This window comes from Azospirillum sp. 11R-A, from assembly GCF_049472615.1.
In the GTDB taxonomy this organism is placed as follows: Bacteria; Pseudomonadota; Alphaproteobacteria; order Azospirillales; family Azospirillaceae; genus Azospirillum; species Azospirillum palustre.
Window position 1 is genome coordinate 112734 of sequence record NZ_JBCEBL010000003.1, and the last position, 114002, is coordinate 226735.

General features: G+C 68.0%; 102 protein-coding genes and 1 pseudogene (2 of these 103 cut by a window edge). 51 read left to right on the forward strand and 52 right to left on the reverse strand.

Features of this window, described 5'->3' with window-relative positions; all coding sequences use genetic code 11:
• A protein-coding gene (locus VH569_RS06215) for a hypothetical protein (RefSeq protein ID WP_423314596.1) crosses the window boundary here: on the reverse strand, positions 1–346 show its 5' portion. 182 nt of this gene lie to the left of the window's left edge; the window shows 346 of its 528 coding nt (coding positions 1–346); its start codon is at positions 344–346; the stop codon falls past the left edge of the window.
• A 227-nt stretch (positions 347–573) separates the two neighbouring features.
• On the opposite strand from VH569_RS06215, the gene nifE reads away from it, so the two are divergent.
• The 6 genes from nifE to fdxB are packed head-to-tail and all read left to right on the forward strand — an operon-like array spanning position 574 to position 4859.
• Complete coding sequence (nifE, locus tag VH569_RS06220) at positions 574–1992, forward strand: nitrogenase iron-molybdenum cofactor biosynthesis protein NifE (RefSeq protein ID WP_423314597.1); 1419 nt, start codon at positions 574–576, stop codon at positions 1990–1992.
• A gap of 5 nt (positions 1993–1997) precedes the next feature.
• Entirely contained in the window at positions 1998–3380 is a 1383-nt protein-coding gene (gene nifN, locus VH569_RS06225; RefSeq protein WP_423314598.1) for a nitrogenase iron-molybdenum cofactor biosynthesis protein NifN, read from the forward strand.
• Between the two features lie 38 nt (positions 3381–3418).
• Positions 3419–3817: a nitrogen fixation protein NifX gene (gene nifX, locus VH569_RS06230; RefSeq protein WP_098740345.1), complete on the forward strand. Its 399-nt coding sequence runs from the start codon at positions 3419–3421 to the stop codon at positions 3815–3817.
• Between the two features lie 2 nt (positions 3818–3819).
• The gene (locus tag VH569_RS06235) at positions 3820–4275 is read left to right on the forward strand and encodes a NifX-associated nitrogen fixation protein (RefSeq protein ID WP_377809833.1); all 456 of its coding nucleotides are present in this window, start codon (positions 3820–3822) and stop codon (positions 4273–4275) included.
• Between the two features lie 33 nt (positions 4276–4308).
• A complete protein-coding gene (locus VH569_RS06240) occupies positions 4309–4509 on the forward strand; it encodes a CCE_0567 family metalloprotein (RefSeq protein ID WP_423314599.1) in 201 nt (66 codons plus the stop codon).
• A gap of 56 nt (positions 4510–4565) precedes the next feature.
• Complete coding sequence (gene fdxB / locus VH569_RS06245; RefSeq protein WP_109050545.1) at positions 4566–4859, forward strand: ferredoxin III, nif-specific; 294 nt, start codon at positions 4566–4568, stop codon at positions 4857–4859.
• 44 nt (positions 4860–4903) lie between these two features.
• Here fdxB and VH569_RS06250 read toward each other — a convergent pair whose 3' ends face one another.
• The 3 genes from VH569_RS06250 to VH569_RS06260 form a co-directional block, all read right to left on the reverse strand.
• Entirely contained in the window at positions 4904–6268 is a 1365-nt protein-coding gene (locus tag VH569_RS06250; RefSeq protein ID WP_423314600.1) for a glutamate--cysteine ligase, read from the reverse strand.
• A 48-nt stretch (positions 6269–6316) separates the two neighbouring features.
• The gene (locus tag VH569_RS06255) at positions 6317–7096 is read right to left on the reverse strand and encodes a 16S rRNA (uracil(1498)-N(3))-methyltransferase (RefSeq protein WP_423314601.1); all 780 of its coding nucleotides are present in this window, start codon (positions 7094–7096) and stop codon (positions 6317–6319) included.
• Between the two features lie 179 nt (positions 7097–7275).
• Positions 7276–7659 (reverse strand): response regulator, encoded by a 384-nt coding sequence (locus VH569_RS06260; protein ID WP_423314602.1) that lies wholly within the window; start codon positions 7657–7659, stop codon positions 7276–7278.
• A gap of 220 nt (positions 7660–7879) precedes the next feature.
• Between VH569_RS06260 and ubiA the strand changes: the two genes are divergently transcribed.
• Entirely contained in the window at positions 7880–8827 is a 948-nt protein-coding gene (gene ubiA, locus VH569_RS06265; RefSeq protein WP_109050541.1) for a 4-hydroxybenzoate octaprenyltransferase, read from the forward strand.
• Between the two features lie 216 nt (positions 8828–9043).
• Here ubiA and VH569_RS06270 read toward each other — a convergent pair whose 3' ends face one another.
• Positions 9044–9823, reverse strand: a complete 780-nt coding sequence (locus VH569_RS06270; RefSeq protein ID WP_423314603.1) for a CHAP domain-containing protein — start codon at positions 9821–9823, stop codon at positions 9044–9046.
• A gap of 208 nt (positions 9824–10031) precedes the next feature.
• Here VH569_RS06270 and VH569_RS06275 point away from each other — a divergent pair, with 208 nt between their 5' ends.
• Positions 10032–10691 (forward strand): class I SAM-dependent methyltransferase, encoded by a 660-nt coding sequence (locus tag VH569_RS06275; protein ID WP_423314604.1) that lies wholly within the window; start codon positions 10032–10034, stop codon positions 10689–10691.
• 20 nt (positions 10692–10711) lie between these two features.
• Here VH569_RS06275 and VH569_RS06280 read toward each other — a convergent pair whose 3' ends face one another.
• Entirely contained in the window at positions 10712–11317 is a 606-nt protein-coding gene (locus VH569_RS06280) for a uracil-DNA glycosylase (protein WP_423314605.1), read from the reverse strand.
• Positions 11318–11472: 155 nt separating this feature from the next.
• On the opposite strand from VH569_RS06280, the gene VH569_RS06285 reads away from it, so the two are divergent.
• Complete coding sequence (locus tag VH569_RS06285) at positions 11473–11883, forward strand: 4a-hydroxytetrahydrobiopterin dehydratase (RefSeq protein ID WP_423314606.1); 411 nt, start codon at positions 11473–11475, stop codon at positions 11881–11883.
• Between the two features lie 28 nt (positions 11884–11911).
• Here the strand turns inward: VH569_RS06285 and dgcA are convergent, their stop codons facing one another.
• The 8 genes and pseudogenes from dgcA to minC all read right to left on the reverse strand — a co-directional run bounded on the left by dgcA (position 11912) and on the right by minC (position 20232).
• Positions 11912–12904: an N-acetyl-D-Glu racemase DgcA gene (gene dgcA / locus VH569_RS06290; RefSeq protein WP_423314607.1), complete on the reverse strand. Its 993-nt coding sequence runs from the start codon at positions 12902–12904 to the stop codon at positions 11912–11914.
• 90 nt (positions 12905–12994) lie between these two features.
• The gene (locus tag VH569_RS06295; RefSeq protein ID WP_377809843.1) at positions 12995–14041 is read right to left on the reverse strand and encodes a methyl-accepting chemotaxis protein; all 1047 of its coding nucleotides are present in this window, start codon (positions 14039–14041) and stop codon (positions 12995–12997) included.
• Between the two features lie 379 nt (positions 14042–14420).
• Complete coding sequence (locus VH569_RS06300) at positions 14421–15791, reverse strand: methyl-accepting chemotaxis protein (RefSeq protein WP_423314608.1); 1371 nt, start codon at positions 15789–15791, stop codon at positions 14421–14423.
• Positions 15766–16290: a PAS domain-containing protein gene (locus VH569_RS06305; RefSeq protein ID WP_423314609.1), complete on the reverse strand. Its 525-nt coding sequence runs from the start codon at positions 16288–16290 to the stop codon at positions 15766–15768. Before VH569_RS06305 ends, VH569_RS06300 begins: the two co-directional genes overlap by 26 nt.
• A gap of 230 nt (positions 16291–16520) precedes the next feature.
• Positions 16521–17906 carry a CRTAC1 family protein gene (locus VH569_RS06310; protein ID WP_423314610.1) on the reverse strand — a complete coding sequence of 462 codons (1386 nt, stop codon included), beginning with the start codon at positions 17904–17906 and terminating at the stop codon, positions 16521–16523.
• Positions 17907–18309: 403 nt separating this feature from the next.
• Positions 18310–18558, reverse strand: a pseudogene (minE, locus tag VH569_RS06315) (cell division topological specificity factor MinE); the annotation flags it as partial.
• Complete coding sequence (gene minD, locus VH569_RS06320) at positions 18555–19370, reverse strand: septum site-determining protein MinD (protein WP_014247062.1); 816 nt, start codon at positions 19368–19370, stop codon at positions 18555–18557. The gene minD and the pseudogene minE, both read right to left, overlap by 4 nt.
• A 94-nt stretch (positions 19371–19464) precedes the next feature.
• Positions 19465–20232, reverse strand: a complete 768-nt coding sequence (minC, locus tag VH569_RS06325) for a septum site-determining protein MinC (protein ID WP_423314611.1) — start codon at positions 20230–20232, stop codon at positions 19465–19467.
• An 833-nt stretch (positions 20233–21065) separates the two neighbouring features.
• Here minC and VH569_RS06330 point away from each other — a divergent pair.
• From VH569_RS06330 to VH569_RS06375, 10 genes are all read left to right on the forward strand, one after another.
• Complete coding sequence (locus VH569_RS06330) at positions 21066–21821, forward strand: PhoH family protein (protein WP_423314612.1); 756 nt, start codon at positions 21066–21068, stop codon at positions 21819–21821.
• A gap of 228 nt (positions 21822–22049) precedes the next feature.
• The gene (locus VH569_RS06335; protein WP_423314613.1) at positions 22050–24272 is read left to right on the forward strand and encodes a bacteriohemerythrin; all 2223 of its coding nucleotides are present in this window, start codon (positions 22050–22052) and stop codon (positions 24270–24272) included.
• Positions 24273–24347: 75 nt separating this feature from the next.
• Positions 24348–24962 carry an SCO family protein gene (locus tag VH569_RS06340; RefSeq protein WP_423314614.1) on the forward strand — a complete coding sequence of 205 codons (615 nt, stop codon included), beginning with the start codon at positions 24348–24350 and terminating at the stop codon, positions 24960–24962.
• A gap of 252 nt (positions 24963–25214) precedes the next feature.
• Positions 25215–25583 carry an AtpZ/AtpI family protein gene (locus VH569_RS06345; RefSeq protein ID WP_098740365.1) on the forward strand — a complete coding sequence of 123 codons (369 nt, stop codon included), beginning with the start codon at positions 25215–25217 and terminating at the stop codon, positions 25581–25583.
• Positions 25584–25595: 12 nt separating this feature from the next.
• Positions 25596–26339 carry a F0F1 ATP synthase subunit A gene (locus VH569_RS06350; RefSeq protein WP_098740366.1) on the forward strand — a complete coding sequence of 248 codons (744 nt, stop codon included), beginning with the start codon at positions 25596–25598 and terminating at the stop codon, positions 26337–26339.
• A 78-nt stretch (positions 26340–26417) separates the two neighbouring features.
• A complete protein-coding gene (locus VH569_RS06355; RefSeq protein WP_012973363.1) occupies positions 26418–26642 on the forward strand; it encodes an ATP synthase subunit C family protein in 225 nt (74 codons plus the stop codon).
• Between the two features lie 94 nt (positions 26643–26736).
• A complete protein-coding gene (locus tag VH569_RS06360) occupies positions 26737–27387 on the forward strand; it encodes an ATPase (protein ID WP_423314615.1) in 651 nt (216 codons plus the stop codon).
• Complete coding sequence (locus tag VH569_RS06365; protein ID WP_109050525.1) at positions 27384–27863, forward strand: F0F1 ATP synthase subunit B; 480 nt, start codon at positions 27384–27386, stop codon at positions 27861–27863. Before VH569_RS06360 ends, VH569_RS06365 begins: the two co-directional genes overlap by 4 nt.
• Positions 27864–28024: 161 nt before the next feature.
• A complete protein-coding gene (locus VH569_RS06370) occupies positions 28025–28828 on the forward strand; it encodes a DODA-type extradiol aromatic ring-opening family dioxygenase (RefSeq protein WP_423314616.1) in 804 nt (267 codons plus the stop codon).
• A 198-nt stretch (positions 28829–29026) separates the two neighbouring features.
• Positions 29027–31030 (forward strand): ATP-binding protein, encoded by a 2004-nt coding sequence (locus VH569_RS06375; protein WP_423314617.1) that lies wholly within the window; start codon positions 29027–29029, stop codon positions 31028–31030.
• Between the two features lie 11 nt (positions 31031–31041).
• On the opposite strand, the gene VH569_RS06380 is transcribed toward VH569_RS06375, so the two are convergent.
• The 11 genes from VH569_RS06380 to fdhD form a co-directional block, all read right to left on the reverse strand.
• Complete coding sequence (locus VH569_RS06380; protein WP_423314618.1) at positions 31042–31731, reverse strand: class II aldolase/adducin family protein; 690 nt, start codon at positions 31729–31731, stop codon at positions 31042–31044.
• A 105-nt stretch (positions 31732–31836) separates the two neighbouring features.
• Positions 31837–32880, reverse strand: coding sequence for a formate dehydrogenase subunit gamma (locus VH569_RS06385; protein ID WP_423314619.1), 1044 nt, complete (start codon positions 32878–32880; stop codon positions 31837–31839).
• 25 nt (positions 32881–32905) lie between these two features.
• Positions 32906–33094 (reverse strand): hypothetical protein, encoded by a 189-nt coding sequence (locus tag VH569_RS06390; protein WP_423314620.1) that lies wholly within the window; start codon positions 33092–33094, stop codon positions 32906–32908.
• A 2-nt stretch (positions 33095–33096) separates the two neighbouring features.
• A complete protein-coding gene (gene fdh3B, locus VH569_RS06395) occupies positions 33097–33774 on the reverse strand; it encodes a formate dehydrogenase FDH3 subunit beta (RefSeq protein ID WP_423314621.1) in 678 nt (225 codons plus the stop codon).
• A gap of 18 nt (positions 33775–33792) precedes the next feature.
• Positions 33793–36693, reverse strand: a complete 2901-nt coding sequence (locus VH569_RS06400) for a formate dehydrogenase subunit alpha (protein ID WP_423314622.1) — start codon at positions 36691–36693, stop codon at positions 33793–33795.
• A gap of 13 nt (positions 36694–36706) precedes the next feature.
• On the reverse strand, positions 36707–36958 hold the full coding sequence (locus VH569_RS06405; RefSeq protein WP_244592863.1) for a formate dehydrogenase: 252 nt from the start codon (positions 36956–36958) through the stop codon (positions 36707–36709).
• A gap of 16 nt (positions 36959–36974) precedes the next feature.
• On the reverse strand, positions 36975–37601 hold the full coding sequence (locus tag VH569_RS06410) for a TorD/DmsD family molecular chaperone (protein ID WP_423314623.1): 627 nt from the start codon (positions 37599–37601) through the stop codon (positions 36975–36977).
• A gap of 452 nt (positions 37602–38053) precedes the next feature.
• A complete protein-coding gene (locus tag VH569_RS06415; RefSeq protein WP_423314624.1) occupies positions 38054–38584 on the reverse strand; it encodes a DUF3306 domain-containing protein in 531 nt (176 codons plus the stop codon).
• Positions 38581–39090: a DUF3305 domain-containing protein gene (locus tag VH569_RS06420; RefSeq protein ID WP_423314625.1), complete on the reverse strand. Its 510-nt coding sequence runs from the start codon at positions 39088–39090 to the stop codon at positions 38581–38583. The genes VH569_RS06415 and VH569_RS06420 overlap by 4 nt, the downstream gene beginning before the upstream one ends.
• Positions 39087–39725, reverse strand: a complete 639-nt coding sequence (gene mobA / locus VH569_RS06425) for a molybdenum cofactor guanylyltransferase MobA (RefSeq protein WP_423314626.1) — start codon at positions 39723–39725, stop codon at positions 39087–39089. The genes VH569_RS06420 and mobA overlap by 4 nt, the downstream gene beginning before the upstream one ends.
• Positions 39715–40596: a formate dehydrogenase accessory sulfurtransferase FdhD gene (gene fdhD / locus VH569_RS06430; protein WP_423314627.1), complete on the reverse strand. Its 882-nt coding sequence runs from the start codon at positions 40594–40596 to the stop codon at positions 39715–39717. The genes mobA and fdhD overlap by 11 nt, the downstream gene beginning before the upstream one ends.
• A gap of 86 nt (positions 40597–40682) precedes the next feature.
• Between fdhD and VH569_RS06435 the strand changes: the two genes are divergently transcribed.
• The 5 genes from VH569_RS06435 to VH569_RS06455 all read left to right on the forward strand — a co-directional run bounded on the left by VH569_RS06435 (position 40683) and on the right by VH569_RS06455 (position 46912).
• The gene (locus VH569_RS06435) at positions 40683–41384 is read left to right on the forward strand and encodes an ABC transporter permease (protein ID WP_423314628.1); all 702 of its coding nucleotides are present in this window, start codon (positions 40683–40685) and stop codon (positions 41382–41384) included.
• A gap of 115 nt (positions 41385–41499) precedes the next feature.
• On the forward strand, positions 41500–42348 hold the full coding sequence (locus tag VH569_RS06440) for a substrate-binding domain-containing protein (protein WP_423314629.1): 849 nt from the start codon (positions 41500–41502) through the stop codon (positions 42346–42348).
• Positions 42349–42521: 173 nt separating this feature from the next.
• On the forward strand, positions 42522–44576 hold the full coding sequence (locus VH569_RS06445) for a 4Fe-4S dicluster domain-containing protein (protein WP_423314630.1): 2055 nt from the start codon (positions 42522–42524) through the stop codon (positions 44574–44576).
• 133 nt (positions 44577–44709) lie between these two features.
• Positions 44710–45750 carry a GTP 3',8-cyclase MoaA gene (gene moaA, locus VH569_RS06450; RefSeq protein WP_423314631.1) on the forward strand — a complete coding sequence of 347 codons (1041 nt, stop codon included), beginning with the start codon at positions 44710–44712 and terminating at the stop codon, positions 45748–45750.
• 49 nt (positions 45751–45799) lie between these two features.
• Positions 45800–46912, forward strand: coding sequence for a CaiB/BaiF CoA transferase family protein (locus VH569_RS06455; RefSeq protein ID WP_423314632.1), 1113 nt, complete (start codon positions 45800–45802; stop codon positions 46910–46912).
• Between the two features lie 3 nt (positions 46913–46915).
• On the opposite strand, the gene VH569_RS06460 is transcribed toward VH569_RS06455, so the two are convergent.
• On the reverse strand, positions 46916–48079 hold the full coding sequence (locus tag VH569_RS06460) for a GNAT family N-acetyltransferase (RefSeq protein WP_423314633.1): 1164 nt from the start codon (positions 48077–48079) through the stop codon (positions 46916–46918).
• Positions 48080–48186: 107 nt separating this feature from the next.
• Positions 48187–48654, reverse strand: coding sequence for a RidA family protein (locus VH569_RS06465; protein ID WP_098740384.1), 468 nt, complete (start codon positions 48652–48654; stop codon positions 48187–48189).
• A 367-nt stretch (positions 48655–49021) separates the two neighbouring features.
• On the opposite strand from VH569_RS06465, the gene VH569_RS06470 reads away from it, so the two are divergent.
• Entirely contained in the window at positions 49022–50884 is a 1863-nt protein-coding gene (locus VH569_RS06470; protein ID WP_423314634.1) for a flagellin, read from the forward strand.
• 90 nt (positions 50885–50974) lie between these two features.
• On the opposite strand, the gene VH569_RS06475 is transcribed toward VH569_RS06470, so the two are convergent.
• Positions 50975–52606, reverse strand: a complete 1632-nt coding sequence (locus tag VH569_RS06475; RefSeq protein WP_423314635.1) for a S10 family peptidase — start codon at positions 52604–52606, stop codon at positions 50975–50977.
• Positions 52607–52822: 216 nt separating this feature from the next.
• On the opposite strand from VH569_RS06475, the gene VH569_RS06480 reads away from it, so the two are divergent.
• From VH569_RS06480 to VH569_RS06490, 3 genes are all read left to right on the forward strand, one after another.
• Entirely contained in the window at positions 52823–54529 is a 1707-nt protein-coding gene (locus VH569_RS06480) for a methyl-accepting chemotaxis protein (RefSeq protein WP_423314636.1), read from the forward strand.
• A gap of 130 nt (positions 54530–54659) precedes the next feature.
• Positions 54660–56336 (forward strand): methyl-accepting chemotaxis protein, encoded by a 1677-nt coding sequence (locus tag VH569_RS06485; protein WP_423314637.1) that lies wholly within the window; start codon positions 54660–54662, stop codon positions 56334–56336.
• 125 nt (positions 56337–56461) lie between these two features.
• Positions 56462–57145, forward strand: coding sequence for an orotate phosphoribosyltransferase (locus tag VH569_RS06490; protein WP_014247028.1), 684 nt, complete (start codon positions 56462–56464; stop codon positions 57143–57145).
• A 42-nt stretch (positions 57146–57187) separates the two neighbouring features.
• Here VH569_RS06490 and VH569_RS06495 read toward each other — a convergent pair whose 3' ends face one another.
• The 4 genes from VH569_RS06495 to VH569_RS06510 form a co-directional block, all read right to left on the reverse strand.
• Entirely contained in the window at positions 57188–57985 is a 798-nt protein-coding gene (locus VH569_RS06495) for a galactosyltransferase-related protein (protein WP_423314638.1), read from the reverse strand.
• Complete coding sequence (locus VH569_RS06500) at positions 57982–60627, reverse strand: tetratricopeptide repeat protein (protein WP_423314639.1); 2646 nt, start codon at positions 60625–60627, stop codon at positions 57982–57984. The genes VH569_RS06495 and VH569_RS06500 overlap by 4 nt, the downstream gene beginning before the upstream one ends.
• 67 nt (positions 60628–60694) lie before the next feature.
• Positions 60695–61417, reverse strand: coding sequence for a hypothetical protein (locus VH569_RS06505; RefSeq protein ID WP_423314640.1), 723 nt, complete (start codon positions 61415–61417; stop codon positions 60695–60697).
• 31 nt (positions 61418–61448) lie between these two features.
• Positions 61449–62426, reverse strand: a complete 978-nt coding sequence (locus tag VH569_RS06510; protein ID WP_423314641.1) for a glycosyltransferase family 10 domain-containing protein — start codon at positions 62424–62426, stop codon at positions 61449–61451.
• A 376-nt stretch (positions 62427–62802) separates the two neighbouring features.
• On the opposite strand from VH569_RS06510, the gene ileS reads away from it, so the two are divergent.
• The 5 genes from ileS (at position 62803) to VH569_RS06535 (ending at position 69961) form a co-directional block, all read left to right on the forward strand.
• The gene (gene ileS / locus VH569_RS06515; protein WP_423314642.1) at positions 62803–65646 is read left to right on the forward strand and encodes an isoleucine--tRNA ligase; all 2844 of its coding nucleotides are present in this window, start codon (positions 62803–62805) and stop codon (positions 65644–65646) included.
• Positions 65647–65842: 196 nt separating this feature from the next.
• On the forward strand, positions 65843–66358 hold the full coding sequence (lspA, locus tag VH569_RS06520; RefSeq protein WP_423314643.1) for a signal peptidase II: 516 nt from the start codon (positions 65843–65845) through the stop codon (positions 66356–66358).
• A 106-nt stretch (positions 66359–66464) separates the two neighbouring features.
• A complete protein-coding gene (locus tag VH569_RS06525; protein ID WP_109049863.1) occupies positions 66465–67055 on the forward strand; it encodes a DUF3035 domain-containing protein in 591 nt (196 codons plus the stop codon).
• A 114-nt stretch (positions 67056–67169) separates the two neighbouring features.
• On the forward strand, positions 67170–68579 hold the full coding sequence (locus VH569_RS06530; RefSeq protein WP_423314644.1) for a M16 family metallopeptidase: 1410 nt from the start codon (positions 67170–67172) through the stop codon (positions 68577–68579).
• 2 nt (positions 68580–68581) lie between these two features.
• A complete protein-coding gene (locus VH569_RS06535; protein WP_423314645.1) occupies positions 68582–69961 on the forward strand; it encodes a M16 family metallopeptidase in 1380 nt (459 codons plus the stop codon).
• 198 nt (positions 69962–70159) lie between these two features.
• Here the strand turns inward: VH569_RS06535 and VH569_RS06540 are convergent, their stop codons facing one another.
• Complete coding sequence (locus tag VH569_RS06540; protein ID WP_423314646.1) at positions 70160–70840, reverse strand: M35 family metallo-endopeptidase; 681 nt, start codon at positions 70838–70840, stop codon at positions 70160–70162.
• A gap of 349 nt (positions 70841–71189) precedes the next feature.
• Here VH569_RS06540 and pgi point away from each other — a divergent pair, with 349 nt between their 5' ends.
• Together pgi and VH569_RS06550 are read left to right on the forward strand one after the other, a co-directional pair.
• Entirely contained in the window at positions 71190–72854 is a 1665-nt protein-coding gene (gene pgi / locus VH569_RS06545; protein WP_423314647.1) for a glucose-6-phosphate isomerase, read from the forward strand.
• A gap of 151 nt (positions 72855–73005) precedes the next feature.
• Complete coding sequence (locus VH569_RS06550; protein ID WP_109445327.1) at positions 73006–73257, forward strand: hypothetical protein; 252 nt, start codon at positions 73006–73008, stop codon at positions 73255–73257.
• A 4-nt stretch (positions 73258–73261) separates the two neighbouring features.
• Here VH569_RS06550 and VH569_RS06555 read toward each other — a convergent pair whose 3' ends face one another.
• The 5 genes from VH569_RS06555 to VH569_RS06575 all read right to left on the reverse strand — a co-directional run bounded on the left by VH569_RS06555 (position 73262) and on the right by VH569_RS06575 (position 81465).
• Positions 73262–74152 carry a LysR substrate-binding domain-containing protein gene (locus tag VH569_RS06555; protein WP_423314648.1) on the reverse strand — a complete coding sequence of 297 codons (891 nt, stop codon included), beginning with the start codon at positions 74150–74152 and terminating at the stop codon, positions 73262–73264.
• Positions 74153–74263: 111 nt separating this feature from the next.
• Entirely contained in the window at positions 74264–75448 is a 1185-nt protein-coding gene (locus VH569_RS06560) for an acetate/propionate family kinase (protein WP_109049870.1), read from the reverse strand.
• Positions 75449–75462: 14 nt separating this feature from the next.
• Positions 75463–76851 carry a bifunctional enoyl-CoA hydratase/phosphate acetyltransferase gene (locus VH569_RS06565; RefSeq protein ID WP_423314803.1) on the reverse strand — a complete coding sequence of 463 codons (1389 nt, stop codon included), beginning with the start codon at positions 76849–76851 and terminating at the stop codon, positions 75463–75465.
• 556 nt (positions 76852–77407) lie between these two features.
• Entirely contained in the window at positions 77408–79693 is a 2286-nt protein-coding gene (locus tag VH569_RS06570) for an ATP-binding protein (protein WP_423314649.1), read from the reverse strand.
• 302 nt (positions 79694–79995) lie between these two features.
• Positions 79996–81465 carry a hybrid sensor histidine kinase/response regulator gene (locus VH569_RS06575; RefSeq protein WP_423314650.1) on the reverse strand — a complete coding sequence of 490 codons (1470 nt, stop codon included), beginning with the start codon at positions 81463–81465 and terminating at the stop codon, positions 79996–79998.
• A 254-nt stretch (positions 81466–81719) separates the two neighbouring features.
• Here VH569_RS06575 and VH569_RS06580 point away from each other — a divergent pair, with 254 nt between their 5' ends.
• The 3 genes from VH569_RS06580 to VH569_RS06590 all read left to right on the forward strand — a co-directional run bounded on the left by VH569_RS06580 (position 81720) and on the right by VH569_RS06590 (position 84818).
• Complete coding sequence (locus VH569_RS06580) at positions 81720–83330, forward strand: ATP-binding protein (protein WP_423314651.1); 1611 nt, start codon at positions 81720–81722, stop codon at positions 83328–83330.
• Between the two features lie 143 nt (positions 83331–83473).
• Positions 83474–83965: an MmcB family DNA repair protein gene (locus VH569_RS06585; RefSeq protein WP_423314652.1), complete on the forward strand. Its 492-nt coding sequence runs from the start codon at positions 83474–83476 to the stop codon at positions 83963–83965.
• An 85-nt stretch (positions 83966–84050) separates the two neighbouring features.
• Entirely contained in the window at positions 84051–84818 is a 768-nt protein-coding gene (locus VH569_RS06590) for an Hpt domain-containing response regulator (protein WP_423314653.1), read from the forward strand.
• Positions 84819–84851: 33 nt separating this feature from the next.
• Here the strand turns inward: VH569_RS06590 and VH569_RS06595 are convergent, their stop codons facing one another.
• Complete coding sequence (locus VH569_RS06595) at positions 84852–86117, reverse strand: D-alanyl-D-alanine carboxypeptidase (protein ID WP_423314654.1); 1266 nt, start codon at positions 86115–86117, stop codon at positions 84852–84854.
• A gap of 477 nt (positions 86118–86594) precedes the next feature.
• Here VH569_RS06595 and VH569_RS06600 point away from each other — a divergent pair, with 477 nt between their 5' ends.
• The gene (locus tag VH569_RS06600; RefSeq protein ID WP_423314655.1) at positions 86595–87356 is read left to right on the forward strand and encodes a hypothetical protein; all 762 of its coding nucleotides are present in this window, start codon (positions 86595–86597) and stop codon (positions 87354–87356) included.
• Positions 87357–87422: 66 nt separating this feature from the next.
• Here VH569_RS06600 and VH569_RS06605 read toward each other — a convergent pair whose 3' ends face one another.
• Positions 87423–88184: a peptidase gene (locus VH569_RS06605; protein ID WP_109051258.1), complete on the reverse strand. Its 762-nt coding sequence runs from the start codon at positions 88182–88184 to the stop codon at positions 87423–87425.
• 509 nt (positions 88185–88693) lie between these two features.
• Here VH569_RS06605 and VH569_RS06610 point away from each other — a divergent pair.
• The 5 genes from VH569_RS06610 (at position 88694) to VH569_RS06630 (ending at position 94060) form a co-directional block, all read left to right on the forward strand.
• Positions 88694–89218 (forward strand): phasin family protein, encoded by a 525-nt coding sequence (locus VH569_RS06610; RefSeq protein WP_423314656.1) that lies wholly within the window; start codon positions 88694–88696, stop codon positions 89216–89218.
• Positions 89219–89548: 330 nt separating this feature from the next.
• Positions 89549–90028 (forward strand): phasin family protein, encoded by a 480-nt coding sequence (locus tag VH569_RS06615; protein ID WP_109051260.1) that lies wholly within the window; start codon positions 89549–89551, stop codon positions 90026–90028.
• 343 nt (positions 90029–90371) lie between these two features.
• Complete coding sequence (gene clpS / locus VH569_RS06620) at positions 90372–90698, forward strand: ATP-dependent Clp protease adapter ClpS (protein WP_014246998.1); 327 nt, start codon at positions 90372–90374, stop codon at positions 90696–90698.
• 8 nt (positions 90699–90706) lie between these two features.
• A complete protein-coding gene (gene clpA / locus VH569_RS06625) occupies positions 90707–93022 on the forward strand; it encodes an ATP-dependent Clp protease ATP-binding subunit ClpA (RefSeq protein ID WP_109051261.1) in 2316 nt (771 codons plus the stop codon).
• A 171-nt stretch (positions 93023–93193) separates the two neighbouring features.
• Positions 93194–94060 carry an NAD kinase gene (locus VH569_RS06630; RefSeq protein ID WP_423314657.1) on the forward strand — a complete coding sequence of 289 codons (867 nt, stop codon included), beginning with the start codon at positions 93194–93196 and terminating at the stop codon, positions 94058–94060.
• Positions 94061–94076: 16 nt separating this feature from the next.
• Here the strand turns inward: VH569_RS06630 and VH569_RS06635 are convergent, their stop codons facing one another.
• The 3 genes from VH569_RS06635 to VH569_RS06645 form a co-directional block, all read right to left on the reverse strand.
• On the reverse strand, positions 94077–95264 hold the full coding sequence (locus tag VH569_RS06635; protein ID WP_376958433.1) for a PP2C family protein-serine/threonine phosphatase: 1188 nt from the start codon (positions 95262–95264) through the stop codon (positions 94077–94079).
• 10 nt (positions 95265–95274) lie between these two features.
• Positions 95275–96078 (reverse strand): ATP-binding protein, encoded by an 804-nt coding sequence (locus VH569_RS06640; protein ID WP_423314658.1) that lies wholly within the window; start codon positions 96076–96078, stop codon positions 95275–95277.
• A 78-nt stretch (positions 96079–96156) separates the two neighbouring features.
• Positions 96157–96462, reverse strand: coding sequence for an STAS domain-containing protein (locus VH569_RS06645; RefSeq protein WP_423314659.1), 306 nt, complete (start codon positions 96460–96462; stop codon positions 96157–96159).
• 301 nt (positions 96463–96763) lie between these two features.
• On the opposite strand from VH569_RS06645, the gene VH569_RS06650 reads away from it, so the two are divergent.
• Genes VH569_RS06650 through VH569_RS06660 form a run of 3 tightly spaced genes read left to right on the forward strand, consistent with a single transcriptional unit; the run spans position 96764 to position 103262 of the window.
• On the forward strand, positions 96764–99169 hold the full coding sequence (locus VH569_RS06650; protein ID WP_423314660.1) for an ATP-binding protein: 2406 nt from the start codon (positions 96764–96766) through the stop codon (positions 99167–99169).
• A complete protein-coding gene (locus VH569_RS06655) occupies positions 99166–101829 on the forward strand; it encodes a response regulator (protein WP_423314661.1) in 2664 nt (887 codons plus the stop codon). Before VH569_RS06650 ends, VH569_RS06655 begins: the two co-directional genes overlap by 4 nt.
• Complete coding sequence (locus VH569_RS06660) at positions 101826–103262, forward strand: DUF1329 domain-containing protein (RefSeq protein WP_423314662.1); 1437 nt, start codon at positions 101826–101828, stop codon at positions 103260–103262. Before VH569_RS06655 ends, VH569_RS06660 begins: the two co-directional genes overlap by 4 nt.
• A 30-nt stretch (positions 103263–103292) precedes the next feature.
• Here the strand turns inward: VH569_RS06660 and VH569_RS06665 are convergent, their stop codons facing one another.
• Both VH569_RS06665 and VH569_RS06670 read right to left on the reverse strand, forming a co-directional pair.
• Positions 103293–103925, reverse strand: a complete 633-nt coding sequence (locus VH569_RS06665; RefSeq protein WP_423314663.1) for a hypothetical protein — start codon at positions 103923–103925, stop codon at positions 103293–103295.
• Between the two features lie 96 nt (positions 103926–104021).
• A complete protein-coding gene (locus tag VH569_RS06670; RefSeq protein WP_423314664.1) occupies positions 104022–104165 on the reverse strand; it encodes a hypothetical protein in 144 nt (47 codons plus the stop codon).
• A gap of 121 nt (positions 104166–104286) precedes the next feature.
• Between VH569_RS06670 and VH569_RS06675 the strand changes: the two genes are divergently transcribed.
• The 3 genes from VH569_RS06675 (at position 104287) to VH569_RS06685 (ending at position 106959) form a co-directional block, all read left to right on the forward strand.
• Complete coding sequence (locus VH569_RS06675; RefSeq protein WP_423314665.1) at positions 104287–104862, forward strand: ankyrin repeat domain-containing protein; 576 nt, start codon at positions 104287–104289, stop codon at positions 104860–104862.
• A gap of 34 nt (positions 104863–104896) precedes the next feature.
• The gene (locus VH569_RS06680; RefSeq protein WP_423314666.1) at positions 104897–105880 is read left to right on the forward strand and encodes a cobalamin biosynthesis protein; all 984 of its coding nucleotides are present in this window, start codon (positions 104897–104899) and stop codon (positions 105878–105880) included.
• Positions 105881–106071: 191 nt separating this feature from the next.
• Positions 106072–106959, forward strand: a complete 888-nt coding sequence (locus VH569_RS06685; protein ID WP_423314667.1) for a DMT family transporter — start codon at positions 106072–106074, stop codon at positions 106957–106959.
• Positions 106960–106978: 19 nt separating this feature from the next.
• On the opposite strand, the gene VH569_RS06690 is transcribed toward VH569_RS06685, so the two are convergent.
• The 3 genes from VH569_RS06690 to htpX all read right to left on the reverse strand — a co-directional run bounded on the left by VH569_RS06690 (position 106979) and on the right by htpX (position 109775).
• Positions 106979–107698 carry a hypothetical protein gene (locus tag VH569_RS06690; protein ID WP_423314668.1) on the reverse strand — a complete coding sequence of 240 codons (720 nt, stop codon included), beginning with the start codon at positions 107696–107698 and terminating at the stop codon, positions 106979–106981.
• A 25-nt stretch (positions 107699–107723) separates the two neighbouring features.
• Positions 107724–108656, reverse strand: a complete 933-nt coding sequence (locus VH569_RS06695; protein ID WP_423314669.1) for an exopolyphosphatase — start codon at positions 108654–108656, stop codon at positions 107724–107726.
• A gap of 111 nt (positions 108657–108767) precedes the next feature.
• Positions 108768–109775, reverse strand: a complete 1008-nt coding sequence (gene htpX / locus VH569_RS06700) for a zinc metalloprotease HtpX (RefSeq protein ID WP_423314670.1) — start codon at positions 109773–109775, stop codon at positions 108768–108770.
• A 125-nt stretch (positions 109776–109900) separates the two neighbouring features.
• Here htpX and VH569_RS06705 point away from each other — a divergent pair, with 125 nt between their 5' ends.
• Entirely contained in the window at positions 109901–110065 is a 165-nt protein-coding gene (locus tag VH569_RS06705; protein ID WP_423314671.1) for a DUF1674 domain-containing protein, read from the forward strand.
• A gap of 21 nt (positions 110066–110086) precedes the next feature.
• On the opposite strand, the gene VH569_RS06710 is transcribed toward VH569_RS06705, so the two are convergent.
• From VH569_RS06710 to ugpB, 4 genes are all read right to left on the reverse strand, one after another.
• Complete coding sequence (locus VH569_RS06710; RefSeq protein WP_423314672.1) at positions 110087–111163, reverse strand: sn-glycerol-3-phosphate import ATP-binding protein UgpC; 1077 nt, start codon at positions 111161–111163, stop codon at positions 110087–110089.
• A gap of 25 nt (positions 111164–111188) precedes the next feature.
• Positions 111189–112037 (reverse strand): sn-glycerol-3-phosphate ABC transporter permease UgpE, encoded by an 849-nt coding sequence (gene ugpE, locus VH569_RS06715; protein WP_376958418.1) that lies wholly within the window; start codon positions 112035–112037, stop codon positions 111189–111191.
• Positions 112034–112918: a sn-glycerol-3-phosphate ABC transporter permease UgpA gene (gene ugpA, locus VH569_RS06720; RefSeq protein ID WP_109051278.1), complete on the reverse strand. Its 885-nt coding sequence runs from the start codon at positions 112916–112918 to the stop codon at positions 112034–112036. Before ugpA ends, ugpE begins: the two co-directional genes overlap by 4 nt.
• 77 nt (positions 112919–112995) lie before the next feature.
• Positions 112996–114002 carry the 3' portion of a sn-glycerol-3-phosphate ABC transporter substrate-binding protein UgpB gene (gene ugpB / locus VH569_RS06725; protein ID WP_423314673.1) on the reverse strand. It continues 349 nt past the right edge of the window, so the window shows 1007 of its 1356 coding nt (coding positions 350–1356); the start codon falls outside the window, past its right edge — the gene reads right to left on this strand; the stop codon is at positions 112996–112998.

Consider the following 114002-nt stretch of genomic DNA (forward strand, 5'->3'; position numbering starts at 1 on the left):
GGCGGCCTTCGAGGACGACCAGCAGGATCGGGCCATCGACGGCAGGCGGCGTCTCCGCCGGTTCGGCATCGGGCGTTACCGCGCGCAGGCCGAGGCGAACCACCGCCTTGCCGTAACCGCCGGCCTTCCGGCCGACGAGGTCGGCGGCGGCATCGCACAGCATCCCGGCCTCCGGTGGAACCGGGCGTCGGTCGAGGTCGAGGAAACGGCACGCGACGCCGATCTCACCCCCCGGTTCCTGGGCCAGCCGGATCACCGCGCCGTCCTGTGCCGCCGCGGCGGGGACTGCCGCCAGCACCGCCATCATCGCGGCCGCATATCGCCAGCGCCTGCCGATCCGTCGCATCGTTGTTTTCCACCCGTTCGAACCGTCCTGATACGGCCGGCCCTCCCCACCCCCTGCGCGACATGTGCGACACCCGACAAGCCCCCGGAGCGGAGTCGCCGATTGTCAGCTATCGGACAGGGCTGGAAAACCAGACAATCGTTGTTTGCCAAAGACTTAATCACTGGCACGCCCCCTGCATCACACCGATGCAAAGCCATTTCCGGCGCCAGGATGGGAGAGCGGGCATGCTCCAGGACAAGATCCAGGATGTCTTCAACGAACCGGGCTGCGCGACCAACCAGGCCAAGTCGACCAAGGAGAAGAAGAAGGGCTGCACCAAGTCGCTGAAACCGGGGGCGGCAGCCGGCGGCTGCGCCTATGACGGGGCGATGATCGTGCTGCAACCGATCGCCGACGCCGCCCATCTGGTCCATGGCCCCATCGCCTGCCTCGGCAACGGCTGGGACAACCGCGGCTCCAAATCCTCCGGCTCGCAGCTCTACCGCACCGGCTTCACCACCGATCTGTCGGAACTGGACGTCATCGGCGGCGGTGAGAAGAAGCTCTACCGCGCCATCAAGGAGATCGTTCAGCAATACGACCCGCCGGCCGTCTTCGTCTATCAGACCTGCGTGCCCGCGATGACCGGCGACGACATCGCCGCGGTCTGCAAATTCGCTGCGCAGAAGCTGGGCAAACCGGTGATCCCGGTCGAGGCACCGGGCTTCGTCGGATCGAAGAATCTCGGCAACAAGCTGGCCGGCGAAGCCCTGCTGGAGCATGTCATCGGCACGGTCGAACCCGAATACACCACCCCGACCGACGTCTGCATCATCGGCGAATACAACCTCGCCGGCGAGCTGTGGCTGGTCAAGCCGCTGCTGGACGAGATCGGCATCCGCCTGTTGTCCTGCATTTCCGGCGACGGCCGCTACAAGGAGGTCGCCCAGGCCCATCGCGCCCGCGTCACCATGATGGTGTGCAGCCAGGCGCTGGTGAATGTCGGCCGCAAGATGGAGGAGCGCTACGGCATCCCCTATTTCGAAGGGTCCTTCTACGGCGTCTCCGACATGTCGGACACGCTGCGCACCATGACCCGCATGCTGGTGGAGCGCGGCGCCGACAAGAGCCTGATCGACCGGGCGGAGGGCGTGATCGCGCGGGAGGAAAGCCGGGTCTGGCGCCGGCTGGAACCCTACAAGCCGCGCTTCGACGGCAAGCGCGTCCTCCTCTTCACCGGCGGGGTCAAGAGCTGGTCGATGGTCAGCGCGCTGGAAGGCGCCGGGCTGACCATCCTCGGCACCTCCACCAAGAAATCGACCAGGGAGGACAAGGAGCGCATCAAGAAGATGAAGGGCGAGGAGTTCCACCAGTGGGACGATCTGAAGCCGCGCGACATCTACAGGATGCTGGCCGACGATCAGGCCGACATCATGATGTCCGGCGGCCGCTCGCAGTTCATCTCGCTGAAGGCCAAGGTTCCCTGGCTCGACATCAACCAGGAGCGCCACCACGCCTATGCCGGCTATGACGGCATCGTCAATCTCTGCGAGGAGATCGACAAGACGCTGTCGAATCCGATCTGGCGTCAGGTCCGCCAGCCGGCGCCGTGGGAGTCCGGCCCGTCCTCCGCCCTGATGGCATCCTCGATGGCGGCGGAGTGACGGCGATGTCCCACATCCAGCGCTTCCCCTCCGCCGCCAAGGCCGCCTCCACCAACCCGCTGAAGATGAGCCAGCCGCTGGGGGCGGCTCTGGCCTATCTCGGCGTCGACCGCTGCCTGCCGCTGTTCCATGGCTCGCAGGGCTGCACCGCCTTCGGGCTGGTCCTGCTGGTGCGCCATTTCCGCGAGGCGATCCCGCTGCAAACCACGGCGATGGATCAGGTCGCCACCATCCTCGGCGGCTACGACAATTTGGAGCAGGCGATCCGCACCATCGTCGAGCGCAACCAGCCCGCCATGATCGGCGTCGCCACCACCGGCGTCACCGAGACCAAGGGCGAGGACATGGGCGGACAATACACGCTGTTCCGCCAGCGCAACCCCGACATGGCCGACACGGCACTGGTCTTCGCCAATACCCCCGACTTCGCCGGCGGCTTCGAGGACGGCTTCGCCGCCGCGGTCACCGCGATGGTCGAGCGGCTGGTCGAACCGTCGCCGGTGCGCATCCCAGCCCAGGTCAATGTGCTGGCCGGCTGCCACCTGTCGCCGGGCGACGTGGAGGAGTTGCGCGACATCATCGAGGGCTTCGGCCTGTCACCGATCTTCCTGCCCGACCTGTCGCTGTCGATGGCGGGCCGCCAGCCAGCCGACTTCACCGCCACCTCGCTGGGCGGCGTGACGGTCGACCAGATCCGCACCATGGGCGCTTCGGCCGCCACCATCGTGGTCGGCGAGCATATGCGGGTGGCCGGCAACGCGCTGGAATTGAAGACCGACGTGCCCAGCCATTTCTTCAACCGCCTGACCGGGCTGGAGGCGACGGACAAGCTGGTCAGGCTGCTGACGGAGCTGTCGGGCAAGCCGGCGCCCGCCCGACTGCGGCGCCAGCGCGAAAGCCTGGTCGACGCCATGCTGGACGGGCATTTCTTCTACAGCCGCAAGCGCATCGCCGTCGCGCTGGAGCCCGACCTGCTCTATGCCGTCACCGGCTTCCTCGGCGACATGGGGGCCGAGGTGATCGCCGCGGTGTCGCCGACGCAGAGCCCGGTGCTGGAGCGGCTGAAGGCCGCCACCGTCATGGTCGGCGATCATTCCGACGTGGAGACGCTGGCCCGCGATGCCGACCTGATCGTCTCCAACTCGCACGGGCGGCAGGGGGCCGCGCGGATCGGCGTGGCTCTGCACCGTATGGGCCTGCCGATGTTCGACCGGCTGGGGGCCGGCCTGCGCGTCCAGGTCGGCTACCGCGGCACGCGGGAGCTGCTGTGCGACATCGGCAACCTGTTCCTCGCCCGTGAAATGGACCACGAGCACGGGCACGAGAGCCACGATCACGGGGAATCCCACGGCTGCGGAGGCGGATCATGCGGATGCAACGCCGTCTGAGCGTGGTGCAGGACCCACGCCCGACCAAAGGAGGATCGATGAAGGTCGCTTTCTGCACCCAGGACATGCAGCACGTCGATGCGCATTTCGGCTGGGCCAAGAACATCGCCGTCTATCGGGTCGACCGCCAGGGCCATGCCTTTCTGGAGACCTTCCAGTTCGGCGGCTCGATGTTCGAGGACGGCAACGAGGACAAGCTGGTGCCGAAGCTGGAGGCGCTGGCCGACGTCGCCATCCTCTATCTGTCGGCCATCGGCGCATCGGCCGCCGCCCGCGTGGTGGCGAAGAAGATCCATCCGGTGAAGGTCGAGGCCACCGACACCATCCCCGCCCTGCTCGACCGGCTGGTCCAGACGCTGAACGGCAATCCGCCGCCCTGGCTGCGCAAGGCGATGGGCGAAACGCCCGAATTCCATTTCGACGAGGAGGAGGTCTGAGCATGTCAGAGGTGGCTGAAGTGTCCGTCGCCGACCAGTTCGTGAAGACGCTGGTCCTGCTGTTCCGTGCCGAGGACAGCTATGGCGCCTGGGAGGGCAAGCCCGACGAGGCCCTGCTCGCCCCCTTCGTGCTGGACAAGGAGGCGCGCGCCGCCATCCCGATCATCGGCGATCCCGACCCGGACACGCTGTGGCGGCTGGAGCTGTTCTACAAGGCGGTCGGGCTGATGGTGGAGAAGCAGACCGGCCTGATGGCCTCGCCGATGATGAAGATGAGCCATGAGGGCTTCGGCCGCATGATCCTGACCACCGGCCGGCTGGTGGTGGTGTCGAAGTCGCTGCGCGACGTCCACCGTTTCGGCTTCCCCACCATCGAAAAGCTCGCCGCCGACGGCGCCAAGCTGGTCGAGGACGCCGTGGCGCTGATCCGGGAATATCCCGACGTCGCGAATCTCTGAAGCCCCGGATTTTTGCCACATGGGACCACGACCATGAGCGAGATCGACGCCCTGAAGGACGAGATCAGGAAGCTGAACGCCCGCGCCACCCAGAAGAAGATGGATCTGCACGACCTGTCGGAAGAGCTTCCGCAGAACTGGCAGATCATCCTGACGGTGGCGCAGGAAACCTATGACGCCTTCAAGACCCTGACCGAGAAGCGGGCGGCGCTGAAGGCGCTGGAGACGGCGTAACCCCTCCATTACCAACGAAAAGCTTAGGCGCACCCTTTCCCGAGAGGAGCATTCCCATGGCTGAGTTCCTGACCGGCACCACCCGCGGTGGTCAGAGCTGGACCCCGAAATTCGTCCAATCCATCGACCGGAAACAGTGCATCGGCTGCGGCCGCTGCTTCAAGGTGTGCGGTCGCGGCGTGCTCGACATGATCGGCCTGACCGAGGACGGCGACATCGTCGACGCCTTCGACGACGAGGCCGAGAAGAAGATCATGACGGTCAAGGAAGCGGCCAACTGCATCGGCTGCGAAAGCTGCTCCAAGGTCTGCTCGAAGAGCTGCATCACCCATGCGCCGGTGGCTGCGTAGGATCAAAAAAGAGGGGCCTCGTTACGGCGAGGCCCCTCTCTTCGTCAGTACGCGTATTCCTTGAACACCGGATCGACGCTGCCGCCCCAGGGGCCGTTGAACTTCTCAAGAAGCTCGTCGGCGGGGCTGCGGCCAGTCTCGGCGACGACCTGAAGCGTGTCGAGGAAGTGGGTCTCGTCGTCGCCCCAATTGTCGTTGCGGGCGCGGCGGGCCAGACCGTCGCGGGCAATCGCCAGCATCTCCAGCGCCACGTTCCGCACCGTCCCAGTGCGGAAGCTCGTGCGCAGGCCGGACCGCGGCACTTCGGCGCGCAGATGCGCCCGCTCCGCCGTCGTCCAGTCCTTCACCAGATCCCAGGCGGCATCCAGCGCCACCTGATCGTAGAGCAGTCCGACCCACAGGGCCGGTAGGGCGCACAGGCTGCGCCACGGGCCGCCGTCGGCGCCGCGCATCTCCAGATACTTCTTCAGGCGCGCTTCCGGGAAGGCCGTGGTGGTGTGGTCGGCCCAGTCGGTGATCAGCGGCAGCTCGCCCGGCAAAGCCGGCAGCTTGCCATCCATGAAATCGCGGAAGGACTGGCCGGCCGCGTCGATGTAGGTGCCGTCGCGGTAGACGAAGTACATCGGCGTGTCGAGCAGATAGTCGACATAGCGTTCGAAGCCGAAGCCGTCCTCGAACACGAAGGGGATGTCGCCGGTGCGGTCCGCGTCGGTGTCCGTCCAGATGTGGCTGCGGAAGCTCTGGAAGCCGTTCGGCTTGCCCTCGGTGAAGGGGGACATGGCGAACAGGGCAGTGGCGATGGGCTGGAGGGCCAGCGACACGCGGAACTTCTTCACCATGTCGGCTTCGGAGGCGAAGTCGAGGTTCACCTGCACGGTGCAGGTCCGCGTCATCATGTCGAGGCCGAGCGAGCCGACCTTCGGCATGTAGTCGCGCATGATCTTGTAGCGGCCCTTCGGCATCCAGGGGATGTCGTCGCGCGTCCATTTCGGCTGGAAGCCCAGCCCCATCATGGCGATGCCCAGCTCGCCCCCGACCTCCTTCACCTGGCGCAGGTGGCGGTGCACCTCGGCGCAGGTCTGGTGCAGGGTTTCCAGCGGAGCGCCGGACAGTTCGACCTGACCGCCGGGCTCCAGCGTGATGTTGGCCATGTCCTGGACCAACGCGATGATGTTGCCCTTCTCCTCCACCGGCTGCCAGCCGAAGCGGGTCATGCGGGTCAGCAGCTCGCGGATGCCGTCCGGCCCTTCATAGGGCAGCGGCCGCAGGTCGGAGGTGCGGTAGGCGAATTTCTCGTGCTCGGTCCCGATGCGCCAGTCGGGTGCCGGCTTGCAGCCGGATTCGAGATAGGCCGCAAGCTGGCGGCGGTCGGTGATGGGTTCGCCGCGCGTGGTCGGGGGTGCGGACATGAAGTCTCTCGCGGGAAGTGGACGGAGGATCGGCCGGGTGACGGCCGGTTATGGGATCGGCGCGCGGAAAGGCGGACGCCGGTCGCTTCCCCCGGCAGTCCAATCCCCGGCCAAGGACTGCCAGCAAGCCAACGCCGCCACCACCGCCGTGTCGGCCCGCAGGATGCGCGGACCCAATCCCACCGGAACAACAAAGGGAAGTTTCGCGAGTTCGTCAAGTTCCGACTGGTCGAAGCCGCCCTCCGGCCCGACCAGCAAGGCGGCCGGCCCCGGCGGCGCATCGCGCAGCACCTCGGCGACCGGACGGGCGGCCCCGGCCTCCGCGCACAGATAGAGCCTGCGGTCGGCCGGCCAGCCGGCCAGCGCGCGGTCCAGCGGCACCGCCTCGCCCATCTCCGGCACGCTGAGGCGTTCGCACTGCTCGGCCGCCTCCACCGCGTTGGCGCGCAGCCGGTCGAGGTTGACGCGGTTGGGGTCGGTTCGCCGGGTGAAGACCGGCCACAGGCGGGACACCCCCATCTCCGTCGCCTTTTCCGCGACGAAGTCGATGCGGCCCTTCTTCAGCGGGGCGAAGACCAGCCACAGGTCGGGGGTGGTGTCCTGCTCCCGCCGCTGCTCCGCCACGGTCAGCGAGCACCAGCCCTTGCCGAAACCGTCGATGACCGCGCGCCATTCGCCATCGCGGCCGTTGAACACCGCGACGGAGTCGCCGCGATCCAGCCGCAGGACGTGACGGAGGAAATGGGCGCGCTCATGGTCGAGCCCGACCGACTGGCCTTCGGCCAGCGGGCTGTCGACATAAAGGCGGGTCTTGATCGGGTCGGCCATGGCATTCGTCTCCGCGGGGCGGTGGAGACTATAGAGCGGATCGCGTGAAACCGGACGAGATTTGAAGCGCGAGGCAGACCGTCAAATACAGCGCCAAAGGTTCACGCGCTTCACGGTAGACACACTGAAGCTTCGGACACGGGCGTCACCGGCCGAGCCCGGTCCGAAGAAGGCCGGCGTCAGCCGACGGCGATCAGGGAGTCGATCTGCCGGCGCAGGTCGTTGGGCTGAACCGGCTTGTGCAGGATACGGATCCGGTCCGCCTTGGCCGCGGCCATCAGGTCCGCCCCGGTGTCGCCGGTCAGGATGATCGCGGGCACGGTGACGCCACAGGCCTCGCGCACCGCCCGCACGGCGGTGATGCCCGACCAGCCGTCGCGCAGCCGGTAGTCGGACAGGATCACGTTGGGCAGCGGGCAGCCGGGCAGCTTCGCCAGGACGGTTTCCACATCCTCCGCGGCAAGCACCTGATAGCCCCAGGTGTCCAGCATGATCTCCATCCCGGCCAGAATGATCGACTCGTCGTCGATGACGACGGCGAAACGGTCCGGTGTTGTGCTCATGTCCATTTGCGATTGCAGGCCGCTGAGGTTATGACAAGGAAACAGTATTGGTACGATTTTGACGAGCGCAAGATCTCAGGCTGCAATTTTCCATAGCTTGGGCTCGGGTGATTTGCCGCACCGCGCTTGCCGCACGGATGACAGCCCGATACCTTCGCCTGAATCATGGCCCTGACAGGCTGTTCAGACATTCTCATAGCACAGCGGAACCGCCGCCGTCATGCCCACTGCCTCCACCGGCCCCACTCTGCCCGAGTCCGGCTTCACCGACATCCGCCAGGACGGCTGGATCGCGCGGAAGCTCCCGCCTCGCGTACGCCCTTATGTCACGCTGGCGCGACTCGACCGTCCCATCGGGACATGGCTCCTGCTGTTCCCCTGCTGGTGGAGCGTGGCGCTGGCCATGCCGCAGCCCTTCCGTGACTGGCCGACGCTGCTCTGGCTGATGGCGCTGTTCGGCGTCGGGGCGGTGCTGATGCGCGGCGCCGGCTGCACCGTCAACGACATCCTCGACCGCAAATTCGACGCGATGGTGGAGCGCACCCGCTCCCGCCCGATCCCGTCGGGTCAGGTGACGGTGCGTCAGGCCCTGGCCTTCCTCGTCGCCCAGCTTCTGGTGTCGCTGCTGATCCTGGTCCAGCTGGGGACGACGGCCATCGGGCTGGGGGTGCTGTCGCTGCTGCTGGTCTTCACCTACCCGCTGATGAAGCGCATCACCTGGTGGCCGCAGGCTTTCCTGGGGCTGACCTTCAACTGGGGCGCCCTGATGGGCTGGGCCACGGTTCAGAACGATGTCGGCTGGCCGGCGCTGGCGCTCTATGTGACGGGCGTCGCCTGGACGCTGGGCTATGACACCATCTACGCCCATCAGGACAAGGAGGACGATGCCCGCATCGGCGTGAAGTCCACCGCGCTGCGCCTGGGCGACCAGAGCAAGATCTGGATCTATGGCTTCTACACCCTGACCTATGTCGGCATCGGCATCGCCGGACGTCTGGCAGGCTTGGGCGGGCTATTCCTGCCGGTGCTGTCGCTGGCGGCACTGCAGCTGGCCTGGCAGGTCGCGACCTGGCGGCCGGACGACCAGGGCGATTGCCTGGACAAGTTCAAGTCCAACCGCTGGTTCGGCTGGCTGGTGCTGGCGGCCATCCTGGCGGGGAAGATTTAGAGTCCGTCTGATGCTCATTGAAGCACCAGACAGACTCTAACCTTTTGGTTTTCCGTGTGATTCACGCTTCAAGCGATTCCGCTTGAACCATCACACTCTAAGCAGGCGCTCTGCGGGTGTCGGCCGCGATGCCGGCACACCGGCACAAGCAAGAGGGCAAACGAAAAGGGCGGAGCCAAAAGCCCCGCCCTTCCTGAAAACCTGACGCTATGACGCTCAGCGTTCGCTGGTGTCGGCCAGCTGGGCGACGGCGCTGCCGGAGCCGGGCTTGCGGCCGGGGGCGACGGTGCGGTGGCTGCCGGGACCGGAAAGCTCGGCGACCGTGACCGGGGCGGACTGAGCGCTGGCCGGCTTGCGCGACGGCAGGACGGCAACGTCGATGCGCTGCGGTTTCTGCGGCGTCTGGGAGGCGACGGCGGTGGTGGCCAAGCTCTGCGGCTTGCGGCCGGGGACCGAAACGCTGAGGTTCTTCTGCGGGTGCAGGGAGGCTTCCATCATGCGCGGGCCGTTGGCCTTGGCACGGCCGCGCGGGCTGCTGGCGAAGCCCTGGTCCATGCCGCGGTCGCCGGCATCCAGCATCCGGCCGCCGCGCGGGTCATCGGACTCGCCTTCCGGCAGGATGAAGCCGTAGGCGGCGTAGACGCGCAGGCCCATCTGGTCGGTCGGCTCGTGCCAGACGCGGACGGCGGACCAGTCGTTGTTGCGGGACACGTCGACCACCCGCATGCCGCGGCGCAGACCGTCGCCGTCGATCCAGCTGTGGTCGACCTCGATGGTGCGGCGGTCGATCACCGCGCTGACCAGCGAGACGTGACCGCGGCGCATGTGGCCGGTACGCTTGAAGACGAGGACGGAGCCGATGGCGGGGCGGTGTTCGCGGTCATACTGGCCGGCGGCATGATCCCACCAGGTCCAGGCGTCGCCGCGTATGGTGAAGTCGGAGATGGAGCGGACCGTCCGAACGCAATCGCCGTCTTGTGCGGCAGCCGTCGACACGGTAAGGGGGCTCAGCGCGATCAAAGCCGCAAACGAAAGGCCGATGGCGGTTCCCCTCTGCCGCATGACTCCCCCAATCCCTCTGTTTTCCCCTGGTGGAAACGGGTAACACGGGTTCGCAGCTGTGTCTACACCGTTTGAATTATGTAACATTCATAAGCCACCGCCAGCCTTCCTCCCAACAGCGGAGCCCCTTGGGAAACCTCGTATGAACAATGCATCCCCGCCAGATTTCGTCCGCGATAACACGACGCTGACGACCACGCCGCTGTTGCCGGAAATCCAGCTTCATCTTGCCACCGAAGTCACTCCACTCTGGCAGGCAACCGAGGAGACCTTGGCCGCCACGAATTTGCCACCACCATACTGGGCTTTCGCTTGGCCGGGGGGGCAGGCTGTGGCGCGGCTGGTGCTCGACCGGCCGGAGCTGGTGGCCGGCAGATCGGTGCTCGATTTTGCCGCAGGCACCGGGCTGGTCGGCATCGCCGCGATGAAGGCGAGGGCGGCGCGGGTCCAGTCCTGCGACATCGACCGCTTCTCGCTGGCCGCCATCGCGCTGAACGCCGAAGCCAACGGGGTGGAGGTCAAGCCGGTCAGCGCCGATCTGGTCGGCCGGCCGCTGCCGGGCATCGACGTGGTCCTGGCCGGCGATGTCTGTTACGAGCGGCCGATGGCGGAGCGGGTCACGGCATGGCTGCGCGGGATCGCCGCCACCGGCACGCTGGTGCTGCTGGGCGATCCCGGCCGCGCCTATTTCCCGGCAAGCGGCGTCGAGAAGCTGGCGGCCTACACCGTCCCGACCTCGCTGGAGCTGGAGGACCGGGAGGCGCGCGAAACCGCCATCTGGCGCCTGTTGCCTGACGCGTGATGCCTGACGCCTGATCCCTGCTAACGATTGAGACGCGACACGGCCAGCCGCAGGTCGGCCAGGAAGGTCGGCTGCTCCACCAGCTGGCCGCGCAGCAGATAGCTGGGGTGGAAGGTCGGCACCACCTCCACCCCGTCCAGCAGACGGCAGGGCAGCACCGTGCCGCGCAGCTGCAGGATGCCGTTCTCCCCGGTCAGCGCCCAGGTGGGCGTCCGGCCGAGCGCCACGATCACCGACGGGCGGTAGTCGGCCAGGGTGGCGCGCAGATGCTCGATCTCGCCGGCGAACTCGGCCAGCAGCCGGTCCGAGGTGCCGAAGGCGCCCCAGCTCTCGTCGATCTCCCGCCCCTCCTTGCGGGCGCGGGCGCGCGAGGAGAAGAAGTGCCCCACCTTGTTGCCGGGCGGCTGGTGGCGGAAGACGTTGGCGACGAGGCATTCCGCCCGCTCGATGCCGACGGCGGCCAGCGATTCGTCCAGCAGCTTGCCGCTGCGTCCGACGAAGGGGGTGCCCTGCCGCGCCTCCTCCGCCCCCGGCGCCTCGCCGACGATGGCGAGCCGCGGCCCGTCCACCGGCTTGGTCGGATACTGGTAGTCGGCAAAGGGCATGTCGGTGCGCAGGTCTGTCATCGGATCGGTTCCAAAAGTGCATCTGGCAAAAGTGCATCGCAAGGACGCAGGCAGGGCAACGGACTTGCCGAAGCACCGCCCGGAACCCAAGCTTCTAGGCGGTACGCTTCTAGCGCAGACCACCAGTCAAGGCCACCAACAGGGGAGAGACCGGGATGACACCACAGGCACCGACGACGCAGGAACTGGCGGCGAAGACCTGCGAACCCTGCCGCGGCGGGATACCGCCGATGGACCGCGCGATGGCCGAGTCCTATCTGGTGCAGGTGCCGGGCTGGGTCCTAAAGGAGGACCCCGACCGCATCGAGCGCGACTTCCGGTTCCCCAACTTCGTCCAGGCCCAGGCCTTCGCCAATCAGGTGGGCAACCTGTGCGAGGAGGAAGGCCACCATGCTGAGATTCAGTACGGCTGGGGCCACTGCTCCGTCGCCTTCTGGACCCACAAGATCAAGGGCTTGCACGAGAACGACTTCGTCATGGCGGCGAAGGTCAACGGGCTGGCCGACGCGCCCTATGTGCCGGCATCGGTGGGGACCCCGCCGCCGCCCTATGTGCAGGGGGCGTGAGGAGCACAGGTGGGGGCAAGGCCCTGCCCTACCCCCACAGCTCCGCCGACGGCGGCTGCACCACTGCGCCGTCATAGACCAGCCCCGGCTCGCGGTCGCGGGCGAGCAGCAGCGGGCCGTCGAGGTCGACATAGCGCGCCCCCTGCCCCACCAGCATGGCCGGCGCCATCGCCAGCGACGTCGCCACCATGCAGCCGACCATCACCTCGAAGCCCATGGCGTGGGCGGCGGCGGTCATCGCCAGCGCCTCGGTCAGGCCGCCGGTCTTGTCCAGCTTGACGTTCACCACCCGATACAGCCCGCGCAACCGCTCCAGCGACTCCAGCCCGTGGCAGGATTCGTCGGCGCCGAGCGGCACCGGGCAATCGACCCCGCGGAGCGCCTCGTCCTGGCCGGCGGGCAGCGGCTGCTCGATCATCTCGACGCCCAGCCCGGCCAGCACCGGGGCGAAGCTGTGCAGCTGGTCCAGCGTCCAGCCCTCGTTGGCGTCGACCACCAGCCGGGCGGCGGGAGCAGCGGCACGGACGGCGGCCACACGGTCGAGGTCGCCCTCCCCCGTCAGCTTCATCTTCAGCAGCGGATGCCGCGGCGCCCGTTCCCGCGCCGCGGCGGCCATCGCGGCGGGTTCGTCGACGCTCAGCGTGTAGCAGGTGACGAGCGGCCCCGGCGGCTCTGCCAACCCGGCGAGCGTCCAAGCCGGCACGCCGCTGCGCTTGGCCTCCAGGTCCCACAGCGCGCAGTCCAGCGCGTTGCGGGCGGCACCCGGCGGCATCAGCCGGCCCAGCGCCACGCGGTCGAGCCCGCCGGCAACCGCACCGGCCATCGCCTCCAGCGCGGCGGCGACCCCGTCGACGCTTTCGCCATAGCGGGCGTAGGGCACGCATTCACCGCGGCCGCGGTGGGGTCCGTCGGTCACCTCCGCCACCACCACCGCGGCTTCGGTCTTGGCCCCGCGCGAGATGCGAAAGGCGCCGCGGATGGGAAAACTCTCGCGGCGGACGGTCAGCTGTTGGGCGAACATGCTCTGCAACCTCGATACGGAACGGGGCCGGGAGTGTATCCCGGCCCCGTTCCATAAGGCGACAGGCTTGAAGCGTAAGGGTTGGTAGCCTCAGCGTTCCTGAAGGATGACGCCGTACCAGCCCAGCCCCTTGTAGGTCTCGTAACCCGGCGTCAGGGCGTAGCCGACCAGACGGTTCTTGTCGTCGATGTAATGGCCCATGGTGCCGGCCGCACGACGCAGCGGCACCGTCTCGGTCAGCATGCCGCGGCCGTCGGAGGATGCGATGATGCGGTGGCGGGCGTCGAGCAGCAGGCACCGCGACTTCTCGCGCTCGCCGGCCTCCAGCCGCACGCCCTCGACCACCGCCGCGGCCTGCGGCTCCCAGTCGAAGAAGATGCCGAGCACGCCAATGGCGTCGCCGTCCGCCTCGCCATCGCGGCGGATGGCGGTGGCGTAGGTGGCGACGACGCGGTCGTCCAGGCTGCGGTTGCGGGCGACGTCGCCGACGGTGAACTCGCCGCCGTTGCGGGTGGCCAGCGCCTGGCGGAACCACGGCTCGTCCGACACGTTGGCGCCGCGCGCGCCGGGATAGCGGTCGGGCCGGCCGTTGGCGATGACGGTGCCGTTGCGGTCGGCGATCCAGAGGTCGAGATAGACGGTGTAGGATTCCAGGATCACGCCCAGCCGGCGCGAGGCATGGCGGCGCGCCTCCTCCGTCGGATCGGCGGCGCAATCGACCACCGCGCTGTCGGTCGCCCACCAGCGCACATCGCAGGACCGCTCATACAGGTTGCGGTCGATGATCTCGATCATGTTGAGCGACAGGTCGGCCAGCCGCTTGCCGTGCATCTCCTGCACCATGGCGCTGCCGGTGGTGGTCAGGTGGTCGACGCGGGCGACGATCTCCGACCGCAGTTCCTTGGTGATGCTGTTGACCTGGGTCGAGATCTCCGACACCTCGTTGGCGACGACGGCGAAGCCGCGCCCGGCGTCGCCGGCCCGCGCCGCTTCGATCAGGGCATTCATGGCCAGCATCTTGGTGCGCCGGGTGATGTCCTCGATCAAGGACACCTTCTTCGACGCAACATCCAGCACGCCACGCGACAGTTCGAACAGATCGGTGCCCGCCATGCTCATCGTCTTGTCCCCCGTCATGACCGTCCCTGCATTCTTCAAATCAAAAGCCGTGCCAACGGTCACCGGCGCTCCGTAAGCGGGCCAACCCTCCCGGATTCCGCGGCACTTGGCCGCAACCGACAGTCCGCCACCCGTCCCATCAGGGTTAGCATCCGGTTAAGCTGCTGAAGCAACAGGCATACTGGCGTCGGGTTGCTCAATAGGTTACGAACTTGCCATCGGCGCGGCAGTCTTGTTGCGGAGACGTAACATGAATTCGCCACGAATTCGCAATAAAAATTCTTATCTGTATCGCCAAACGCCAGATCAATTCCGCATTGCAAAAAGGTCATCCACATTCTGTGCACATTCGCCGGGCAGTTGATGCGGCGCGCACCGATGCACCGCATCATCCTCCTCAGGCGACGCGGTGCATCTCGTCCAGGAAATGCTGGACTTCCCGGGTCAGGCGGTCCGCCTCCGCGGCCATGCGCCCCGATGCCGCGAACACCTCGTGCGCGGTGCCGCTGGTGCGGCCGGCGGCGTCGGTGACGTCGCGGATGTCGTCGGACACCGCGCGGGTGCCGGCGGCGGCCTGCTCCATGTTCACGACGATCTCGCGCACGGCGGAGCCCTGCTGCTCGATCCCCGCACTGATGCCGGCGGCGATCCGGTTGATCGACTGGATGGTGTGGCCGATGCCGACGATGGAGGTCACCGCCTCGTCGGTGGAGGACTGAATGGCGGAGATCTGCGCGGCGATGTCGCCGGTGGCCTTGGCGGTCTGATCGGCCAGCCGCTTCACCTCCTGCGCCACCACGGCGAAGCCCTTGCCCGCCTCGCCGGCACGTGCCGCCTCGATGGTGGCGTTCAAGGCCAGCAGGTTGGTCTGGCTGGCGATGTCGTTGATCAGGGTGACGACGTCGCCGACCGTGCGCGCCGCACCGGACAGGGTGCCGACCAGCGCGTTGGAGCGTTCAGCCTCGCCGACCGCGGTCTCGGCGACACGGGCGACATCGCCGATCTGGCGGGAGATGTCGGCGATGGAGGCGGACAGCTCCTCCGTCGCGGCGGCGACGCTGCCGACATTGCTGCCGGTCTGCGCGGCGGAGGCCGCGACCGACGACGCCTTGCCGGTGGCCTGGGTCGCGTCCGTCTCCATGGTGCGGGCGGAGACCTCCAGCCGGTGGGCGGTATCGGCCACCTCGCTGCACACGCTCTGGATCTGGCCTTCGAAACGCTGGGTCACGCCGGCGAAGCCGGCAACCTTCTGCGAGATGCTCTCCGTCGCCGCATTGATGGTGCGGCTGGCGTGCAGGAAGCCGCCCTGCATGCCGCGCAGCACGATGCGGCGGAAATACTTGTGTTCCGACACCGCATGCATCGAGGCGGTCGCCTCGCGCACGAAGGCGTCGGTGCGATCGATGGCATCGTTGGTGGCATGCATCAGCTCGCCCAGCGCCCCGCCCTCGCGGATGCCGATCACCCGCGCCTCGAAATCTCCGGCGGCGACGGCGCGGTTCACCCGCGTCAGCCGATCGACTGCCGCGCCGGCACGGTGCAGGTACAGCAGCGCCCCGCCCAGTGCCGCCAGACCGGCCACCGCCAGACCGGCGCGCAGAGCCAGCCCGCCCATTTGCAGCAGATCGGCAGCCAGCAGCGCCGCCAGTGCCACGCCAGCCAGCATGGCCAGCCCGCCGGCCCGCGCCAGCGACGATGCCCCGGAAGAGGACGGCCCAGAGGAGGACGGCTTGGAGGACGGCTTAGAGGGAGAAGACGAATTCGTCATACCCGATCCCCTTCTCCGCCAGCAGGGCGAGGACGGCGGCGAAGCCCGCCTCCATCCCCTGCTTGCGGTCGGCATGGCTGTTCTCGATGTCCAGAAGCTGGCGGTAGAGCGGGATGACCTTGTCCAAGGCCGCCCGTTCCGGCACCCGGCGGGAGGAATGGTAGCCGATCACCCGCCCTTCGGCGTCGAAACTGGGGGTGACATGAGCGAAGACCCAGTAATGGTCGCCGTTGCGGGCACGGTTGACCACATAGGCGAAGATCTCCTTCCCCGCCGCCAGCGTGTCCCACAGCAGCTTGAAGACGCAGCGCGGCATGTCGGGATGGCGGACGATGGAATGGGGCGCCCCCATCAGGTCGGCCTCGTCATAGCCGGCAACCTGCTGGAACACCCGGTTCGCGTAGGTGATCCGCCCCTTCAGGTCGGTTTTGGAAACGATGACTTCATCCGGGTCGAAGAAGCGTTCCACCCCCGTCAGGGGGACGTCGCGTCGTGCCATGTGCCTTCCGGTCTCCCGCTTCCCAAACCCGCACGGTCTCAAGCGCCCGATTGCAGCAGGTTTCGGCGGCAGGAACGGAATATGTCCGGATCGGCATGCCGCACGATATCCCGCAATACGGGAGCCGCAACGAAATGCACTCTAATGTGACGGAAGGCGACAGGAAAGACCCTACCCATTGCGAGGCCGAAATATTTGGGTGACCATCATCCGGGTGGATGAAATTCCGCTCATTCCGGCGGATAGGGCACAGTCAGCGAACGGTCGGCCGGCGGGTTGTCCACCGTCACCACGGTGCCGTCGGGCCAATGCACCTCGACCTGCTCCACCTCGTGCAGCGGCCCCAGCCCGAAATGGGCCACCGGTTCGCCCTGGCACAGATAGCCGGACCCGGCGCAGACTGCCCGGCGCTGGCGCCGGCCGCCGGCGGTCAGGGTGACGACCGCGCCGCGGGCCGGAGCACCGAAGGGGGTCAGCGGCTGGACACGCAGCCAGCCGTTGTTGGAGGCCGCCGGGCGGTAAATGGACAGCGGCTGCCCGGCTCCGTCGTGGGCGCCATGGCTGTCGCCGTGCGCCAGCACCAGCTCCAGGCGGCCGTCGCTGTCGATGTCGGCCGCGACCGCGCCGGTGCCCAGCCCCTTCGGCTCGGCCGCGTCGCCAAGCTCCAGCTCCTGCCACTGGTCGTTGCGCCAGCCGAACAGGCGGTTGGGCTCGCCATGGGCGTGGAAGAACAGCTCCTCATAACCGTCATTGTCGAAATCGGCGGCGACGACGGTGAAGATGCGGCCGGGCATCGACAGGTCGGCCCCGGCCGATTCGACGAAGGCGCCGCCCATGCGCTGGTGGAAATGGCGCTGCGCCCCGTCCCAGGTGCCGACGACCAGATCGAACAGCCCGTCGCCATCGACATCCAGCGCCGCGACCGCACGGCCGGACGGACGCGAATCGGCGATGCCGCGCTCCTCGGCGATCTCTTCGAAATTGCCGTCGCCCAGGTTGCGGAACAGCTGGTTGGGGCCGCCGTCATTGACCGTCACCACATCCATATGGTCGGACACGATGGGCAGAACCGTGACACCGCGCGCGGCACCGATGGAGTCGAGCCCCGCCTCCTCCGCGCCATCCTCCAGCCGGCCGCGCCGGGTCAGCTCGTACAGGCGCAAGGGACCGCCGTCGGTCGCCACCAGGAAGCCATAGCGGCCATGGCCCCAGCGGTCGATCGCCGCCACCGCGCCCGCAGCGGTGTGGTTGGCCGCCCCGGCATTCTCCGCCTGCGCGAACAGGTCGAGCCAATGATTGCCGAAGCAGGCGAACAGCCGGTCGGCCATGTCCTTGGCTCCGGTGGCGCGGTCGGAATTGACGATGTACAGCTCCTCCCGCCCGTCGCCGTCGATGTCGGCGGCGGCCAGCCCCAGCGCCGGGCCGGCGGGATCGGCGAGCAGCGGGTTGGCGATGTCGACCAGACGCCCATCGACCCATTTCAGGACGAGATTGGCGGAGCGGTAGCCGGCCACGACTAGCTCGAAGGCGCCGTCGCCGTCGATGTCCGTGACCGCAATCCCGTTCGACGGCCGCGGCGGGTTCTCGGCGATCAGCGACGAGCAATCGAGGAACATCGGCACCCTCTTGTCCCGTGGTCGGTCCACCCCGTCGCCCAACTGTCCGTCCAAGGCAGGCCGTTCAAGACAGGCCTTTGGAGCCATTGGGCTTTCGTGCGGTGTATCCCTGTTGATACCCCGTCCTTGCCCGGCCGTAAACCCGGACGGAGGATCAGGGACGGCCTATGTCCGATGCCGCATCCCGAATCCGCGGCGGACGGCGGCAGGCCCGGAACGAAAAACCCCTCCGGCGCGAGGGCGCCGGAGGGGTTCGAACCGTTCGAACGACGGATTGGCTTCAGATGCGCTTCTTCGCGCCGCCATTGCCGACGGCGCCGCCGGCCGGGCGCTTGGCCGCGCCGGCGTCGTTGCCGGCCGACTTCTCCGCCGGCTTGGCCGCGGCGGCGGCCTTGGCCTGCTCGCGCGCCGGCAGCTCGATGTTGACCTCCAGCGTCGAACAGTCGCCGCCGCGGTCCAGCTTCACCTCGACCTTGTTCTCGTCGATGTTGACGTATTTGGCGATGACCGCCAGCAGTTCCTGCTGGAGCATCGGCAGATAGTCGGGGCCGCTGCGCCCGGCGCGCTCGTGCGCCATGACGATCTGCAAACGCTCCTTGGCCTGGACGGCCGACGCGCGGGGGGCCGCGCGGAAGAAGTTGAAGATGCTCATGCGCTCCTCCGCAGGAGCCGGCTGAACAGGCCCTTCTTCTGGGGGGTGACGAAGCGGTGCTCGATGTCTTCGCCCAGGAAGCGGCCGACCGCGTCCGAATAGGCCAGGCCGGCGTTGGAAACCTCGTCCAGGATCACCGGCATGCCGACGTTGGAGGCGCGCAGCACGGCCTGGCTTTCCGGAATGACGCCGAGCAGGGGGATCGCCAGGATCTCCAGCACGTCGTCGACCTTCAGCATCTCGCCCTTCTCGACGCGCTCCGGATCGTAGCGGGTCAGCAGCAGCTGCTGCGTCACCGGCTCCAGCCCCTGTTCGGCCCGGCGGGAGCGCGAGTTCAGCACGCCCAGGATGCGGTCGCTGTCGCGCACCGACGAGACTTCCGGGTTGGTGACGATGATCGCGTGGTCGGCGAAATAGAGCGACATCAGGGCGCCGCGCTCGATGCCGGCCGGGCTGTCGCACAGGATGTAGTCGAAGTCCTTGGACAGCTCGTTCAGCACCTTCTCCACGCCCTCGCGGGTCAGCGCGTCCTTGTCGCGCGTCTGCGAGGTCGGGAGGATGTAGAGGTTCTCGATCCGCTTGTCCTTGATCAGCGCCTGGTTCAGCTTCGCTTCGCCGTTGATGACGTTGATGAAGTCGAAGACCACCCGGCGCTCGCAACCCATCACCAGGTCCAGGTTGCGCAGGCCAACGTCGAAATCGATGACGACCGTCTTGAAGCCGCGAAGCGCCAGCCCGGTTGCAAAGGCCGCGGACGAGGTCGTCTTGCCGACACCGCCCTTGCCGGAGGTCATGACGATGATCTTGCTCAACGGAGCCTCTCCCATAATCCCAAAGTTGCCGTCACCGATACCGAACACCGTCCGAAGATTGCCGCCTCCGGACAAGATTCCGCCGCTACACTCCTCAGGCGGTCTTCAGCAGATCCATGCTGAGGACGCCGTCGCGCAGGAAAACCTGCACGGCTTTCTTATAAAAGTCACTGCCGATGTCTTCGCTGACGCGATAATTGCCTGCGACCGATAGCACCTCGGCCTCCAGGCTGTGGCAGAAGATGCGGGCGTTGGTGTCGCCGGAGAAACCGGCCAGCGCCCGGCCGCGCAGCGCGCCATAGACATGGATGTTGCCGTCGGCCAGCAGCTCCGCCCCCGGAGAGACGGAGCTGGTGACGATCAGGTCGGTCTTCTCGGCATAGACCCGCATGCCGGAGCGCACCGGCTCCGTCACCACCAGCGTCGGACGGTGGACGACCTCGATCAGCACCTGCGGCGCCGGGATCGGGCTCTGCTGATCCGGCTGGCGCGGATCGGGAGCCTTCACCACCTCTTCCAGCTTGGCGGCGCGGCCCGACGGCATCGGCGTCAGCCCGACGGCCATCGCCGCCTCGCGCACCGGCTGCGGCCCGCCCTGGAAGCCGACCGGCAGCAGATGCAGCGCCTGCACCTGCGCCACGAAGGCGCCCAGGTCGAAGACGATGCTCTCCGGCAGATCGTCGAAATCCAGCACGACCGGCGCGTTGTGGAAGAAGTTGGGCGCCTGGCGCACTTTGACGTTCAGCTGGGTGAAGAAATTCGGCGATGTCGGGGCGAAAACCTTCAGCACCATCATGGTGAAGGAGTTGCCACGCAACTGGAACGGCACATCCCGTTCGGCGACCTGACTGGCGCTGCTCACCGTAGCCTTCCCGTTCGTTCCTGCCGTCCCGTGCCGCGCATCGGGTTCACCGCATCCGGCTCACCCGAGTGCCCGGCCCCGCCCCGGAACCGCCGTTGCGCAGTCCCGGCATCGAGCCAGCCAATCAGCGCCTTCTAGCCGTCCACACCGGTCGGATTCAAGAGATTCCCCGCCGGCACGGGTGACAATCCGAAGCCGTGCCGCCGCCTGCCCTTCGGCAAACACCCGCCGTCTCCGGCCATCGGCGGCCATGACGTCCGGAGACGGCAGGCACGACGACCTGAGATCGCAGCCCGCCCCGGAAGGGAACAGGCCAGGGTTGCAACATGTCTTTCGATTTCCCCCGTGGTCGACCATAGTAATGAAAGCCCGCGGCAGCGGCAAAGCCTTTCGGCCGCCTCAGTCGGAAGGCTAAGCCACCGGCCGGACCGGCTCGGCGGAAAGGGTTACCAAACCCGCTCTGGCGGCTTTCCTGCGGCACCCACACCACATCTGGTATGAATATTTTGCGTCGTCCGCAATTTTGCCTGACGCGCCGCGTTATGACCGGTACAGTCAGGTTGCGTGGCTTCCAACGACGACGAGGTTCTCTTGCACCTTGCTTCGCCCACCGAGCACCCTCCCAGTCGGCCCGCAGCCGTATGTCCGGATCGGGCATGTCCGGAACCGGCATCCTGGGATCCGGCACGGCGCCCGGCAGCAGCCCCCGGCGAAGCACTCATCAGCACGCATCCATGCGACCGGTCGAGCCTCCCCCTGCGGGAGGCTTTTTTGTGCCCAGACGTCTTGCTTGCGGAAATCTGCTCCACCCCCACCATTCGAGGAGATGCGACATGGCCAAGCGTTCGAGCAAAGGCATCGCTGACGCGGGCGACTCCACCGTCCACCCGCTCTTCCCCGGTATGAACGCCCCCGCCGCCTTCGGCTGGGACCCGCTCGGTGGGAGCGAGGATCGCCGCGACCAGAGCTATCTCCGCAAGGTGAAGCCGCAGAACCCCAACCAGAAGCTCCTGATGGACGCCATCAAGACGCACAATCTGGTGGTGGCGCTGGGCCCGGCGGGGACCGGCAAGACCTACATCGCCATCTCGTCGGCGGTGGAGGCCCTGGAATCGGGCAGCGTCGACCGCATCGTCCTGTCCCGCCCGGCCATCGAGGCGGGGGAGAGCATCGGCTATCTGCCCGGCGACATGCACGAGAAGATGGCGCCCTTCCTGCGCCCGCTCTACGACGCGCTGACCGACCGGCTGGGTTCCAAGCGGCTGCGCACCATGATGGCCGACGGCACCATCGAGATCGCCCCGGTCGGCTTCATGCGCGGCCGCACCCTGAACAACGCCTTCGTGGTGATCGACGAGGCGCAGAACTGCACCTATGCCCAGATCAAGATGCTGCTGACCCGGCTGGGCTGGCATTCCACCATGGTGGTGACCGGCGATCCCGACCAGACCGACCTGCTGGACAATCTGTCCGGGCTGGCCGACATCGCCCGCCGTCTGGAGGCGGTGGAGGGCATCGCCGTCGCCCGGCTGACCGAAAAGGACATCGTCCGCCATCCGCTGGTCGCCAGCATGCTGACAGTGCTCTGAGCGGCAGAATTCACCGGCGGCTTGCGTGCGAGGAGCGGTCGCCGCTCCTCGTGCGAGCCGTAGCGACCGAGTTCGCCGGGCACACCCTGCTATGGTTGCAATTATGACATTTCGTTGAACAGAACATAGGATATACGAACAATAAGCCTTGACCTTCGGCCGCGCCACGGCAAAAGTCCTGAAAATTTTGGGGATATCGCCGTTTCGTTGCCGGAAGGGACCGCCGCCGTGACCGTTGCCTTGTTCGAACGCATCAGCATCAAGGGCAAGATCGCCCTGATCCTGGCCGCAGCCGGCCTTGGGCTGGCCCTGGTCGCCGCGGTCAGCCTGATGAGCCTGCGGGCCGAGATGATGGCCGACCGCCAGGACAAGACCCGCAACGTCGTCGAGGTCGCCCACAGCCTGATCGCCCATTTCGAGGCGCAGGAGCGCGCAGGATCCCTGCCCCGCGCCCAGGCCCAGGCGCAGGCCAAGGCGGCGCTGAAGTCCCTGCGGCACGACGGCGAGGAGTATTTCTTCATCACCGACCTCGCGCCGCGCATGATCATGCACCCGATCAAGCCGGAACTGGACGGCACCGACGTGTCGCGCAACGCCGACCCCAACGGCAAGCTGCTGTTCCAGGAGTTCGTCCGGGTGGTGAAGGCCGAGGGCGCCGGATTCGTCGACTATCTCTGGCCGAAGCCGGGGTCGGCGCAGCCGGTGGCGAAGCTGTCCTACGTCAAGGGCTTCGCCCCCTGGGGCTGGCTGATCGGCTCCGGCATCTACATCGACGATGTCGACGTTGCGTTCCGCGAGGCCGCGCTGCGGCTGGCCGGAACCGGGCTGCTGATCGGGCTGGCCGCCGTGCTGCTGGCCCTGCTGGTCAGCCGGGCCATCGTCCGGCCGCTGGACGGGTTGGGCCGCGTCATGGAGGATCTGGCCGGCGGCGACAGCGAGGTCGCGGTTCCCGGGCTGGGCCGCGGCGACGAAATCGGCGCCATGGCCCGCACCGTCGAGATCTTCCGCGTCCAGCAGATCGACCTCGCCCGACACTGGGACCGGCAGAAGATCGAGCATCGGGTCACCGAGCAGCGCGCCGGTGCCCTGAAACGGCTGACCGACCGCTTCGACGCCACCATCGCCGAGACGATCCGCACCGTCGGCGCCGCCGTCGCCACGCTGGAGACCACCGCCCGCACCCTGTCCGCCACCGCCGACCGCAACCGGCGCGAGGCGACCTCGGTCGCCAGCGCATCGCAGCAGGCGTCCAGCAGCGTGCAGACGGTCGCCTCGGCGGCGGAACAGCTGACCGGCTCGATCGCGGTGATCGGCGAGCAGGTGGTGACCTCCTCGACCATCTCCACCCAGGCGGTGGAGGCGTCGCACAAGGCGGGCGAGCGGATCGACGGTCTGGGTCAGGCCGCCCAGAAGATCGGCGAGGTGGCCGACCTGATCGCCGGCATCGCCGGGCAGACCAACCTGCTGGCCCTCAATGCCACCATCGAGGCCGCCCGCGCCGGCGAGATGGGCAAGGGATTCGCCGTGGTGGCGGGCGAGGTGAAGACGCTGGCCAACCAGACCGCCAAGGCGACCGAGGAGATCGCCCGCCACATCGCCGACGTGCAGGAGGCGACGCGCGCCGCGGTGACGGCGATCCGCGAGATCGGCTCCATCGTCGCCCGCAGCGACGAGATCGGCACCTCAATCGCCGCCGCCGTCCAGCAGCAGGGTGCCGCCACCGGCGAGATCGCCCGCAGCGCCGGCGAGGCGGCGGAGGGCACCCGTCAGGTCTCCACCAGCATCGACGCCGTGTCCGACGCCGCCCGCGAGACCGAACGGTCGGCCGACGCCCTGCTCGATGCCGCGGGCGGCCTGTCGCGGCAGGCGCAGGGGCTGCGCGGCATGGTCGATTCCTTCCTGGTCAATGTCGGGGCGATCAACGCCGCCCCGCTCGCCGATCTGCACAACGCGCCGGCGCGCGGAAATTCGGCCGGAAACTCGGAAGGGTCCGCGATCTTCATGCCCTGGACCGATGCCCTGGTGGTGGGCGAGGAGGGCATCGACACCGACCATATGATCCTGATCGCCTTGATGAACGAAGCGGCATCGCTGGCCGGACAGGCCGGCCGGAGCGGCGGCGACCGCCGGGCGCCGGCCCAGGCGCTTGGTGATGCCGTTGGCCGGCTCCTCGCCTACACCGCCCTGCATTTCGAGGAGGAGGAGCGGCTGATGGAGCGGTGCGGCTATCCCGATGCCAGGGCCCACAAGGCGCAGCACGAGGCTCTGCGTGCCCGTGCCGGTGAGTTGCGCCGCCGCCTGGACGCCGGCGACTCCGTGGCGGACGAACTGCTGGCGCTGGTGCGCGAATGGCTGTTCGAGCATATCCAGCGCGCCGACAAACGCATCGGCGAGCATCTGGCGGGACAGAGCGGGGCACGGGGCGGAACTGTCGCGGCGCGTGCGGCCTGACCGGCACGGGCGTTGCGCGACGATATGACCTCACCTCTTGACCTGGGCGGCGGGCAGCCCCATTCCTGACGGACCATGAAGACACGACTCCTGCGCATCGCCGCCGCCTCCGTCCTCGCCATCGCCGTGTCCGCCGGTATCGCCTGGTGGCAGGTGCGCAGCGCCACCACCACGGTGGAGAGCGGCACGAAGTCCGCTGTTCCCATCGGCGGTTCCTTCACCCTGACCGACCATCAGGGCAAGACGGTCACGGACGCCGACTTCCGCGGCAAGTATATGCTGATCTATTTCGGCTATACCTATTGCCCCGACGTCTGCCCGACCGAACTGGGGGTGCTGACCCAGGCGCTCGACCAGCTGGGGCCGAAAGCGGAGCAGGTCCGGCCGGTTTTCATCACAATCGACCCGGACCGCGACACTGTGGCGCACATGAAGGACTATGTGGCGCTGTTCCACCCACGGATGGTCGGGCTGACCGGCACGCCGGAGCAGGTCCGGGACGCCGCGCGCGCCTACCGCGTCTATTATGCCAAAGCGCCGCAAAAGGACGGAAAACCGGACGAGTACCTGATGGATCACTCCAGCTTTATTTACCTGATGGGCCCGGACGGGAAATTCGTCGGGGTGTATCCGGGCGGCACCGGTGCCGACAAGATCGTGCAGGATCTGTCCGGGCGCATCGCGGGCTGATCGGGGCGGACCGGCCGCGGACCGGGTGAAAAGCGGCGAAAAAACCCTGAAAAGCGGTCATACCACCGGGTTTTTTCGCATGCTGGAGCGGGACAACGCGCCGCAGCGCGGCAAAAACGATGACTTTTCCGCTCTTTCCTATTCTTTTCAATGACTTACACCACAGGTTTTGCGACTTGACAGGGTAACGCCCCGACCGTATGGTCTCGCCGCTTTCGCATGGCTGCGAGCCAAGCGTGATTGAGAGGCGGAATGACCGACAAATCGCCCCCCGATCCCTTGGATGACCTCGAAGCCCGGCTGCGGAAGGCGCGTGAGGGACAACGCGGCTGGTCGGGCGGACCCGGTAGTAAATACCACCGTCCGCCGCAGGGCGCTCTCGGCACCGCCTGGCGCATCGGGACGGAGTTGGTTGCCGCCATGATCGTCGGCGTCGGCGGCGGGCTTCTGCTCGATCGCTGGCTCGGCACCGCGCCCTGGGGACTGATCGTCATGTTCTTCCTGGGGGCCGCGGCGGGAGTGCTGAACGTCTACCGGGCCGTCACCGGCTTCGGCATCGCCGCCGGCTACCGCCGGCCCCCTGGGGACGACAACGAGCGCCAAGACGGCGACGCACACTGAGCGAGGACGACCTTGGATCCGCTGCACCAGTTCCAAATCAACCCGTTGTTCCAGATCGTGCTCGGCGGCTACGACGTGTCCTTCACGAACTCGGCCTTCTTCATGGTCGTGGCCGTGGCGGCGATCTACGCCCTGCTGGTCATGGGCGTGGCGAACAAGTCGATGGTTCCGGGCCGTCTGCAGTCGCTGGCCGAGATGTTCTACGAGTTCGTCGCGAACCTGGTGCGCGACAACGCCGGCCACGACGCCAAGCCCTATTTCCCGTTCGTGTTCTCGATCTTCATGTTCGTGCTGATCGGCAACATGATCGGCATGATCCCGTACACCTTCACCTTCACCAGCCACATCATCGTGACGTTCGCGCTGGCGGCGACGGTGTTCGTGTTCGTGACCATCCTGGCCCTGCTGAAGCACGGCCTGCACTTCTTCTCCTTCTTCATGCCGCATGGCGCTCCGATCGCGCTCGCCCCGATCCTCATCCCGATCGAGGTGATCTCCTACGTGATGCGCCCCGTCAGCCTCTCGATCCGACTGTTCGCCAACATGATGGCCGGTCACACGATGCTGAAGGTCTTTGCCGGCTTCACGGTCATGATGATCAGCGGTCTCGGCGCGCTGGGCTTCGTCACCGGCCTCATCCCGCTGGCGATCAACGTCGCCCTGACCGGTTTCGAGTTCCTGGTGGCGTTCCTGCAAGCCTACGTCTTCTCGATCCTGACCTGCCTGTACATCCGCGACGCCCTGGAACTGCACTAAGCAGCGCCTGACAGTCGTCGGACCTAAGTCCACCAACAGTTCCAACAAGTTCACCCTTACCTAGAGGAAGAGAGTACTATGGATCCTCAAGCCGCCAAGTTCATCGGTGCCGGTCTTGCCGTTATCGCCCTCGCCGGTGTCGGCCTGGGTATCGGCAACATCTTCTCGACGCTGATCGGCTCGATCGCCCGCAACCCGGCCGTCCAGCCGAAGGTCTTCCCGATCGGCATTCTGGGCTTCGCGCTGACGGAAGCCGTCGCGCTGTTCGCCCTGCTGATCGCCTTCCTGATCCTGTTCGCCTAAGGCCAGAGCGGCTTTCAAAAAAAACAGCTCTGACGCGGCGCCGGGCTTCTTCATCGAAGTTTCGGCGCCGCTCCTTTGCCTAGGGGGACCGATCATGCCGAACCTGTTGGCCAAAGGCCGGCTGGCCCGCTGGTCGGGCGTGGCGGGCGCTTCGCTCGCTACCCTCACCACGATGGCCGGCACCGTCCTGGCGGCCGCGGCGGAGCACGCTCCGAACGCGGCGCACGGCGGCGAGCACGCTTCCGGCGGCCTGCCGCAGCTCAATCCCGCCAATTTCCCGACCCAGATCTTCTGGCTGGCTCTGACCTTCGGCGTTCTCTACTACCTCATGTCCAAGAAGGCGCTCCCGCGCGTGGCCGAGGTTCTGGAAGCGCGTCAGGAGCGCATCTCGCGCGATCTGGCGAAGGCCGCCCAGCTGAAGGAAGAGGCCGAGGCCATCCTGGCCCAGGTCGAGAAGTCCCTCGCCGGCGCCCGCGCCGAGGCCCAGGGCGTCATCGCCCAGGCTGCCGCCGGGATCGAGGCGAACAGCCAGGCCCGTCAGGCCCAACTGAACGCCGACATCGCCGAACGCCTGCGCACCGCCGAGGCCTCCATCGCCGCGGCGAAGGAACAGGCCCTGGCCAACATTCGCGCCGAGTCGGCCGGCATCGTCCGCGACATCACCGGCCGTCTGGCCGGCGTCGACGTCGATCAGGCCCAGGCGGACGCCGCCGTCGCGGCCGTGCTTGAGGAGCGCCGGGGATGAACGCACCTGAATTTTGGGTCTTCGTCGCCTTCGTCATCTTCATGGCCCTGGTCTGGAAGAAGGCGTCCGCCACCATCGGCACCGCTCTGGACGGCCGCGCCGAGCGCATCCGCTCCGAACTGGACGAGGCCGAGCGTCTTCACAAGGACGCCCAGGCCCTGCTGAACGGCTACCAGAGCCGTCTGGCCGACGCCAAGAAGGAAGCGGAGGCCGTTCTGGCCCACGCCCGCGAGGAAGCCGCCCGTCTGCAGGCCCAGGCCGGTTCCGACCTGGAAGCGTCGCTGAAGCGTCGCGAGGCCCAGGCCATGGATCGCATCGCCCAGGCGGAAGCCGCGGCGCTGGCCGAGGTCCGCAACCTGACGGTCGACGTCGCCATCGGCGCCAGCCGGCGCGTCCTGGCCGGCGGCCTGCCCCCGGCCCAGGCCGACAAACTGATCGAGCAGTCGATCGGCGAGCTGCCGAAGCACCTGCACTGATCGGTACGCCTACCCAGGTCCGTCGCGACGATTGTTGCGGCGTGAGCAACGGACTTTAGAAAAACCCCGGCCTTGGCGCCGGGGTTTTTCTTTGGTCGAATGGAACGGCCCCGAATTCTCCACCGCCCTCCCCCATCGCCCGGCCGGAGTTCCGTTCACCGATGTCCGACACCGCCCCTTTCCCCTCCGTCTTCGTTTCCCACGGCGCCCCCACGCTGATCCTGGAGACCAGCGCCGGCCGCGATTTCCTCGCCGGGCTGGGCCGCAAGCTCGGCCGGCCGAGCGCCATCCTGGCGGTGTCGGCCCACTGGACCACCCGGGTGCCGGCGGTCAGCGGGGCCACGGCGCCCGAGACCGTCCACGATTTCTATGGCTTCCCGGACGAACTTTACCGCATGCGCTACGCCGCTCCCGGCGCTCCGGCGCTGGCCGCCCGGGTGGCGGAGATGACCGACGCCGTGGTCGACCCGTCGCAGGGGCTCGACCATGGCGCCTGGGTGCCGCTGATGCTGATGTATCCGGAGGCCGACATCCCGGTAGCGCAGTTGTCGGTGATGCCCTACCGCAGCGCCGCCGACCACATCGCGCTCGGCCACCTGCTGGAGCCGCTGCGGCGCGACGGCGTCCTGATCCTCGCCAGCGGCGGCGCCGTCCATAACCTGCGGGAGTTCCGCTTCGGCGGCAACAGCGCCGCCCCCTGGGCCACCGGCTTCGCCGGCTGGCTGGACAGGACGCTGGAGGCCGGCGACGCCGATGCCGTCGGCAATTGGCTGGACGCCAGCCCCGACGCCCGCCGCGCCCACCCGACCGACGAGCATTTCCTGCCGCTGCCGGTGGCGCTGGGTGCCGCCGGTCCGCGGCCGAAGACCGAACGGCTGCATGCCGGCTTCGAGCACGGCAGCCTGGGCATGCACGCCTACGCCTTCACCAGTGCGCAAGCTGACGCAGAGGCCGATGCTGCCTGACCTTTGGCGGTACTCCGTCGCACACTTGTCTGTTTGCCTGGGGGGATAGCCAAGCTACAATCCGCGCGCGCGGCGACCGGCCGCTCAATGGTTGTGGCCGGTCGGATGCGGGAATCGTCAGGCACAGCGCGAGCGGGAGTCGGTGTGAAGCGGAACGGCATTCTGTCCCGGAGCGGCCGCCGGACCCGATTCCGCGACATGACCGTGTCGGCGCGGGTGGGCGCTGGCTTCGGCATCGCCCTCGGGCTGGTGGTCCTGCTGGCCCTGGTCGGGCTCGGCTGGTTCTACGCGGTGTCGCGCGACATCGGCGCCTTCTCCGGCCGCGCCGACCTGTCGCAGGTGGCGGCCGACGCCGATGTCAGCCTGCGCGACATGGAGGTCGCCGTGCGCGACCATCTGACCTACGGCGACGACCAGAGTCTTCTCGACGCCTCCTGGCGGCACGACACGCTGCGCGACCGGCTCGAAGCGCTGTCCAAGACCGTGGTGGAAACCGCGGATCGCCAGGGCGTCGACAAGGCCCGCGCCGCGCTGGAGGATTACTGGGCGGCGGTGCAGAAACTGATCGCGCTGCGCAGCGACCGCAACGGCCAGATGACCGGCGTTCTGGAACCGCTGGTCGCTGAGACGCGCCGCAAGCTCGACCAGCTCAAGAATGCCGGCGGCGTCGATTCGACCGCACTCGCCAGCGATGCCGCCATCGCTACCCTGCTGATGCAGGAGCATCTGACCCGCTACGTCGACCGCCGCGATCCGCAGGATGCGGAGGCGATGCGCACCCAGCTTGCCGCCGCCCGCGACCGGCTGGCGGAGATGAACCGCTATCTGTGGGTTCCCGGCACCAAGCAGTCCATCGACGAGGTCACCGCCCTGCTGGCGAAGGCGGGCGGCGTTCTGTCCGCCATCGAAGGCTCGGTGGTCGAGGAGGACAATCTGCGCGCCGAAGCGATGGCGGCCAACGCCGCCGGCATCGCCGCCAATCTGGGCGAGATCCGCCGCCGGGCGGAGGCCGGAACCCAGGCGTTGCGCGGCACGCTGACCAGCGGCCTGTCCGGCTACACCAGCGTCGCGCTGTGGATCGGCGGGCTGGTCCTGCTGGCCGGCATCGCCGCGCTGTGGCTTGTCCAGCGCAGCGTCGCCGGTCCGGTGAGGACGATGGCGACCGCGGTGACGGCGCTGGCCGCCGGCCGAACCGACCTGACGCTGCCGGCGCTGACCGGGCAGGACGAGATCGCCGCCATGGCCCGCGCGGTGGAGGCCCTGCGCGGCACCGCCGAGGACACCGAACGCGAGCGCCGCGAGGCGGAGGTCGAGCACAGCCGCCTGCTGCGCGAGAAGGCGATGGCCGATGCCGCCAGCCGGGCCAAGAGCGATTTCCTCGTCAACATGGGCCATGAACTGCACGGTCCGCTGACCGAGATCGTCAATGCCAGCCAGGCGCTGATGACCGACCTGCACCGGCTGGGCGTCGACGAGCTGGCGACCGACGTCGAACACATCCAGTGGACCGGCGAGCAGCTGACCGGTCTGGTCGACGCCATCCTGGACTATGCGAAGGTCGAAGCCGGGGCGATGGATGTCTGCCTGCAGGATTTCGACGTCAACCGGCTGCTGACCGAGGCGCGCGAGCGGTCGATGCCGGCCGCCGACCTCTACGGCAACGCGCTTGAGCTGTCGGCGCCGGCCGCGCTCGGCCAGATGCATTCGGATTTCACCAAGGTGCGGCAGACGCTGCTGAACCTGCTGGACAATGCCTGCAAGTTCACCCAGGACGGCACCGTCACCCTGTCGGCCGAGCGGATGGAGCGCGACGGCGCCCGCTGGTACCGCTTCACCGTCGCCGATACCGGCCGCGGCTTTGCCACCGCGCAGACCGGCAGGCTGTTCCAGCCCTTCGTCCAGGGCGCCGGCAACGGCACTGTGGCGACCCGCGGCCAGGGCAAGCCGCGCGGCGCCGGGCTGGGTCTGACGCTGGTCGGCCATTACACCGCCATGCTGGGCGGCGACATCGAGGTGGCGAGCGAGCCCGGCCAGGGCACCCGCATCGCCATCGCCCTGCCCGCCGTCTATGAACCGCCGGCCGAAGAACGCCCGCTTCAGGTCGAGGCGGTCGGCAATGCCAAGCCGCTGCTGCGGGTCGCCGCCCTCAAGCCGGCCGGGCATCTGGCCACCAGCACCTCGATGACGCAGATCGGCCCGTAAGGAGCAGCCGGTCAGAAGCGCGGGCGCGCCGTGTCCTCGGGCGCATCGTTGTCGTCGATGGGCTGGCCGTATTTCATCCGCCGCATCTTCTCCGCCACCCGCGCGATCTCGTCGGGCGGCAGGATCACCGGCTCGCCGAACTGCTGGGCATAGAGATACTGGCGGGCCAGCGTCTCGACCTCGACCGCGAGCGCCAGGGCCCCCGCCACGCTGGTCCCCAGCACGATCATGCCGTGGTTGGCCAACAGGCAGGCGAGCCGCCCGTCCAGCGCCGTCAGGGCGTGATCCGACAGGTCCTGCGTGCCGAAGGTGGCGTAAGGGGCGCAGCGGATCGAATCGCCGCCAGTCAGCGCCACCATGTAATGGAAGGACGGGATGCCGCGGCCATGCACCGCCAGCGCGGTGGCAAAGGCCGGATGGGCGTGGAGGACGACCGTCACGTCCGGCCGCGCCCGCAGGATGTCGCGATGGATGCGCCATTCCGACGAGGGCCGGCGGCTGCCGAGATAGGTGCCGTCGAACCCCATCTCGACAATGTCGGCCGGGGTCATCGCGTCATAGGGCATGCTGGTCGGCGTGACCAGGAAGCCCCCGTCGATCCGCTGCGACAGGTTGCCCGACATGCCCTGGTTGATGCCCAGCCGGTTCATGGCGAGACAGCCGTCGATGACGGCCTGACGTTCGAAAAGGTTGCTGGTCATGGCGGGCGCATCCGGAATGGCGGGAGCGCCCAAGGGGCCATGGAGTGCAGACAGGGTCAAGAGGGGAGCGGGGGGGAAAGGTGGACACATCCCCCCGCCTTTGCCCTACTCCGCCGGCGTCCCGTGGTGATGGCCGTGGCGCACCTTTTCGCCGGTCACCTCCTCGACCCACAGGGAATGGTGCTCGCGCGCCCATTGCAGTTCGACCTGCCCGTCGCCCATGGCGTCGAAGGCGCCCTCCATGCCGACGGAGCCGATGTAGATGTGCGCCAGGATGATGGCGATCATGATCACGGCAATCGCGGCATGGGCCAGCTGGTAGAGCTGCATCTCCTCCAGCGTGGCGAAGCTGAAGGGGAAGATCAGCTGCACGCCGGTGAAGCCCAGCGCCGCACCGCCGACGACGGTGGACCAGAAGATCACCTTCTGGCCGCCGTTGAACTTGTGCGCCGGCGGGTGGACGCCCTTGGAGAACAGGCCGCCCGCCTTCAGGAACCAGGTCAGGTCATGGCGCGACGGGATGTTGTGGTGCACCCACAGGACGAAGATCAGCGCCACGCCCAGGATGAAGGCGAAGCCTAAGAAGTTGTGCGCCAGCTTGCCGTAATGGCTGAGCGCGGCGAAGGGTTCCGGCCCGATCAGCGGCAGCAGCGTGTGCCGGCCGTACAGCACATTCAGGCCGGAAATGGCGAGCACGACGAAGCTGCTGGCGGTCATCCAATGCACGCCGCGCTCGAAGGCGTTGAAGCGCTGGATGGTGCGGCCGGTCTTCTCGCCGTCGATGCGGATGCGGCCGCGGACCAGGAAGAACAGAGCCAGCAGGGCCAGGATGCCGCCAAGCACCCAGGACCCGTACTGGCTGAGCGGACCGTTGCGCACCGCGCGCCACGCCTCGCCTTCCGACTGGATCAGCACGCCGGACTGCTTGTTGGGAATCGAGACGGTGCCCTGCTCGCCCAGGCGGATGGCGTGCCAGCTGTCGCCGCGGCTCTGGCCCGGGATCTGGGTCGGCACCATCGGCCCGTCGCGGTCGACCTGCTGCTCCGCCGCCGGCCCGCCGATCCGGACGCTGGACTGGGCGGCGGCCGGCAGCGCCAGACCGACGGCAAGTCCGATCCCGAGCAGCAGAGCGGCGGCAGCCGTCTTCATGCGATGACCTTCCATCGGACGCTCCCTATCGCACACCCTGATAGGCGGTGCGCTGTTGCAGCGCCCGCACCTGTTCGGCGCTCAACGGCGTGTCGGCCGCGCCCCGGTAGACGCCCTTGTCCAGATGGACCGGGCGCGGCGTCCCGTCCTCCTGGCAGCCGGCCAGCAGGACGACGGCGCCGAACGCCAGCACAGCGGCCCGGATGACGGTCACCGTCACAGCCCCTGCTTCTGCAAGGTGCCCCCGCCGGCCGGACCGCCGGTGCCCTGGAACAGCGAACCGCCGGGCTGACCGCGCTCCTGGCCCGACCTGGTCTGGTAGGCGGTGCCCCAGCCCCAGGCGCCGGAGCCGAAACCGCGGGCGGCGACGCGCTCGCGGTAGATGTCCGACACCTTGTCGGCATCGCCGGCCAGCAGCGCCTTGGTCGAGCACATCTCGGCGCAGAGCGGCAGCTTGCCCTCGGCCAGACGGTTGCGGCCGTACTTCTTGAACTCGGCCTCCGAATTGTCGGGCTCGGGACCGCCGGAGCAGAAGGTGCACTTGTCCATCTTGCCGCGGGTGCCGAAGTTGCCGGCCTGCGGATATTGCGGCGCGCCGAACGGGCAGGCGTAGAAGCAATAGCCGCAGCCGATGCACAGATCCTTGTTGTGCAGGACCACGCCTTCGTCGGTCTGGTAGAAGCAGTCGACCGGGCAGACCGCCTTGCAGGGCGCGTCGGAGCAATGCATGCAGGCGACCGAGATCGTCCGTTCCCCCGGCTTGCCGTCGTTGATGGTCACGACACGGCGGCGGTTGATGCCCCAGGGGATCTCATGCTCGTTCTTGCAGGCGGTGACGCAGGCGTTGCACTCGATGCAGCGCTCGGCGTCGCACAGGAATTTCATCCGGGCCATGGTTCAAACTCCTGCGCGTCAGGCCGCCTGGATGCGGCAAAGGGTGGTCTTGGTTTCCTGCATCTGGGTCACCGAATCGTAGCCGTAGGTGGTCGCCGTGTTGGCGGCCTCGCCCAGCACGATCGGGTCGGCCCCGGCCGGGTATTTGGAGCGCAGATCCTGGCCCTGATACACGCCGCCGAAATGGAAGGGCATGAAGGCGACGCCGCGGCCGACACGCTCGGTCACCATCGCCTTGACCTTCACCTTGCCCTTTTCCGGACCCTCGACCCAGACCAGCTGGCCATCCTTGACGCCGGCATTGTTGGCGTCGAACGGGTTGATCTCGACGAACATGTCCTGCTGCAGCTCGGCCAGCCAGGGGTTGGAGCGTGTCTCGTCGCCGCCGCCCTCATACTCGACCAGACGGCCGGAGGTGAGGATGATCGGGTATTCCTTCGACACGTCGCGGTCCTGGATGGACTTGTAGAGCGTCGGCACGCGCCAGGACTTGGTGTCCTTGTAGGTCGGATAGCTGGCGACCAGATCGCGGCGCGGGGTGTAGAGCGGCTCGCGGTGGATCGGAACCGGGTCCGGGAAGTTCCAGGCCACGCAGCGGGCCTTGGCGTTGCCCGGCGGGTTCAGGCCATGCTTGATCGCCACGCGCTGGATGCCGCCGGACAGGTCGGTAGTCCAGGAGACGGCACCGATCTTGTCGCCGCCGATCTTCTGGATGACCGCCAGTTCCTCCGGCGTCAGGTCGGCGTCGAAGCCCAGCTTCTGGAGCATCGCCATGGTGACTTCCGGATAGCCGTCCTTGATCTCCGACCCTTCCGGATAGGAGCCCTCGGCCAGCAGCGTCACGCCGTTGCGCTCGACGCCGAAGCGGGCGCGGAAGGCGCCGCCGCCCTCGGCCACCGGCAGCGAGGTGTCGTAGAGGTTGGCGGAGCCCGGATGCTTCATCTCCGGCGTGCCCCAGCACGGCCAGGGCAGGCCGAAGTAATCGCCGTCGCACGGGCCGCCGACGGCGCGCAGCGTCGTCTTGTCGAAGGTGCCCTGATGCTGCATGTGCAGCTTGAGGCGCTCCGGCGACTGGCCGGTGTAGCCGACCGACCACATGCCGCGGTTCCATTCGCGGGTGATGTCCTCGATCGACGGCTCGTTGCCGTTGACCTTCACGTTCTTGACCAGATCCTCCGCGAAGCCGAACTTCTTCGCGAAGAGATACATGATCTCGTGGTCGGTCTTCGATTCGAACAGCGGCTCCATGATCTTGTCGCGCCACTGGACCGAGCGGTTGGACGCGGTGGCGGAGCCGGAGGTCTCGAACTGGGTCGCGGCCGGCAGCAGGTAGAAGTTGTCCTTGCGGTCGGGCAGCACCGCCGTCATCGTCGGGTACGGATCGACGACGACCAGCAGCTCCAGCTTCTCCATCGCCTTCTTCATGTCGGGCAGACGGACCTGGCTGTTCGGCGCATGGCCCCAGAAGACCATGCCCTTGACCGGGTTCGGCTGGTCCAAATTCTCCTTGGCTTCCAGCACGCCGTCGAACCAGCGCGACACCGGGATGCCGGTGCTCTCCATCAGCGCCTTGGAACCGAAGCGCTTCAGGATGCCGTCATAGGGGAGATCCCAGACGCGCGCCCAGTGGCGCCACGCGCCCTCGGCCAGGCCGTAATAGCCGGGCAGGCTGTCCGAGGTGACGCCGAAGTCGGTCGCGCCCTGGACGTTGTCGTGGCCGCGGAAGATGTTGGTGCCGCCGCCCGACACGCCGACATTGCCCAGCGCCAGCTGAAGCACGCAATAGGCGCGGGTGTTGTTGTTGCCGATGTGGTGCTGGGTGCCGCCCATGCACCAGACCAGCGTGCCCGGACGGTTGGAGGCCAGCGTGCGGGCGACGCGGTGCAGCTGCGAGCCCGGAACGCCGGTGACCCGCTCCACCTCTTCCGGCGTCCATTTGGCGACCTCGGCGCGGATGTCGTCGAAGCCGTAGACGCGCTTGGCGATGTAGTCCTTGTCCTCCCAGCCGTTCTGCAGAACGTGCCAGAGGATGCCCCAGACCAGCGCCACGTCGGTGCCGGGGCGGAAGCGGATATATTCGTTGGCGTGGGCGGCGGTGCGGGTGAAGCGCGGATCGGCGACGATCAGGGGAGCGGCGTTCTGCTCCTTCGCCTTCAGCACATGCATCATGGCGACGGGGTGCGCCTCGGCGGCGTTGGAGCCGATGAAGAACAGCGCCTTCGACTTCTGGATGTCGTTGTAGCTGTTCGTCATGGCGCCGTAGCCCCAGACGTTCGCCACGCCGGCCACGGTGGTGGAGTGGCAGATGCGCGCCTGATGGTCGACGTTGTTGGTGCCCCACAGCGCGGCGAACTTGCGGAACAGATAGGCCTGCTCGTTGCTGTGCTTGGCCGAGCCGAGCCAGAACACCGAATCCGGGCCGGACTGCTCGCGGATCGACAGCAGCTTGGAGCCGACCTCCTCGATGGCCTGGTCCCAGCCGATCCGGGTCCATTTGCCGTCGACCATCTTCATCGGATAGCGCAGGCGGCGCTCGCCATGGGCGTGCTCGCGCACCGAGGCGCCCTTGGCGCAGTGCGAGCCGAGGTTGATCGGGCTGTCGAAGCCGGGCTCCTGCCCGATCCAGACGCCGTTCTGCACCTCGGCCACCACGGTACAGCCGACCGAGCAGTGGGTGCAGACCGACTTGACCTGCTTGACCGGCGCGCCGGCGACGGCGGCCGCGGTGGCGGCGTCGGCCTTCTTCACCATGCCGAAGGGCATGGCGGAGGCCAGCGCGGCACCGCCGGCGGCGATGCCGGAGGTGCGCAGGAAGGCGCGGCGGTCCACCGTGACGCCGGTGGCGGTCGCCAGCGTCTGGGTCAGGGTACGGGCAAGGTGGCGGCCGCCGGAGGTGGCCGAGCTTTTCTTGATGAGCATCGGGGCGTTCCTCTTAGAAGCGGCTGACTTCGTAGACCTTCCGGACATGGTCGGTCTCGCGGTAGCCCGTGGAGGTCGTCTCTGCCGGCGCGGCCTCGGCCGGTCCGCCGGTGGCGGTCACGCCGGCCGCAACGGCACCCAGCGCGCCGACGCCGAGGCCGGCGGCGCGGAACAGGTCGCGACGGGCGAGCCCCTTGTCCGTGCTCTGCGTATCCTTGCCCTGTTTGACAGCTTCATCAGTGGCTTTGACCGCGTTCCGCGTCATGGCTTCGCTCCTCACTTCAGGCCGCAAGGTCGAAGGCGCGCGCCTCGACCGCCAGAAAACTCCGTCCGACCGCACCGACCGCCCGATAGAAGCGGGCCGACGGCGAGGTCTCCAAATCCGCGAAGAACCGCCCGGCCCAGGAACCGACGTGGCGGTCGAAGAAGGCCCGCTGCCCATCGAGACCGACGATGTCGCCGTCCTCCGGCGCGAACTCGCCGCCGATCAGGCCGGCCATCATCTCGCACAGGGCGGCGATGTGGTCCTCCGGCTCCGTCACGCCGTCGGCGCGGGCGATGCCCAGCCGCGCCATGGCGACGCGCAGCTCCGCCAGCGGCTTCTCGTTCAGGAAACCGGTCAGGTAGAAGGATCCGTAGGGGGTGCGCTCGCTGCCGCCGACGCCGATGAAGAGGGTGGTGAACTCCTCCTCCACCGCCGCCGGGTCACTGTCGCGCGCCGCTTCGGCCAGCCGGTCGAGAGCCGCGCTAAACTCGCCGCCCTCCCCCGCCAGCCCGCCCAGCGCGGTCAGGAACGCCGCATCGGGCGGGCGCGCGAACAGGCGCGCCAGCAGGGCATAGACCTGCGCGCGGAACAGTTCTTCCTCCGCCACCGCGGGGGGGACGATATGATCGACGGCGCTGGACACGTGCCGCAAACTCCTCCCGGAAACGCAAGACGGGGGCGGCGGCGTCCGCGGTCCTGCCGCGCGCCGTTTTTGGAACCGATGCCGCACCCCTTTTGATGCACCTGCGAAAAGCCTTTGCCTTACAGTGACTTAGCAATCCACAGACAGACAATAGAAGGACTGAACCTATCCTTTTGTCAACCAAGGACGCACCCGGAAGTGGGGACAAATGAATCTTTATCGCGCCGCTATGCTCGCGGTAACAGAGCGCCCCTTTGTTTTGAGGGGGTCCGCGCCGGCGCGACGATCCGTCGCATTTCGGGAGTGAATTTGCGAGGCGGGACTTGCTTTGAGGGCAAGCCCCCTCTCCCTCCCTGGGGAGAGGGTCGGGGTGAGGGGGATGCATGGCATGGAGAGATGGGGAGTTGGGGACTGTCCGCGGGAAAATAAGGTCTCGCTGCGCCCCCCTCGCCCTAACCCTCTCCCCGGGGGGGAGAGGGGATTGGCGATTGGGAAGAGGGAGCGTCCTCCACGACGAGTTCAGCTTCGACTTCGGCCCCCTCTCCCTCCTCGTCCAGCGTGTCGAGAAAGCCCTTGCCGACGCGGTAGAGGGTCTTCACCGGCACCCCGCCGGTGAACAGGCTGGCGTAATCGTCGGCGTAGTCCTTCAGCCCGTCGTCGTTGGCGTAGATCGGGTCGGAGGTCCACAGCTTGCGCAGGGCCTGACGGTGCAAATCCTCCGGCACCTCGGCGCGCAGGAAGGGAGTGAAGTCGGACTCGCCGGTCAGTTCCTCGATCGGCGGCAGGTCCTTCAGCGGATCGTCGGCCTCGGCTTCCGGCTGGACGCTGCCCGGCGGGCTGTCTTCCGTTACGGCAACGGGAAGCTCCGCAGCCTCCTCCGCTGGCGGAACAACGGCCAGCGGCACCTCCGGCGGGACCGGCTCCGGCTTGACCGCCGTGCGTTTCAGGCGCGACCAGCGCGACAGGAAGGCTTCGCCGCTCACCGCCGCCCCTCCTCCTTCTCGAAGTGGCGCTTGCGCTCGCGCTTGTGGAAGGGGACGTCGACATGGTGCTGCTCGACGAAGTCGCGGACCAGCGCGATCAGCTCCGCCGGCATCGGCACCGTCTCCACCACGTCGGCCCCGATCTGATAGCCCTCCCCTTCATGGGCCGACGCCGTGACCGTGAAGGGCACCAGTTCCTCTCCGTCCCCACCGGGGCGCATCACCACCCACAGGCGCGGCGGGTCCTGCGACAGGTTCAGGCGATAGCCTTCGGTGTCGGTGCGGAACAGCTCCAGCGTCAGGGTGGCGGCGTGGCTGTGGCTCCAGCCGTCGCCCTCCATCAGCAGGCGGCCGGATGGCTCGACCGGACCGGCGCCGGGAATGACCGAGACCGGGCGCCAGCTCCAGTCGGCCCAGGCGGTGACGCCGCGGCGGCGCTCCACCACGATGCCCAGAGGCATGGTCTCGATGCGCTCAAGGGCTTGGGGAACGGGCTTGTCCGTCATGACGCATGTCCCGACGCCAGCAGGCGTTCCGCCTCGGCCAGATCCTCCGGCCGGTTGGTGTTGAAGAAGGGATCGACGGGATCGACGGCGAAGTCCGCGACGGCCAGCCTGTGGCGGGCGGTCCAGGCATCGACCTTGCGGACGCCCTCCTCCACCATGGCGCGGCGCAGGTCGCCGGCCAGACGGATAGGCCACAGCCCGAAGACGGGATGCTCCTGCCCGCCCGACCGGGCGCAGGCGAGATCGGCGCCCTCATGCTCCAGCGCCGCCACCATGCGGGTGACGAGGTCGCGCGGAATGAAGGGCGCGTCGGTGGCGAAGCTGGCGACCCAGGCGATGCCGGGGGCGGTGCCGCGCATCCACTCCATGCCGGTCAGCACCCCGGCGAGCGGGCCGGCATAGCCCTCCACCACATCGGCGGCGACCGGCAAATGGAGATGGGCGAAGCGGGCCGGATCGCCGTTGGCGTTCAGCACCAGCGGCCCGACCTGCGGCCGGACGGTGGCGACGATGCGTTCCAGGATGCTGCGGTCGCCCAGCGGGCGCAGGCACTTGTCGCCGCCGCCCATCCGGCGCGACAGCCCGCCGGCCAGCAGAACGCCGCCAATGTCGGGATGAATTGAATTAGTCGTCATCGCGGCTTCCCTTGCGTCCATGCCGGCGATCTTCGTCGCCGGCTCCCGCGGCATCGGTGTCGAAGACCAGCCGGTCGGTCCCGGCCAGCGCGATGAAGCGCCTGCCCTTGGCCCGGCCGACCAGCGTCAGGTTAGCCTGCCGCGCCAGCTGCACGCCCCAGGCGGTGAAGCCAGAGCGCGAAACCAGGATCGGAATGCCCATCTGCACCGTCTTGATGACCATCTCAGAGGTCAGGCGGCCGGTGGTGTAGAAAATCTTGTCCGAAGCCGAAATGCCGTTCAGGTGCATGTAGCCGGCGACCTTGTCCACCGCATTGTGGCGGCCGACATCCTCCATGTAGACCAGCGGCCTGTCCTCCTGGCACAGCACGCTGCCATGGATGGCGCCGGCCTCCAGATACAGGCTGGGCTGCAGGTTGATCTGCTTCGACAGCGCGTAGATCCACGAGGTGCGCAGCCGCACGTCGGCCGGCAGACGGACGGATTCGAAAGTTTCCATGACATCACCGAAGGCGGTCCCCTGGGCGCAGCCTGAGGTCAGCGTCTTCTTCTTCAGCTTGGCCTCGAAATCGGTCGCGCGCTCGGTACGGACGACGACGGTGTCGGTCTCCTCGTCCACGTCGATGCCGGTGATGCGGTCGTCGCGCCGTAGCATGTTCTGGTTCAGGAGATAGCCGACGGCCAGACAGTCGGGATAGTCGCCGATCGTCATCATGGTGACGATCTCCTGCCCGTTCAGGTACAGGGTCAGCGGCCGTTCCACCGTCACGGCGGTCTCGATCTCGCGGCCGTCCTGGTCCAGGCCGCGGACGCGCTCGGTCAGCTTGGGATTCGCCGGGTCCGGCGCTATGGTGAAGGTCTTCAGGCTCATGGTCGGGCTCATGCGCGCGAGTGTGGGCGAGCGGCGTCCGTCGGACAAGCCCTCGCCGAAGTTATTCGAACAGTGATTTGGACTTCATGCAGGATTTTTCCCAAGCCCTGGCCGTGGCTTTTTCCATGATCCTGTCGATGGACGACGCACTGATGCGGATCGTCGGTCTGTCGCTGCGGGTCAGCCTGTCCGCCGTCGCCATCGCCACGCTGATCGGCCTGCCGCTGGGTGCCGCCGTCGCGGCGCTCAGCTTTCCCGGCCGCCGGGCCGTCGCCGTCGCGCTGAACACCATGATGGGACTGCCGCCGGTGGTGGTCGGGCTGGTGGTCTATCTGCTGCTGTCGCGCTCCGGCCCGTTCGGGGTGCTGGGCCTGCTGTTCACGCCGACGGCGATGATCGTCGCCCAGACGGTGATGATCGTGCCCATCGTCGCGTCGCTCGCCCGCCAGACGGTGGAGGATCTGCTGGCCGAATATGACGACCTGCTGCGCGTCACCGGCGCCGGCCCGGTCCGCCGGCTGGCCACCCTGCTGGCGGAGGCGCGCTGGAGCCTCGTCACCACCGTGCTGGCCGGCTTCGGCCGCGCCTCGGCGGAGGTCGGGGCGGTGATGATCGTCGGCGGCAACATCGAGCACGTCACCCGCGTCATGACCACCGCCATCGCGCTGGAGACCAGCAAGGGCGACCTGCCGATGGCGCTGGGGCTGGGGCTGGTGCTGATGACCCTGTCGCTGGCGGTGAACCTCACGGCATCGCTGCTGAAGGAGACGGCGGCCAGACCGGCCTGAGCCCCGGCCCGGCAATGGCCCGGTCCTGGGTTGGAAAAGATCGGCCAGGCCTTTGCACCCGCGGCCCGACTGCGCTATGCCAGCAAGACAACAACGATGTGGGAGGAGTTGAGGGATGCTGCGCCGTTCATTCGTGCTGGGCTTCGCCGCCGTGGCCGTGGCCGGTCTGGTCCAGGCCGCCGCCCCGTCGGCCGCACTGGCCGCCGACCGTTTCATCACGGTGGCCTCCACCACCTCGACCGAGGATTCGGGCCTGTTCGGCTCGCTCCTGCCGAAATTCACCGCCAAGACCGGGATCGAGGTGCGGGTCGTCGCCAAGGGAACCGGTCAGGCCATCGACCTCGCCAAGCGCGGCGACGCCGACGTGCTGTTCGTCCACCACAAGCCGTCGGAGGACAAGTTCGTCGCAGAGGGCTTCGCCACCGTGCGCAAGCCGGTGATGTACAACGACTTCGTCATCGTCGGCCCGTCCAGCGACCCGGCCGGCGTCAAGGGCAGCAAGGACGTCGCCCAATCCCTGTCGAAGATCGCCGGTGCCAAGGCGCCCTTCGTGTCGCGCGGCGACGACAGCGGCACGCACAAGGCCGAATTGTCCCTGTGGAAGACGGCCAACCTCGACCCGACCAAGACGGAGGGCGGCTGGTACCGTTCCATCGGCCAGGGCATGGGGCCGACGCTGAACACCGCCGCCGCCATGAACGGCTATGCCCTGACCGACCGCGGCACCTGGCTGAACTTCAAGAACCGCGGCCCGCTGACGGTGCTGGTCGAGGGCGACAAGCGCCTGTTCAACCAGTATGGCGTGATGCTGGTCAACCCGGCCAAGTTCGCCCACGTCAAGGCGGCCGACGGACAGGCCTTCGTCGACTGGCTGGTCTCCGCCGAGGGGCAGAAGGCCATCGCCGACTACCAGATCAACGGCGAGCAGCTGTTCTTCCCGAACGCCAACGAGCCGGGGGCATAAGGAGCGGCGGGTCCCTGCGGATCCTTCCATCCGGAAGGGTCGCGGGAACCGTCCAGCCAGCGTTTGTCCGGATCGCCCCTGACAAGATTCCCATTCCCATCGCCCTGCATTCCCCCATATGAGTGTCCTCAGGCCAGGGGCGTCAGCCCCAAGCGACAGGAGTTTTGGGGACGATGAAGATCGGCGAACGGACGGTGCTCGTCTGCGATTGTGCGCACAGCATCGCGCTGGACGGGACGGCGCTGGGCAAGGCTTGCGGCGAGGGCGGCACCCCCACCGTGCACACCCAGCTCTGCCGGGCGCAGCTCGACCGATTCGAGGCGGCGGTCGCCACCGGTCAGCCGCTGCTGGTCGCCTGCACCCAGGAAGCGCCGCTGTTTGCCGAGATTGCGGCGGACGTGGCACCCGACACATCCCTGACCTTCACCAACATCCGCGAGCGCGCCGGCTGGTCGGACGAAGGCGCCCAGGCGCTGCCGAAGATCGCGGCGTTGCTGGCCGAGGCCGCCCTGCCGATCCCGCCCACCGGTGCGCTGACCCTGACCTCCCAGGGCACCTGTCTGGTCTATGGCAACGATGAGCGCGCCATCGAGGCCGGCCGGGAACTGGCCAAACGGCTGGACGTCACCGTTCTGCTGACCAGTGCCAGGGACATCCCGCCGCCCCCGGTGATGGACGCGGCGATCTTCCGCGGCCGGATCCGCAGCGCCCGCGGCTGGGTCGGCGCCTTCGAGATCGTGGTGGACGACTATGCCCCGGCCCTGCCCTCCTCCCGCGGCGCTCTGGGCTTCGAGCCGGTGCGGCAGGGGGCGTCGGCCCGCTGCGACCTGATCCTCGATTTGACCGGCGGCACGCCGCTGTTCCCCGACCACAAGCGCCGCGACGGTTATCTGCGGCCCGACCCCAACAGCCCGGCACAGGTCGCCAAGGCGCTGCTGGACATCGCCGATCTGGTCGGCGAGTTCGAGAAGCCGCGCTTCGTCGACTTCAAGGCCGATCTCTGTGCCCATTCGCGCAGCCGCAAGACCGGCTGCACCCGCTGCCTGGACGTCTGCCCGACCGGGGCGATCACGCCGAACGGCGACCATGTCGCCATCGACCCGCATGTCTGCGCCGGCTGCGGATCCTGTGCCGCGGTCTGCCCGACCGGTGCCGCGACCTACGCCCTGCCGCCGGCCGCCACCGTCTATGAGCGGCTGCGGACGCTGCTGTCCACCTACCGCAAGGCCGGCGGCGCCGCTCCGGCGCTGCTGATCCACGACCCGCGCCATGGCGACGCCCTGGTCGGCATGATGGCGCGGCATGGCCGCGGCCTGCCGGCCCGCGTGCTGCCCTTCGCGCTGAACGAGGTAACGCAGGTCGGCTTCAACCTGTTCGCCCTGGCGCTGGCCTATGGCTGCACCCATGTCCGCCTGCTGACCGGACCGGAGAACGAAGGCGAGACCGCCGGCCTCGCCTCGCAGATCGGGCTGGCGGAGGCCGCCTTCAGCGGGCTCGGCTACGGCTCCGGCCGGGTGGCGGTGATCGACGCCGCCGATCCCGATGCGGTGGCGGACGAGCTGTGGGCCCTGCCGGCCGACGCGGTCGAGGCGGGGATGTTCCTGCCGATGGGGCCGAAGCGCACGGTCACCATGCTGGCGCTGCGCCATCTGCACAAGGCCGCCCCGGCTCCGGTGGAGGTTCTGCCTCTGCCGCCGGGTGCGCCCTTCGGCCGGGTGTCGGTGGATGTCGAAGGCTGCACGCTGTGCCTGTCCTGTGTCGGTGCCTGCCCGACCGGGGCGCTGCTCGACAATGCCGACAAGCCGATGCTGTCCTTCGCCCAGGACGCCTGCGTGCAGTGCGGCCTGTGCAAGACCACCTGCCCGGAGAAGGTCATATCCCTGGTGCCGGAGATCGACTTCCGCGACCGGGCCCGCGGTGCCGCGGTGGTGAAGGAGGAGGAGCCCTTCTGCTGCGTGTCCTGCGGCAAGCCCTTCGCCACCAAATCCTCCATCGAGAAGATCGTGACGACGCTGGCGGGCAAGCACTGGATGTTCGCCACGCCGGAGGCCGCCAACCGCATCCGCATGTGTGAGGATTGCCGCGTCCGCGACCAGTTCGAACGCGGCAACGAGCCCTTCGCCCTGGGCCAGCGGCCGGTGCCGCGCACCACCGACGACGACCTGCGCGAACGCGAGGAAGCCGAACGGGCAGCACAACCGGCGGCGGTGCGGCAAAAGCTGATGTGACGCCACGACCCCTTGATCGTCGTCAAAGTCGGCATACCGTGATGTGGAATACGCTCCCGTCACCGTTGCACATCGTGCGTGTGGCGAACATATACTGTGGTGGCCCGTCAGCGGCCGCCCCTGGAGTCCAGCGATGACCAACCCTGTGTCCGAAGCCTTGCCGTCAGCCGCCGTCGCTCCGCTGGTCGATCCGTTCGGCCGCAAGGTGGAATATCTGCGCGTGTCGGTGACCGACCGCTGCGACCTTCGCTGCGTCTACTGCATGGCCGAGGACATGAGCTTCCTGCCGAAGGCGGAGGTGCTGACGCTGGAGGAGCTGGACCGGCTGTGCAGCGCCTTCGTCAAGCTGGGCACGCGCAAGCTGCGCCTGACCGGCGGCGAGCCGCTGGTGCGGCGCGACGTGATGCGGCTGATCCATTCGCTGGGCCGCCACATCAAGTCGGGCGACCTGGACGAGCTGACGCTGACCACCAACGGCACCATGCTGTTCAAGCATGCCGCCGGGCTGTTTGATGCCGGGGTGCGGCGGATCAACGTGTCGCTGGACACGCTCGATCCGCACAAGTTCCAGGCCATCACCCGCTGGGGCAAGCTGGACAAGATCCTGGGCGGCATCCAGGCGGCGAAGGAAGCCGGGCTGAAGATCAAGATCAACACGGTGGCGCTGAAGGGCGTCAACGACGACGAGATCCACCGCATGGTGGCGTGGTGCGGCGAGCAGGGCTTCGACCTGACCTTCATCGAGGTGATGCCGATGGGCGACATCGGCGAGGGCGCCCGGCTCGACCAGTACTGGCCGCTGACCATGCTCAAGGCCGAGTTGCAGACGCGCTGGACCCTGACCGAGAGCGACCACCGCACCGGCGGCCCCGCCCGCTATGTCCGGGTGGAGGAGACCGGCCAGCGCGTCGGCTTCATCACGCCGCTGACCCATAATTTCTGCGAAAGCTGCAACCGCGTTCGGCTGACCTGCACCGGCACGCTCTACATGTGCCTGGGCCAGGAGGATGCCGCCGACCTGCGCACGCCGCTGCGCGTCAGCGACGAGGACGGCCCGCTGATCGACGCGGTGCGCGAAGCGATCACCCGCAAGCCCAAGGGCCACGACTTCATCATCGACCGCCGCCACCAGGGGCCGGCCGTCGGGCGGCACATGAGCGTCACCGGGGGGTGAGGGACTGAAATCCCGCAGGTCCGATCAGCAACCAAGAGCGAGCACCGCCATGCCCCTGCCCTTCCTGACCGGACTGCGCGTCATCGACCTCGGGCAATATCTGCCCGGCCCCTATGCGGCACAGCTTCTCGGCGACCTGGGCGCCACGGTGGTAAAGGTGGAGCCGCCGGGGGGCGATCCGCTGCGCCGGCTCGGCCCCGCCGACAGCGACGGCACCACCGCCGCCTACAAGCTGCTGAACGCTGGCAAGACCGTCATCCGCATCGACCTGAAATCGGCCGGGGGACGCGCGGCGCTCGAAGGGCTGCTGGCGAAGGCCGACGCGCTGATCGAGAGCTACCGGCCGGGCGTGATGGACAAGCTGGGGCTTGGGCGGGAGAGGCTGCGGGAGATCAACCCGCGGCTGGTCCATGCCAGCCTGTCGGGCTGGGGTTATGACGGCCCCTATGCGACGCGGGCCGGGCACGACCTGAACTATATGGCGGTCGGCGGCGGGCTGGACGCCTCCGGGCTGCCGGACCGGCCGGTGATCAGCTACCTGCCGGTCGCCGATTTCGCCTCGGCCCAGCAGACAGCGCTGGCGGTTGCGGGTGCGCTGCTGGGGCGGGAGCGGACGGGAGAGGGCTGTTTCCTCGACCTGTCGATCATGGAATCGGTGCTGGGCTGGCAGGGCATGACCCTCACCGCGGCGGCGCGCGGCACCCTGCCGAAGCGCGGCGAGGCGCTGCTGTCGGGCGGGGCCGCCTGCTACCGCATCTACCGCACCGCCGACAACCGCTTCATCACCCTGTCGGCACTGGAGGCCAAGTTCTGGGCCGGCTTCTGCGAGGCGGTCGGCCGTCCCGACTGGATCGTCCGGCAAGAGGATCCCCTGCCCCAGACCGCCCTGACGGCGGAGCTGGAGACGCTGTTCGCCGGCCGGACGCTGGCGGACTGGAAGGCCCTGCTCGATCCGGTCGATTGCTGTTTCGAGGCCGTGCCGGAACTGGCGGAGGTCCACGACCATCCGCACATCGCCGCCCGCGGGCAGGTCCGCGTCTCGGCCGGCCCGGAACCGCTGGTGGAGACGCTGATGGGCCTGCGCGTCGACGGCGCCCCGCCGCCGGCACGCGCGCCCTTGCGGGAAAGCGACGCCGCGGCGGTGATGGCCGGCTGGGAATAGGGCTCAGCCCTCCCGGCGGTAAGGCGACAGCTCTTCGTCCAGCGCGTCGATCTCCGACTCAACCGCCGGGCGCTCCTGCTTGAGATAGCGGTCCACCGCGCGGCGGAAGCTTGGGTCTGCGATCCAGTGCGCGCTGTAGGTCGGCACCGGCAGGTAGCCGCGCTGGATCTTGTGCTCGCCCTGCGCACCGGCCTCGACCCGCGCCAGCCCGCGCTCGATGGCGAAATCCAGCGCGCGGTAATAGCACGCCTCGAAATGCAGGAAGCGGTAGCTCCCGTCGGAGCCCCAGTTGCGGCCGTACAGCGCATCGTCGCCCAGCAGGTTGAGCGCACCGGCCACCCAGTCCCCGCCATCCTCGCACATCACCAGAACCACCCGGTCGGCCATGGTCCGGCCAAGCAGGTCGAAGAAGCGGCGGTTGAGATAGCCGCCGCCCCATTTGCGGTCGGCGGTCTCCAGATAGAAGCGGTGGAAGGCATCCCAATGCTCCGGCTTCAGGTCGTCGCCGGTCAGGGTGTGCAGCCGGACGCTGCTTTCGGCGACCTCGCGCCGCTCCTTGCGGATCGCCTTGCGCTTGCGGGAGTTCAGCGCCTCCAGGAACTCGTCGAAACTGCCGTAGCCGCGGTTGTGCCAGTGATACTGCACGCCAAGCCTTTGCAGCCACCCGGCCGTGCCCAGCCGGTCCCAATCGGCCCGTTCCGGGAAGGTGACGTGGGCGGAGGAGACGCCATAGCGCTCCGTCACCTGCTCCAGCGCCGCGACCAGCGCATCGGCGACGGCCTCGGACTGCGGCCCGGGCGTCACCAGCAGCCGCGGACCCGGCACCGGGGTGAAGGGCACCGCCACCTGAAGCTTGGGGTAATAGCTGCCGCCCGCCCGCTCGAAGGCGTTGGCCCAGGCATGGTCGAACACATACTCGCCATAGGAATGGCTTTTCAGATAGGCCGGCACCGCGCCGACCATGCGGCCGGACCCGTCATAGGCGGCGAGATGGCTGGGCTGCCAGCCGGACTTGCCGCACGCCGATCCCGAGTCCTCCAGCGCCAGGAGGAAGGCGTGGGAGAGGAACGGGTTGCCGGGACCGGCGCAGGCGTCCCAGCCCTGCTGGTCCGCCTCGTCGATCCCGGTCAGAACCTTGACGGTGATGGCATCGTTGCCGTCGGGCATGCATGCGTCTCCTTGAACGATGGCAAGGAGGTAGGCTTCATGCCGCAAGACAGCAAGGCACCGCCGCCACCCTGGCCACCGCCCCGGTGCCCATCGGGCCGCTGCCGTCAGGCCACCTCGATGATCGCATCGACCTCGACCGCGACGTTGCCGGGCAGCGACGGGGCGCCGACCGCGGCGCGGGCATGCTGGCCGGCCTCGCCGAAGACGTCGCGCATCAGCTCGGACGCGCCGTTGATGACCAGCGGATGGTCGTGGAAATCGGGGCCGGAGTTGACGAAGCCGCCCAGCCGCAGCACGCGGGTGACGCGGTCGAGGTCGCCGCCCAGCGCGGCCTTGGCCTGGGCCAGGATGTTCAGTGCGCACAGGCGGGCGGCGTCCTTGCCCTGCTCCACCGTGAAGTCCTGGCCGACCTTGCCGACGAACTTGCGCTCGCCGTTCCAGACCGTCACCTGGCCCGAGATGTAAAGGGTGTTGCCCGAACGGGTGTAGGGCACATAGGCGGCCACCGGGGCGGCGGCCTGCGGCAACTCGATGCCCAGCTCCGCCAGGCGTGCGTCGATCCGACCGGTCATGATGCTTCTCCCTTCCCTGCTTTGGCCCATGAAAGGGCCATGCGTTCGATGATTGGGACGTGGTTTGGAGCCCGACCATAGCCCTTGCCGGCGGGGCGGTGGGAAGATTCTTGCCGCCCGGCATCCCGGCAGAACCGTCCGTGAGCGGCAAAAGATTCCGGGAAAGTTTTTCGGACGCCCGGTCCGAACCTTTGGGCACACCCCTGCCTTTTTTGCCGACCTATTTTTATTTCATAGCAAATTCAGTCACTTATGGCACATCGGGGCAGTTGGCACGGCGCTTGAAAGAGTGGTGTCAGGAAAACGCACGTTGCCTCGCCGGTCAAATGACCAGGGGCGGGGACAGCCTCAGAAGGAGACTAGGACCATGGCCGGAAATGTGACGCTGACCGCTTCGATGCGCACCAACCTGCTGCAGCTGCAGAGCACGCAGTCGCAGATCGACAAGAAGCAGAACATCCTGTCGACGGGTAACAAGATCAATTCGGCTCTCGATGGTCCCACCTCCTTCTTCGCTGCCAAGGGCCTGAACCAGCGCGCCGGCGACCTGTCCTCGCTGAAGGACGCGATGGGCCAGTCGATCAGCACCATCCAGGCCGCCGACAAGGGCCTGACCTCGATCGACTCGCTGGTCGACCAGGCCAAGGGCCTGACCACCGCCGCCTACGCGGCGCTCGGCAACGACGCCGCCTCCGTCGCCACCCGCAAGTCGCTCGCCGGCCAGTTCAACACGCTGAAGGACCAGATCGACAAGCTGGCCGCCGACAGCGGCTATCAGGGTAAGAACCTGATCAACGGCAACGGCATGAGCATGGACAGCACCAGCGCGTCCCGCGCCGCCGTCAACAGCATGACCGGCGTCGACAACGCCCGCGTCACCAACGTCATCTCGTCCGACACCTACTCGATCCGCGTCAAGGGCGACGGCTCGATCGAAGGCAAGACCGCCGACATCTCCAAGACCGAGAACGCGCACGGCTTCATCGGCCTGAAGCTGTCGGGCACGATGTCCGGTTCGCTGGGCAGCTTCTCCGACGTCCAGATCGAAGTGCGCGGCGCCAACGGCCGTTCCCGCGACTTCATCGTGTCGGACGGCGACGAGAGCCGCACGATCTCCTACTTCGACAACACCCAGACCATCGAAGCCAAGCTGACGACGGCCGCCAAGACCGGTTCGGCGCAGGTGTCGACGGTGAATGTCGGCGGAACGATCGAAGAAGGCGACATCTTCACCATCACGGTAGAAGGCCAGTCCTTCAGCTACACCGCGACGAAGGGCGACGTCGCCGTCGGCCAGAACGCTTCGGCCCAGGTGGCCACCCAGTTGCGGGCCTCGATCAGCACGGCCCTCACCGGTACCGGCCGCCTGGTCGGCAAGGACGTCGCCTCCGCAACCGTCACCGCAACCGGCACGATCACCCTCACCGGCAACGCCACGGCCGGCGCGGTGCGCGAAATGACGGTGACGACCAGCGCCACCAACGCACTGACCAAGAAGATTTCGGAAAGCTTCGCGTCGGGCACCATCGTGTCCTTCACGGTCGACCGCCGACTGCTGGAAGCGGCCAACAACCAGGGCAACGGCGTCTCGGTCATCGAGAAGAAGGTCGACCTGCAAATCCAGGTCACCAACTCCAACGGCGCCCAGGTCACCCGCGATGCCATGAACGAGAAGGGCGACGGCAAGCTGACGGGCGGCGAGCAGTCCTTCAACTTCGACAGCGGCACCGTCCGCATGGAAATCGACGCGAAGACGATCAAGCTGGCGGCTTCGGCCAACTGCTCGGCCAACATCGTCACCAAGCAGATTTCCGACGCCAACACGTCGAACGACATCACGGTCCAGCTGAACGAGCGCAACACCAACGCGATCACGGTGAACGCGGTCAACCTGTCGACCAGCGGCCAGGGCCTGCAGCTGGACGGCGCGCAGAACAGCTGGATGGACCGCTCCGACATCGACAAGGCGGTCGCCGGCCTGGATCACGCCAAGGCGACGATCCGCTCCGCCTCGCAGAATCTGTCGACCAACCTGAACATCATCACCACCCGCGAGAGCTTCACCAAGGAGTTCAGCGACGTGCTGACGGAAGGCGCCAGCAAGCTGACGCTGGCCGACCAGAACGAGGAAGGCGCCAGCCTGCTGATGCTCCAGACCCGCCAGCAGCTGGGCACCATCGCCCTCTCGCTCGCCAACCAGTCGCAGCAGTCGATCCTGCGTCTGTTCTGATCCGGGACAGCGATCCGACACATGGAAAGGGGCGCCCCCACCGGGGCGCCCCTTTCCGTTTGCGGGCTTTCCAACGCCGGCAGGCGCCGGTCACCGCGGGCGCAGGCTCTCCGCAATCAGCGCACGGGCATCGGCCGCCAGCGCGGCGCGGCCCTGGCCCCGCGTGTACATCATGTGACCGCCGGGATGCACCGTCACCGCCACCCGGCCGCGTTCGCCCTCGGGCAGTTCCAGCCTCGACGCCACCCAGCGCGAGGCCATGTAGGGCGTGATCAGGTCGGTGCGGCCATGGACGATCAGCACCCGCAGCGCCGGCTGAAGGGTCAATGCCGTTTGCAGCGCGTCCACCGCGCTCGGCACCGACATGCGCGGCCACTCCCAGTTCCGGTTCACCCGGTCGCTGAGCAGCCGGTAGGGCTGCTCCGTCCGCACCGCCAGCGCATCGTGGGCATAGGCGGCGAAGGCCGTGCTATAGGTCGGCACCGTGCCCTTCAGGAAGGGATCGAACGGCACGCGCGGCGCACCCGGATCGGGATCGGGAGCGGTGAAGGTGCCGTCATAGATGCTGAGAATGCGGCCGCGGTCGCGCAGCAGCTCGCGGGTGAAGACACCCATCGGCACGCGCCCGCGCTGGCGCCGCACCGTCTCCACCGGCAGGCCGGTGATGCGGGCCACCTCGGCGAAGACTTCCCCAGCGTCATCGAGCCGTCCGTAGTCGAGACCGGCCAGCCCGGTGAGATAGGGACCGAGGGCGAAGCGCTCCGCCGCCTCCGCCGCCTGTTCGGGCGTGCCGGAGGTGCGGCCGAGCGCGGCGGCGGATGCCGCCATCGACGGCAGCTTCCAGGCCGGGCCGAGGATGCCGTCCTCGTCGATGGCGGCGAAATCGACGACGGGGGAAACCAGGATCAGCCCGTTCACCGCAAGCCCGACCTGATCGATCAGCTCGTCCGCCATCTTCGCGATGCGGAAGCCGCCGTAGCTCTCCCCCGCCAGGAAGGTCGGCGAAGACCAGCGGCCATTCCGGGTCAGCCAGAGCCGGACGATCTCGGCCATCGAGCGCGCATCGCCGTCCACCGACCAGAAGCGCTTTTCCGTCTCGTCGGGCTTCACCGCGCGGCTGTATCCGGTGCCGACCGGATCGATGAAGACCAGATCGGTGAAGGCCAGCCAGCTGTCAGGATTGTCGACCAGCGGGGCTGGCGGCGGCGGCAGAGCCCCGTCGGGACCGAAGGCGACGACCTTCGGACCGGCGGCGCCCAGATGCATGTAGGCCGACGCCGCCCCCGGCCCGCCGTTGAAGACGAAGGTGACCGGGCGCGGACCGGCGGCCGGCGTCTTGGGATCGGCGGTGTAGGTCACCGTGAAGATGCGCGCCGCCAGCTCCTCCTTGGCGCCGTCGCGCAGCGGCAGGAACTCCGCCGTCGCGGTGTAGGCCAATGCACCGCCCGGCAGCGGCAGGCTGTGGCTGGTCACGCTGCGCTGCGAATCGAACCCCCGCAGGTCATCCGCTTTCGGAGCGTCGGCCTTCGCGGATTCCGACTTGCCCCCTTCCGGCTTGGCAGCCGCCGATCCGGCATGCTCCGGCCGGTCCTGCTGGGCACCGCCATCCGCATCGGCGGCGGACGCTGGCGCCAGCGGCGGAAACAGCAGGGCCGGGAGCAAGGCCATCGCCAGCAGACGTGACAGGCTGCGGTTGCGGCGGGACGTGGGCAGGGGCTGCATCGGCAAATCCAAGGCGGTTTTCCGGATCGGTTTCCGGGCCTCGCATATTGCGGCGGCGGCTTCGATCCGCAACCCGCACATTTTTGCGCAGGCTTGCCCCGGCCGCCTTGCCGGGCCGACGGAAAAGCACATGTTGAGTAACCCAAAAAGGTAACGTCTTTTAGGATAAAGTCCGTTTATTGCCCATGCGGGCCAACTCTGACGGGATGCGCCGACATGTTCCCTCCACGGCACGCCACGATCCGCACACGTTTGTTTCTCGGCTTCGGCGTGGTTCTTGTCCTTCTGATCAGCCTGACCGTCATCGGGGTCCGCGAGGTGCGGAAAATCGACTCCGACCTCACCCGGATCAACGAGGTCAACAGCGTCAAGCAGCGCTATGCCATCAACTTCCGCGGCAGCGTCCATGACCGGGCCATCGCCCTTCGCGACGTGGTGCTGACCACCGATCCGGCGACGCTGTCGCTGGTGCTGGCCGACATCGACCGGCTGGCGGCCTTCTACGAGGACTCCGCCAAGCCGCTCGACGCCATGTTTGCCGGCATGACCGACATCGAGCCGGAAGAGCGGCAGCTTCTGGCGAGCATCAAGGAGATCGAGGCGAAGAGCCTGCCGGCGATCAAGACGGTCATCACCGCCCGCAAGGCGAACGACATGGCCGCGGCGCAGAAGGGGCTGATGCAGGACGCCCGCCCGGCCTTCACCGAATGGCTGAAGCGCATCAACGCCTTCATCGACCTTCAGGAGCATAAGAACCAGACCATCGCCGCGCGTGCGCGCGACGTCGCCAAGGGGTTCCAGACGCTGATGCTGTCGCTGTGCGGCGCCGCCCTGCTGATGGCCGGCGCCTTCGGCCTGTGGACGGTGGCCGCCCTGCGTCCGCTGCGCCGCCTGACCAACGCCATGCTGACGCTGGCGCGCGGCGATCTGACCGTCACCGTCCCGGCATCGGATTCCAAGGACGAGATCGGGCAGATCACCGGTGCGGTCGAGGTGTTCAAGGCCAACGCGGTGGAAGCCGACGCCTTCCGCCGCCGTCAGGCCGAGGCGGAACATGCCGCCGAGGAGCGCAAGCGGGCCGAGATGGCCGCGCTGGCCGACCGATTCGAGAATGAGGTGAAGGGCGTGGTCGACAGCGTCGCCTCCTCCTCCACCGAGGTGCGGGCACTGGCGAAGTCGCTGGCGACCACCGCCGACCATACCGAGACCCAGGCGACCACCGTCGCCGCCGCGTCGGAGCAGGCATCGGTCAACGTCCAGACCGTGGCCGCCGCCGCGGAGGAACTGGCCGCCTCCATCTCCGAGATCGGCCGCCAGATCGGCGAAAGCAGCCGCAAGGCCAAGCAGGCCGCCGATCAGGCCGACGGCACCAACCGCATCGTCGACGGCCTGTCGTCCAAGGCCAACCAGATCGGCGACGTGGTGAACCTCATCAACTCCATCGCCGGGCAGACGAACCTGCTGGCGCTGAACGCCACCATCGAGGCGGCCCGCGCCGGCGAGGCGGGCAAGGGCTTCGCCGTCGTCGCCAGCGAGGTGAAGAGCCTCGCCAACCAGACCGCCAAGGCGACCGGCGACATTTCGCAGCAGATCGCCGAGATCCAGACGGCCACCGCCGACGCGGTGGAGGCGATCCAGAGCATCGCCGCCACCATCGGCGAGGTGAACGTCATCGTCGGCACCATCGCCCAGGCGGTCGACGGACAGAACGCCGCCACCATGGAGATCGCCCGCAACGTCCAGCAGGCGGCAGCCGGCACCAACGAGGTCTCGTCCTCGATCGGCGGCGTGCTCCAGGCGGCGTCGGAAACCGGCAGCGGCGCATCGCGCCTGCTCTCTTCGTCCGGGGAACTGTCGAAGCAGGCGGAACTGCTGCACACCCAGGTGGACCGGTTCCTGGGCAGCGTACGCGGCAAGGTCTGACGAAGTGCGCGAACGGCCGGGCGTTCGCGCAACATCCTGAAAACCCCTATGGGACTCAGCATATAAAATTGCCTATCCTGCACGGATGATGCGTCAATCCCATTTCGCGCACCAATGAAGGGTTGTGCAGATGTCCGTCCTGACCCTGTCCCGGAAATTGTCTCTGCTGCCTTTGTCTTTCGCTCTGGCCTTGCTGGTCGTGGGGGGCGTCGCCATCTCGGCGCTCTCCATGGTCGACAGTGCGAACCGTCAGGTTCTGGTCACGGGAGAAGCCCTGTCGAATCATCAGGCGGGCGACATGATGCACGACGCCCTGCGTGCCGACGTGCTTGCCGCTCTTCTGACCGGCCCGGACGGAGCCGAAGCGGAGCGGGACGAGGTCCGAAAAGATCTCAAGGAACATGCCGACACGTTTCGCGAGGCATTGAGCGCCAATCGGCACCTTGCCCTGAGTCCCGCCATCGGCAGGGGGCTGGATGAACTGCTGCCCGAGATGGAGGAGTATATCCGGGCGGCGGAGGGGCTGATCGAGGCGGCCCTGCGCGACAGGGCGAAGGCGAAGGACGGGCTTGCCGGCTTTCTGGAGCGCTTCCATCGGCTGGAGGAGCGCAACGAAGCCCTGTCCACCTTGATCCGGGCGGAAAACCAGGCGAGCAACGGCAATTCGGCCAGCATCACGACCTACGCCTATGCGCTGATCGGCGTGGTGACCGCACTGGCCATCGGCGGATCGGCCCTGATGGCGCTGGTGATCGGCCGCTCGATCACCCGCCCGCTCGACCGCGCCGCGGACGGAATCGCCGAGATCGGGCGCGGACGACGCGATATTGCATTGAAGTATCCGGTGGACGATGCCATCGGCCGGGTGACCGCGGCCGTGATGCTGATGCAGAGCCAGGCAAGCGATCTCGACCGCCGCCGGGCCGAGGAGGAGACCCGGCGGGACGAGGAGCAGCGCAAACTTGCCGCCCTGAGCGACGCCACGGACCGCTTCACCCACCAGACCGAGATCATCCTGAGCGGGCTGGGCACCACCAGCGAACAGCTTCAATCCACCGCCGGCACGATGTCCGAGGACGCAGGCCGCGCGGCGGACGAGGTCGGCCATGTGCGCGGACATGCGGACACCGCGAGCCGCATCGTGAGCGACGCCGCCGCCGGCGCCGATGGATTGGGAGCCCTCATCGACGAGGTGGGCCGCCACAGCGGGACGGCCGCCCGGATGACCGCCGACGCCGTCCAGCGGACCGATGAAGCCGCGGGCCGCATCCGCGAACTGGCCGAGGCGTCGCGGCGCATCGGCGAGGTCGTCGGCCTGATCAATTCGATTGCCAGCCAGACCAACCTGCTGGCGCTGAACGCCACCATCGAGGCGGCGCGGGCCGGGGAGGCCGGCAAAGGTTTCGCCGTGGTCGCCGGCGAGGTCAAGAGCCTGGCGGGCCAGACCGCACGGGCGACCGATGACATCCAAAGCCAGATCGCCGGCATCCAGACCATCGTGAACGAAGCGGTCCATGCCATGGACGGGGTTTCCCGGACGGTGGATGCGGCCCGGGACAGCGGGGCGGCCATCGCGGATGCGGTGTCGCGCCAATCGGACGCGGCGGAGGGCATCCTGCGGGCGATGAAGGACGGGTCGGGCGCGGTGACCGCGATGTCCGGCATGCTGGGCGGCGTCCATGACGTCATTGTGCGGACCGACCGCACCGCCGGCGAATTGGCCGGGGCCGCGGCCAAGCTGCGCCGGGAGATGCAGCAGCTGCGGGCGGATGTCGACAGCTACACGCGTACCGTGCAGACAGCCTGACGGTGGATACCCGGTTCCTGCCGGGATGAGCGAGGACGGATGGTCGGGAATTGCGAATCGCGCCCTCCCCCGCTACACAATGGGCATCCGCGCGATGCCATCCCGTTTTCCGGAGCCCTTCTTCCATGTCGACCCTGCCCGATCAGGCCACCATCGCCGCCACCGCGGCCAAGATCCTGCTGGAGATCAAGGCGCTGCACTTCAACGCCGAGACGCCCTTCATCTTCACCTCGGGTTGGGCCAGCCCGGTCTACACCGACTGCCGCCGCATCGTCTCCTTCCCGCGCGCCCGCAAGGCGCTGATGGATTTCGCCGTCGCCACCATCGAGCGCGAGATCGGCTATGAGGCCATCGACGCGGTGGCGGGCGGCGAGACCGCCGGCATCCCCTTCGCCGCCTGGATCGCCGACCGGCTGGAACTGCCGATGCAGTATGTGCGCAAGAAGCCGAAGGGCTTCGGCCGCAACGCCCAGATCGAGGGTCTGCTGACCGAGGGGCAGCGCGTCCTGCTGGTCGAGGATCTGGCGACCGACGGCAAGAGCAAGGAGAACTTCGTCACCGCCCTGCGCAACGGCGGCGCCCAGGTGACCGACACCTTCGTGATCTTCCACTACGGCATCTTCCCGCAGTCGAAGGTCAACATGGACGCCATCGGCGTGCGCCTGCACGCGCTGTGCACCTGGTGGGACGTGCTGAAGGTCGCCCGCGACAACCGCTATTTCGACGAGAACACCCTGTCGGAAGTCGAGAAGTTCCTGAACGACCCGGTCGGCTGGTCGTCGGCCCACGGCGGCAAGTCGAGCATGTGACGATATCGGGGGGCGGTGGAGCCGGCCGCCCCCCCCGCGATGTCAGGCCTGGGTGCCGTCCGCCGCCGCCTGTTCCGGCTTTGGCGCATGGGCGAAGCGAACCCGAACGATCTCCCAACGGTCCTGCGCACCCAGGACGCACCCATCGCAAGGCCTGCGGTCCAGCACCTCGAAGGACAGCGAGGACAAACCGTCGCCGGCCGGGATCTTGCCGGAAGACCAAAGCTCCTGAAGCACGCGGCGGTTCACCAGGGAAATGGGGGATGGCGTCGCGTCCGGCGTGAAGCCGTCGTTGGCATGGTCGAGCGGCTGGAAACGCCCCTTGCGCCGGCCGGTGGGAATGCGGCGCGCCCGGATGCGCAGCGAAAAGTCGAAATCCTCGTATCCCCAGCCCCAAAAGAGGTTGGAATAGCCGTCGACCTGCCGCATCGCCGCGTTCGGCATCAACAACGCGCCGCCCATCGTGCTTTCGAGGTTGGTCGTCACCGTGCGGTCCGAACGTCCCGGCGCCACCGGGCGCAGCTCCGCCCCGTACCATAGGATCGGGGTGGGACAGTCGGCCCAGGAATAATCGGCATCGACCGGCAGATAATCGATGTCGTGCAGGCAGACATAGTCGCTCTGCCCTTCGCCCAGCAGGAAGCCGGCATTCTTCAGCGCCCCACGGTTGAAGGGAAGCCCGGCCTCCTGCTCCACGAAGGTGACGCGATAATCGATCGGCTGCGCCAGACGGTCGAAATAAGCGCTCACCCAGGGAACGAACTGCCGGAGATGATCTTCGCGATCCCGGTAGGGGACGACGATGTGCAGCCGCGCTGCTGTGCTCTCGCCGGTGGTCATGCGTTCTCCCCTTCTCCCTGCATGGCGGATGCCGGACCGCCGGCGTCCTCAGCCGTGACGGTGATCGGGCGCGGTGCCCCGCCGGCCCGGTGAATGTCCCACATCGCCCGGTAGGCCGCCTCCAGATGCCGGGTGAAGCGCGGCGTGTCGAACAGCGGGCAGACCGGCCGGTTGAGTGCCAGCCGCTGCCGCAGGTCGCGGAGCCGTCCGGGCGACCGGGCGAGCGCCACCGCCTCCGCCTCGTAGGCCTCCTGCCCGTCGACGATCAGCTCGGGCAATCCGGCCGCCCGCAGCAGGCTGGCCGCCACGCGCCCGGCGAAGGTCGTCCCGCGCCGGGTCAGCACCGGCAGGCCCGCCCACAGCGCGTCGCTGGCCGTCGTGTGGGCGTTGTAGGGAAGCGTGTCGAGGAACAGGTCGGCCAACCGGTGCCGCGCCAGATGCCCGGCATGCGGCAGGGGTTGGGCGAAGACCAGCCGGTGGGGGGCGAGACCGCGGGCCTCGCCCTCGCGGCGCAGGTTGACCGCCACCTGGGGATTGCCGGCATAGAGCCACAGCACGCTGCCCGGCACCGCCGCCAGGATGCGCGCCCAGCCGTCGAACAGGGCGGGCGTCAGCTTGTAGGCGCTGTTGAAGCAGCAGAAGACGAAACCATCCTCGGGCAACCCGCAGTCCCTGCGCGTCGGCGTGGCCTCGGCGATGGCGCGCCGGCGGTCGTTGGGCTGATAGCAATCCGGCAGCCGCACCACCCGCTCGCTAAAGAAGCCGTCCTCGCCCGGCGCGATCACCGTGGGATCGGCGACGATGTAGTCGACATAGCCCGCCCCCAGCGTCCCGGGATAGCCCAGCCAATTGACCTGCACCGGGGCAGGACGGGCCGCCAGGATCGAGGTGCGCGAGAAGGAGGTGAAGCCGGTGAGATCGACCAGGATGTCGATGCCGTCCGCCGCGATTGTCCGCGCCGCATCGGCGTCGGTGTGGCGGCGCAGGTCGACGAAGCGCTCGATCCCGCGTTGGAACCGCTGGCGCAGCGCGCTGCCGTCGTCGAGGCCGGTCGAATAGGCGGTGACGGCGAAGCGGGACCGATCATGGGTTTCCAGCGCATCGACCATCAGGTGGCCCATGGCATGCTCACGGAAATCCGACGACAGATAGCCAATCCGCAACCGCCCATCGCCTGCGGCCGCAATCACCGCCGTCGCCGCCGGCCGGGTGACGGTCCCGGTGCCGCGGGCCTTCGCCACCGCCCAGCGGGCCGCGGCGGATTGCTGGTCGGCGAGGGTCGAGGCACAGGACAGGACGTCGAAGGGCGACACCCCCTCCGCCCCGGCGCGCACCTGCCGGAGAAGCTCCACCTCCAGCCCGTCCAGATCGCGCCAGTCGCACAGAAGCCTCTGCTGATGCACGAGCTGGCCAAGGGCTGCGGCATGGCCGGGAACCAGCCGGAGGACCCGCCGGCAGGCATCCGCCGACTGCGTGCTCCAGCCGGCCATCGCGGCGGCCATCGCCAGATCGGCCTGGGCATCCGGCTCGCCGGGGGCCAGCGCCACCGCCTTGCGCAGAACGGCCACCGCGGCATCGGGGCGGACGGCCTCGGCCAGCACACTGCCCAGCCGCCGCCAGGCCTCGCCGTTCGCCGGCTGGCGGGCCAGCAGGGCCCGCAGGACCGCCAGCGCGCCGTCCGCCTCGCGCAGCCCCGACAGAGCCTGGGCCAGATTGATCTCAGCCACCGGAAAGTCCGGTTGCAGTTCCAGCGCCGCACGGTATTCGGCCACCGCTTCGCGCCAGCGTCCGAGTTCCTGCAAGGCGCTGGCGAGATTGTTGCGCGCCGCCGGGCTCGACGGCTCCAGCCGGGCCGCAGCCGACGTGGCACGCCATGCCTCCTCCAGGCTCCGCGCGGCACCGGCGGCATTGCCCAGGGCCAGCCAGTTGCGGGCGCTCCCCGGATCGAGCGCGACCGCAAGACGGCCGGCGGCGAGCGCCTCCGCCGGGCGGCCGTCGGCGTCGAGCAGGCCGCTCAGGTTGTGCCAGCAGTCGGCATCCTGCGGCGCAAGGCCGAGCGCCTTGCGGAAGGCCGCTTCCGCCTCAGCCCCCTGTCCGATGGCATGGAGCGCCACGCCCAGCTTCGACCAGGACGCCGCGTCGGTGGGATCGATCCGCGCCGCCTCGCGATGGGCGGCGGCGGCCTCCGCGAACCGGCCGAGGTCCTGAAGGGCGACGCCGAGGTTGTTGTGGACCTCTCCCAGATGGGAAAAGGCCGCCAGCACCTTGCGGTAATGGGGCTCGGCATCCTGCGGGCGCCCCTGCCGGTGCAGGGCCATCGCCAGACCGTAATGGGCGTCGGCCGATGCGGGGGCGACCCGCAGAGCGGCGGCATAGACCGTCGCCGCCGCATCCCAGCGGGCCATGCCGGCCATCGCCGCGCCGAAATCGAGATAGACCTCCAGGTCCTTGGCGATGGCCAGCGACTTCTGGAACAGCACCACCGCGTCGCGCGGGTTGCCCAGCCGCAACTCCACCACCCCCAGCCGGTGCAGGGCCGCCGGGTTCCGCGGCTCGGCCCGCAGGACGTCGAGGTAGCGGGCCCTGGCCTCCTCCAGCCTGCCGGCGTTTTCCGCCGCCACGCCACGGGCAAAACTGGTCATGCGCTGCTGCCGATCGCCGCTGGCGGTTGAGGGAAACGGACCGGGCTTCTGTCTGCCACAACCGGCCCTAGTCGCGCCAGCGCGTGTGTTCCATGATGCGGGGAATCCCGGCCGGACGGCTCCCGTCTCCCCATTGCGAGATGTCGGGAATCGTTGTCACGCGATGGCGGCGGCCGAGCAGGCTGAGGATGCTCTGGTCGTGGCGATGGTCGCGGAACTCCGGATAGTTCGGCAGGCCGCATTCGTTGGGCGCGTCGGTGATCAACCGGGCATCCTGGGAAAGCCGCAGCCATTGCGCGACGAAGTCCATGGTTTCAGGCCCGCGTTCGCACAGGATGAAGCTGCCCATGATCTGCGGCGCCTCGACGACATCGGGCCGGTCCAGCCCCATGAAGTGGAAACAGTCGCGCTTGGTCCAGACGCCGTTGCGGTGATCATCGCCCAGCGTGAACAGCAGGATCGGCAGATCGCGCCGCTGCCGGCAAATCTCGATCAGCGGATCGACGCTGTGGACGAAATGGGCGCCGCTGTCGCTGTAGAACAGGATGTCGCCGTCCTTCAGATCCTCGCGCAGCAACCGGTCGATGAAGTAAGGCTTCCACAGCCAATAGCCGGCCCCGCGCGGCTGGTCCAGCACATGCCGGTTCCGCGATGCGAAAGCGGCATCGATGCGCTGGCGCCCCATCATTGCGACGCCGTCGAATCCGCCGGTCTCCATGCCGGTCCTGCCATTGTATTTCTGCGCCGTCGTGAAGGCCCCGTCGGCATAATTCAACAGCACCCGCCTCATCGCTCCACCTCCCCCACATTCAAAGCCACGTTCAAAGACGGCTTTCGATCCATTCGGCCAGACGGTAGGCATCGAAGTGGAAATCTTCCGTGCCGAGGAAGGGCGGCGTGCTGCGATAGCGGCGGTAGGCGCCGTAATCATCGTCGACGGCCAGGATGGCATCGATGGCCTCCTCGTCGGAGGAGTATCGCGACACGTCGATGAAACTGCCGGCCGCGACATCGCGCAGGACGCCGGGATCGCCCCAATAGAGCGGCACCGCACCGGCCTGGAAAGCATCCAGGATCTTCTCGGTCAGATAGCCGGGATGGCTTGCGTTCTCGAAGGCGAAGGCGAAGCGGTAGCGGGAGAACACCCGGATTTTCGGCAGCCAGCCCATCTTCACCACGCTGCCGGTGTTGTTCAGCAGCCAGCCCACCGACTCCACATGGCGCCGGGTGCTCAGCATGTGGAAGAAGTCGTTGCGGCGGGTGCAGTTGGGGTTCTTGTAGAGGAAGGCGCAGAATTTCCGCTCCGCGGCCTCCTCCCGCGTCGGCGGCACGGGCGGCAGGACGGAGTGGCAGAAATACGGCGCCGCTCCTTCGCGCAGATGGTCGTAGGCATGCATGACGTAGAGCGGCAGCCGGAAATGCCGGGGATCGTCGATGCGGTCGAACGACACCGACATGTCGACGCCGTCGAGCGGCGGCCGCACATTCTCCCCGGTGAAGAACATCGACCGGGCCGTCCGCGCTTCCCGGTGGCGGGTGCCGAACACCGAGACGATGGCGAGGTCGCTGTCGTTCCCGACCACCGACACCTCGAAGCGGGCGGACAGGATTTCCACGAAGAAGTTCGCGGAGGGATCGAACTCCGGCCAGAAATCGAAGAAGGCGACCTTCAGGCGCGGCTTCGCCCCGCGCCGGCCGCCGTCCGGTCCCTGCAGAAGGAAGCGGTCCAGAACCGCCGGATCCCTGTTGGGGGTGTCGAGGAACTCCGACAGGAAGCCGCCGGTCCGCTGGTCGATCATGCCGAAGACGCTCCCGCGCGTGCTGACTGCCGCAAGCGGCCCGCCCCCCGGACAAGCTCGGCGAACACACCGTAATTTTGCCCCCGCCAGGTTGCCAGCGGTAAATTCGGGAGCCGGCGCCGAGGAGACTTCCCCCCGGCGAAACCGGTTCGCGGTTGCACACGGCGCATGTGAGCGGTCCTTGACCGCACGGCCCGCGCCGCTAATATCCGGCGCCATGGACGTCTCCTTGCGGATCCCGATGATGATGCGCGCTCCTGCGCATCGCACGCGAATTACCGGCCCGGCTCTCTGAGGAGGGCCGGGATAGAGACCTGCTGTGTACCGGGTGGCCTCATCGCCGCCCGACGGTAATGCTTTCCCCCAGGGATCCGATATGACCCGCGATTACAAATCGACCGTCTTCCTGCCACGCACCGACTTCCCCATGCGCGGCGGCCTGCCGACCAAGGAGCCCGAGCTGCTGAAGCGCTGGGCCGAGATGGACCTGTTCGGCAAGCTGCGCGCCGGCGCCAAGGGCCGCAAGAAGTTCGTGCTGCATGACGGCCCGCCCTACGCCAACGGCAACATCCACATCGGCCATGCCGTCAACAAGATCCTGAAGGACGTCATCGTCCGCTTCCGCCAGATGCAGGGCTTCGACGCCGACTATGTCCCCGGCTGGGACTGCCACGGCCTGCCCATCGAGTGGAAGATCGAGGAAAAGTACCGCAAGGCCGGCAAGAACAAGGATGACGTGCCGCTCATCCAGTTCCGCGCCGAATGCCGCCAGTTCGCCGAGGAGTGGGTCGGCATCCAGGCCGCCGAGTTCCGCCGTCTGGGCGTGGAGGGCGACTGGAAGCAGCCCTACGCCACCATGACCTTCCCGGCCGAGGCGCAGATCGTCCGCGAAATCCACAAGTTCGCGGTGAACGGCGGCCTCTACAAGGGCTTCAAGCCGGTGATGTGGTCGGTGGTCGAGAAGACCGCGCTGGCCGATGCCGAGGTCGAATACCACGACCACACCTCCACCACCGTCTTCGCCCGCTTCCCCGTCTGGGGATCGTCGGCGCCGGAGGTGGACGAAGCCAGCATCGTCATCTGGACGACCACCCCCTGGACCCTGCCGGGCAACCGCGCCATCGCCTATGGCGATGAGATCGAATACGCGACCTTCAAGGTCACGGCGGTCGCCGAGGGCAGCAAGGCGGTGGTCGGCGAGCGCCTCGTGCTCGCCACCACGCTGGCGGAGAGCGTGCTGAAGGAGACCGGCATCACCGAGTGGAAGCAGCTGCACCGCTTCCCCGGCTCGCGTCTCGCCGGCACCTATTGCCGCCACCCGCTGAACGGCAAGGGCTACGATTTCAAGGTGCCGCTGCTGGCCGGCGACTTCGTGACCACCGATGCCGGTTCGGGCTTCGTCCACATCGCCCCCGGCCATGGCGAGGACGACTTCCGCCTGGGCCAGGCCAACAACATCGAGGTGCCGCAGACGGTGGGCGAGGACGGGCGCTACTACGCCCATGTGCCGCTGTTCGCCGGGCTGGCCGTCTACACCGACCAGGGCAAGACCGGCCCCGCCAACAAGGCGGTGCTGGAGGCGTTCGAAGAATGCGGGTCGCTGCTGGCCAGCAACCGCATCAAGCACAGCTATCCGCACAGCTGGCGCTCCAAGGCGCCGCTGATCTTCCGCACCACGCCGCAGTGGTTCATCTCGATGGAGACGAACGACCTGCGCAAGGTGGCCTTGCAGGCGATCTCCGACACCCGCTGGGTCCCATCGCAGGGCGAGAACCGCATCCGCTCGATGATCGAGAGCCGCCCGGACTGGTGCATCAGCCGCCAGCGCGCCTGGGGCGTGCCGATCGCGCTGTTCGTCCGCAAGTCGACCGGCGAGATCCTGCGCGACGAGGCGGTGTTCGCCCGCATCGCCGACATCTTCCAGCAGGAGGGCGCCGACGCCTGGTTCGCCCGCGACCCGCAGGACTTCCTCGGCAACTCCTATGCCGCCGAGGATTTCGAGCAGGTCAGGGACATCGTCGACGTCTGGTTCGAGTCGGGCTCCTCGCACGCCTTCGTGCTGGAACAGCGGCTGGAGGAGCTGGCCTGGCCGGCCGACCTCTATCTGGAAGGCTCCGACCAGCATCGCGGCTGGTTCCACTCCTCGCTGCTGGAAAGCTGCGGCACGCGCGGCCGGGCGCCCTACAACGCGGTGCTGACCCACGGCTTCGTGCTCGACGAGCAGGGCCGCAAGATGTCCAAGTCGCTGGGCAACGTGGTGGCCCCGCAGGAGGTCTGCGACCAGTATGGTGCCGACATCCTGCGCCTGTGGATCATCAACTCCGACTATTCGGAGGATCTCCGCATCGGCAAGGAGATCATCAAGACCCAGGCCGACCTCTACCGCCGCCTGCGCAACACGCTGCGCTACCTGCTGGGCGCGCTCGCCGACTACACCCCGGCCGAGCGGATCGACGCCGCCGAGATGCCGGAGCTGGAGCGCTGGGTCCTGCACCGCCTGTCGGAGCTGGACACGCTGGTCCGCGAGAAGGTCGAGGCCTACGACTTCCACGCCCTGTTCGTGGCCCTGCACAACTTCTGTGCGGTGGAGCTGTCGGCCTTCTACTTCGACGTCCGCAAGGACAGCCTCTATTGCGACGCCGTCGACTCGGTGCGACGCCGGTCGGTGCGGACGGTGATGGAGCATCTGTTCTCCAACCTGACCGCCTGGCTCGCGCCCATCCTCTGCTTCACCGCGGAAGAGGCCTGGCTCGCCCGGCCGGAAGGCCTGACCGAGGGTGCGGGCTGGACCGACGAGAGCGTGCATCTGCGCGGCTTCCCGGAGGTGCCGGCGGAGTGGCGCAACGACGCGCTGGCATCCAAGTGGGAGGCGGTGCGCACCGTCCGCCGCGTCGTCACCGGCGCCCTGGAGCTGGAGCGCGCCAACAAGGCCATCGGCTCGTCCCTCCAGGCCGATCCGACCGTCTTCGTCGACTCCGCGACCAAGGCCCTGCTGGCCGATGTCGACTTCCAGGACGTCTGCATCACCTCGGCCATCGAGGTGACGGACGCCGCGGCGCCGGAGGGGGCCTTCACCCTGCCCGACGTCCCCGGCATCGCCGTCGCCCCGGCTCTGGCCGACGGCGAGAAGTGCGAGCGCTGCTGGAAGGTCCTGGAGGAGGTCGGCACGGTCCATGACCATCCGACGCTCTGCATCCGCTGCTCCGACGCGGTGGCATGACGCGTCGAGCCACATCCGCGGCTCTATCCCCTCTCCCCCCCGCTTTCGCGCAAACTCCGTTTGCGCTGACGCGGCAGGCGGACCTCCGGTCCGCTGAAAGCGGGGAGAGGGTTAGGGTGAGGGGGTTCGGGCTGCCGGACGCTCCTCACCGCGCATCCCTCTCACCCCGACCCTCTCCCAAGCGGGGAGAGGAAGGATGTATGGCCACATGAACGCCTTCGTCGCCAACCAATCCCGGTCCTACTGGCTGTTCGGGCTGATCGTCGCCGTGCTGGTGGTGGTCCTCGACCAGGGCAGCAAGTGGTGGATCCTCGAGCAGGTCATGCAGCCGGTGCCGCATGTCATCGAGGTGACCCCCTTCTTCAACCTCGTGCTGGTGTGGAACTACGGCGTCAGCTTCGGCACCTTCGCCAGCGGCGGGGCGCTGATGCCCTACATCCTGAGCGCCATCGCCGCGGTGATCGCCGTCTGTCTGGTCTTCTGGCTGCGACAGGCGGAACGCCGTCTGATCGCCCTGGCGCTGGGCTTCATCATCGGCGGGGCGGTCGGCAACGTGGCCGACCGGATGCTGCATGGGGCGGTGGTCGATTTCCTCGATTTCCATGTCGGCGGCTGGCATTTCTGGGCCTTCAACGTGGCCGACAGCGGAATCAGCGTCGGCGTCGTGCTGCTGCTGATCGACGGACTGTTCGCGGGCCGCGAAAAGTCGTAAGAGTTCCGTCGCCGGTGGCGTTATAACCGCCGGCGAGCGCTGACCATGCGGCCTCGACCTTCGGGCCGGGTCGCTACGACGTGACAGACGACGGGATCCTCCGAACGTGACCAGCATCTCCTCCGCCCTCTCCTTCCCCCGGACTCGGCTCCCGCTCATCGGGCTGGCGCTTGCGGCGTTGACGCTCGCCGGCTGCTCGGATGTGCGCCGGTCCATCGGTCTCGACCGCCAGAGCCCCGACGAGTTCTCCGTCGTTTCCCGCGCTCCGCTGACCCTGCCGCCCAGCATGCAGGACCTGCCGAAGCCGCGCCCGGGTGCCGCCCGTCCGCAGGACAGCACCCCGACCCAGATGGCCGCCGGCGCCGTGTTCGGCGGCTCCTCGCGCGGCGCCAAGGCTGCGGCCGGCGCAACGGCGGGCGAGAAGTCGCTGGTCGCCCAGGCTTCGGCCCGCGACGGCATCGACCCGAACATCCGCGCCAAGGTCGATCAGGAAACCACCCAGCTGATCGTCGCCGACAAGAGCTGGATCGATTCGCTCCTGTTCTGGCAGACCCAGCAGCCGCCCGTCTCCGTCGTCGACCCGGCCAAGGAGCAGCAGCGCCTGCGCGAGGCCCAGGCCCAGGGCAAGGCGTTGGACGGTGCCGCCACCCCGACGATCGAGCGCAAGCGCAAGGCGCCGCTGGAAGGCCTGTTCTAAGCGCAGGCGGTTCCTTCGGTCTTGTCCAAGACGCGACATCACACCAGTTTCCGGGGGCGCCCTTCCCAGCGAAGGGCGCCCTTTCGATTCGGTCCTCCTGATCCGGGAGCCCTCATGCCCGCCTGCATTCCAGCCCGCCGCCTCGCCGCGGCAGGACTTCTCGCCTTGACGATGACCGTCGCGGCGCCCCTGGCACCGATTCCGCTCGGCACGCTGCTCGCCCCCCTGCCCGCCCATGCGGCGGAAAAGGGGGTGTTCTTCCCCGAAAGCTTCACCCTGTCCAACGGCATGCAGGTGGTGGTCATCCCGAACCACCGCGTACCGGTCGTGACCCACATGGTCTGGTACAAGGTGGGCGCCGCCGACGAGGAGCGCGGCCAGTCCGGCATCGCCCATTTCCTCGAACATTTGATGTTCAAGGGGACCGATGCGATCCAGCCCGGCGAGTTCAGCCGGATCATCGCCAAGAACGGCGGGCGCGACAACGCCTTCACCAGCTACGACTACACGGCCTATTACCAGAACGTCGCCCGCGACCGGCTGGAGATGGTGATGCGGATGGAGTCGGACCGCATGTCGAACCTCAAGCTGACCGACGCGGTGGTCTATCCCGAACGCGACGTCATCATCGAGGAACGGCGCCAGCGCATCGAGAACGAGCCGGCCGACCGCATCGGCGAGCAGATCAACGCCACCCTGTTCGTCCACCACCCCTACGGCACCCCGGTGATCGGCTGGCCGCAGGAGATGTCGGCGCTGACGCGGGAGATGGCCGAGCGCTTCTACAAGACGTGGTACACGCCCAACAACGCCATCCTGGTGGTGTCCGGCGACGTCACCGCGGCGGAGTTGAAGCCGCTGGCCGAGCGCTATTACGGCGCCATCGCCGCCCGCCCGGTGCCGGAGCGCAAGCGGGTCACCGAACCGCCGCTGACCTCCTCCCGTCAGGTGGTCCTGCGTGACGACGAGGTGCGGCAGCCCTCGGTCCGCCGCATCTGGACCGCCCCGTCCTACCGCATCGACCAGACCGGCCAGGCCTATGCCTTGCAGGTGCTGGCCGAGATCATGAGCGGCGGCACCACGTCGCGCCTCTACCGCAGTCTGGTGGTGGACCAGAAGCTCGCCACCTCGGCCTGGCTCGGCTACGGGCCGACCGCCTGGGACATGGCGACGCTCAGCGTCGGCGCCAGCCCGGCCGCCGGCGTGCCGATGGACAAGCTCGAATCGGCGCTGTGGGCCGAGGTCGACAAGCTGCTGAAATCCGGCGTGACGGAGGAGGAGGTCGCCACCGCGCGCAAGCGCATGCTGGCCTCCGCGGCCTATGCCCGCGACAGCCTGACCGGGCCGGCGCAGACGCTGGGTGCGGCGCTCGCCACCGGCCAGAGCATCGACGACGTGGAGAACTGGCCGGTGCGCATCGACGCCGTCACCGCCGATCAGGTCAACGCCGCCGCCCGCGCCGTGCTGAGCCAGACCAACCACGTCACCGGCCTGCTGCTGCCCCCGACCGGAAAGGACAGTTGAGGATGAGCGTGTTTCACGATGTTTCATCCGCCCGCGGACTTCCCTCCGTCCGCCTGGCGGTCGTGGCGTTCTTCCTGACGGCCGCCACCCTTCTCTCACCCGCCCAGGCCATGGACATCAAGCGGGTGGTGAGCCCCGGTGGGATCGAGGCTTGGCTGGTCGAGGACCACAAGGTGCCGGTCCTGGCGCTGGAATGGGTCTTCGAGGGAGCCGGCGGCACCGACCCCAAGGGCAAGGAGGGGCTGGCGAACATTGCCTCCACCATGCTGGACGAGGGTGCCGGTCCGTACGATTCCCAGACCTTCCAGGCACGCCTGCAGGACAAGGCCATCGCGCTCGGCTTCGAGTCCGGGCGCGACGGCTTCAGCGGCTCGATGCGCACCCTGGCCGACAACCGTGACGAGGCGCTGGAGCTGACCCGCCTCGCCCTGACCGAGCCGCATTTCGCGCCCGAGGCGCTGGACCGCATGCGCGCTTCGGTGATGGCCAGCCTCAGGCGCGATCTTGCCGACCCCAACTATGTCGCGCGGCGCCAGTTCTACGCCACCGCCTTCCCCGACCACCCCTATGGCGGCGAGAGTCGCGGCAGCCTGGAAAGCCTGCCGGCCATCACGCCTGACGACCTGCGCGCCTTCGTGAAGGGGCAGTTTGGCCGCGACCGGCTGGTGGTGGCAGCGACCGGCGACATCTCGCCGGAAGACTTGGGCAAGGCGCTGGACACCGTGTTCGGCGGGCTGCCGGCCAAGACCGAGGCAAAGCCGATTCCCGACGTGACGATGTCCGGGCTGGGCCAGACCATCCTGCTGCCGCGCCCGACCGCGCAGACCGTCATGCTGATGGGCCAGCCCGGCGTGAAGCGCGACGATCCCGACTGGTACGCCGCCACGGTGATGAACTATGTGCTGGGCGGCGGCGGCTTCGGCTCGCGCCTGATGGAAGAGGTGCGCGAGAAGCGCGGGCTCAGCTATGGCGTCTACAGCTACCTGATCCCGATGGACCACACCGCACTGGTGATGGCGGGCGGCTCCACCGTCAACGCCAAGGCGGGTCAGGCGCTGGACATCATCCGCCAGGAATGGGCGCGCATGGCCAAGGACGGGCTGACCGACCAGGAGATGGCCGACGCCAAGACCTACCTGACCGGCTCCTTCCCGCTGCAACTCGGTTCGACCCAGGCCATCGCCCGCATCCTGTTGCAGGTGAAGCGCGACAAGCTGGGCATCGACTATCTGAACCAGCGCGACCGCTACATCAACGCGGTGAGCCAGGAGGACATCAAGCGGGTCGCCCGGCGCCTGCTCGACCCGGCCAAGCTGCTGACCGTGCTGGTCGGCAAGCCGGAGGGCGTGACGCCGACGCGGACCATCGAAGGCGGAAGCTGAGGCGCGGGCCCCGACGGGGCAGCCATCGCCAACGGCGGCGCGGCGTGCCGTAAGTACCGCGCCGCCCGACCGCCGGGCCGAGTCCGCGGTCGCGCCCTAGAGTCTGTCTGATGCTTATTGAAGCACCAGACAGACTCTAGGCTTTCGGTTTTCCATGCGATTCACGCTTCAAGCGATTCCGCTTGAACCGATCACACTCTAGTAACGGGTGTTGTACATGTTTTCCGCGAGAAAATTGTAGTTCTCCGCGTTCTTGCTGGCCATCTCGGGCCTGTTGGCGGCCAGCCATTGCACGTTCGCCGCTCCATAGGCCCCCTGCCCCGCATTCGGCGCGCCCGGCGGCATCACCTGATCAATGATCAGCTTGTTGGCCCGGTGCGCAAGCTCATGGATCAGGGTGTTGACCTTGCCATTGTCGGAGTCGGTGAAGAAGTTGTTGCACAGGACGACGACCAGTGGCGTCGCACCGACCCCCACCTGGGTGTAGGCGATCCAGGTCGGATTGGAATAGCAGGTGTTCGGCGGAGGAACCGGCGGCGCCGCGGTCTGGCAATCGGCCTGGACCTTCCCGTTGTCGAGATAGCCGTTGATGCCGCTGTAGGCGCCTTTCACCAAGCTCGGCACCGGGTCGGCAAACTGGCCCATCCAGGTCGTGAAGGTGGTGTAGGCCGGCGGCTTGCGGTTCTTCACGTAATCGAAGGATCCGATTGTCTTGCTCACCCAGCTGAAGGCGGTGCGCCGGGCGTTCTGAATGGCGGCCTTCTGGCCCTGGGTGCAGCTGTTCTGGATGATCCAGTCGGCGGCATGGGCCGAAGTCGCCGCCGTTGCACACAGCGCAGCGCCCAGAAATGCCGCACCGAATATTTTGGTGGAAAGCACCAACCGAATCATACTGGACCTCCATATGTATTAAAGGAACCATGTCGCGTGAAATTATCGCGCTCATCAGTATTGGCATCGATAATATGCATTAAAAAGAATCAAAATGATTCATTTAATACTTATAAACGTATGCGATTAACTGAGCCGGAATGTCGATCCGCCAGCTTCAATGAAGCGGACAAACGGCTTGCGACCAGGGCATCGGCTGGCACGCATAGGCGGATCGGCGGTGGCGTCAGCAGCATTTTGGGCCGTGGTGGTCGCGGAGTGTCGGTGCTAGGCTCCCCGCACACCCCGAAGAGGGGCCGCGTCAAAGGACCGCTGACGTCAAGGAGTCCAAAGCATCATGACCGCGCCGACCCGCTCTCCCGCCCATACACAGGCTTGGGCCGCCCTCGCCCAACACCGCCAGGACATGGCCGGCACGCACATGCGCGACCTGTTCGCTGCCGATCCCAGCCGGTTCAAAGCCTTCTCGATGGAAGCCGCGGGGCTGTTCCTCGACTATTCGAAGAACCGCATCACCCAGGACACGGTCCGCCTGCTGCTCGACCTCGCCCGCCAGCAGGATGTGGAAGGCGCGCGTGCCCGCATGTTCGGCGGCGAGCCGATCAACCTGACGGAAAAGCGCGCGGTCCTGCACACGGCGCTCCGCAACCGCTCCAACCGCGCCGTCACCGTCGATGGCCGCGACGTGATGCCGGGCGTGCGTGCGGTGCTGGAGCGGATGGACGCCTTCGCCAATTCGGTGCGCGACGGCGAGTGGCGCGGCTATACCGGCCAGCCGATCACCGACGTGGTGAACATCGGCATCGGCGGCTCCGACCTCGGTCCCGTCATGGCGACGGAGGCGCTGAAGCCCTTCGCCCATGCCCATGTCGCGCTGCATTACGTCTCCAACGTCGACGGCACCCATCTGGCCGAACAGCTGAAGTGGCTGGATCCGGAGACGACGCTGTTCGTCATCGCGTCCAAGACCTTCACGACGCAGGAGACGCTGACCAACGCCCATTCCGCCCGCCGCTGGTTCCTGGAGACCGCGCAGGACGAGGCGCATGTCGCCAAGCACTTCGTCGCCGTCTCCACCAACGAGGCGGAGGTGCGCAAGTTCGGCATCGACCCGGCCAACATGTTCGGCTTCTGGGACTGGGTCGGCGGCCGCTATTCGCTGTGGTCGGCCATCGGCCTGCCGATCATGATCGCCATCGGCCCGGAGCGCTTCGCCGAGATGCTGGCCGGCGCCCATGCGATGGACGAGCATTTCCAGACCGCGCCGCTTGAGCGCAACATGCCGGTGCTGTTGGCCTTGCTGGGCGTCTGGTACCGCAATTTCTGGGACGCCTCGTCCTACGCGGTGCTGCCCTACGACCAGTATCTGCACCGCTTCCCCGCCTATCTCCAGCAGCTGGACATGGAGAGCAACGGCAAGTCGGTGACCCGCGGCGGCGAGCCGGTGGACTACCAGACCGGCCCGGTGCTGTTCGGCGAGCCCGGCACCAACGGCCAGCACGCCTTCTACCAGCTGATCCACCAGGGCACCTCGCTGATCCCCTGCGACTTCGTGGCGGCGGCGACCAGCCACAACCCGATCGGGGCCGAGGCCGGCGCCCATCACCGCATCCTGCTGTCCAACGTCTTCGCCCAGACCGAGGCGCTGATGCGCGGCAAGACCGCCGACGAGGTGCGGGCGGAGATGACCAGGGCCGGCAAGCCGGCGGATGAGGTGGAGGCGCTGGTCCCCCACCGCGTCTTCCCCGGCAACCGCCCGTCCAACACCATCCTGATGCAGAGCCTGACCCCGGCGACGCTGGGCGCCCTGATCGCGCTGTACGAGCACAAGGTCTTCGTCCAGGGCATCGTCTGGGACATCAACAGCTTCGACCAGTGGGGCGTCGAGCTGGGCAAGCAGCTCGCCAACACCATCCTGCCGGAGATGGAAGCCGGGCCGGCAGAGGGCGCGCATGACAGCTCCACCACCGGCCTGATGGCATGGTGGCGGGCGCATCAGTAAGGGCAAACTCGCGTCACGCCCAATAATTGTATGTATACGAACGCTATCGGGCGGAGCAGACTCCCTCCGATGGCGTTCGGAACATTGTGGCTTCGCTCCGGTTGAAGAGGGAAACGGTCCATGCACCATCCAACTTCAGCGGAGCAGCCCCATGTCCACCCGTTTACGCCTCGCCATCCTGATCTACGGCATGATCCAGGGTGTGGTCTTCGGCATCGGCACCGTCCTGGTCCTGGGCATCCCCAGCTTTTCCGAGCAGGCGATGACGCTGATGCCGACCGTGGTGATCCTCAGCGTCATCCTTGCCGCTCCCATCGCCTGGTTCATGGCGCCGCGGCTGCGGCTGCGCTTCTGGCAGCAGCGGGAGCGCCAGCAGGCGCCGCGCCGCGTCACCCTGTCCTGACCGCTCAGCCTGCCGCCTCTTCCGCGACCATGCCGAAAAGCCAGTCGCGGAAGGCGCGCATGGTCGGCGTCTCCGGCCGCGACTTCAGCGAGGTCAGCCAATAGGCGCCCTTGCAGACGGTGACGGCGAAGGGCTGCTCGATCAGCCCCACGGCCAGCGGACGGCGGAACATCGCCACCGGGGCCAATGCCACCCCGGCCCCCTGGATCGCCGCCTCCACCATCAGCGAGGAGGAGTCGAAGACCGGCCCCTTGACCGCCGGCATCGCCGCCGGCTCCACCCCGGCGGCAGCGAACCAGCCCGGCCATTCGTCGGACCGGTAGGAGCGCAGCAGGGTCTCGCGCCCGACATCGGCGGGCTCACGCAGCCGCCGGGCGATCTCCGGTGCGCACAGCACCGACAGCGGCGCGTCGAACAGAGGAACGGCCTCGGTGCCGTGCCACGCGCCGTCACCGAAGCGGATGGCGTAGTCCAGCCCCTCCGCCGCGATGTCGACGCGGTTGTTGTTGGTGGACAGGCGCAAATCGACGAAGGGATGCGCCTCGCGGAAGCGCGTCAGCCGCGGCAGCAGCCAGCCGACGGCGAAGGTGCCGACGGCGCCGACCGTCAAAACCTCGCGGAACCGCCCGCCCTCGAACTGGTCGAGCAGACCGCCGATGCGGTCGAACGCCTCCTCCAGCGTCGGCAGCAGCGCCCTCCCCTCGTCGGTCAGGGCGAGACCGCGCGGCAGGCGATGGAACAGGCTGGCGCCCAGCCGCTCCTCCAGCAGTTTGACCTGATGGCTGACGGCGGCCTGGGTCACGCACAGCTCGATGGCCGCGCGGGTGAAGCTGAGATGCCGCGCCGACGCCTCGAAGGCACGCAGGGCGTTCAGCGGCAGATAGGGGCGGACCAAAATTTCCCCCGGACGATGCGTGATGCCGGTGGGCGTGCTAGCACCGAATGGGGGGCGGGCTCCAGGGGGATGTGGGGGGCGTCGGTCGATGCCGCCCCCCCCACAAATCGCTCACCGCCCCGTCAGCACCTTGCGGGTGTGCAGCGCGATCATCCGTTCCTCGTCGGTCGGGATGACATAAACCGGCAGGCGGCTGCCGGGGGTCGAGATCTTCGTCGCATTGGCTTCGTTGGCCGCCGCGTCGATGTCCACCCCCATCCAGGCCAGCTTGTCGCCGACCCGCGCCCGCACCGGGGCGGAGCGTTCGCCGATGCCGGCGGTGAACACCAGCGCATCGACACCGCCCATCGAGGCGGACAGCGCGCCGGTCTCCTTGGCGATGCGGAAGCAGAACAGCTCCACCGCCTCCTGCGCATGCGGGTCGCTGCTGTCGAGCAAGGCGCGCATGTCGTTGGAGATGCCGGACACGCCGAGCAGGCCGGACTTGTTGTACAGCATCTTCTCGATGGCGCCGGCATCCATGCCCTTGCGCATCAGGTAGATCAGCACGCCGGGGTCGATGGTGCCGCAGCGGGTGCCCATCGGCAGGCCGTCCAGCGCGGTGAAGCCCATGGTGCTGTCGACGCTGCGCCCGCCATGGATGGCGCACATGCTGGCGCCGCTGCCGAGATGGGCGACGACCACCCGCGAATCGCTGAGGTCCGGCGCGATCTCCGGCAGCCGGCGGGAGATGTACTCGTAGGACAGGCCGTGGAAGCCGTAGCGCCGCACGCCCTCCTCGGTCAGTTCCCGCGGAATGGCGAAGGTCTGGGCCTGCCAGGGCTGGTTGCGGTGGAAGGCGGTGTCGAAGCAGGCGACCTGCGGCAGCTCCGGATGCGCCTCGGCCAGCGCACGGATGGCGGCGAGGTTGTGCGGCTGGTGCAGCGGGGCGAGCGGGACCAGACCGTCCAGCTCGTCCAGCACGGCGGGGGTCAGCAGCACCGGGGCGGCATGGCGGACGCCGCCATGCACCACCCGGTGCCCGGCGGCGATCAGCGTCGCCCCGTCCAGCCGCTCCTCGATCCAGTCGAGCAGGTAGGACAGCAGGGCGGTGCGGTCACTGGCCTCACCGGCACCCCAGCTCTTTTCGGCGAGCGGACGGCGCTGGGCGTCCTTGGCCTCGAACACCGGCTGGGTGCCGATGCCCGAGATCTGGCCGTTGATCGTGACCACCGGATCCCCGCCGCCATGATCCCGGAACACCGAGAATTTCAGGCTGGAGGAGCCGGCATTGATGACGAGGATCGCGTTGGACATGGCGTCGGACCTTCTTACTCGGCCGCGGGGGCGGCACCGCGGCGGCGCGCGGCGGCAGAGAGGACGGCCACGGCGCAGGACGCCAGACGGGTGCGCACATTGTCGGCGCGGCTGGTCAGGATGATCGGCACCCGGGCGCCGAGCACGATGCCGGCGGCATCCGCATGGGCCAGGAAGGACAGCTGCTTGGCCAGCATGTTGCCGGCCTCCAGATCGGGGACCAGCAGGATGTCGGCCTGACCGGCCACCTCGGACTTGATGCCCTTGGTGATGGCGGCTTCGCGGCTGATGGCGTTGTCGAAGGCCAGCGGGCCGTCGAGGATGCCGCCGGTGATCTGGCCGCGGTCGGCCATCTTGCAGAGCGCTGCGGCCTCCAGCGTCGAGGCGATCTTGGTGTTGATGGTCTCGACCGCCGACAGGATGGCGACGCGCGGCACCTCGGTGCCCAGCACCTTGGCGAGGTCGATGGCGTTCTGCACGATGCTGACCTTGTCCTCCAGCGTCGGGTAGATGTTGATCGCCGCATCGGTGATCAGCAGCGGCCGCGGGTAGGTCGGGACGTTCATCACGAAGACGTGGCTCAGGCGGCGGCCGGTGCGCAGGCCGGTCTCCTTCCTCACCACCTCGCCCATCAGCTCGTCGGTGTGCAGGCTGCCCTTCATCACCGCCTCGCACTCGCCGGTGCGGGCAAGCCGCACGCCGGTCTCGGCCGAGGCATGGCTGTGGGCGACGTCGACGATGCGGTAGCGCGAGATGTCGAGGCCACAGGCGTCGGCGACCGACCGGATCTTCGATTCCGGACCGACCAGCACCGGGTCGATCAGGTTCGCTTCGGCAGCCTCGACGGCGCCGCGCAGCGAGCTTTCGTCGCAGGGATGGACGACGGCGGTCGGCACCGGCGGCAGCGACTCGCACTTCTTCAGCATCAGCTCGTGGCCGTCATGGCGGATGACCTGCACCTGCGGCAGTTCCGCCGCGGCGCGGCACACCTTCTCGGTCGGGGCGATCACCTCGGCCACGCCGGTCGCGACCGTCCGGCCGTCCTGGTTGAGGCACAGGCAGTCGAAGACCACCGTCTTGCGCGCCGCATCCTTGGACCTGGCGGTAACGGTCACGGTGACGATGTCGCCCAGCAGGACCGGACGTTCGAAGCGCAAATCCTGGCCGACATAGACGGTGCCGGGGCCGGGCAGCAGGGTGCCGAGGACGGCGGAGATCAGCGAGCCCGACCACATGCCGTGGCCGACCACCTTGTGGTCGACGGCGTAATCCTCGTCCACATGGGACGGGTTGAGGTCGCCGGACACCGTCGCGAACAGCTCGATGTCGGACATGGTCAGACGGCGCGACAGGCTCGCCTGCTGGCCGATGCGGATTTCCTCGAACGTGACGTTTTCGATCATGGGGCTGCCGTTCTTGCCGGTCGGAACGATGCCGCTGCGACCCGCCGGGGCGGCGGAGGGGGCGGCGATGGCGGTGTCCATACTAGAATGCTCCTGAAAAGGATCGCGGCGCCCGACCAACGGACCCCGCCGGAATGGCGAAGACCCGAATGCCGGTGACCGGACCGGATGCCCGTTGGCCGGGGCATCCGTCGCGGCGGCAGGCCGTATCCTCCCAAGTCCGGTTCCCGTCGCCGCCGGCGCCCTTGCCGGGCAGGCCATGGCGACCGGCCGAACTCCGTCTTGTTGGGTTCCTTCGAAACGGAACCTTCGCTTTCCAAGCTTTTCCAAAGGACTGTGCTTGTGCGGAAGCAATAGCCCCTATGGCGAAGGGGCCCAATGACCTACATCAATAAAGTTTCCAAGCCATTGTTGCAGTTGGGTTACTGGGATCGTTTCGGTTCAGTGAGCAGACGCAGCATAACCGAAACTTGCGCAGACCAGGACGGAAAAAGCGGACCGGCCTGCGGAACTGCCACCATTGCGCGCTGCAAAATGGAGGAAGACGGCGGACCGCTCAGTCGGCGGCGGCGCAGCAGGAGCATTGCTGTGCCACGACCGGAATGCTGACGGCGAACATGGTGCCGCGCCCCACCCGCGACCGCACGGTGACGGGATGGTCCAGCATCTCGGCCATGCGGCGGACGATCGACAGTCCCAGGCCGAGCCCGCGGCCGCTGTCGCGCTGGTCGGTGCCGCAGCGGTAGAAATCCTCGAAGATCGCAGCCATTTCCGCCTCGGCGATGCCGGGACCGGTGTCCCATACCTCGATGGACAGGCGCATCCCGCCATCGGCGGTGGACCGGCGCCGGCAGCCCAGCAGGATCCGCCCTTCCGTGGTGTAGCGCAGGGCGTTGACCAGCAGGTTGCGCACCATCCGCTCCAGCAGGATCGGATCGCTCTTCACGCGGACGGAACAGGAAACCATCCGCAGCAGAAGCCCGCGGTCGATGGCCTGATCGCCGATCTCCACCGCCAGACGGCTCAGGATGTCCTGCACGTCGAATTCGACGACCCGCGGCTTGACGTTGCCGACCTCCAGCGCGGAGGTGTCGAGCAGGGTGGACAGCAGCGTGTTGCCGGCGGTCAGCGCCTCTCCCAGCTTGTTCGCCACCTCCACCTGATGGGGATCGTCCAGCTTGGACATCAGGATGTGGTGGAACAGGCTCATCGCCTGGAAGGGCTGGCGCAGGTCGTGGCTGGCGGCGGCCAGGAAGCGGCTCTTGGCCTGGTTGGCCCGCTCCGCCTCGGCATGGGCGCGGGCCAGCGCCTCGCGGATGTCGGCCGACTCCGTCACGTCGATGGCGGCGCAGATGACGCCGGCCACCGCCCCCGTCTCGTCCCGCATCGGCTCCACCGACAGGTCGAGCACCCGGCGGCTGCCGCAATAGGTCAGCTCCAGTTCGCATCGGGTCCCGACCCCGCTTTCCATCACGGACCGCTTGAGAGCGACCGTCCGCGCCGCCTCCTCCGGCGGGAACAGATCGCCGTCGGTCCGGCCGATCATGCGCTCCGGATTCAGATCCATGCGCGGGCAGTAAATCCACAGGTGCCGCAGATCCCGGTCCTGGCTGAACAGCGTCACCTTGGAATAGCGCAGAGCCATCCGGAACCGTTCCTCGCTCTCGCGCAGGGCACGGGCCATGGCGGCGCGGGCGCGCGCCTCGGTCTGGAGCAGGCGCCGGGTCCTCCCCTCGCGCAGGACATAGGCGGCGCCGCCGGCAGTCAGCAGAAGCCCGCCGATCAGCATCGTCCAAGCCAGCCGGTCTTCCACGCTGAACAGCCGCGCCGGGCTCGGAACCACATGGAGCCGCCACACCCGGCCGCCATAGGCGATGTCGCGGACGATGGCGTACGGCGCCGCCGGGCCGGTCAGCTGCTCCACGGTGAGTGCATCGACCGGCGGGTGCGGCAGCTCGCCGGGACGGCCGATCGCCCCCTCGGCGGCCAGCAGCCGCGATGGTCCGGAGGTCGTCTGGCCCGGCGGCTCCAGCAGATAGGCATCGCCGACGCTCAGCCCGACCCGGCGGACCGAATCGCGCAGCAGCTGCCCGACATCGAAGCTGGTCCACAGGAAGCCGGTCAGCACATCGCAGACGAGGCGCCCACCGGCGTAGGGACGGCCGTCGTCGGGATCGACCTCGCGGGAATAGACCGGCAGATAGATCAGCACGGACCTCCTGCCCAGCTCATACCTCAGCGGCTCGCCGCCGGCCGCGACGATGCGGTTGGCGGTGCAGGAGCGGGCCAGCACGTCGCGCTGGCCGGGAAGGGTGGCCATGTCCAGTCCGACCAGCCCGGCGGCGGACCGCGGTTCGGCCAGCACAGTGACGAACCGGGCGGCGGCAAGCTGCCCGGCGGAAGAATCGCCGGCACCGCCATCGGACTCCGCGCTCCCCCCGCCACCGGCGGTGCGGACGGCGAAGGAACCGTGGCCGGCCGCGCGCATGGCGCGCTCCAGCAGCGGAACGTCCCGTTCGGCGATCCGGCGCGCCCAGGCGACGGCATGCAGGTTGGGGTAAAGCGGCAGCAGCGGTTCGACGGCCGACGCGAAGCTCGCCTCCGTGACCGGAGCCGGACCGGCCATCGGACCGCTGAGCGCGCGCAGAAGCACGCTCTGATCCTCGAAATCAGACTTCAGCTGGTCATGGAGCTGGATGGCCTGGCGGTCGGCCAGAGCAAGTTCCGCTCCGCGGGTGGCGCTCCTGATCATCAGAAAGGCCGAAAAAGACAGGAACATTCCGGCGATGACGATCACCGCCAGTTTCCCGGTCCGTCCCCCTTCCCGATAACGCCGGTTCATCCGAACGCCCTCCACCCAATCCGTTCGAACAGCGAGTGCTCAAACCAATCATAGCGAAGGCAAGACATAAAAAGGTATGCGAAACTTGAAATTCAAACGAAAGGAGGATAGCGATCTAACCATTGGTAGGGAAAAGGACTATTGCATTGAGAAGAATGGGCGAAACTCTGTCGCACTTCGCAGCATACCCTCGACCTCTGTTTCAGAAATGTCATTGCACCGCACAAAACCACGATAGTTTCGACACTCTATCTTCTGCATACTTCTCCTGAACCCCTCCAGAGACCGTCTGATCTTTGTTATCAAAGCGGATCATGCCCGAGCAGGCGGACGACGGCGGTACGCAGGGCAAGCGGGGCCACCGGCTTGTGCAACAGCGGATAGCCGGACAGCCGCGCCTCGCGCAGCCGCTTTGGATCGGTGTCGCCGGTCAGGATCATTCCCGGAACCGGACGGTCGAACAGCTTGACGATCTGCCGGATCGCGACGATGCCGTTGGCTGCTCCCTTCAGCCGCAGATCGGAAATGATCAGGTGGAAGTGTTCGGGTGCCGGGCCGAGCCGCTCGACCGCCATGTCGTAGGAGTCCGCGCCGACGACACTGCATCCCCATTGCCCGAGCAGCGCCTCCAGCGCCGCCAGCACCATGGGGTCGTCCTCGATCACCAGGATGCGGGTGCGGCTGATGTCGGTTGTGCCGCCATCGGACGCCGATGACCCGGTTGCCGCGCTCTCCGCCTGTGCGGAGGCGTCCGCCCCTTCGGCCCCATGTTCGACGGATATCGGGACAAGGACGGCGAAGACGGTGCCCCGCCCCTCCTCGGCGCAGACCTCCAGCCCGAGGCCGAGCTTGCGGGCGAGGCCACGCACGAGGGTCAGGTCAAGGCCGAGCGCCCCTCCCCCCTCCCCGACCGGCTTCGCCAGTTCGGTCCGCAGGCCCGCCAGCCGCTGCGACGACAGGCCACGGCCGCTGTCCCACACCTCGACGCGCAGGCAGTCGCCGCGCAGGCGGCAGCCCAGCAGAACGCGGCCCCGCACCGTGCCGCGCAGGGCATTGGCGACCAGCCCGTGCAGCAGGCGTTCCAGCAGTGCGGAGTCGGTCCGCACCATCGCCGAACAGGGCATCACGGAGAAGCGCAGACCGCGGTCGGCGAAGCGCGGCGCCACCTCCAGCGCCAGACGCATCAGGACGCCATTCACCGCGTGGGTGCGGATGTCCGGCTCCATCAGGCCGCTTTCCAGGCGGACAAGGTCGAAATGGCCATCGACCATGCTGCGCATCGACTCCACCGCCTGGGCCATCGAGCGCAGCAGGTCGCGCCCCTCCCCAAACCGGCTTTCCGCCACTCTGCTTTCCACCACCCCTGCATCCAGCCGGCCATCCAGCGTGCCGATGAGCAGCGAGAGTGCGGCCAAAGGCTGGCGAAGGTCATGGCTCGCCGCCGCGAACAGCCTGTCGGCCGGATCGGGCATCCGCCGGACCGCAGGGGAGCCGGCATTCGCAGAGATGGAAGAGGCCGACAGCTCGAACCGCCACACTATCCCCCCGCCGGCAAGCCGCAGCACCTTGCGGTCGGGCACCATGTGCGGTCCGGCGGACGGGAACAGGCTGGTCTCCAGTTCGTCGGCCGGCATGCCGGCGGTCAGGCGTCCGGCCAGCAGCGGGAGGACCGCTGCCGCAGGCGTCCAGTCGGCGAGCCGTCCATCGGTCCCGAACACCAGAAGGGCCGGCCCCGCGCTGCCGGCGTCGTCGTGGCTGCCGTTCACCGTCACACCTGCATCCCAAACCTCATGCTCCGATAGGACTAGAGACTATGGAAGGCACGGCCCGTTGCAAAGCCCGCCATTGGGCAGATGGAACGCGAAGATCATAACGGTCACCTCAATCAAACCTTTCGTTGCTTTTTCGGTAAACCCTATGCATTGAAAGGACTTCCCACCTCGCTTGTTACAATTCGACAAATATTCGGTGACTTATTTGATTCGGCCTTCAGCGTTTTTTAGGAATAGGCCGCAATGATCGCCCGATGGATTGCGACACGCAGACTTGCGCCGACGCCGGGCGGGGCGGGACCGCGGCCGGGGAACTCCCGCCTGCCGATCCTCTGCGGCTCGCCATGCTGCATCTGCCCGACGCGGTTGCATTGCTCAAGGCGCACCACGACTGCACAGGCGCGCTGACCGACCTGGAATGGCTGTCCGCCAACCCGGCGGCGGAGCGGCTGATGGGCATCGCCCCACTGACGGGCCGGCGGCTGCGCGGCGGCGGCATCGATGCCGCCTGCCCCGGCCTGTTCGCCGCCCTGGCCGATGCCCTGCACGGCCCGGTGGAGCGCACTGTCGCGGCGCGGCATGGCACGACGCCGGTGCGCTGGCGGGTATCGGCCGGCCCTGTGGCCGGCGGGTTGTGCGCCGTACTGACCGACCTTGGCCCCGAAGCGCCGACGGTGGCCGAGGCTCTGGCCGAAAGCCTGACCGCAGCGCTCGAGCACAGTGCGGAAAGCTTCGCCCTGTTCGACCATGAGGACCGGCTGGTCCATGCCAACGGCCGGCTGAAGAGGGATTTGCCCGATGTGGCCGACCGGCTGGTTCCCGGCGTTTCGTTCGAGGAGCTGGCCAACCGCTTTGCCCTGACCGACCCGCGCCTGACCACCGACGAGGAGCGCCGCGCCTGGGTGGCGGTACGGCTGGAGCGCCATCGCCGCCTGGAGCCGCCGGTGGTCGTGCCCCTGCCCGACGGACGCTGGCTGCTCAGCCGCGAACATGCGGTGCCGGGCGGCGTACTGGTCCACTACACCGACGTCACCACGCTGAAACTGAACGAGGAGCGGCTGCGCATCCGCGAGGCGGAGGCCCGAACCGCCCGCGCCGAGGCGGAAAGCGCCAGCCGCGCCAAGAGCGCCTTCCTGGCCCAGATGAGCCACGAACTGCGGACACCGTTGAACGCCGTCCTCGGCTTTTCGGAGATGCTGCTGTCCGAGGCGTTCGGGCCGCTGGGCAACCCCCGCTACCGCAGCTATGCCGGCGACATCCGCGATGCGGGAACCCATCTGCTGGCGCTGATCGACGACATCCTGGAACTGTCGCGCCTGGATGGCGGCGGCATGCCGATGGCCGAGGAGGGGGTGGACCTCGACATGCTGTCGCTGCGCGTCGTCTCCGCCCTGCAGGAGGTGGCGAAGGAAGGCGACGTGCATTTGCGCCGGGAGGTACCGGCCGACCTGCCGCTTCTGCAGGGCGACGCCCAGGCGCTGACCCAGATGCTGACCAATCTGCTGTCGAACGCCGTCACCCACACCCGTCCCGGCGGCGAGGTGATGCTGACCGCGCATCTGATGCCGGACGGCGGGATCGGGCTGATGGTGGCCGATACCGGCGTGGGCATCCCGAGCGCCGAGCTTCCGCGCATCCTCCACCCGTTCGAACCGCCGGACTCCACCATCGCCCGCAACTCCCGCGGGACAGGGCTGGGGCTGCCCATCGTCAAGCGGCTGGTCGAGATGCATGGCGGACGGATGGAGCTGACCAGCCAGCCCGGCGTCGGCACCGCGGTCGTGCTGGTCTTCCCCGCCGACCGCAGCCTGCCGCGCGACCGCTGCCGCCCGGCGCCCCTGCCTCCGGTCATTCTGCCCAGCTGACTCTGCCAAACCATTTCTGCCGAGCTAATTTCGCCGCGCCGACTGCCGGCATCCACCTTTTGCCCCTTGGCGGGGGCGGGACGACAGGTCATTGTGGGCCGCATGTTCCCTACACGTTCCCGTTTCGATGGTGGCACCGCGTCATGAGCGACGACATTGCCGTTCCGGTTTCCGACAACGAGGCCAGCTTCCCGGCTGTGGGCGCGCCGCCGATCTTCCGCGGCGTCCGGCGGGCGCTGGCGACGCGCGGCTATGCCAGCCTGATTGAATTCCGTTTGGCGAGCGGCCGGCGGGCCGACGTGCTCGCCATCGACGAGGCCGGCACCATCCTGATCGTCGAGGTGAAGAGCGGTGTGCCCGATTTCCGCTCCGACCAGAAATGGCAGGAGTATCGCGAATGGTGCGATGCTTTCTATTTCGCGGTGGATGACGGCTTCCCGACCGAACTGATCCCGGAGGATTGCGGCTTGATCGTCGCCGACGCCTACGGCGCCGAAGTCCTGCGCGAGGCTCCGGTCGCCAAGCTGGCCGCCGCCCGCCGCAAGACCCTGCTCCTGCGCGCCGCGATGACGGGCGCCGGCCGTCTGCACCGGATCGAGGATCCAATGTTTACCCAATCCTCGCCGACCGTGTGACCCGGCCACCCGACCGCGGGGATGCGGAAGGGCACGGAACCGGCTAGACTGCGGCCACCACATCAACCGGGAAGAGCGGACCGGCATGCCGGCGGACCAGATGGGCGCAGCACATCCCTTGCACATCCTGCTGGCGGAGGACGAGACGGTCACCCGCCTTGCCGCCCGCGTCCTGCTGGAGCGCGCCGGCCATCGGGTGGTGGCGGTGGAGGACGGACAGGCCGCCGTCGCCGCCGCTGCGACCGATGCTTTCGACCTGATCCTGATGGATCTCGGCCTGCCCGGCCTGCCGGGCGACGAGGCGGTCCGCGCCATCCGGCACCAGTCCGGCGGCGGCACACCCCGCATCCTGATGCTGACCGCCAGCGCCACCGGCGAAGGCCAGGACCGCTGTGACGGCTGCGGCGCCGATGGAACGCTGATCAAGCCGCTGCGGCTCGACGCCCTGCTGGCGGCGCTGAGCCGGGGAGCGCAGGCCAGGACGCCGGCAGCCGACCCGGCTTCTGAACCGGCGTTCGACGAGCGCGCCATCGGGACGATGCAGGAGATGCTGCCCGCCGCCCGCGTCGCCGAACTGATCGACAAGACGGTGGCGGTGCTGCGCCAGCACGGACAGACGCTGGACGAGGCGCTGAAAAACGGGGACCGGACGACCGCCGGGGCGATGGCCCATAAGATCGCCGGCGTGTCCGGGCAATATGGCTGCGTCGCCCTGCGACGGGCCGCACGCGCTCTTGAGAAGGATCTGGAGGAAGCGGGCGCCGATACGGGCGGCCAAGCCGGTGAATTGGCCGGCATGCTGACGCCGGCGCTTGAATTCCTGGAACGCTGCGCTGCCGCGGCGCGGGGATAACTTACCCCGGCCGGCGGCAGTCGGCGCCGTCCTTTAGCCCCGCTCGCCGGGCGAAACGGCGACGCAGTGATGACCGTGCTTGGTCAGGACGGCGCAGGCCTTGCGGGCATCCTTCTCGTCCAGTCCGGTCAGGCGGGCACGGTAGACGGTGTCCTTGCCGGTCTTGGCCTCGACCACGCTGGCCTTGGCGGTGCGCAGCAGGAAAGGGGCCTGCTTGACGGCCTGCGACACCGCCTTGTTGCCCGCCGCCTTGCTGGAGAAGGCGCCGACCTGAACGCCCCAATGCGAGGGGCTGCCGCCACGGGTGGACTTCTCCTCACGGGCCGGCGCGGCGGGGATCGCCGCCGGAACCGCCGCGGTCTGCAGCGAGGCGCGGACCGGCTTGGCCTTGACCTCGACCTCCTCGTCGTCATCGTCCCCTTCGCCGTCGATGGCGTCGGACCGGGTGGTGTCGAGGCTCGCCATCACCGGCGCATCGTCACGGCCCCGGTTGGGCCGGCCGAAGGCCTGGTCGAGCAGCGCCGCCATCCTGTTGTCGCGCGATACGGCAGACTTGCCGCCCAGCACGACGCCGACCAGACGCCGCCCGTCCCGCACCGCCGAGGCGGCGAGGTTGAAGCCGGACGCCACGGTATAGCCGGTCTTGATGCCGTCCATGCCCTCGTAGCGGGACATCAGGTGGTTGTGGTTGGCCAGGGTGCGGCCGCCATAGACGAAGTTGCGGCGGCTGAAATAGGGGTAATATTTCGCGTGGTCGCGCATCAGCGCGCGCGACAGGAAGGAATAGTCGCGGGCGGTCGTCACCTGCTCCATGTTCGGCAGGCCGGAGGCGTTGCGGTAGACGGTGTGCCGCATGCCCAGTTCACGGGCCTTGCGCGTCATCATCTCGGCGAAGCGCGACTCGGTGCCGCCCAGCGCCTCCGCCAGCACCACGGCGGCGTCGTTGGCCGACTTGGTGACGAGGCCGAGGATCGCCGTCTCCACCTTCAGAGTCTGGCCGGCGCGCAGGCCGAGCTTGGTCGGCGTCATGCTCTCCGCCCAGGACGAGACCGGCAACTGCTGGTCGAGGGTCAGCCGACCGTCCTCCAGCGCGTCGAAGGTCAAATAGAGCGTCATCATCTTGGTCAGCGACGCCGGATGAGTGATCGCATCGGCGTCCTGGTCGATCAGCACCTGCCCGGTGCGGGCATCGACCACGATGGCGGCGGCCTTGGCCGCCAGCGCCTCGGCCGCGGACAGGCCGGACCCGACAGCCACCATCCCCAGCAGCGCAGCCGCCGCGAGCAGATGGCGACCCATACCCGCCGAACTCCGCCCGCCGGCCGTATCCGCCGCGCGAAAGGCGAACGGAAACAATCCGTTACGAACGGTGTTGCGCGTTACACTCATGATGGCCCCGCCAACCGCTAGATCTTGGTGCTTGGTTCAATGGTAAATTCGTGCGAAATCAGTGTCTAGCATGAATTCGTTAATTTACTGCTTTGGCTTTTCGCAGTTTCTGTGGCCAAAATCGCGGGTCCTGCATGTAGAGGGTAAGGAACGGCGGGGACGGCACGGCGGAAGGGGTGCGGCACGGCGCGAACGGAAGGGGCAAACGGATTACCGGCGCCCTCCGGCAGGCCAAAGCCCACCGGTGTCCGGAGATCGGGTCTTGCCGCCACGTCCTTCGTTCTCCACCTACCAGGGGCCGCCGACGCGAGGCAAGCGACAATGAGCCGTGGTCATCAAAGAACCGTTCCGGTCGCCTTTTTTTCCCGCGGGAGTGACCGTCGGGCCATGGTCCGCGCAACCGCCAGGATGGCGGGGATTGCCGCCCTGGCAGCCGCGCTGCTCACGCTCGCCGGTTGCAGTTCCGTCGGGCCGACCGACAACCCGGTGGCGCGCAAGCTGACATGGTTCAGCTATCTCAACGGCGACGACCTGCGGTCCGGCTGCGGCAAGGACAGCGCCGACCGCTACCGGCTGATCTTCAACGCCGACTACAACCGGCATGTCCGCACCTACGACATCGTCGGCGACCCGGACCGCGGCGGCGCGGCGGTCGAAGCCCACGTGATCGAGGCGACCGACCTCACCCGCCTGACGCTGGCCGATCCGTTCTCCGCCGCGCGCGGCAACACGGCGACCCTGCAACTGAGCGCCGCGCAGTTCGACAGCTTCGTCGGCCGCCTGCGCGAGGACGGGGTCTTCGACCCGCCGCCCCAGGGGTTGCGGTTGCCGTCCAACGGCTTTTACTGGCTGATCAACGGCTGCCGGGCTGGGCAATGGTTCTTCACCGCCTACCCCTACCCGTCCAGCCGCTTCACCGACGCCCGGTTCCCGGAGCTGCTGCGCAGCATCGACCCGACCGGGATCGCCTATCCCGGCCTGCCGGCTCCCGACGAGGTTCCGCGCACCCTGCCCTCCTCCGGCCAGCTGGCTGACGGCGGCGTGTTCTTCGAGGTGCAGATCGGGCGCGACGGGCTGGGCCACTACGGGCTGGTCGGCCCGACTGCCCCCTTCGGGGCGCTGCTGCTGAGCGCCCTTCCAGGGAAATGAGCCAAGCCGACGGTGGCGGTCACAAGTGACCGCAGGGCGGTGGCGGTCAGGGGTGACCGCCGGGGTTCAGACGGTCTCTTCGGCCGGCTGGCGCGGACGCATGTCTTCCGGGACCAGCGTCTCGACCCAGGGGCCGTCCGGCATGCGCCGGGCCAGTTCGGTCAGGTTGCGGTTCCACCACTGGCGCTGTTCGGCGAGGTCGTCATAGTCGTAGTTCGACTGGCGCCAGCTGCGCGATTCGGCATGGTAGGACACCATGTCGATGGGGAAGCCGACATCGTTGCTGGAGAAGCGCGTGCTGTCGAAGGACAGGTAGGCCAGCTTCAGCGCCGTCTGCATGTCGGTGCCGTAGGTCAGCGCGCGGTCCAGGATCGGCTTGCCGTAGGCCGTGGCACCGATCGACAGATAGGGCGTGCGCTCGTCCACCTCGATCCAGTTGCCCTCCGGATAGACCAGGAACATGTAGGGTTCGCGGTCTTCGGCCAGCTGGCCGCCGATGATGGCGTGCAGGTTGAAGTGCAGCTTCGACGCCTCCAGTGACTCCCTGTCCTCCGCGGCGACTTGCCGCAGGCAAGCGGTGAAGGCCGAAACAGCGTCCAGCATGGTCGAATAGGACTCGCCCCGGCGCTTCTGCATGTCGCGGCGCAGATAGGCCAGCGTCTTGTCGCGCACGCTGCGCAGGCCGGAATTCATGATGAAGAAGCGGTCGCCGCCGCTGCCCATCATCGTCACCTTGCGAGCCGACGAAAGCTGCGATCCGCTGGTGATCCGGCCGTCCGACAGACCGATCAGGCCGTCGCGGGTCTTGATGCCAAGGCAATAGGTCATGATCGAAATGGTCCCGAAGATGCGGCCTGAAGAGCGGATGGTCCGGCACGCCGCGTCCAAGCGCCGCACCTGACCTATGGCCGAGGCGAGTCCCGCCCGCGGCCAAGCTACACTTGTCCCAGCGCCGGTAAAGCCTTCGTTAAGGACATCCGCCATCAGGGCCGCTTTCAAGGACTTGCCGACGGTTCCGCGTAGCGGGCGCCGGCCGGCAACGGAAGCGACGCGGCTGTCATCGGAGCTTCACGCCATGGGGGTATGGTGCGGCGCAAGGGAGTAAGCCGGATACCTGCCGAACGGACTGTTGACACCGCGCCGTGCTTAGCCCATAAAACTCTTATATTGCAGTGCAGCATTTCCTGCGCCGTTCCGCGGCTTGGGGAATCAGGCGGTCAACGGCTGCACAGCGTAAAAACGCAACGCACACCGCTGCCGGCAGGCTCCTCGCCACGCTTTGCGGCGGACGGGTCTCCCAACCAAACGCCGGCATCAGCCAGGAAGGAACGCGCGCCATGAACCAGTTCACGCCGAAGTCGCTCGAAAACGTCGCCGCCCAGGCCAAGGAGCAGTATGAGGGCCTGGTGAAGGCCGGCCAGGAGCAGACGGTCAAGCAGTTCGAGCAGACCGCGACCGCCGCCAAGGAGCAGTTCGAGAAGACTGCCACCCAGTTGCTGAAGAGCTACGAGGACCTGCAGGCCACCGGCAAGGCCAATGTCGAGGCGCTGATCGCCAGCAGCACCATCGCCGCCAAGGGCGCCGAGGATCTGGGCCGCGAAGTCGTTGCCTACGGCCAGTCGGCTCTCGACAAGTCCATCACGACCGGCAAGGCGCTGCTGACCGCCCGGACCATCCAGGAAGTGGTGGAGTTGCAGAACGATTTCCTGAAGTCCAGCTTCGACTCGCTGCTGGCCGAGACCACCCGCCTTCAGGAACTGTCGACCAAGGTCACCAACGAGGCGCTGGCCCCGCTGAACGCCCGCGTCACCGCGACGGTCGAGACCTTCTCCAAGCCGATCGCCAAGCCGATCGCCGCCTGAGCGGCCCCATCGGATGGCATGTGACGGCCGGGGTTCAGCCATGGACCCCGGCATCGCAAACGGCCCGGCAACCTCCACGCGGTTGCCGGGCCGTCTTGCGTTCGAGCCGCCGATGCGCTTGCCGGATTTTCGCGCGGAAGTTTTTGTGCAGTGCACAATACGGATTGACTCCGCCCGCCGGCTTCCTTATCTTCAGGTTATGTTGCAGTGCAGCATATCTCGGGCGCCCGCTCTGCCGGGGCCCGAGGGTTTCAACCCACTCCGCAATCGGCCGCCGCATCGCCGGGGCCGCGCGGTTGACCCCTTATAGAGAGCGCGAGGAGCATAGCCATGTCCGACCAGATCGCCGCCGTCACCAAGTCCGTCGAAGACGCCATCGTCACTGCCAAGCAGAACCTGGAAGGCCTGGTGAAGGCCCAGCAGGAGCAGATCGAAAAGGCCTCCGCCAAGGTGCTGAAGAGCTATGACGAGCTGACCGTTCTCACCAAGGAGAATGTCGATGCGCTCGTGAAGTCCGGCACCGTCGTCGCCAAGGGCGCGGAAGAGGCCGGCAAGCAGGTCGCCGCCTTCACCCAGTCCTCGCTGGAGAAGAGCGTGTCGAACGCCAAGGCCCTGCTGGCGGTGAAGACGATCCAGGAACTGGTCGAACTGCAGAAGGCCTACACCAAGGCCAGCCTCGACGCATTCGTGTCGGAAAGCACCAAGCTGCAGGAGCTGACCGTCAAGGTCGCCAACGAGGCGCTGGCTCCGCTGAACGCCCGCGTCAACGCCACGGTCGAGGTTCTGTCGAAGAAGCCGGTCGCCGCCTGACCGGCCCGACTCTCCGGTTTTCTTGACCGGTGGGCAGACAATGCCCACCTGAAGGACCGCATCGCAGCGGCCCGGTATCCCGCCTTGGGATGCCGGGCCGTTTTGCGTTCCCGGCCGCCCTCTTCCACCAACGGTCGGAAGGCCCCTTGATCGGGGTAGGGTTTTCCGCCGATTGCGGCCATTTCCGAAGCGGTGTCTCCTATTACGGAGTAGCGGAAGGGCCTGCGGTCCAAAGGAGGGTCTGCCAAATGGAGGTCAGCTGAAAACGGCCCCTTCCCACCGCGCCCGAAATGACCATATCATTCCCAGTGAAAGTGCATCGCGATGACATTCGACTGGGACCATGGCCGACTCTGACAAGCAGGGCAACGACGGCACTAACAGCGGCGTGGTCGTCAAGGCCAAGCCGAAGACCAAGAAGCCGTCGATGTACAAGGTGTTGATGCTGAACGACGATTACACTCCCATGGAGTTCGTCGTTCTCGTTCTCGAACGCTTCTTCAGCAAATCGCGGGAGGAAGCGACACAGATCATGCTGCATGTGCACCGGCGGGGTGTGGGGTTGTGCGGCGTGTTCACCTACGAGGTGGCGGAGACGAAAGTCACGCAGGTGATGGACTTTGCGCGCCAGAACCAGCACCCGCTGCAATGCACGTTAGAAAAGGATTAGACCCACACATGCTGTCGCGTAACCTGGAACAGACGCTGCACCGAGCCCTGGCCCACGCGAACGAGCGCAGGCATGAATACGCGACGCTCGAACATCTGCTTCTCGCGTTGACCGAAGACTCCGATGCTACCGCCGTCTTGCGCGCTTGCGGGATCGATCTCGACCGACTGCGCGCGGAACTGTCGGATTACCTCGACAATGAACTGGCGAACCTTATCACGAACAGGCCCGATGATGCCAAGCCGACGGCTGGTTTCCAGCGGGTTCTGCAGCGTGCGGCCATCCACGTCCAGTCGTCGGGACGTGAGGAGGTGACGGGAGCAAATGTGCTCGTTGCCTTGTTCTCTGAACGCGAGAGCCACGCGGTTTACTTCCTGCAGGAGCAGGAGATGACCAGGTTCGATGCGGTCAACTACATCTCTCACGGAATCGCGAAGGCTCCGGGCCGCTCGGAAACAAAGCGTGTCTCGGGCGCTGACGACGAGGCGGCGGCGGAGAAGGTCGTGAAAAAAGGCAGCGAAGCGCTAGAGGCGTACTGTGTCAACCTGAACAAGAAGGCGTCCGGCGGGAAGATCGATCCGCTGATCGGCCGGGAGCAGGAGGTCGAACGGACCATCCAGATCCTGTGCCGGCGGTCGAAGAACAACCCGCTCTACGTCGGCGACCCCGGTGTCGGCAAGACCGCCATCGCAGAGGGCCTCGCCCGCCGCATCGTGCAGCAGGAAGTGCCTGAGGTGCTGCGCAACGCCACCATCTTCGCGCTCGACATGGGCTCGCTGCTGGCCGGCACGCGCTACCGCGGCGACTTCGAGGAGCGGCTGAAGGCCGTCGTGTCCGAACTCGAGGCGACGGAGGGGGCGATCCTCTTCATCGACGAGATCCACACGGTGATCGGTGCCGGCGCCACCTCGGGCGGTGCGATGGATGCCTCGAACCTGCTGAAGCCGGCGCTGGCCTCCGGCTCGCTGCGCTGCATCGGTTCGACCACCTACAAGGAATATCGCAGCTACTTCGAGAAGGACCGGGCGCTGGTCCGCCGCTTCCAGAAGATCGACGTCAACGAGCCGTCGGTCGAGGATGCGATCAAGATCCTCCAGGGCCTGAAGCCCTACTACGAGAAGCACCACAAGGTCACCTACACCAACGACGCCATCCGCGTCGCGGTGGAGCTGTCGGCCAAGTACATCGGCGACCGCAAGCTGCCCGACAAAGCCATCGACATCATCGACGAGGTCGGTGCGGCGCAGATGCTGCTGCCGGAGAACAAGCGCCGCAAGAAGATCGGCGTGAAGGACGTGGAGGCGGTGGTCGCCAAGATCGCCCGCATCCCGCCGAAGTCCGTCAGCCGCGACGACAAGGAAACGCTGCTGAACCTGGAGCGCGACCTGAAGACCATGGTCTTCGGCCAGAACAAGGCGATCGACGCGCTGGTCTCCGCGATCAAGCTGGCCCGTGCCGGCCTACGCGAGCCGGAGAAGCCCATCGGCAACTACCTGTTCACCGGCCCGACCGGTGTCGGCAAGACCGAGGTGGCCCGCCAGCTCGCCATGACGCTGGGCATCGAGCTGACCCGCTTCGACATGTCCGAGTACATGGAGCGGCACACGGTGTCGCGCCTGATCGGCGCCCCTCCGGGCTATGTCGGCTTCGACCAGGGCGGCATGCTGACCGACGCCATCGACCAGCACCCGCACTGCGTCCTGCTGCTGGACGAGATCGAGAAGGCCCATCCGGATCTGTTCAACATCCTGTTGCAGATCATGGACCACGGCAAGCTGACCGATCACAACGGCAAGATCGTCGATTTCCGCAACGTCATCCTGATCATGACCTCGAACGCCGGGGCCGCCGACATGGCCAAGCCCGCCATCGGCTTCGAGCGTGACCGCCGGGTCGGCGAGGACATCGAAGCGGTCGAGAAGATGTTCACGCCGGAGTTCCGCAACCGTCTCGACGCGATCATCCCGTTTGCGCCGCTGACGCAGGAGGTTATCAACCGCGTCGTCGACAAGTTCATCATGCAGATGGAAGCGCAGCTGGAAGACCGCGGCGTGTCCATCGAGCTGAACGAAGAGGCGCGCGAGTGGCTGGGCAAGAAGGGCTACGACCCGCTCTACGGCGCCCGCCCGCTCGGCCGCGTGATCCAGGAGTACATCAAGAAGCCGCTGGCGGAAGAGCTGCTGTTCGGCAAGCTCAGCAAGGGCGGTCTGGTCAAGGTCACCGTCAAGGACGACAAGCCGGCCTTCGACTACACCGAAGGCAACCGGCCGAAGCGCACCTCCGGCGACGATGACGAGGAGATGGTGTCGGAGATGGTCGAGTAAGTTCGCCCCATCGGCCCACCAACCCGTTCCGCATCGTAAAAAAGGGGACCGTCCGCGGTCCCCTTTTTCGTTGTGTGGCCAATGGGTGCGGCCGACGGATGCGCTCTTTTGCATCGGATCGTCACCGCGCGATACTTTTGCGCGAAGGCCGGACTGCGGTATGGTCGCGCCATGACCGAATCCGCCGCCACGCCGCCCGCCGTCGATCAAGCCGGCCTTGCCCAGTCCGCAGATGCGCAGGCACCGCTGATGCCGGCACCCGATGCGCTGCGCATCGCGTTTTCCTGCGCCGACACGGACGAGGCGCGCGCCGCCCGCACCCGGCTGGTCCACCGCTATGGCAATGCCTTGGCGGACGAAGCCGACGTGATCGTGGCGTTGGGCGGCGATGGCTTCCTGCTGGAAACCCTGCACCGGGCGCTGAGCCGCAACCGGGAACGGCCGACTCCGGTCTATGGCATGAACCGCGGTTCGGTCGGCTTCCTGCTGAACGCCTATCGCGAGGAGGATCTGGCGGAGCGAATCGTGGCGTCCCAGCATGTCCGCCTGCATCCGCTGCGCATGGTGGCGACGCGGGTGAATGGCGAGCGGGTCGAGGCGCTCGGCATCAACGAGGTTTCCCTTCTGCGCGAGACGCGGCAGGCGGCCAAGCTGCGCATCACCATCGACAAGGTGGTCCGGCTGCCGGAGCTGATCTGCGACGGCGCGCTGGTGGCGACGCCGGCCGGCAGCACCGCCTACAACCTGTCGGCCCACGGCCCCATCGTGCCGCTGAATGCCGGCGTTCTGGCCCTGACCCCGATCAGCGCCTTCCGCCCGCGGCGCTGGCGCGGCGCGCTGCTGCCGCACACCGCCAAGATCACCTTCGACGTGCTGGAGGAAGGCAAGCGCCCGGTCAGCGCCGTCGCCGACTTCACCGAGGTGCGCGAGGTTCTGCGGGTCGAGGTCCAGGAATGCCGCGAAGTCGGCCTGACCCTGCTGTTCGACCCGGAACTGAACTTCGAAGAGCGCATCCTGAAGGAACAGTTCGCGCCGTAAGGCATGCGTCCCTCCTTCACGCCCGCCGCGCGACCCACACCGCGGTCAGGTCGTCGCGCAGCGGCAGGCTGGTGCGGGCATAGAAGCTGTCCATCATCGGCCGCAGCGGGTGCTGGCGGTCGCGGGCCAGCGCGTCGCGGACGAAATCGGGTACGGCGCCCTGCCCCAGCGGGGCATGCTCGTCGCTGCCGCATTCGATCAGGGCATCGCTGTACAGGAACAGGAAACCGCCGCGCGGCAGGCGGTGGCTCTGGTCGACATACTGCGCCCGGCGCGAGGCGCCGAGTACCAGCCCGGCCGAATCGAGCAGGCGGATGTCCGGCCCGTTTCCCTTCGCGCCGGCCGGTGTTCCCAGCACCGGGTTGGGCGAGCCCGCTGCGGCGAAGGTCAGCGTGTCGATGGCGAGGTCGAGGATGCCGAAAAAGGCGGTGGCGAACTGCCCCGTCGGCAACACGTCCTTCAGCGCGCCGTTCAGCTGGGTCAGCCATTGCGACGGCGCCATATGCTGCATCGGAAAGCGGTCGATCAGCGTATGCAGGCGGAAGGTGTTGATCGCCGCGGTGATGCCGTGCCCGGCGAAATCGATCATCAGCAGCCCCAGCCGGCGGTCGCCCAGCGGATAGAGGCCCCAGAAATCGCCGCCCAGCTCCGACGAAGTCTCGAAATGGGCGTCCAGCGTCAGGCCGTAGCGGTCCGCCACCTCGGCAAGCTTGCGGGTCTCCGGCAGAAGCGAGGTCTGCATGGCGCGGGCATGCGACAGCTCGCGCTGGACCCGTTCGCGGAAGGCGGCGAGATCGTTGAACAGCTTGCGCTTTTCCAGCTGGTGGCGGACACGCGCCACGCATTCGCCGGGCTTGATCGGCTTGGAGATGAAATCGCTGCCGCCGGCCTCGAAACAGCGCACCTGCTCCTCGTCGCTGTCCAACGCGGTCTGGAACAGCACGGGAAGCTGCTCGTGCGTCGCGTTGCGGCGCAATGCCTCGCACATCTCCCAGCCGTTCATCACCGGCATGTCGACGTCCAGCAGGACGAGGTCGGGGCGGAAACGGTCGACCGCCGCCAGCCCTTCCCGGCCATTCTCGGCGAAGGCGATCTCGGCGATGCCGGCGCGGCGGATCACCAGGGCGAGCGATTTGCGGTTGAATTCGTTGTCGTCGACGATCAGGACGCGGCAGTCCGACAGCGACAGGGCGGGCGCGGCCATGGACGCTCCGTCAGCGGTCGAACTGCAGGACGGTGCAGCGCCCGCCGTCGGTCACCGTCACCCGAGAGGCCAGCGTCCGCATGAAGACGAAGCCGCGGCCCGACCGCGCCTTGTTGCCGGTGGTCGCCGGGGCCAGCGCGGTGTCGAAGCCGCCGCCCTGGTCGACCACCGCGATGGCGATGCAGCGCCCGTTCCAGCGGCAGAAGATGTCCAGCCGCCGCCGCGTCACGGCGGGATCGCCCAGCCGGTCGCGCATCATCTCGCTGAACCGGCGATAGCCGCCCGGCTCCCCCTTCACCGCGCTGGACAGGCCCAGATTGCCGTGGACGATGGCGTTGGCGACGGCCTCGTGCAGACAAAGCTCCACATTGGACCGGCGCTGCGGATCCAGAACGCCGCGCCGCACCAGCTCGTCGCAGACCAGCACCGGGCATTGCAGGCCATAGGCGGTGCCGGTGGTCAGCGACAGGTAGAATCCCGGAAGCCCGGGATCGTCCGTCGCCGGTGCCCCCGACCAGTCGTCGAGCGGAGCCGCCGCCTCGTCGGCGCCCTCCCCCAGCTCGACCGTCAGAAAGGGGCTCCGGTCGAAGGCGGCGCGCAGACGGTCGCGGTCGGCCCGCTCCATCAGCAGCGTTTCGACCGCCCGCTCCGGCAGTCCCCGCCCGGTTGCCACGGCATCGTCCCGCTGGTCCTGCATTGTCCCGGCGAAGCGCGACGCGACGCGGGCGGCCATGTCGGCGGGCACCCGGTCGCGCAACAGGCTGAAGCCGCGGAGTGCCGGTTCGGCCGGGCTGTCATGATGAGCGGCGTCCATGCGGCAAACTCCCCTGGGACAAGGACCGGCGGGTCAGGACTCGGCAGGTCGGAATTCCGCAGGTCAGAACTCGGCGGATCAGAACTCGATGGTGATGATCTCGCCCAGCCGCGCCAGTTTGATCGACCGCTTCACGTCACCCAGGGGATGGCGAACGATCATCTTGATGTTGCGGCTCTCGGTCTCCTCCTGGAGGATCAGCAACATCCCGAGCCCGGCGGAGTCGATGAAGTCCAGCTTCGACATGTCGATGACGAAGCGCCGCGCGCGGGACTGCTCGACCAGTTCGACGATGTCTCTGAGCCGGTCATGGTCGGTGAACTCGAGGCGGCCCGTCAGCCACACCTCCGTCGCATCGACTGTGTTGGTCGTCTTGAAATCCATAGATCCTCTCAAGATCCTCTCACCCGGTCCGCAACCCTGGCCGCACCCATACAAATGCGCGCGAAACCAAAGCCTTCCGCCTATGCACAGTAGTGCAAGAACTCAGAGGACCTCAAGCACCGATACCGGGATGGGACAACCGCTCCCCCCAGGCGCGACACTTTTCCTCCGCTTCCCGCTCCTGGGACTCAACCCGCATGGACGGGCGGCGGACGACGGGGTAGAACATCCCCAGGGAGGCGCGCGCTCCGCGTGCCGCACCGCCGCCAGCCGCGCTATGACGAACCTCCGGAACGAAGGCATGACCAGGATCGTTGAGGCATGGCGGCGCATACCGACCGTATCGGCCAAGTTCCTGCTGATCCTGGTGCCCAGCCTCGTGGTGGCGGTTTCGCTGTTCTCGGCCCTGTTCTTCTATGACCGCTACAAGGATTTGCAGGCGGCGCTGCGGGAGAAGGTGGCGACCATCGCCGACATCAACGCGGCGGCGCTGTCCAACAATCTGTGGACCTTCGACGTCCAGGCGATCCGCAACGTCATCCAGGCCATCGGCGCCAACCGGGAGCTTGTCTGCGTCGAGGTGAGCGACGATCTGGCCGACGGGCTGTTCGCCTGGCCGGGGCCGAGCTGTCCCTTGAGCAGCGACGCCAACATCGAGCGGCGGCCGGTCCGGGTCCAGAACCTCCAGGTCGGCACCATCACCCTGCATTACAGCCACGACGTGGTGCGCGAACAGCTGCGGCAGGAGGTGGTGAACACCGCGGTGCTGCTTCTGCTGATGCTGGCCGGCACCATCGCGGCGGCGCTGGCGGCACTGCGGCTGACGGTGGGCCGGCCGCTGGGGCGGCTGATCGCCTCCATCCTGGAATCGGAGCGGGGCGGCGGGCACCAGCCGGTGGACTGGCGCGCCGCCGACGAGCTTGGGCGGGTGATCCAGGCCCACAACGCCATGCTCGCCCGGCTGGGACAGGAGGAGGCCGCCCTGCGCAAGAGCGAGCAGCGGCTGGCGCTGGCCATCACCGCCACCCGGTCCTCCGTCTGGGATTACGACCTGCACAGCGGGCAATATTGGTGGTCGAAGGAATTCCCCGCCCTGCTCGGCTATGGCCCGAGCGAGCTGCGGATGACGGCGGAGACCTGGTCCTCGCTGCTGCATCCGGACGAGGCGGAGCGGGTGATGGCGGAGTCGCGGCGCCGGGTGCGCGACCGCGCCATGGCCTACACCGCCGTCTACCGCATGCGCCGGCGCGACGGCCGGTGGGCCTGGATCGAGGACCGCGCCACCGCCCAGCGCGATCCCGACGGCCGCGCCCGCCGCCTGACCGGAACCATGTCCGACGTCACCGAACGGGTGCGGGCCGAGCTGGATCTGGCCCATGAGCGCAACGTGCTGCAGGTCACGCTGGACAACACCGACCAGGGCATCATCAAGGTCGACGGCGACGGGCGGGTGGTGACGGCGAACCGCCGCGCCGCCGAGCTGCTGAACATCCCGCCCGAGGTTCTGGCCGGCAACCCGCGCTTCGCCGACGTGGTGGCGCTCCAGCGCCGCCAGGGCGAGTTCGGCGAGATGGGCGACGACCCCGACCTCTATCTCAGCTACGGCGTCGGCGCGGGGGGCAGCGGACGCGGCTCCGACGCCGGTACGGATGCCGGCTTCGCGATGCCGCCCCCGGGCGAGCCGGCGGGGATGATCGACCAGCCCTTCACCTTCAAGCGCCGCCGTCCCGACGGCCGCATCGTCGAGGTCCGCACCAACCCGCTGCCGGAGGGCGGATTCGTCCGCACCCTGACCGACGTGACGGTGGAAGCCCGGTCGGCCGAGGAAATCTTCAATGCGATGCAGGAGCTGGAACGCGCCTATGCCGATTTGAAGGAGACCCAGGCCAATCTGGTCCAGGCCGAAAAGATGGCCTCGCTCGCCCTGCTGGTCGCCGGCGTCGCGCATGAGATCAACACCCCCATCGGCATCGCCTTCGGCTGCGCCACCCATCTGTCGGGCCGGACCGGGATGCTGGCCGAGGGGTTCGAACGCGGGACGATGAAGAAGTCGGAGCTTGCCGCCTATGTCGCCACCGCCAGCGAATCCTCCCGGCTGATCGAACAGAACCTGACCCGCGCCGCCGAACTGATCCAGAGCTTCAAGCGCGTCGCCGTCGACCAGACCAGCGAGGAGCGCCGCCGCTTCGACCTGCTGGCCTATCTGGAGGAGGTGGTGACCTCGCTCGGCCCCACCCTGCGTAAGAGCCGCCACCGCGTCGGCATCGCCTGCTCGCCCGGCATCCCGATGGACAGCTTCCCCGGCGCGCTGAGCCAGGTGGTGACCAATCTGGTGATGAACGCGCTGACCCACGCCTTCCCGGCGGACAGCAGGGGGCACATGGTCATCGACGTGGACGAGATGGCCGAGGGCGAGGTGGAGATCCGTTTCGCCGACGACGGCGTCGGCATCGCCGCGGAAAACCTGCCCAAAGTGTTCGAGCCCTTCTTCACCACCCGGCGCGGGTCGGGCGGCAGCGGCCTGGGGCTGCACATCGTGTTCAATCTGGTCACCCAGTCGCTGGGCGGGCGGATCTCGGTTGACAGCGTTCCCGGCGATGGAACTACCTTCACCCTGCGCATTCCGAAGACCGTCATCCCCCCCGGCAGTCCTGCCGCCGCCACGCCTTCGCCGACGCCCGTCCCGCTGGAGACCGAACCCGCATGAGCACCGGCGCCTACGACGACGACGAAATCCTGTTCGCCGACGAGGAGGCGGACGGCGCCCCGCCCGATCCCGGCGAAGCGGCCACCGGCGCGGAGCCGATCGACCCGGCGGCCCCGCCCTGGGTGATCCTGGTGGTGGACGACGAGTCCGATGTCCATTCGATGACCGGGCTGCTGCTGGCCGACGTCGCCTTCCAGCGGCGGCGGCTGGACCTCGTCAGCTGCTTCACCGCGGCGGATGCCCGCACCGTGCTGGAAAGCCGGCACGACATCGCCGTGATCCTGCTCGACGTGGTGATGGAGGAGGACGATTCCGGCCTGAAGCTGGTGCGCTGGATCAGGGACGGGCTGGGCAACCGCGATGTCCGCATCATCCTGCGCACCGGCCAGCCGGGTCAGGCGCCGCAGCGCGACGTGATCGTCGATTACGACATCAACGACTACAAGCCGAAGGCCGACCTGTCGGCGGAAAGCCTGTTCACCGCGGTGATCGCGGCGCTGCGAGCCTTCGACCAGATCCAGTCCATCGAAACCCGGGTGGCGGAGCGCACGCGCGAACTGCGCGAAAGCCGCGAGCAGGCGGAAGAGGCGACCAAGGCCAAATCCGCCTTCCTCGCCACCATGAGCCACGAGATCCGCACGCCGATGAACGGGGTGCTCGGCATGCTTGGCCTGCTGGAGCGGACCGAGCTGGACGACCACCAGCGCGACACCGTCGGCACAATGCGCGAGTCGGCCAACGCGCTGCTGCGGATCATCGACGACATCCTGGACTTCTCGAAGATCGAAGCTGGGAAGATGGATCTGGAACGGGTGGCGCTGTCGGTCCCGGCGCTGGTGGAGGGGGTGGCGGAAACGCTGGCGCCCGCCGCCGGGGCCAAGGGGCTGGCGCTGCTGACCTATGTCGACCCGGCGATCCCGCAGGCATTGCTGGGCGATCCGGTGCGGCTGCGCCAGATCCTGTTCAATCTGGCCGGCAACGCCATCAAATTCACCGAGGCCGGCCGCGTCGTGCTGCGCGCCGAGCTGGAGTCGCCCCCAACAGGGACGGAAACGCTGCTGCGCATCGCCGTCTGCGACACCGGCATCGGCATCGCCGAGGCGACGCGCCAGCGCCTATTCCAGCCCTTCACCCAGGCGGAAAGCTCCACCACCCGGCGCTTCGGCGGCACCGGGCTCGGCCTGTCGATCAGCCGGCGGCTGGCCGCCCTGATGGGCGGCGAGATCGGGGTGGAGAGCGAGGCGGGCCTCGGTTCCACCTTCTGGCTGCGCCTGCCCCTGGCCAGCACCGCCGCGCCGGTTTCGGCGAAGGACGGTCCCGATGCCGTCGATCTGGACGGGCTGACCGTCCTGCTGGGCGTGCCCGACGACACGGAGCGCGGTTTCCTCGCCCGCTATCTGGAGCAGGCCGGCGCCCGCGTGCTGCCCGCCGCCTCCCCGCCCGAACTGGCGGCCCAGGCCCGCATCGCCCGCGAAGCCGGCTGCGCGGTCGGCGTCGTCACCATCGACGAGGCGTTGCATGTCCCGGCCGCCGCCTGCGCGCCGGAGGAGCTTGGCCGCCGCAGCGGCGAGGCCCGGCCACCGGTGGTCCTGCTCTGCCATGAGACGGGTGGGATGCCCGGCCCGTCCTCCCACCCCGCGACGCGCGGGGCGGAAGCCGGCACGGTGGTGCTGAGCCGCCCGCTGCGCCGGCTGGTCCTGCTGCGCGCGGTGGCCGTCGCCGCCGGGCGGCTGCGTCTCCAACCGGTCCCCCCCCAGCCCCACCCGCAATCCTCTGCCCTGCCCCCCGCCCTGCCGGCGCCCGCCACCGCCAGGACCGCGGCAGCCCCCGGCGTGGATGAGGCGGAAGCCCAGGGGCGCCTGATCCTTGTGGCCGAAGACAACCCGGTGAACCGCAAGGTTCTGCTGATGCAGTTGCAGGCGCTGGGCTATGCCGCGGAGATGGCGCCCGGCGGGGCCGAGGCGCTGGAGGCGCTCGACGCCATGCGGCGGGGCCGGCGGCGTTTCGCCCTGCTGCTGACCGACGTCCAGATGCCGGAGATCGACGGGTTCGAACTGACCCGCCGGATCCGCGGCGACGAACCGTCGGCTGACCGCCTCCCGATTGTCGCCATCACCGCCAATGCCGCCCCGGCCGACATCGAACGCTACCGCGCCGCCGGCATGGACGACGTGCTGAGCAAGCCGCTGGAGCTGTCGCAGTTGGGGGTGACGCTCGCCCACTGGATGCCGCCGGTCTCAGCCGCGTCAGCCGAGGTTCCGGCACGGGCGTTGCCGCAACCGACGCCCGAGGCGCGGCTCGGAGAGTGGATCGAACTCGCCGGCCTGCGCGCGCTGTGCGGCGGCGATGCGGAGATGCTGGCGGAACTGCTGGGCGATTTCATCGCCATCGGCCGCGGGGTGGTCGCCGATCTGGACAAGGCTCTCGACATCGGCGACCGCGACCGGATGCGGGCGTGCGCCCACAATCTGAAGGGCTCCTCCCGTAATGCCGGCGCCAAGCCGCTGGCCGAGGCCGCCCGCGTGCTGGAGCAGTCGGCCTCCGAAGGCGCGCCGCTCCCCCGGCTCACGGAGGAGGCCGGCCGGCTGCGCGACAGCTTCGCCGCAACCTGCACCGCCATCGAACGGGAACTGGCTCTCACGGAGTGGTCGACGGCATGAGCGACCCGACGGATTTCCACCCCGACCGGCGGCAAGCCCTCGGCCTGCTGCTGGGGGCCGCCGCCTCTGTCGCCGCCACTGCCCGCGATGCGCTGGCCCAAGGCGCTCCAACCCAAGGCGCCCCGCCGCCCCCAAGCGCTCCAGTCCAAAGCGCCCCGGTCGATGTCGGCGTGCCACGGCTGGGCGAGGAACTGACGCCCTTCGGAGCGGTGCGCGCCGGCAACCGCACGCGGGCGATCCCGCCCTGGACCGGCGGGCTGACCGCGGCGCCGCGCGGCTATGTGCCGGACCGCCCCTCGCCCGATCCCTATATCGAGGACGTGCGCTGGTTCACCGTCGGCGCCGCCGATGTCGAGCGCTACAAGGTCCGGCTGACCGCCGGGCAGCAGGCCTTGCTGGAGAAGTTTCCGGACAGCTTCGAACTGGCGCTGTTTCCCAGCCGCCGCAGCGCCGCGGCACCGCAGCGCATCTACGACGCCTCGCTCGCCAACGCCGACCGCGCCAAGCTGGGCGAGAACGGGCTGGCCCTGCGCGACGCCACGGTGGGGGTGCCCTTCCCGATTCCGGCGAACGGCGTGCAGGCGATGTGGAACCACAAGCTGCGCTGGCGTGGCGGCACTGTGTCGCGCACCAGCCTGACGGTGGTGCAGTCCGGCGACGGAACCCGGTCGCTGACCCGGCTGCGCGAGGATTTCGCCTCGCCCTATGCCGCCGGGGATGCCGCCGCGCCACCCCTGCTCTACCGCCGCACGATCCTGGATCCGAAGGAACAGGCGGGCAGCAGCCTGATCGTCCAGGGAACGCTCGACCCCATCGCCGCCCGCACCCGCGCCTGGGTGCGGGAGGGGGAGCGCGGGCGCGTGGTTCCGGCGTCCGACTTCGCCTATGACACGCCGGACCCGGTGACCGGCGGGATCTGTACCGCCGACATGCTGGACATGTTCAGCGGCGCGCTCGACCGCTTCGACTACACGCTGGTGACGCGGCGCGAGATGTACATGCCATACAACGCCCACCGGCTGACCAACCCCAGCCTGACGATGCGGGACATCCTGTGGCCGCACCATCCCAACCCGCAGTTCCTGCGCTATGAGATGCACCGGGTCTGGGTGGTCGACGCCCGGCTGAAGCCGAACTTCAAGCATTCGCTGCCCGACCGCACCTTTTACCTGGACGAGGACAGCTGGCAGATCCTGGCGTCGGAGCATTACAACGGCAAGGGGGAGCTTCTGCGCTACGCCGAAGCGCACCCGCTGCCGGACTGGCAGGTGCCGGCCCTGGTGCCGACGATTGAGTTCGCCTTCGACCTGACGGCCGACCGCTACACCGCCCGCGGCGTGGAGAACGGCCTGCCCCCGCCGCGCTACGACGCCCCGCTGAAGCTGGAGGACTTCACCCCCGACGCGCTGGTCCGCCGCGGACGGCGGGGATAGCCGGGGCGGGGGTGAAGCAGCGGCGGATCGTCACATCGATCCGGTCTGCCGCACGTCGTGAACCTCGGCCGGCCGGATGGCGTGACGGCCCAGGATCTCCAGCGCGATGCGTTCGCGGGCGGCATCGCCGACATTGACCCACAGCAGGATGCCGCCCTTGTCGAGGTGTTGCAGCATCGGCTCGTTGCGCTTGTCGGTGATCCATTGCGACAGGAAGGACCCGGCCGCCCCGCTGCCGACACCCGCCGCAGCGGCAGCGGCGGCAGCGGCCAGAGCGGTGCCGCCGGTGGCAAGCACGGCACCGGTGGCGATGATGGCGCCGACATAGGCGGGGAAGCCGACCGCGGCCCCCTTGCCGCTGCCGACATCCTCCGGCGAAATGTAGGCCTGCCGCGGTGCGTCGGGGTCGTGGGCGAGGCTGCCGACGTCGCCCGGCACATCGCCCAGCCGCTCGCGGATCGTCTCGTCATTGGCCAGCAGGCTCAACTCATGGCGCTGGAAGCCCGCCAGCGTCAGGTCGTCGATGGCGTTCTGCAGGGCATCGCGGCTGTCGAAGACCGCCACGGCCTCGCGCACCGTCGCATCGGTGCCGGCGGTTCCGCTGTCTCCCGTCCAGGCACTGGAATCGATCGTGGTCGGGTTCTGGTCGCGGCTCTCGATCATGCCTCCACCCCTTCGCTTGGCAGGAAGTCCGAACAATCCGAATCCAACCGGAAAGCGGGGGCAAGGTTCCGCCCGGGGTCGCGAGGCGGGTTTCGATCACGGCCGCGATGCGGCCGGTGGAGGCACCGTGCCGCGCGGTTCCGGCATCGTCCCCAGGAACCACCACAGGCCCAGCCCGATCAGCATGGCCTTCACCAGCAGGAAAAGCGCGATGTGGCGGGCGAGCGGATTGCGGACCATGGGTTCAACCTGTCGATGCGGATCTGCCGGCGCAGGGTCTGGCGATGAAGGCCGATCTGGCAAAAGCACCGGTGTTCTGGCTAGTATCCGGCACCCATGCTGTCAAGGAAGGATACCCGCCATGAAGCGGCTCCTGCTCGCCACCCTGTTCGCCCCTCTGCTTGCGGCCGGCCTGTCCGTCGGCTCAGCCGCCCCGGCCCTCGCCCAGATCAGCCTGTTCCAGGACACCGGCCTGATGCAGGCGGTCAATGACGGCGACGTCACCAAGACGAAGGGCGCCCTGTTGCGGGGCGAGAACCCCAACCAGGCGGACATCCATGGCAAGACCGCCCTGCTGGCTGCCGTCGACCGCTCCAGCCCGGCCATCGCCGCCCTGCTGCTGGACAGCGGCGCCAACGTGAACCGCGCCGACAAGGCCGGCGTCACCCCGCTGCTGGCCGCTGCGGAGAGCGGCAATCCGGAACTGATCGACCTGCTGCTGAAGAAGGGCGCCAAGGTCGACATGGAGAACCGCGAAGGCATGACCCCGCTGATGGTCGCCGCCCGCAACGGCCGGGCCGACGTGGTGGACCGGCTGCTGAAGGCGGGGGCCAAGGTCGACCGTTCCGACTTCACCGGACGGACCGCGCTGAACTGGGCGCAGGAAAGCCGCAACTCGCGCGTAGGAACCTTGCTGCGCCAAGCCGGCGCCCGCTGACCCCCTTCCGCTGATCCTCTGCCCCGGAGACTCCATGTTCGGTTCGGCCTTCGGCGGTCCCGGTCCGCTGCTGCTTCTGCTGCTGGCGCTGGGGATCGACGCGCTGTTCGGCGACTGGCTGGACCGCATCCTGCCGGACCCGGCCGGGCTGGCGCGGCGCTTCTGCAACGCCGCCGATGCCCGGCTGAACCGGGCGGAGCGGGGCAAGTCGGCTCAAATGTTCCGCGGGGCGCTGGTGGTGCTGGCGCTGGTGCTCATCGCCGCCGCGGCTGGGCTGCTGGTGGAGTGGATCGGTTCCATCGGCCGCGGCTGGATGGTGGAGTTGCTGGCCCTGCTCTGCGGCCTGCGCGGCCGGGCGGCCTGGACCCGCGTTCGGGCGGTGCGCCGGGCGCTGGAAAGCGGCGGAGTCGTCGCCGGGCAGGAGGCGATCCAGTCGCTGACCCGCCGCCATGTCTATGGGCTGGACGAGCATGGCATCGCCCGCGCGGCGGTGGAGGCTGCCGCCCGCGCCTTCGACCGCAAGCTGGTGGCGCCGGTCTTCGGCTATGCCCTGCTCGGCGTGCCGGGCCTGTTCGTCTGGACCGCGATGGACGGCGCCGACGCCGCGCTCGGCAGCCCCGGCGTCCGCCATGGCCGCTTCGGATCGACCGCGGCGACGCTGGACGATGCGCTGAACGCCCTGCCCGCCCGTCTGGCCGGTCTGCTGCTGGCGCTGGCCGCCCCCTTCATCGGCACCGCCAAGGCCGGCGGCGCCTTGCGCGCTCTCGGCCGCGACGCGCGCAAGCATCCGTCGCTGAACATGGGCTGGCCCATCGCCGCGATGGCCGGCGCGCTGGGGCTGGCGCTGGGCGGCCCGCACCGCGACGGCGGCGTGGTCATCACCGAGAACTGGATCGGCGACGGCCGCGCCCGCGTCACCCCCGCCGACATCGGGCGAGCGCTCGCACTTTCCGCCGTCGCCTCCCTGCTGCTGGTCGGGCTGGTGGCGCTGCTGTTGTGGGGCGTGGCCGGGATCTGAGGTGCCGCAACCCTGTGCCGCAGCCCTGCGCCCCGGACACGGCAATGTCCCGTCCTTGTCAGGCCACCGCCCGCGTCCCGTCCATATACTAGTATGGCGAAGCAGGGAAAGCGGGGGCGATGAGTACGGGAGAGAGTGCGCCGGCTGCGGCTGAGGCTGCGCCGGCGGAAGCGACTTTGGCGGAAAATACTTTGGCCGAGCGGGCCCTGGCGGAACGGCGGTCGGGCCGGGCCGGCATTTTCTGGATGATGCTGACGACGCTGCTGTTCGTCACCCAGGACGCCACCATCCGGGTTCTGACCAAGAGCTATCCGGTGGTGGAGGTCGCCTGGGCGCGTTTCGCCGTGCACATGCTGCTGGTGGGCACGGTCGTCGCGTGGCGCAGCCCGCATCTGATGGTGTCGCACCGGCTGCCGCTGCAACTCGTCCGCTCCTGCCTGCTGCTGGCGACCACGCTGTTCGCCGTGCTGGCCCTGCGCAGCATCCCGTTCGCAGAGGTGCAGGCGATTGCCGCCGCCGTGCCGGTCCTGATCACGGCGCTGTCGGTGCCCTTGCTGGGCGAGAAAGTCGGCTGGCGGCGCTGGGTTGGCGTGCTGGTCGGGATGGCCGGCGCCCTGATCATCGTCGGGCCGGTGGGCGGCACCTTCCAATGGGCGCTGGCCCTGCCGCTGGCCGCGGCCTTCAGCAACGCGCTGTACCAGATCGCCACCCGCAAGCTGCGGGGCGCGGACTCGCCGACGACCACCATCTTCTACACCGGCATGGCCGGGACGGTCGCCTGCACGCTGGCCCTGCCCTTCAACTGGGTGACGCCCGACCTGACGGGCGCGGCGCTGATGATCCTGCTGGGGACGCTGGGCGGCATCAGCCATTTCTGCCTGATCCGCGCCTACAGCGCCGCCCCGGCCGCCACCGTGGCGCCCTTCGGCTACACCACGCTGGTGTGGGCGGCGGTCTATTCGCTGATGCTGTTCGGCGAGGAGCTGCGCCTGTCGACGATCCTCGGCACCGCCGTCATCGTCGGCAGCGGCGTCTACATCTTCTATCGCGAACAGATGCGGTCGCGGCAGTCCTCCTGAACCGTCGGGCCGGCAGCCGTCAGGCGGCCTGCGGCCCGACATCCTCCACCATGTAGAACGGTCCCCGCCGGTCGCGCTCGACCCGCAGGATGAAGCGGCTGATCCCGCCGGCCTTGATCGTCCAGAGATCGCCAGCCCCATCCAGCGGGCGAAGCTCCAGCTCGTCCGGCACCGGCGCCTCGCCCAGCCGCTTGAGGATGCGGTCGGCGCGGGTGCGGTCGATGCCGGGTAGGCTTTCGACGGCGCGGGCATCGAAGCGGTCGCTCTTCACATAGCGGGTGCCGGCGCCCTGGATCGGGCTGGACGGCCGGCCGGGCTGCATCCGCGCCCGCGCCGCCATCAGCCGCCAGCGGGCAGTGCCGCAGGCATGGATCGCGGCGGCATGGACCGCGGCGACCCGCTCGATCAACTCGGGGAACAGCGGCATCAGCTCGCGGCGCTTGTAGGCCACGCGGCTCATCAACTCATGAATCGAGCGCTCGCTCGCCGCGGCGGCGTCCGGCAACTCCACCGTCTCCGCCGCCAGCAGGGCCGGGATGGCGTCGAGCGCCGCCCTCGCCACCAACGCCTCGATGCCGGCCAGCGCCGCCGCCCCTGCCGCAGCGGTGCGGGCGATGGCATCGGCGACCACCGGCCGGGCACGGTCGAGCGCCTCCGTCCTCGGCACCTCGCCGGACAGGGCGGACAGCCAGCCGGCGTCGAACAAAGCGTTGTGGGGAAAAGGAAGAAAGGCGCTCAATCGCTCAAAACCCGGTCGGTGACGCTCAGCCGTCCGCGCGCATGCGGGCGACGATCGCCTCCAGTACCTCTTCGGCCCGGTCGTTGTCGACCTGGCAGGTTCCGGCCGCCTGATGGCCGCCGCCGCCATACTGGAGCATCAACGGGCCGATGTCCGTCTTGGAACTGCGGTCCAGGATCGACTTGCCGCAGGCCAGCACGGTATTCTGCTGCTTCAGGCCCCACAGGACATGGATCGACACGTTGGTGTCGGGGAACAGCGCGTAGATCATGAAGCGGTTGCCGGCATAGATCGTTTCCTCCTTGCGGAGGTCGAGCACGACGATGTTGCCATGCACGGTGGCGCAGCGCTTCAGCTGGTCGACGAACAGCTCGGCATGCTGGGTGTAAAGCTCCACCCGCTCCTTCACGTCGGGCAGATCCAGGATCTGCTCGATGGTATGGCTGCGGCAATAGTCGATCAGATCCATCATCAGCTGGTAGTTCGACACCCGGAACTCGCGGAAGCGGCCCAGGCCGGTCCGCGCGTCCATGATGAAGTTCAGCAGGGTCCAGCCGGTCGGGTTCAGGATGTCCTCGCGCTGATACTGCGCCGAGTCGGCCTGATCGACCGCTTCCATCATCTCGTCGGAGATGGTGGGAAAACGCTCCTTCCCGCCATAGTAATCATAGACGACGCGGGCGGCCGACGGCGCCTTGGGGTCGATGATGTGGTTGGGCTTCTCGCCGACGCGCATGGTTTCCGACAGGTGATGGTCGAACACCAGATGGGCGCCGTCGACGTAAGGCAGGTTGGTGGTGATGTCGCGGTCGGTGATCTCGATCTTGCCGTCCTGCATGTCCTTGGGATGGACGAACTTGATCTCGTCGAGGATGCCCAGCTCCTTCAACAGGACGGCGCAGACGAGCCCGTCGAAATCGGACCGGGTGACAAGGCGGTACTTCGCGGCGTCGGACATGCAAGAATCCCCTGGCGACCGTCATGATTGAGCGCGTGCCGGAAGGGTAGTCGCCTACCCCTTCGGCGCGCAATCCTTTACCAGAGACCCGCTCGCGAGATCAGCCCCAGATCAGCCCCAGGGGCCACGGCGGTTCTGCGGCATGAAGCCGCCCTGGCCGCCTTGCGGCGGCGCACCCCAGGGCGAGCGGCCGTCGCGCGGCGGGGTCTGGCCACCCCCGAAGCCGCCACCGCCGAGCCCGCTGCTGAAGCTGCCGGTCCGGGCAGCCATCGCGCGGAGCCGCGCCACCCGCTCGCCCATGTCGGGGTGGGTGGAGAACAGGCTGGCCATGCTGGCACCGCTGAGCGGGTTGGCGATGAACAGGTGGGCGGTCGCCGGGTGCGCCTCCGCCTGATAATTGGGGATGTGGTTGGCGCTGTTGTGGATGTTGGTCAGCGCGTCGGCCAGCCAGTTGGGACGGCCGCAGATCTCCGCGCCGATGCGGTCGGCCTCGAACTCGCGGGTGCGGCTGATCGCCATCTGCACCAGCGTCGCGGCGATGGGGGCGAGGATGGCGGCGAGGATCGCCCCGACCATGCCCAGCGGGTTGCCGCCGCGCTCGTCGTTGCTGGAGCCGCCGAAGAACAGGCCGAAATTGCCGAGCATCGACACCGCGCCGGCAATGGTCGCGGTGATCGTCATGATCAGGGTGTCGCGGTTCTTCACATGGGCCAGCTCATGCGCCATCACGCCGGCGATCTCCTCCGGCGTCAGGCGCTGCAACAGGCCGGTGGTGGCGGCGACCGCCGCATGGTCCGGGTCGCGGCCGGTGGCGAAGGCGTTGGGCTGGTCGTTCTGGATGATGTAGACGCGCGGCATCGGCAGGCCGGCGCGTTCCGCCAGCCGGGCGACGATGCCGTGGAACTCGGGGGCGGAATAGGCGTCGACCTCGCGGGCGCCATACATCGACAGCACCATGTCGCCCGAATTCCAGTAGCTGAACAAATTCATGCCCAGCGCCATGACGAAGGCGATGATCAGGCCGGTCTTGCCGCCCAGCAGGAAGCCGACCGCCATGAAGATCGCCGTCAGGCCGGCAAGGAGGATGGTGGTCTTCAGATAGCTGGTCATGATGGCCATATCGGTTCAGGATGGGCCGAAGCGGGGTAACCCGCTCCGATCCCGGACATGATCCAGATATGGGTCCGGGGCGCGCCCGCGTTCAAGATGCCTGACAGGATGCCCACAGTTTCGCGATGGACATGATGACCGAACCGACAAAGCCGCAGCAGGACGCCGCCGAGACGGTGCCCGACACCACGGAAGCCAAGGGGCCGGAACAGAAGCCGGGCGAGATCGGCGGCCCGAAGGGGCCGGAGCCGACCCGCTACGGCGACTGGGAGTTCAAGGGACGCTGTTCGGACTTCTGAGCGGAGAGCGACCGCCCCCGGTCACTCCATCCGCCGGCCGGTCACCGCGTCGAACAGGTGCAGGGCGCCGTCCTGCGGGGTGACCGTCAGCCGGTCGCGCTCGCGCACGGTGGGGATGCCGGCCATGCGGACGAGCAGGCTTTCGCCGTCCGGCAGACGGCCATAGACCACGGTGTCGGCGCCCAGCGCCTCGACCAGTTCGATCTCGATGGAGAAGCCTCCGGAGAACCCCTCTGCGGCGACGGCCATGTGCTCCGGCCGGATGCCGAGCTTCACCGGACGGCCCGCGTCGGTCGGGCGCGCCTGCGGCAGGGCAAGGCGCTGGCCGCCGGGCAGCAGCACCGCCTCGCCGCGGTCGTCGATGCGGCCGTCCAGCACATTCATCGGCGGCGAGCCGATGAAGCCGGCAACGAACAGGCTGGCCGGACGCTGGTAGACCTCCAGCGGCGTGCCGATCTGCTCGGCCACGCCATGGTTCATCACCAGGATGCGGTCGGCCAGCGTCATCGCCTCGACCTGATCGTGGGTGACGTAGAGGCTGGTGATGCCGAGCCGGTCCTGAAGCCGCTTGATCTCCACCCGCATCTGGGTGCGCAGCTTGGCGTCCAGGTTCGACAGCGGCTCGTCGAACAGGAAGGCGGCCGGCTCGCGCACGATGGCGCGCCCCATGGCGACGCGCTGGCGCTGGCCGCCCGACAACTGGCTCGGCCGGCGGTCGAGGAAGCGGCCGAGTTCGAGGATGTTCGCCGCCTTGTCGACGCGCGCCCGGATTTCCGCCTTCGGAATCCCGCGGATCTTCAGGCCGTAGGCCATGTTGTCGAAGACCGTCATGTGCGGATAGAGCGCGTAGTTCTGGAACACCATCGCGATGTCGCGATCCTTGGGGTCCAGATGGTTGACCACGCGCCCGCCGATGGCGATCTCGCCGCCGGTGATGCCTTCCAGCCCGGCGACCATGCGCAGCAGGGTGGACTTGCCGCAGCCCGACGGGCCGAGCAGGACCAGGAATTCCCCGTCCTGGATCGCGATGTCGATGCCCTTGATCGCTTCGACCGGGCCGTAGGACTTGCGGACGTTGCGGATTTCAACGGTTGCCATTGTTCTTCTTTCCCTTCGCCCGCGCTTATTTTTCGCTGTCCACAAGACCTTTGACGAACCAGCGCTGCATGAACACCACCACCGCCACCGGCGGAAGCATCGCCAGCACCGTGGTCGCCATGATGATGTGCCAGTCGTTGGCCGATTCGCCGGTGCCGATCATCTTGGTGATGCCGGTCACGATGGTTTCCATGTCGCCGCTGCTGGTGACCAGAAGCGGCCAGAGATACTGGTTCCAGCCATAGATGAAGAGGATGACGAACAGCGCTGCGATGTTGGTGCGCGACAGCGGCAGCACCACGTCGATGAAGAAGCGCACCGGACCGGCGCCGTCGATCTTCGCCGCCTCCAGCAGTTCGTCCGGAATGGTCAGGAAGAACTGGCGGAACAGCAGGGTCGCGGTGGCCGACGCGATCAGCGGGATGGCCAGCCCGGCATAGGTGTTGATCAGGCCCAGGTCGGCGACGACCTTGTAGGTCGGGATGATCCGCACCTCCACCGGCAGCATCAGCGTGATGAAGATCAGCCAGAAGAAGGCCATGCGCAGCGGAAAGCGGAAAAAGGCCACCGCATAGGCCGACAGGATGGAGATGGCGATCTTGCCCAGCGCGATGGACAGCGCCATCACCAGGCTGTTCAGCATCATGGTGCGGACGGGCGTGTACATGGCGCGGTCGCCGGCCTCGCCCACCCAGGCCTGGGCGTAGTTGGTCACCCCCTGCCCGCCCGGCCACAGCGGCAGGCCGCCGCGGCCGATGGTGCCGGAATCCCAGGTGGAGCCGATCAGCGTCACATAGATCGGATAGGCGAAGATCAGGACGCCGACGATCAGGACGATGTGCGGCAGCAGATCGATGAAACGGGTCGGCTTCATGAGTAGTGGACCTTGCGCTCGACGAAGCGGAACTGCACCGCGGTCAGCGCGATGACGATCACCATCAGGATCACCGACTGGGCCGACGATCCGCCGAGGTCGTTGTTGACGACGCCGTCCTGATAGACGCGGAAGATCAGCGTCTCCGTAGCTTTGCCTGGCCCGCCCTGGGTCAGCGCATGGATGGTGCCGAAGGTTTCGAAGAAGGCGTAGACCATGTCGACCACCAGCAGGAAGAAGGTAGTCGGCGACAGCAGCGGGAAGGTGATGGTCCAGAACCGCCGCACCGGACCGGCACCGTCGATGCTGGCCGCCTCCATCACCGAGCGCGGGATCGCCTGCAATCCGGCCAGGAAGAAGATGAAGTTGTAGGACACCTGCTTCCAACTGGCGGCCATGATCACCATCGTCAGCGCCTGCCCGCCGTTCAGCCGGTAATCCCAATCATAGCCCAGCGCCCGCAGCGCCCGGCCGAAGGATCCGATGTCGGGGTTGAAGATGAACATCCACAGCACCGCCGCGACGGCCGGGGCCAGCGCGTAGGGCCAGATCAGCATCGTCTTGTAGGCCCGCGCGCCCTTGATCTTCGAATCGGCCAGCACCGCCAGCAGCAGCGCCAGCCCCATCGCCAGCACGGTCACCGCCAGGCTGAAGACGACCGTGACCTTCAGCGTGTCGAGATAGTTCGGGTCGCCCAGCACATTGGTGAAGTTCTCGAACCAGACGAACTCGCTGCGGATGCCGAAGGCATCCTGCAGGTGCACCGACTGCCAGATCGCGTTGGCTGCCGGCCAGATGAAGAACACCAGCGTCACGGCCACCTGCGGCGCCAGCAGCAGGTAGGGCAACAGCCGGTTGTCGAAGGTGACGCGACGCTGCAAAGGATGGTCTTTCGTGAATGGTAAACAGCGCAATCCTTCCCCCGCCACCGGGCGGGGGAAGGACGTTGCAGACGGGATCAGCCCTTGTTGGCGCGCTCGAAGTTGCGCAGCACGGTGTTGCCGCGCTTGATCGAGGCGTCGAGCGCCTGCTTGGCGTCCTGCTGGCCCTGGAAGGCCTTCTCAAGCTCTTCCTGGATGATGTTGCGGATTTCAGGCAGGTTGCCCAGGCGCAGGCCCATGCTGTTCTCGGTGGTCGGCGTCCGGGTCAGCTGGGCGGCCGGCACGTCGGCGCCGGGGTTCTTCTCGTAATAGCCCTGCGCCTTGGCGAGTTCGAAGCCCTTCATCGTCACCGGGACGTAGCCGGTGTCCATGTGCCACTTGGCATCGACCTCGGGCTTGGCGAGGTAGGTGAAGAACTGCGACACCGCCTTGTATTCGGCCGGCGTGCGCTTGGGCGAGGTCATCACCCAGAAGGCGGCGCCGCCGATGATGCTGTTCTTCGGGCCGTCCTTGGCGAATTCCGGCCAGTAGGGCAGCGGAGCGGCACCCCAGGCGAAGGTCGCCTCCTTCAGGATGCGGCTGCGCAGGCCCGACGAGGCGTGGATCATCGCGCATTCGCCCGACGGGAACAGGGCGTCGGGCTTGTTGTCGCGGCCGCCATACTTGAACAGGCCGTCCTTCTGCATGTCGATCAGCGTCTGGACATGCTTGACGTAGAGCGGGGCGTCGATCTTCAGCTCGGCGTTCAGGCCGCCGAAGCCGTTGCCCTGGCTGGCGAAGGGCGTGTTGTGGATGGCGCCCAGCTGTTCGAACTGTGCCCACACCGGCCAGGCGGTGGTCAGCGGGCAGGTGGAGCCGGACGCCTTCAGCTTCTTCGTCGCCTCGATCATCTCCGGCCAGGTCGCCGGCGGCTTATTGGGATCGAGGCCGGCCTTCTGGAAGGCGTCCTTGTTGTAGAACATGATGGTGCTGGAGCTGTTGAACGGCAGCGCCATCATCTTCCCGTCCTTGGACGAGTAGTACCCCTTCACCGCCGGGATGTAGGCGTCGGCGTCGAAGGACGCGCCCGTCTCCTGCATCAGCT

Excerpts from the sequence above, each read along its gene's own strand:
- nifE (WP_423314597.1), top strand. The coding sequence starts at position 574 with ATGCTCCAGGACAAGATCCAGGATGTCTTCAACGAACCGGGCTGCGCG.
- nifN (WP_423314598.1), top strand. The coding sequence starts at position 1,998 with ATGTCCCACATCCAGCGCTTCCCCTCCGCCGCCAAGGCCGCCTCCACC.
- nifX (WP_098740345.1), top strand. The coding sequence starts at position 3,419 with ATGAAGGTCGCTTTCTGCACCCAGGACATGCAGCACGTCGATGCGCAT.
- VH569_RS06235 (WP_377809833.1), top strand. The coding sequence starts at position 3,820 with ATGTCAGAGGTGGCTGAAGTGTCCGTCGCCGACCAGTTCGTGAAGACG.
- VH569_RS06240 (WP_423314599.1), top strand. The coding sequence starts at position 4,309 with ATGAGCGAGATCGACGCCCTGAAGGACGAGATCAGGAAGCTGAACGCC.
- fdxB (WP_109050545.1), top strand. The coding sequence starts at position 4,566 with ATGGCTGAGTTCCTGACCGGCACCACCCGCGGTGGTCAGAGCTGGACC.
- VH569_RS06250 (WP_423314600.1), bottom strand. The coding sequence starts at position 6,268 with ATGTCCGCACCCCCGACCACGCGCGGCGAACCCATCACCGACCGCCGC.
- VH569_RS06255 (WP_423314601.1), bottom strand. The coding sequence starts at position 7,096 with ATGGCCGACCCGATCAAGACCCGCCTTTATGTCGACAGCCCGCTGGCC.
- VH569_RS06260 (WP_423314602.1), bottom strand. The coding sequence starts at position 7,659 with ATGAGCACAACACCGGACCGTTTCGCCGTCGTCATCGACGACGAGTCG.
- ubiA (WP_109050541.1), top strand. The coding sequence starts at position 7,880 with ATGCCCACTGCCTCCACCGGCCCCACTCTGCCCGAGTCCGGCTTCACC.
- VH569_RS06275 (WP_423314604.1), top strand. The coding sequence starts at position 10,032 with ATGAACAATGCATCCCCGCCAGATTTCGTCCGCGATAACACGACGCTG.
- VH569_RS06280 (WP_423314605.1), bottom strand. The coding sequence starts at position 11,317 with ATGACAGACCTGCGCACCGACATGCCCTTTGCCGACTACCAGTATCCG.
- VH569_RS06285 (WP_423314606.1), top strand. The coding sequence starts at position 11,473 with ATGACACCACAGGCACCGACGACGCAGGAACTGGCGGCGAAGACCTGC.
- dgcA (WP_423314607.1), bottom strand. The coding sequence starts at position 12,904 with ATGTTCGCCCAACAGCTGACCGTCCGCCGCGAGAGTTTTCCCATCCGC.
- VH569_RS06295 (WP_377809843.1), bottom strand. The coding sequence starts at position 14,041 with ATGACGGGGGACAAGACGATGAGCATGGCGGGCACCGATCTGTTCGAA.
- VH569_RS06300 (WP_423314608.1), bottom strand. The coding sequence starts at position 15,791 with ATGACGAATTCGTCTTCTCCCTCTAAGCCGTCCTCCAAGCCGTCCTCC.
- VH569_RS06305 (WP_423314609.1), bottom strand. The coding sequence starts at position 16,290 with ATGGCACGACGCGACGTCCCCCTGACGGGGGTGGAACGCTTCTTCGAC.
- VH569_RS06310 (WP_423314610.1), bottom strand. The coding sequence starts at position 17,906 with ATGTTCCTCGATTGCTCGTCGCTGATCGCCGAGAACCCGCCGCGGCCG.
- VH569_RS06330 (WP_423314612.1), top strand. The coding sequence starts at position 21,066 with ATGGCCAAGCGTTCGAGCAAAGGCATCGCTGACGCGGGCGACTCCACC.
- VH569_RS06340 (WP_423314614.1), top strand. The coding sequence starts at position 24,348 with ATGAAGACACGACTCCTGCGCATCGCCGCCGCCTCCGTCCTCGCCATC.
- VH569_RS06345 (WP_098740365.1), top strand. The coding sequence starts at position 25,215 with ATGACCGACAAATCGCCCCCCGATCCCTTGGATGACCTCGAAGCCCGG.
- VH569_RS06355 (WP_012973363.1), top strand. The coding sequence starts at position 26,418 with ATGGATCCTCAAGCCGCCAAGTTCATCGGTGCCGGTCTTGCCGTTATC.
- VH569_RS06360 (WP_423314615.1), top strand. The coding sequence starts at position 26,737 with ATGCCGAACCTGTTGGCCAAAGGCCGGCTGGCCCGCTGGTCGGGCGTG.
- VH569_RS06365 (WP_109050525.1), top strand. The coding sequence starts at position 27,384 with ATGAACGCACCTGAATTTTGGGTCTTCGTCGCCTTCGTCATCTTCATG.
- VH569_RS06370 (WP_423314616.1), top strand. The coding sequence starts at position 28,025 with ATGTCCGACACCGCCCCTTTCCCCTCCGTCTTCGTTTCCCACGGCGCC.
- VH569_RS06375 (WP_423314617.1), top strand. The coding sequence starts at position 29,027 with ATGACCGTGTCGGCGCGGGTGGGCGCTGGCTTCGGCATCGCCCTCGGG.
- VH569_RS06380 (WP_423314618.1), bottom strand. The coding sequence starts at position 31,731 with ATGACCAGCAACCTTTTCGAACGTCAGGCCGTCATCGACGGCTGTCTC.
- VH569_RS06385 (WP_423314619.1), bottom strand. The coding sequence starts at position 32,880 with ATGAAGACGGCTGCCGCCGCTCTGCTGCTCGGGATCGGACTTGCCGTC.
- fdh3B (WP_423314621.1), bottom strand. The coding sequence starts at position 33,774 with ATGGCCCGGATGAAATTCCTGTGCGACGCCGAGCGCTGCATCGAGTGC.
- VH569_RS06400 (WP_423314622.1), bottom strand. The coding sequence starts at position 36,693 with ATGCTCATCAAGAAAAGCTCGGCCACCTCCGGCGGCCGCCACCTTGCC.
- VH569_RS06405 (WP_244592863.1), bottom strand. The coding sequence starts at position 36,958 with ATGACGCGGAACGCGGTCAAAGCCACTGATGAAGCTGTCAAACAGGGC.
- VH569_RS06420 (WP_423314625.1), bottom strand. The coding sequence starts at position 39,090 with ATGACGGACAAGCCCGTTCCCCAAGCCCTTGAGCGCATCGAGACCATG.
- mobA (WP_423314626.1), bottom strand. The coding sequence starts at position 39,725 with ATGACGACTAATTCAATTCATCCCGACATTGGCGGCGTTCTGCTGGCC.
- fdhD (WP_423314627.1), bottom strand. The coding sequence starts at position 40,596 with ATGAGCCTGAAGACCTTCACCATAGCGCCGGACCCGGCGAATCCCAAG.
- VH569_RS06435 (WP_423314628.1), top strand. The coding sequence starts at position 40,683 with ATGCAGGATTTTTCCCAAGCCCTGGCCGTGGCTTTTTCCATGATCCTG.
- VH569_RS06440 (WP_423314629.1), top strand. The coding sequence starts at position 41,500 with ATGCTGCGCCGTTCATTCGTGCTGGGCTTCGCCGCCGTGGCCGTGGCC.
- VH569_RS06445 (WP_423314630.1), top strand. The coding sequence starts at position 42,522 with ATGAAGATCGGCGAACGGACGGTGCTCGTCTGCGATTGTGCGCACAGC.
- moaA (WP_423314631.1), top strand. The coding sequence starts at position 44,710 with ATGACCAACCCTGTGTCCGAAGCCTTGCCGTCAGCCGCCGTCGCTCCG.
- VH569_RS06455 (WP_423314632.1), top strand. The coding sequence starts at position 45,800 with ATGCCCCTGCCCTTCCTGACCGGACTGCGCGTCATCGACCTCGGGCAA.
- VH569_RS06460 (WP_423314633.1), bottom strand. The coding sequence starts at position 48,079 with ATGCCCGACGGCAACGATGCCATCACCGTCAAGGTTCTGACCGGGATC.
- VH569_RS06465 (WP_098740384.1), bottom strand. The coding sequence starts at position 48,654 with ATGACCGGTCGGATCGACGCACGCCTGGCGGAGCTGGGCATCGAGTTG.
- VH569_RS06470 (WP_423314634.1), top strand. The coding sequence starts at position 49,022 with ATGGCCGGAAATGTGACGCTGACCGCTTCGATGCGCACCAACCTGCTG.
- VH569_RS06475 (WP_423314635.1), bottom strand. The coding sequence starts at position 52,606 with ATGCAGCCCCTGCCCACGTCCCGCCGCAACCGCAGCCTGTCACGTCTG.
- VH569_RS06480 (WP_423314636.1), top strand. The coding sequence starts at position 52,823 with ATGTTCCCTCCACGGCACGCCACGATCCGCACACGTTTGTTTCTCGGC.
- VH569_RS06485 (WP_423314637.1), top strand. The coding sequence starts at position 54,660 with ATGTCCGTCCTGACCCTGTCCCGGAAATTGTCTCTGCTGCCTTTGTCT.
- VH569_RS06490 (WP_014247028.1), top strand. The coding sequence starts at position 56,462 with ATGTCGACCCTGCCCGATCAGGCCACCATCGCCGCCACCGCGGCCAAG.
- VH569_RS06495 (WP_423314638.1), bottom strand. The coding sequence starts at position 57,985 with ATGACCACCGGCGAGAGCACAGCAGCGCGGCTGCACATCGTCGTCCCC.
- VH569_RS06500 (WP_423314639.1), bottom strand. The coding sequence starts at position 60,627 with ATGACCAGTTTTGCCCGTGGCGTGGCGGCGGAAAACGCCGGCAGGCTG.
- VH569_RS06505 (WP_423314640.1), bottom strand. The coding sequence starts at position 61,417 with ATGAGGCGGGTGCTGTTGAATTATGCCGACGGGGCCTTCACGACGGCG.
- VH569_RS06510 (WP_423314641.1), bottom strand. The coding sequence starts at position 62,426 with ATGATCGACCAGCGGACCGGCGGCTTCCTGTCGGAGTTCCTCGACACC.
- ileS (WP_423314642.1), top strand. The coding sequence starts at position 62,803 with ATGACCCGCGATTACAAATCGACCGTCTTCCTGCCACGCACCGACTTC.
- lspA (WP_423314643.1), top strand. The coding sequence starts at position 65,843 with ATGTATGGCCACATGAACGCCTTCGTCGCCAACCAATCCCGGTCCTAC.
- VH569_RS06530 (WP_423314644.1), top strand. The coding sequence starts at position 67,170 with ATGCCCGCCTGCATTCCAGCCCGCCGCCTCGCCGCGGCAGGACTTCTC.
- VH569_RS06535 (WP_423314645.1), top strand. The coding sequence starts at position 68,582 with ATGAGCGTGTTTCACGATGTTTCATCCGCCCGCGGACTTCCCTCCGTC.
- pgi (WP_423314647.1), top strand. The coding sequence starts at position 71,190 with ATGACCGCGCCGACCCGCTCTCCCGCCCATACACAGGCTTGGGCCGCC.
- VH569_RS06550 (WP_109445327.1), top strand. The coding sequence starts at position 73,006 with ATGTCCACCCGTTTACGCCTCGCCATCCTGATCTACGGCATGATCCAG.
- VH569_RS06560 (WP_109049870.1), bottom strand. The coding sequence starts at position 75,448 with ATGTCCAACGCGATCCTCGTCATCAATGCCGGCTCCTCCAGCCTGAAA.
- VH569_RS06565 (WP_423314803.1), bottom strand. The coding sequence starts at position 76,851 with ATGATCGAAAACGTCACGTTCGAGGAAATCCGCATCGGCCAGCAGGCG.
- VH569_RS06570 (WP_423314649.1), bottom strand. The coding sequence starts at position 79,693 with ATGAACCGGCGTTATCGGGAAGGGGGACGGACCGGGAAACTGGCGGTG.
- VH569_RS06580 (WP_423314651.1), top strand. The coding sequence starts at position 81,720 with ATGGATTGCGACACGCAGACTTGCGCCGACGCCGGGCGGGGCGGGACC.
- VH569_RS06585 (WP_423314652.1), top strand. The coding sequence starts at position 83,474 with ATGAGCGACGACATTGCCGTTCCGGTTTCCGACAACGAGGCCAGCTTC.
- VH569_RS06590 (WP_423314653.1), top strand. The coding sequence starts at position 84,051 with ATGCCGGCGGACCAGATGGGCGCAGCACATCCCTTGCACATCCTGCTG.
- VH569_RS06595 (WP_423314654.1), bottom strand. The coding sequence starts at position 86,117 with ATGGGTCGCCATCTGCTCGCGGCGGCTGCGCTGCTGGGGATGGTGGCT.
- VH569_RS06600 (WP_423314655.1), top strand. The coding sequence starts at position 86,595 with ATGGTCCGCGCAACCGCCAGGATGGCGGGGATTGCCGCCCTGGCAGCC.
- VH569_RS06605 (WP_109051258.1), bottom strand. The coding sequence starts at position 88,184 with ATGACCTATTGCCTTGGCATCAAGACCCGCGACGGCCTGATCGGTCTG.
- VH569_RS06610 (WP_423314656.1), top strand. The coding sequence starts at position 88,694 with ATGAACCAGTTCACGCCGAAGTCGCTCGAAAACGTCGCCGCCCAGGCC.
- VH569_RS06615 (WP_109051260.1), top strand. The coding sequence starts at position 89,549 with ATGTCCGACCAGATCGCCGCCGTCACCAAGTCCGTCGAAGACGCCATC.
- clpS (WP_014246998.1), top strand. The coding sequence starts at position 90,372 with ATGGCCGACTCTGACAAGCAGGGCAACGACGGCACTAACAGCGGCGTG.
- clpA (WP_109051261.1), top strand. The coding sequence starts at position 90,707 with ATGCTGTCGCGTAACCTGGAACAGACGCTGCACCGAGCCCTGGCCCAC.
- VH569_RS06630 (WP_423314657.1), top strand. The coding sequence starts at position 93,194 with ATGACCGAATCCGCCGCCACGCCGCCCGCCGTCGATCAAGCCGGCCTT.
- VH569_RS06635 (WP_376958433.1), bottom strand. The coding sequence starts at position 95,264 with ATGGCCGCGCCCGCCCTGTCGCTGTCGGACTGCCGCGTCCTGATCGTC.
- VH569_RS06640 (WP_423314658.1), bottom strand. The coding sequence starts at position 96,078 with ATGGACGCCGCTCATCATGACAGCCCGGCCGAACCGGCACTCCGCGGC.
- VH569_RS06645 (WP_423314659.1), bottom strand. The coding sequence starts at position 96,462 with ATGGATTTCAAGACGACCAACACAGTCGATGCGACGGAGGTGTGGCTG.
- VH569_RS06650 (WP_423314660.1), top strand. The coding sequence starts at position 96,764 with ATGACCAGGATCGTTGAGGCATGGCGGCGCATACCGACCGTATCGGCC.
- VH569_RS06655 (WP_423314661.1), top strand. The coding sequence starts at position 99,166 with ATGAGCACCGGCGCCTACGACGACGACGAAATCCTGTTCGCCGACGAG.
- VH569_RS06660 (WP_423314662.1), top strand. The coding sequence starts at position 101,826 with ATGAGCGACCCGACGGATTTCCACCCCGACCGGCGGCAAGCCCTCGGC.
- VH569_RS06665 (WP_423314663.1), bottom strand. The coding sequence starts at position 103,925 with ATGATCGAGAGCCGCGACCAGAACCCGACCACGATCGATTCCAGTGCC.
- VH569_RS06670 (WP_423314664.1), bottom strand. The coding sequence starts at position 104,165 with ATGGTCCGCAATCCGCTCGCCCGCCACATCGCGCTTTTCCTGCTGGTG.
- VH569_RS06675 (WP_423314665.1), top strand. The coding sequence starts at position 104,287 with ATGAAGCGGCTCCTGCTCGCCACCCTGTTCGCCCCTCTGCTTGCGGCC.
- VH569_RS06680 (WP_423314666.1), top strand. The coding sequence starts at position 104,897 with ATGTTCGGTTCGGCCTTCGGCGGTCCCGGTCCGCTGCTGCTTCTGCTG.
- VH569_RS06695 (WP_423314669.1), bottom strand. The coding sequence starts at position 108,656 with ATGTCCGACGCCGCGAAGTACCGCCTTGTCACCCGGTCCGATTTCGAC.
- htpX (WP_423314670.1), bottom strand. The coding sequence starts at position 109,775 with ATGGCCATCATGACCAGCTATCTGAAGACCACCATCCTCCTTGCCGGC.
- VH569_RS06705 (WP_423314671.1), top strand. The coding sequence starts at position 109,901 with ATGACCGAACCGACAAAGCCGCAGCAGGACGCCGCCGAGACGGTGCCC.
- VH569_RS06710 (WP_423314672.1), bottom strand. The coding sequence starts at position 111,163 with ATGGCAACCGTTGAAATCCGCAACGTCCGCAAGTCCTACGGCCCGGTC.
- ugpE (WP_376958418.1), bottom strand. The coding sequence starts at position 112,037 with ATGAAGCCGACCCGTTTCATCGATCTGCTGCCGCACATCGTCCTGATC.